The following is a 112,453-nucleotide window of genomic DNA, read 5'->3' as shown; positions in this document are numbered from 1 at the left end:
TACGACCAGGCGTCCGCCTCGCTGAAGCTGTACGTCAACGGCGCCCAGTCGGGCACCACGACGTCCTTCACCTCACCCTGGGAGGCCACCGGCCCGCTCCAGATCGGTCGGCGCCTGTTCAACGGCACCTACGCCGAGAACGCGCAGGGCTCCATCGCCGACGCACAGGTCTACGGCGACGCGCTGAGCGCGTCCCAGGTGTCCGCCCTGGCGGGCGGCACGCTTCCGGCGGCCGGCAGCTCGGTGCGCACCAACACCTGGAAGCTGGACCAGCGGGGCCTGCCGCTGTCCTCGACCGACGAGCTGGGCAACACCACGGACTACGCCTACGACGAGGCCGCCCAGCAGACCATGGTCACCGAGCCGGTCGTCAACGCCGAGAAGGACGGGGGCGCACCCAGTGCCCTGCGGCCGATCTCGATGACGGGCTACAACACCTTCGGCGAGGCCACCGAGACGTCCGACCCGCTGGGCAACGTCACGACCACGGCCTACGACGCCGAGGGCCAGGAGACCTCGACCAGGCTGCCGGACTACACCGCGCCGGGCGCCTCCACGCCGATCACGGCCACGTCCTGGAACGAGTACAACAAGCTCGGCCAGGTCACGGCGGAGGTCGACCCGCTGGGCAACCGCACCTCGTACACGTACACCCAGCTCGGCGACGTGGCCTCGGTCACCGAGCCGGGCGGCGGCAGGTCGACGATGGTCTACGACGCCAACGGTGACCTGCTGTCGTCGAACAGCCCGGGCGGTGCGCGCCAGGAGTCCACGTGGGACTACCTCGGCAACGAGCTGACCAGCACGGACATCGTCCGCCAGCCCACGCAGCGGGCGTACACGGCGATCAACGAGTACAACGCGCCGAGCGGTGACCTCTCCCGCCGGGTGAGCCCGACCGGTGTCTCGGAGTCGTACAAGTACAACGCCCTCGGCGACGTCACCGAGGTGACCGACGGGGCGGGCAACGTCTCGAAGTTCACCTACACCATGGACGGCGACGTCCTCACCGCGACGGACCCGGACAACACCAGCACCAAGAACACCTACGACGGCTTCGGCCAACTGACCGGCACCAGCGAACTGGACGCGGGCGGCGCGGTGCTGCGCACCAGCAGCTCCACCTACGACCGCGCCGGAAACCCGTTGTCGGTGACCGACTACCGGGGCCACACCACCACCTTCACCGTCGACCCGACGGGTCTGGTGACCAAGGCGGTGGAGCCGGTCTCCGCGACCGAGTCCATCACCACGTCCTTCGGCTACGACGTCGCGGGCAACCGCACCCGCTTCACCGACGGCCGGGGCAACCCGTTCATCACCACCTTCAACAAGTGGGGGCTGCCCGAGTCCGTCATCGAGCCGTCCACCCCGGACCAGCCCGCCGTGGCCGACCGCACCTACACCACGGTGTACGACGCGGGCGGCCGAGTGGCCGAGCAGCGGTCCCCGGGCGGGGTGACCATCGCCAACGAGTACGACACGAAGAGCCGGCTGGTGAAGCAGACCGGTTCGGGTGCGGAGGCCGCGACGGCCGACCACACCTACGCGTACGACGCCGACGACCGCGTCACGGCCGTCGCCGGTGCCGGAGAGGACGACGACCACTTCACCTACGACGACCGCGGAGCGCTGCTCACGGCGTCCGGCCCGTCGGGCAGCTCGTCGTTCGCCTACAACGGCGACGGCGCGATGACGTCGCGCACGGACGCCTCGGGCACGTCGTCCTACGGGTACGACACGGCGGGCCGGCTGAAGACGGTCGACGACGCGGTCACCGGCTCCAGGGCGACCTACACCTACAACGTCGACAACGCCGTCACGCAGATCGACTACGGCACCGGCAAGTCCAAGCGCGCGTTCAGCTACGACGCGCTGCAGCGCATCACCGGTGACAAGCTGACCTCGCCCAGCGGCAAGGTCCTGTCCTCCATCACCTACGGGTGGGACGACAACGACAACATCACGTCGAAGACGACCACCGGTGTCGCGGGCGCGTCCACCAACACGTTCGCGTACGACTGGTCGGACCGGCTGACGTCCTGGAACAACGGCACCACCACGGAGGTCTACGGCTACGACGCCTCGGGCAACCGCACGAGGGTCGGCGGCGACACGTACACGTACGACGCCCGCAACCGGCTCACCTCGGACGGCCACAGCACGTACGCGTACACCAAGCGCGGCACGCTGAGCTCGATCACGGACGAGTCCGGGACCCGGACCGACATGAAGGCGGACGCCTTCAACCGCGTGATCAACGAGGGCGACCGCACGTACACGTACGACGGTCTGGACCGCGTCCTGAAGGCCAGGGACGTGGGCGGCGCGGACGTCTTCTCCTTCCAGTACAGCGGTGACGGCAACGACGTCGCCTCCGACGGCTCGGCGACGTACAGCCGCAGTGCCGACGGTTCGCTGCTGGGCATCAAGTCGGGCACGTCGTCGGTGCTGGCGCTGACCGACATCCACGACGACCTGGTCGCGCAGTACACCGACTCCGGTGAGACGCTGAGCGGTTCGGCCAGTTACACGCCGTTCGGCAAGGTCTCCGCCTCGGCGGGGATGCTGGGCAACCTCGGTTACCAGTCCGGCTGGACCGACCCCGAGACCGCCCAGGTCAACATGGCCGCGCGCTGGTACTCGCCGCAGACCGGCCAGTTCAACAGCCGGGACACCGTCAGCAACGATCCGCTGCCGGACTCGGTGAACGCCAACGCCTACGCGTACGCCAACCAGAACCCGATGACGGGCGTCGACCCGACGGGGCACTGGTTCGGCTTCGTGAAGAAGGCGTTCCACAAGGTCGCCAAGAAGGTCAAGAGCAAGGCCAAGTCGGCCTGGAAGAAGACCAAGCACGCGGTCAAGGCCGTCGCGAAGAAGGTCCGCAAGGCGGCCAAGCACATCAAGAAGGCCGTCAAGAAGGCCGTACACAAGGTCCGCCGCGCGGTCCGCAAGGTCGTGCACTACGTCCACGACAGCGTCAAAAAGGTCAAGAGATACGTCAAACGCACCTATAAGAGCGTCAAACGCTATGCCCACAAGGTCGTCCAGCACGTCAAAAAGAGGGCCCGGCAGGTCGCCAAGGCCGTCAAGCACGTAGCCGCCAAGGCCGCCGACCTGGGCAAGAGAGCCATCAAGAAGGTCGGCCGGGGCGTCAAGGCAGCCGCCAAGGCGACGGGCAACTTCGTCAAGCAGCACGCCGCGACGATCGTGTCGGTCGCGGTGGGCGTGGCGGTCTTCACCGGCTGCACCGCTGCGACCTGGGGTGTCGGAGCGGTCGGCTGCGCGGCCCTCGCGGGCGCGGCGGCCAACGGCGTCGGCTACATGATGAGCGACGGCCCCAAGTCCGTCGGCGGTTTCCTCGGGTCGGTGGCGATCGGCGCCGCGACGGGTGCCCTCGGTGGTGCGGCCGGTGGCGCGGCCTCCGGCGCGGTGGGCCGACTGCTCGCCGGCGCCGGCGGCAAGGTTCTCAACGGCGCGGCCATGGGCGCGGCGGGCGGAGCCGCGGAAGGCGCGGTCGGCTACGGCGTCTCCTGCGCATCCAGCGAGGAGGGCTGCAGCGCGAGCGGCGCGGCGAAGGCCTCGGCGGTCGGCGCGGTGACGGGCGGCATCTTCGGCGCCGCGGCGAGCAAGTTCGGCCGCAAGGGCTGCACTCCGCACAGTTTCACCGGCAGCACGGGCGTCCTCATGGCGAACGCCACGGTGAAGCCCATCTCCCAGGTCAAGCCCGGCGACTACGTCCTGACGGCCGAGCCCGGCAAGACGAAGAAGGAGAAGCACAAGGTCAAGTCGGTGGTCGTCACCAAGACCGACCGTGACTATGTCGACGTCGTCATAGCCACCAAGTCGGGCCCGAAGACGATCCAGACCACCAAGCACCACCAGTTCTACGAGGCCACCAGAAACACCTGGACCCAGGCGGGCGACCTCAAGGCTGGCCAGAAGCTCCAGAACGGTGGCAGTCGTCTGACGGCGATTCTCGAGGTCAAGGCGTACACGGCAAGCCGTGTGACGTATGACCTCAGTATCGAGGGGCTGCACACATATTTCGTCGGAGCGGGCACCATTCCGGTGCTTGTGCACAACACGGATGGCGAGGCTTGTCCTCTTGCCCTCTCGGCCTCGCGGAGCGCGACCCAGCACCGGAACTCCCCTGGACCTGCTAGCGGGGGGTATTCGCTCCCCAAGGTCGCGGGCGGTTGGCTGCGTGGTTCTCATGGAAACGCGGCGCGCGTTCCGGGACAGGTTGCCGACAAATTGCGTGGAAGGCAGTTCAAGAGCTTCAATGATTTCCGTGAAGCATTCTGGTCGGAAGTCGGAAATGATCCTGACCTGTCTTCCCAGTTCACTCCGCAAAATGCGGCGGCAATGCGCAACGGGAACGCGCCGCATGTTGGAGAGGGGCAGGCGTTCGGTGGGCACAATACGCTCATCCTGCATCACGCAACACCGATCCAGCATGGCGGAGGTGTGTACGACATGGGTAACCTTCTGGTAGTCACACCACGCTTTCACGCGAGCATCCTCGATGGGAGTTACCACTATGGCAACGGATGACGATCAGGAGAGGTCGAGGTCCGAACTGTTTCGACGTGCGGTTCCGCTGATCGCGGAGATCAGGTCAGGAGAGCTGCGCACCGAGGATTGCGATGTGAAGATCGCGGAGCTTCGGGAGCTGTACCCGTACTACCCGAGGTGGCTTGACCTGCTGTTCCTGGAGAGTGCCGATCTCACCGACGAGCAAGTCATGGTAAAGGCACTCGAGTACCGTCCATTCGCACTTTAGTCCCAGCGAATGAACCTCAGGCCGCTCACCGGCACCGGTGAGCGGCCTGAGGCATTTTTACTGCTGGCGGAGTGCTGAGATTTTCGCTTTGTTTCGTGAATGCCTGACTCAGACCTTGTAATAAAGGTCGAACTGCCGGTTGCTGCCCGAGTTGTTCGTGATGCCGAAGCACAGGCGCGGGGCGCCCGAGCCGGTGTAGATGGCCATTCCCTCCGGTTCGCGGGGGTCCGCCGCCGCGTCCGCCTCCGAGTGGGTGCTGGCGATGTAGCCCGTCGTGGGGTCGTTCTGGGTGCCGTTGAGGTCGAAGGACGTGGTGTGGATGGCCCACTTGTCGACGCCGGTCAGGGTGCTGGACGGGGTCGTGGTGCGGGGGTCGCCGTCGAGCATGTAGACGTACTGGCCGTAGGACGTGAAGCCCTGGAAGGTGGCCGGGGTGGTGGGGTCCGGGGTGCCGTCGGCCTTGTACTTGTAGAGCGGGGGCTGCTGGATGCGGGCCAGGGGGGCCGGGAGGGTGCCGGTGCCGGCCGTGGCCGCCGCCGCGGCCAGGTCGTACGCCGCGAACCAGTGGTCGGAGCCCAGCGCGTAGCGGATCAGCAGGATGTTGTGGTCCGCGTCCACCGACGGCGTCATGGAGGTCGCCGCCGGGTCCGGTGAGCCGAAGCGCTGCACGGACGGGTGGCTGGTCCACAGCACCGTCTTGGTGGCGAAGGGGAAGCGGACGAACTCCTGCCCGTACCCGCTGCGTCCGGACCCCGCCTCGGTCCACACGTACGCCGGGTTCCCGCCGCTCGCGGGCTGCACGCCGAGGGAGACCCCGTGGCCGAAGCCCAGCAGGTACATGTACCCGTTGACCGCGCCGGTGGCGATGTCGTGCCGGGTCAGACAGAGGTCGCCCGACTCCGCGTGGTCGTCCCCGCCGATGGACGCCGTCACGGCGACCTGGCTGCCCGAGCGGAGGTAGGCCACCTGGCTCGCCCCGGCCACCTGGAGCGTGTAGAAGTGCCCGGCCGCCGAATCGAAGGCGATGCCCTGGAGCGTGGTCGAGCTGTCCTGGTTGGCGACACCGGCCAGCCAGCGGGTGGAACCGGCGGCGACGTCGATCAGCGCGGTCCCGCCCGGCACGCTCGCCGGGTTGTCCACGGGCGCGGCCACCGCCGCCTGGGCGGGCAGCCCCAGCCCGGCGGCGGCACCGGCGGCGAGGCCGGTGCCGCCACGGATCAGACTGCGGCGCGTCATGTTCATGGTCATGACGGGGACACTAGTGGTCGGGCCCACCCCGGCCACCAGCCCCTTGTGCAGATCTTGACCTCGGAGGAAGCCCCCGCGTCAGATCCCCGCCGCCTCCGACAGGTCCCGCTTGATCTCCGCGAGCAGCTCCGCCGCCTTCGCGCGGGCCGCGGGGAGGGCGGCGCGGTCGGCGACCGGGACCACGACCTCCAGGTAGCACTTCAGCTTGGGCTCGGTGCCGCTCGGGCGGACGATGACGCGGGCGCCGTCCAGGGCGTACCGCAGGCCGTCCGTGGGCGGGAGAGAGGCGGTGCCGCGGGTCAGGTCCTCCGCCGAGGTGACCGCGAGGCCCGCCAGGGCGGTGGGCGGCTGCTCACGCAGGCGGCGCATCGCGTCGGCGATGACCGACAGGTCCTCCACCCGTACCGAGAGCTGGTCCGTGGCGTGCAGACCGTGCTCCAGCGCGAGGTCGTCCAGGAGATCGAGCAGGGTCTGCCCGGACTCCTTCAGCTCCGACGCCAGCTCGGTGATGAGCAGGGCGGCGGTGATGCCGTCCTTGTCCCGCACGCCCTCGGGGTCCACGCAGTAGCCGAGCGCCTCCTCGTACCCGTAGCGCAGGTCCTCCACGCGGGCGATCCACTTGAAGCCCGTCAGGGTCTCCTCGTAGCCCAGCCCGGCCTTCTCTGCGATCCGGCCCAGCAGGGAGGAGGAGACGATGGACTCCGCGAAGGTGCCGGTGACGCCCCGGCCCACCAGGTGGGCGGCGAGCAGCGCGCCCACCTCGTCGCCGCGCAGCATCCGCCAGTCGCCGCCGTCGCGTACGGCCACCGCGCAGCGGTCCGCGTCCGGGTCGTTGGCGATCACGAGGTCCGGCTCGGTGACGGTCGCCCGCTCGAAGGCGAGGTCCATCGCGCCCGGCTCCTCCGGGTTGGGGAAGGCCACGGTCGGGAAGTCCGGGTCGGGCTCGGCCTGTTCGGCCACCAGCACCGGCTCCGGGAACCCGGCCCGCGCGAACGCCGCGAGCAGCACGTCCTTGCCGACGCCGTGCATCGCCGTGTAGACGGTACGGGCGCCACGGGCCGACCCCTTGGCCAGCACCGCGTCCGTACGCGCCAGATACGCCTGAAGCACCTCGTCGCCCAGCACCTCCCAGCCGGACTCCGGCCGGGGCACGTCCGCGAGCGCGCGCACCGCGTCGATCTCGGCGGCGATCTCCGCGTCGGCGGGCGGCACGATCTGGGAGCCGTCGCCGAGGTACACCTTGTAGCCGTTGTCGCGCGGCGGGTTGTGGCTGGCCGTGACCTCCACGCCCGCGACCGCGCCCAGGTGCCGTATGGCGAAGGCGAGGACCGGTGTCGGCAGCGGGCGCGGCAGCACGGCGGCACGCAGTCCGGCGCCGGTGATCACGGCGGCGGTGTCCCGCGCGAAGTCGGCCGACTTGTGCCGGGCGTCGTAGCCGATGACGACCAGGCCGCCCGTCTCGCCCTTGGCCTTCAGGTACGCGGCGAGACCGGCGGCGGCGCGGATCACGACAGCGCGGTTCATCCGCATCGGGCCCGCGCCCAGCTCGCCGCGCAGCCCGGCCGTGCCGAACTGGAGCGTGCCGCTGAAGCGCGCGGTCAGCTCCGCCGTGTCCCCGGCGTCGATGAGCTTCGCCAGCTCCTCGCGGGTCTCGGCGTCGGGGTCCTCGGCCAGCCACGCCTGGGCCCGTGCGATCACTTCGTCCTGCACCTCGGGTGAACCTCTCTCTCGATTCCGTCCGCTGCCGCCGTGGGGCTACAGCCGGTTCAGCACCTGTCCCAGCAGCTCGCCCATGCGCGCCGCCGAGTCGCGGCCCGCCTGGAGGACCTCCTCGTGGTTCAGCGGCTCGCCCGTCATGCCGGCGGCGAGGTTGGTGACCAGGGAGATGCCCAGCACCTCGGCGCCGGCCTCGCGCGCGGCGATGGCCTCCAGCACCGTGGACATGCCGACCAGGTCCGCGCCGATCACGCGGGCCATGCGGATCTCGGCCGGGGTCTCGTAGTGCGGGCCGGGGAACTGCGCGTAGACGCCCTCCTCCAGGGAGGGGTCGATCTCCTTGCACAGGGCGCGCAGGCGCGGCGAGTACAGGTCGGTGAGGTCGACGAAGTTGGCGCCGACGATCGGGGAGGTGGCCGTCAGGTTCAGGTGGTCGCTGATCAGCACCGGCTGGCCGGGGCGCATGCCCTCGCGCAGGCCGCCGCAGCCGTTGGTCAGCACGATGGTCTTGCAGCCGGCGGCGACGGCGGTACGGACCCCGTGCGCGACGGCGGCGACACCACGGCCCTCGTAGTAGTGGGTGCGGCCCAGGAAGACCAGGGCGCGCTTGTCACCGAAGCGGTACGAGCGGATCTTGCCGCCGTGCCCCTCGACGGCCGGCGGCGGGAAACCGGGCAGCTCGGTGACCTGGAACTCGGCGTCGGGCTCGCCCAGGGCGTCCACGGCGGGAGCCCAGCCGGAGCCCATCACGAGGGCGACGTCGTGGGTCTCGGCGCCGGTGAGTTCGCGCAGGCGCGCGGCGGCGGCGTCGGCGGCGGCGTGCGGGTCGCCCTGGCGGTCGTCCGGAAGGAGAGATGCGTTCACGCGGACGAGGGTAGCCGGTGTTCTCCTACGCGCGTAGATGACAGAGCCCACAGGAATGCGATCGTTGTCATGCAGATTTCGACAAAGGCTGGGCAAAACGGCTGCGGACACTTGACCGATGGTGCCCGCAGCGCCTTCCGGTCCCCCCGGCGCTGTGAAAACTCCGCTCCCACCAGCCCGTATCAACGCTTCCGCCCCCGGCGCGCTCGCTTCCCGCCGGGTGCGGGACAATGGGGTACGTGACTCGGATCGTGATCATCGGTGGCGGACCCGGCGGATACGAGGCGGCGCTGACGGCCGCCCAGCTCGGCGCGGAGGTGACCGTCGTGGACTGCGACGGTCTGGGCGGGGCGTCGGTGCTGACCGACTGCGTGCCGTCGAAGACCCTCATCGCCACGGCAGAGGTGATGACCACCTTCGACTCCTCCTACGAGGAGCTGGGCATCATCGTCGCCGACGACACCCCCCACATCGAGCAGGCGGCCCGCGTGGTCGGCGTGGACCTCGGCAAGGTCAACCGCCGGGTGAAGCGGCTCGCGCTCGCCCAGTCCCACGACATCACCGCCTCCGTCACCCGCGCCGGTGCCCGCGTGATGCGCGGCCGGGGGCGGCTTGAGGGCATGCAGGCCCTCGACGGCTCCCGCAAGGTCGTCGTCACCGCCGCCGACGGCTCCGAGGAGACCCTCACCGCCGACGCCGTGCTCATCGCGACCGGCGGCCACCCGCGCGAGCTGCCCGACGCGCAGCCGGACGGCGAGCGCATCCTGAACTGGACCCAGGTCTACGACCTCACCGAGCTGCCCGAAGAGCTGATCGTGGTCGGCTCCGGCGTCACCGGTGCCGAGTTCGCCGGTGCCTACCAGGCGCTCGGCTCCAAGGTCACCCTCGTCTCCTCGCGCGACCGCGTGCTGCCCGGCGAGGACCCGGACGCCGCCGCCGTTCTGGAGGACGTCTTCCGCCGCCGGGGCATGAACGTGATGGCCCGCTCCCGCGCCCAGTCCGCCAAGCGGGTCGGTGACCGGGTCGAGGTCACCCTCGCCGACGGCCGCGTGATCACCGGTACGCACTGTCTGATGGCGGTCGGCGCGATCCCGAACAGTGCGGGGCTCGGCCTGGAGGAGGCCGGGGTCAAGCTGCGCGAGTCCGGGCACATCTGGACCGACAAGGTCTCCCGCACCACCGCGCCCGGCGTGTACGCGGCCGGTGACGTGACCGGCGTGTTCGCGCTGGCCTCCGTCGCGGCGATGCAGGGCCGGATCGCGGTCTACCACTTCCTCGGCGACGCGGTGGCCCCGCTGGACCTCAAGACGGTCTCCTCCAACGTCTTCACCGACCCCGAGATCGCCACCGTCGGCTACACCCAGGCGGACGTGGACGCGGGCAAGATCGACGCACGCATGGTGAAGCTGCCGCTGCTGCGCAACCCCCGCGCGAAGATGCAGGGCATCCGGGACGGCTTCGTCAAGATCTTCTGCCGGCCCGGCACCGGGATCGTGGTCGGCGGTGTGGTCGTCGCGCCGCGCGCCTCGGAACTCATCCACCCCATCTCGATCGCGGTCGACAACAACCTGACGGTCGAGCAGATCGCCAAGGCGTTCACGGTCTACCCCTCGCTGTCCGGCTCGATCGCCGAGGTGGCCCGGCAGTTGCAGTCCCGCAAGGCGGGCGGCGCGGGCTGACCGGGCGGGCCCATGCGAGCGGCATAGTCAGCCGGTAAGGCCCTATATCACTTCCAGGGTCCGCTTGCGAACAACTTCTGCTATTCGGCGCAAACTGCTGAAAGCAGACGGTCGTTGGGGTTACTGTCAGTTTCGTGTTCGCTGCAGAACGTCGTCAACTGATCCTCGAAATGGTGCGAGCCAATGGGGCCGTGTCGCTCCGTGAACTCGCCCGCGTCGTCCAGACCTCCGAAGTGACCGTACGGCGGGACGTGCGCGCGCTGGAGGCAGAAGGACTCCTCGACCGCCGGCATGGCGGTGCGGTACTGCCGGGTGGATTCACGCGAGAATCCGGCTTTCCGCAGAAATCCCATCTCGCGACAGCGGAGAAGACGGCCATCGCCGACGTCGCCGCCGGGCTGGTCGAAGAGGGCGAGGCCATCGTGGTCGGCGCCGGTACGACCACCCAGGAGCTGGCCCGCAGACTGGCCCGGGTACCGGGCCTGACCGTGGTCACCAACTCCCTGCTGGTGGCGCAGGCGCTGGCCCATGCCAACCGGGTGGAGGTCGTCATGACCGGTGGCACCCTCCGGGGCTCCAACTACGCCCTGGTCGGCTCCGGCGCCGAGCAGTCCCTCCAAGGGCTGCGCGTCTCCAAGGCGTTCCTCTCCGGGAGCGGCCTGACCGCCGAGCGCGGGCTGTCCACGTCCAACATGCTGTCGGCCTCCGTGGACCGGGCCCTGGTCCAGGCAGCCTCCGAGGTCGTGGTCCTCGCCGACCACACCAAACTGGGCACGGACACCATGTTCCGTACGGTGCCCACCGAGGCGATCACCCGCCTGGTCACCGACGAGCCCCCGGCCCACGACGACCGCGCCGCCACCGAACTCCAGGCCCTGGCCGACCAGGGCGTGCAGATCACGGTGTCCGGAGCGGCCGGCACCCCGGAACAGCCTCCGGCCCCCCGCGGCCAGCGCGCCTCCCAACTCCCCGGCCCCCGCCGGGGCCAGGTCCCCGGCGCCGCCCTCCGCGGAGTCCTCAACGACCAGCCCACCGAACGCGCCAGGGTGGCGGACCTGCGCCGCAGGTAGCGACTCGGCGGGGCCTCACGGCCGACGGGGCGCCCTTGCGTCGTTCCGGGCACCCGCCCCCGGGTGAACCGTTCCTTCGGCCGGTTCTGGGCCGTGCTGCGTCGAGCCTGTCCTTCCAGGAGGGCCGGGTAAAGGCCGACGCCCGGCGGACCGTCTTCGGTCGCCGGGCGTCGGGGTGATGACGTCGCGTCAGTCCTTGATCTCGCAGATCGGGGCGCCCGAGGTGATGGAGGCGCCCACCTCGGCGAGGAGGCCCTTGACGGTGCCGGCTCGGTGGGCGTTGAGGGGCTGTTCCATCTTCATGGCCTCCAGGACGACGATGAGGTCGCCTTCCTGGACGGTCTGGCCCTCTTCGACGGCCACCTTGACGATGGTGCCCTGCATCGGGGAGGCGAGGGTGTCGCCGGAGGCGACGGGACCGGACTTCTTGGCCGCGCGGCGCTTGGGCTTGGCGCCCGCCGCGAGGCCGGTGCGGGCCAGGGACATGCCGAGCGACGACGGGAGGGAGACCTCCAGGCGCTTGCCGCCGACCTCGACCACGACCGTCTCACGGCCCAGCTCCTCGTCCGCCTCCGCGTCGGCGGGGGCGGTGAAGGGCTTGATCTCGTTGACGAACTCGGTCTCGATCCAGCGGGTGTGGACCGTGAAGGGGTCCTTGGAGCCGGTCAGCTCCGGGGCGAAGGCCGCGTCCCGGACCACCACGCGGTGGAACGGGATGGCCGTGGCCATGCCCTCGACCTGGAACTCGTCCAGCGCCCGCGCGGCACGCTCCAGCGCCTCCTTGCGGGTGCGGCCGGTGACGATCAGCTTGGCCAGCAGGGAGTCCCACGCCGGGCCGATGACCGACCCGGACTCCACGCCCGCGTCCAGCCGGACACCGGGACCGGCCGGGGGGTCGAAGCGGGTGACCGTGCCGGGGGCGGGCAGGAAGTTGCGGCCCGGGTCCTCGCCGTTGATGCGGAACTCGAAGGAGTGCCCGCGCAGCTCGGGGTCGCCGTAGCCCAGCTCCTCGCCGTCGGCGATGCGGAACATCTCGCGGACCAGGTCGATCCCGGCGACCTCCTCGGTCACGGGGTGCTCGACCTGGAGGCGGGTGTTGACCTCGAGGAAGGAGATCGTGCCGTCCTGGCCGACCAGGAACTCACAGGTGCCGGCGCCCTCGTAGCCCGCCTCCTTGAGGATGGCCTTGGACGCGCGGTACAGCTCGGCGACCTGGGCCTCGGAGAGGAACGGCGCCGGGGCCTCCTCCACGAGCTTCTGGTGGCGGCGCTGCAGCGAGCAGTCACGGGTGGAGACGACGACCACGTTGCCGTGCTTGTCGGCCAGGCACTGGGTCTCCACGTGCCGCGGACGGTCGAGGTAGCGCTCCACGAAGCACTCGCCCCGGCCGAAGGCGGCGACGGCCTCGCGGACCGCCGAGTCGTACAGCTCCGGCACCTCTTCGAGGGTGCGGGCGACCTTCAGACCGCGTCCGCCACCGCCGAAGGCGGCCTTGATCGCGATCGGCAGGCCGTGCTCCTTGGCGAAGGCCACGACCTCGTCGGAACCGGAGACCGGGTCCGACGTGCCGGCCACCAGCGGGGCACCCGCGCGCTGTGCGATGTGCCGGGCGGCGACCTTGTCGCCGAGGTCCCGGATGGCCTGCGGGGGCGGGCCGATCCAGGTCAGGCCCGCGTCCAGCACGGCCTGGGCGAACTCGGCGTTCTCCGAGAGGAAGCCGTAGCCGGGGTGGATGGCGTCCGCGCCGGACTCCCGCGCCGCGTTCAGGACCTTCTCGATGTCCAGGTAGCTGGTGGCCGGGGTGTCACCGCCCAGGGCGAACGCCTCATCCGCGGCCCGGACGTGCAGAGCGTCCCGATCCGGGTCGGCGTACACGGCCACGCTCGCAATGCCTGCGTCCCGGCAGGCCCGCGCCACACGGACAGCGATTTCGCCACGGTTGGCGATGAGCACCTTGTGCACGATTGAGGCTCCCTCCTTGAAACAAGCCGAGTTTAGGGACAGCCGACACGGCACATCGACCCGTCCCCAATGGTGAGCTTGCCCACACGGAGCGTGATGCGTGGCCCGCTCGACCCACGAAAGCCCTTGTCGCACCTCGGTACGCAGGACTCCACCGGAAAACCCTAGCCCCGCCATGTGGCCAAGGTCTCTGTGAGAGCGTGCTGCGGGCCACGCGGTTTCTTTGTGGAGTCCCTACGAATGGCCCAATGATTCTTTGCCGCCGGCCGAGGTCTTGTCCCCCGTCCTACCCATGAGTAGCGTTCGCGCTGATCCGGCGTACTGCCGGTAACAGGTGATCCGCGCGGGGGCGGCGGCGAAGGTGGGGTGGGGCCGGTGGTGCGCAGACCGGTGGCATGGATCGTGACGGTCGTCCTGCTGGCCGAGGCGGTCGGCGTCGCGGCGGTGAACTGGCTGCTCGGGGTGGTCGTGGACAACCAGCGGATGTCCTTGGCCGGCCTCGACCCCGATGTGATGGCGACGTCCTCGAAGGTGGGAGCCGTGGTCTTCGGGCTCTACTTCGCCTTCTGCGCCCTGGTGGCCCTGCTGGTCGCGGTACGCGACCGCGCCCCGGCCGGCCTCGGCCGCGTCCTGCTGATCAGCGCCGCCGTGGTGAACGCGCTGCTGGGCGCGGTCGCGTGGGGCCTGGTGGGCACCGGGGCGTTCCTGGTGCTGATGGTGGTCCTCGCGCTGCTGGTGCTGCTGCTGATGACGTACGACCGTCCACGCGACACGGGCGCCCGCCAGGCCGACGACACGCCCGGCGCGGGAGGCGCCCCGGAGGCCGCCCCCGAACCGAAGCCCATGTCCACCCCTACGGGTGACGTTCAGGGCCGTACGGCCGACACCGGGAACATCACTCGGACGGCGCCCACAACTCCGTGATCCCGACGCCCAGTTCGCGCAGCAGCTTGCGGACCAGGGGGAGGCTGATGCCGATCACGTTGCCGTGGTCGCCCTCGATGCCCTCGATGAAGGGCGCCGAGCGGCCGTCCAGGGTGAAGGCCCCGGCGACGTGAAGGGGCTCGCCGGAGGCCACGTAGCGGGCGATCTCCTCGTCCGTGGGCTCGCCGAAGCGGACCACGGTGGAGGCGGTGGCGGAGACGTACCGCTTGGCGGCGGTGTCCCAGACGCAGTGCCCGGTCTGGAGGACCCCGGCGCGGCCGCGCATCGCCTTCCAGCGGGCGGTGGCCTCCTCGGCGTCGGCGGGCTTGCCGAGCGCCTGCCCGTCCAGCTCCAGCACCGAGTCGCAGCCGATCACCAGCGCGCCCTGCACCTCGGGCCGGGCCGCCACCACGGACGCCTTGGCCTCGGCGAGGGCGAGCGCCAGCTCGGCCGGGGTGGGGGCGGTGACGGCCTCCTCGTCCACCCCGCTCACGATCACCTCGGGCGCCAGCCCGGCCTGCCGCAGCAGACCCAGGCGGGCGGGGGACTGGGAGGCGAGAACGAGACGGCGCTGCGGGTCTGTCATGCGATCAGCCTAGCGCCGCGGCTCTCCTCACCTCAGCCCGATGACGATCATCGCCAGCACCATGGCCAGGGCCATGAAGAGGCCGAGCCGCCTGAGCTTCTCCTCCATGTGACGGAGTTCCTCGGGCGGCTCGTTCTCCGGGTCTGACCACAGCATGGCTCCAGCGTGGGGCGCGGCCCGGCCCGCGCGCCTGAGTACCCGTACTCAGGTTCCGGCTCAGCCCGGCCAGTAGGTCCGGGACCAGGACACCGGGCCCGGCGCGGGCAGGCGCCGGGTCGCGATGCGGGCCGGGTCCGACCACGCGTCGCGCGGGCCCTCCGCGCCGGACGACGGCTCGGCCGCCGCCACGGCGCGGGCGCGGACCACCGCCAGGGCGGCGGCCAGCTCCTCCGGGGTCGGATTACCTCGTACGACCTTGATGTTCATGACGGCTCCCGTCGGCGCTGTCCTACAGGGGGATGTTGCCGTGCTTCTTCGGAGGGAGGGATTCCCGCTTGGTACGGAGCTGACGCAGCCCCCGGACGATGTGCGCGCGGGTGTCCGACGGCATGATCACCGCGTCGACGTAGCCGCGCTCGGCCGCCACGTACGGGTTGAGCAGCGCGTCCTCGTACTCCTGGACCAGCCGCGCCCGCGTCTCCTCGCCCGTGCCGGCTGCCTCCGACTCGGCGATGGTGCGGCGGTGCAGGATGTTGACCGCGCCCTGCGCGCCCATCACCGCGATCTGCGCGGTCGGCCAGGCCAGGTTGAGGTCGGCGCCCAGGTGCTTGGAGCCCATCACGTCGTACGCGCCACCGAAGGCCTTGCGGGTGATGACGGTGATCAGCGGGACGGTGGCCTCGGCGTAGGCGTAGATCAGCTTGGCGCCGCGCCGGATGATGCCGTCCAGTTCCTGGTCCACGCCGGGGAGGAAGCCGGGCACGTCCACGAAGGTCAGCACCGGGATGTTGAACGCGTCGCAGGTGCGCACGAACCGGGCGGCCTTCTCGGACGCCTTGATGTCCAGGCACCCCGCGAACTGCATCGGCTGGTTGGCGACCAGACCCACCGGGTGCCCCTCGACCCGGCCGAACCCGGTGAGGATGTTCGGCGCGAACAGGGCCTGCGTCTCGAAGAACTCCCCGTCGTCCAGGACGTGTTCGAGCACGGTGTGCATGTCGTACGGCTGGTTCGCGCTGTCCGGCACGAGGGTGTCCAGCTCGCGGTCCTCGTCGCTGGGCGCGAGGTCCGCCTCCTCCGGGTACACCGGGGCCTCGCTGAGGTTGTTGGACGGCAGGTACGACAGCAACTGCTTGACGTACTCGATCGCGTCCTTCTCGTCGCCCGCCATGTGGTGGGCCACACCGGAGTTGGTGTTGTGGGTGCGCGCGCCGCCCAGCTCCTCGAAGCCGACGTCCTCACCGGTGACCGTCTTGATCACGTCGGGGCCGGTGATGAACATGTGCGAGGTCTGGTCGACCATCACCGTGAAGTCGGTGATCGCCGGGGAGTACACCGCGCCACCCGCGCACGGGCCGACGACCAGGCTGATCTGCGGGATCACCCCGGAGGCATGGGTGTTGCGGCGGAAGATCTCGCCGTACGCGCCCAGCGAGGCGACTCCCTCCTGGATGCGGGCGCCGCCGGAGTCGTTGATGCCGATGACCGGGCAGCCGGTCTTCAGCGCGAAGTCCATGACCTTGACGATCTTCTGGCCGTACACCTCGCCGAGGGCGCCGCCGAAGACGGTGAAGTCCTGGGAGAACACGGCCACGGGGCGGCCGTCCACCGTGCCGTACCCGGTGACGACACCGTCGCCGTACGGGCGGTTCGACTCCAGGCCGAAGTTGGTGGACCGGTGGCGGGCGAATTCGTCCAGCTCGACGAACGAATCCTCGTCCAGGAGGAGTTCGACGCGCTCACGGGCCGTCAGTTTGCCCTTGGCGTGCTGCTTCTCCACCGCGCGTTCCGAGCCGGCGTGCGTCGCCTCGTGGATGCGCCGCTGGAGATCCGCGAGCTTCCCGGCGGTCGTATGGATGTCGGTGTCGTGACGCTCTTCCGGCTCGGACATCGGGATGCGGCTCCCTGCCTGCTCAAAAGGGGGGACGATTACTCATCCGTAGCGTAGTGCGGGGCCCACCTCTCAGGAGTGCGGTCTTTCCCACACCTAGGGTTACTTGCATGACGCCGCACAATGCCTCAGGTCCCAGCCGCTGGTCCGACCTGGACCGTCCGCCGCTCGACGCGACCGCGCTGCGCCGCGGGCTCCTCCACGAGGGCGGGCTGTGGACCTCGGTCGACGTGGTCCAGCGCACCGGCTCCACCAACTCCGACCTCGTCGCCCGTGCGGGCGCGGCGGAGGAGGGCGCGGTGCTCGTCGCGGAGGAGCAGACGGCCGGACGCGGGCGGCTGGACCGGCGCTGGACGGCTCCGCCGCGCTCGGGCCTCTTCTTCTCCGTCCTGCTGCGCCCCGCCGAGGTCCCGCTGGAGCGCTGGGGCTGGCTCCCGCTGCTGACCGGCGTCGCCGTGGCCACCGGGCTGTCCCGCGCGGCCGGGGTCGACACGGCCCTGAAGTGGCCCAACGACCTGCTGGTCACCGTCGGCGGCGAGGAGCGCAAGGCGGGCGGCATCCTGGCCGAGCGCGCCGGTGAGGACGGCGTGGTCGTGGGCGTCGGCCTCAACGTCACCCTGCGCGCCGACGAACTCCCCGTCCCGCAGGCGGGCTCGCTGGCGCTGGCCGACGCGGTGTCCACCGACCGCGACACCCTGCTCCGCTCCGTGCTCCGCTCCCTGGAGACCTGGTACGACCGGTGGCGCTCGGCCGGCGGCGACCCCGTCACCAGCACCCTCCAGGAGACCTACGCGGCCGGCTGCGCCACCCTCGGCCGCCAGGTCCGCGCGGAGCTGCCCGGTGACCGTGCGCTGGTGGGCGAGGCGGTGGCGATCGACGGGGACGGACGGCTGGTCGTCGCCACGGCGGAGGGCACGCGGGAGGCCGTGGGGGCGGGCGACATCGTGCACCTGCGTCCGGCGTAGCGGGTGCTCCGGGTCGGCAGAACGGGCGTTCCCGGGCCGGGAAAGTGGGCAGAGGGGCGTGGGGACACCGGCCCGCGCCCCCGCCGTGCGCGGTGCGCGCCGGGCGGTGCTTCCGAGGGGTGAAGGGTGCGTCCGGGTGGGTGCTCCCGGCGGAGTGAGCTGGCGCACACCTGCCGTAGAGTTGAGGCCGGTCGGTACCTGACCGCGGCAGATCGGAAGGGCAGCAGGCGTGAGCGTCGACGACACGGGATCCGGCGCGGGCGCGGAGGGCCGGGTGGACCCCGATGCCCCCGACCCCGGCGACGACCCGCTCGCCCTCCGCCTCGAACAGCTCATCCTCGGGGCCGAGCGCCGCTACACCCCCTTCCAGGCCGCCCGCAGCGCCGGTGTCTCCATGGAGCTGGCGTCCCGTTTCTGGCGGGCGATGGGCTTCGCCGACATAGGCCAGGCCAAGGCGCTCACCGAAGCCGACGTACTCGCCCTGCGGCGGCTCGCCGGTCTGGTCGAGGCGGGGCTGCTGAGCGAGGCCATGGCGGTGCAGGTGGCCCGCTCCACCGGGCAGACCACCGCCCGGTTGGCCGAATGGCAGATCGATTCCTTCCTGGAGGGGCTGACCGAGCCCCCCGAGCCGGGCATGACCCGCACCGAGGTCACGTACCCGATCATCGAGCTGCTCCTGCCCGAGCTGGAGGAGTTCCTCGTCTACGTCTGGCGCCGCCAGCTCGCCGCGTCCGCGGGGCGCGTGGTGCAGAACGTGGACGACGAGGAGATGGTCGACCGCCGGCTCGCCGTCGCCTTCGCCGACCTCGTGGGCTTCACCCGGCTCACCCGGCGGATGGAGGAGGAGGAGCTGGGCGAGCTGGTCGAGGCGTTCGAGACCACCGCCGCCGACCTGGTCGCCGCGCGCGGCGGGCGCCTCATCAAGACCCTGGGCGACGAGGTCCTCTACGTCGCCGACGACGCGGCCACCGCCGCCGACATCGCGCTGCGCCTGGTCGAGACGCTCTCCCACGACGAGACGATGCCCGAGCTGCGGGTCGGCATGGCCTTCGGCACGGTCACCACGCGCATGGGCGACGTCTTCGGCACCACCGTGAACCTCGCCTCCCGGCTGACCTCGATAGCTCCCCGCGACGCCGTCCTCGTCGACAGCGCCTTCGCGGAGGAGCTCGTCCGCACGGGCGTGGCCCCCGCCTCGGAAGCCGAAGCGGCCGAGGCCGCCGCGACGGCCGAGAAGGAGGGCGAAGCCCCTCCCGACTACCGCTTCGCCCTCCAGCCCATGTGGCAACGCTCGGTGCGCGGCCTGGGCATGGTCGAGCCGTGGCTGCTGGCACGTCGGGGCGAGACGGGCTGAGGGCTCTTACCGGCCCCGCAGTTCCAGGCATACGCCCAGGACGGGCACGCAGAGGCCCTTGTCATCCGGTGGTGGCGCTGAGGCGCTCGCTGTCGGCGGCGTCGGCGTGGGGGTAGGTGCCGGTGTGGGCGCCGGTGCGGTGGCGGCGGGGGCTTCGGGTCTGGCGGAGGTCTGCTGCACGGCGGCTCGGGGCGTGTCGCCGGGACGCGCGGTGGGCGTGGGGCTCGCTTCGACGCTGGGACTGCCCGCACTGCTGGGCGTGGGCCGCGTGGACCGCCGGGCGGACGCCGGGGCCCTCGATGCCGACGGTACGGCGACGACGGTCGCGGAAACCCCGGCGGAGGGCTCGACCCCGAGCGTGGACGGATGCCGGGGCTCGGCCTCGGCAGTACCGGGCCCGGAATCGGGGGCGACCCGCACGAGACTCAGTACGGCAACAGCGAGCGCGGCCGCCATCCCGAGAAGCAGCACGACTTTGCCCCGCCCCCGCCGATGCCGACCGTGCCGCAGGACGGCCAGGAGGCGCTGGGCCGGTGTCAGGGGGGTCGGCTCCGGGATCAGGGGAAGCACGGTGGTCGGCGTGACGGCTTTCGGCCGACCGGCGTTCTTCGGCGCGCCGGGCTTCGCCTGTGGCCGATCAGCGGCTCCGGTCTTCGCAACCCCCGCCTGCGGCTGACCGACAGCTCCTCCCCGCTTGGCCCCCGCTCCGCCCTGCCGTCCGCTTTCTGCCTCGGCCCGCTTTGCCTCCGAGGCTCCGCCGACCGGAGCCTGCCCCCGGCTGCCGGCCCCTGCGCCCTTCGCCCCCGGCGTCTGCGGCCGGCCCATCCCCGTCCGTACCCGGAATGACACCCCCGGTGGCTTCGTCGGGTCGGTCGGGATTCGTGCTGGTGACACCAGGGGAACCGATTCCGCAGGGAGGCGGGGTGGGAGGGGCGGCGGGGGCTTGTCTCTCCGTGGCATGTGCTCCGCTCCTTCCCAACGCGCGCTCGGCGCGTCAGCCGTGGGGGACGTTAGGCGCTCGTGTGGGTGGTGGGGGCGGAGTCGGACGGGGAGTCACTCGAACGGGTGGGGGCGGCTCTTTTCCGGGGAGTGGGTCTGCTGCGATGATCGGGGGCGTAGTCAGTTAACCCGCGTTAACCGGAGGGTGTCATGGGCGAGGAGCGGTACGGGGAGTTCGTGCTGGTGCGGAGGCACGGGCACGTGGCTGAGCTGGTGCTGGACCGGCCGAAGGCCATGAACGCCGTGTCGACGGAGATGGCCCGTTCGCTCGCGGCGGCCTGCACCGCGCTCGGCGCGGACCGGGACGCCCGGGTGGTCGTACTGACGTCCTCCAGTGAACGCGCGTTCTGCGTCGGCGCGGACCTGAAGGAGCGGAACTCCTTCAGCGACGCCGACCTCGTCCGGCAGCGCCCGGTCGCGCGCGGGGCGTACACCGGCGTGCTGGAGCTGCCGGTGCCGACCATCGCGGCGGTGCACGGCTTCGCGCTGGGCGGCGGCTTCGAACTGGCGCTGGCCTGCGACCTGATCGTGGCGGACGAGACGGCCGTGGTCGGGCTGCCCGAGGTGTCCGTGGGCGTGATCCCGGGCGGCGGCGGTACGCAGTTGCTGCCCAGGCGGGTCGGTGCGGCCCGCGCGGCCGAGCTGATCTTCACCGCGCGCCGGCTCGAGGCTCCGGAGGCGGCCGCCCTCGGACTGGTCGACCAGCTCGCCGAAGCGGGCCGGGACCGCGAGGAGGCGCTCGCCCTGGCCGCGAGGATCGCCAAGAACTCCCCGGTCGGCCTCCGCTCCGCCAAGCGCGCCCTCCGCCTGGGCCAGGGCCTGGACCTGCGGGCCGGTCTGGAGGTCGAGGACGCGGCCTGGCGGGCGACCGCCTTCTCCGGCGACCGCGCCGAGGGCGTCGCCGCCTTCAACGAGAAGCGTGCCCCCGAGTGGCCGGGCGAGTGACCTCGCGGTGACCACCTGATCGCCCGTGCCAATGCCCCTGATGTGCCCATTCGTCCCTAACCTGGGGTGATGGGTGAGGATGATCGGCTCGCTGCCGTGGTGGGGCTGGCGCAGGGGATGGCGGCCGCGCGCACGGCGCCGGAGTCCTGGCGGGCGGCCGCGCTCGGTGCCTGCCGGGCGCTGGCCGGGAACTTCGCCGCGCTGTCGGTGTGGGAGCGCGAGCGCAGTCGTCTCCGGGTTCTGGTGAACGTCGGCAAGCGCGCCGAGGACGAGAAGGAGTTCCCGGAGGAGGAGGCGTACCCGGTCCACCAGTTCCCGGAGATCACCGAGTTCCTGCACGAGCGCTGGGCCGGGGGCGGCGGCCCCAACGCCTGGGTGGAGACCGCGCAGGGCCCGGCCGCCGGCACCCCCGGCTACATCCACCAGCGGGTCGCCGCCCTGCGCCGCCGGGGGAGGGGCTGCTGCGTGGTCGCGCCCGTGGTGCTGCACGGCCGGGCGTGGGGCGAGCTGTACGTGGCCCGCGCGACCGGGACGCCGGTCTTCGACCGGGGCGACGCCGACTTCGCCACTGTGCTCGCGGCGGTCGTCGCGGCCGGGCTGGCGCAGACCGAGCGGCTGGAAGAGGTCCGCCGCCTCGCCTTCACCGACGCCCTCACCGGCCTGGCCAACCGCCGCGCGGTCGACGTACGGCTTGAGGAGGCGGTGGAGCGGCACCGGGCGGAGGGAGCGGTGGTCAGCCTCGTCGTCTGCGACTTGAACGGGTTGAAGAAGGTCAACGACACCCAGGGGCACGAGGTCGGGGACCGGCTGCTGGAGCGGTTCGGGTCGGTGCTGTCGCTGTGCGGCGCGATGCTGCCGGGCGCGCTCGCGGCACGGCTCGGCGGGGACGAGTTCTGTCTGCTGGCGCTCGGGCCGTCGGCCGAGGACGTGGTCGAGGCGGCCGTGGAGCTGTGCCGCCGGGCGGGCGCGCTGGAGCTCGGCGAGGGGGTGGCCTGCGGGGTCGCGTCCACCGGGCACGACATCGGCCCGGTGCGCGACGCCCGACGGCTGTTCCGGCTGGCCGACGCCGCGCAGTACCGGGCCAAGGCCGAGCGCGCCGACCTGCCGGTGGTGGCCGGGCGGGAGGGCCCGGACGACCCGGTCGTCCGGCTGGCGGACGAGACCCCTCCGCCCGCGAAGACCGAGCGCCGCCGCTTCCGGGGGCGCCGCGCCCGGGACCGGTAAGGGGCGTGAGGGCAATCCACTAGTGACACCACCGCATTCAATGCGTACGCTCCTGAATATGGATATGCACTCTGTGGTGGTGGGGACCACCGGCGTCACCGCGCACGACGTCCTCGCCGTCGCGCGCGCCGGTGCCCGCGTGGAACTGTCGGAGGAGGCCGTGGCCGCGCTCGCCGCGGCCCGCGAGATCGTGGACGCCCTGGCCGCCAAACCCGATCCGGTCTACGGCGTCTCCACCGGCTTCGGCGCGCTGGCGACCCGGCACATCAGCCCCGAGCTGCGGGCGCAGCTCCAGCGCAACATCGTCCGCTCGCACGCCGCCGGCATGGGCCCGCGCGTCGAGCGGGAGGTCGTCCGGGCGCTGATGTTCCTGCGCCTGAAGACGGTCTGCTCCGGCCACACCGGCGTACGCCCCGAGGTCGCGCAGACCATGGCTGACGTGCTCAACGCCGGGATCACTCCGGTCGTGCACGAGTACGGCTCCCTCGGCTGCTCCGGCGACCTCGCCCCGCTCTCGCACTGCGCGCTGGCCCTGATGGGCGAGGGTGACGCCGAGGGCCCCGACGGGGTCGTACGCCCGGCCGGTGAGCTGCTGCGCGAGCACGGCATCGAGCCGGTCGAGCTGCGCGAGAAGGAGGGTCTGGCCCTCCTCAACGGCACGGACGGCATGCTCGGCATGCTGATCATGGCCCTCGCGGACCTCGACTCCCTCTACAAGTCGGCCGACATCACCGCCGCCCTCAGCCTGGAGGGGCTGCTCGGCACGGACAAGGTCCTCGCGCCCGAGCTGCACGCCATCCGCCCGCACCCCGGCCAGGCCGCCTCCGCCGCCAACATGCTCGCGGTGCTCAAGGGCTCCCAGCTCACCGGGCACCACCAGGACGACGCGCCCCGCGTCCAGGACGCGTACTCGGTGCGCTGCGCCCCGCAGGTCGCCGGTGCCGGGCGCGACACCCTGGCGCACGCCCGCCTGGTCGCCGAGCGCGAGCTGGCCGCCGCCGTCGACAACCCGGTGGTGCTGTCCGACGGCCGGGTGGAGTCCAACGGCAACTTCCACGGCGCACCGGTCGCCTACGTCCTGGACTTCCTCGCCATCGCCGCCGCCGACCTCGGCTCCATCGCCGAGCGCCGCACCGACCGGCTGCTGGACAAGAACCGCAGTCACGGCCTGCCGCCGTTCCTCGCGGACGACGCGGGCGTGGACTCCGGCCTGATGATCGCCCAGTACACGCAGGCCGCGCTGGTCAGCGAGCTGAAGCGGCTCGCCGTACCGGCGTCCGCGGACTCCATCCCGTCCTCCGCCATGCAGGAGGACCACGTCTCCATGGGCTGGTCGGCCGCGCGCAAGCTGCGTACCGCCGTGGACAACCTGACGCGGGTCATCGCGGTCGAGCTGTACGCGGCCGCCCGCGCCGTCGAGCTGCGGGAGGGCCTGGAGCCGGCGCCCGCCTCGCGCGCGGTGATCGAGGCCGCGCGGGCCGCCGGGGTGGGCGGTCCCGGCCCGGACCGGTTCCTGGCGCCCGACCTGGCCGCCGCCGACGCCTTCGTGCGCGGGGGCGGGCTCGTGGCGGCCGCCGAGACGGTCACGGGACCGCTGCGCTAGACGCCACCCGGGGGCCTCACCTTCGGGTGGGGCCCCATGCGCCGGTCAACGAATCGTCAAGCGGGCTTAAAACTCCAGCCGTTCCCGGCGCACCGAATACACCACGAACCCCGCGCCCACGGCGAGGAACAGGGTGCCGGAGACCACGTACGGCGTGGTGTCGAAGCTTCCCGTGTCCGCCAGCCGGGTCGGATCGGAGGCGGTCTGACCGGCCAGGCCGGACACCGTGGTGACCTGCTCGGTGATCCCCGAGTCCGGGTTCCCGGAGTCCGCCGACCCGGAGACCGCCGTACCCGCGGCCGCGGCGCCCGTCGAGGGGCCGTCCTGCGAGGCGTTGGCGGACGGGACGAACCACAGGGCGCACAGCAGTGTGCCCGCGGCGGTGGCGGTCAGCAACGGTCGGCGAGCGGATGCCACGGAATATCGATCCCCTTGTGACGCTGGCGAATTGGCCGTGTGGAGCGATGTTAGTGAAAATCGCGGGTCACAGGAAAGTCACGACAGGTTTCGGTTCTAGGCTCCTCGTATGGACGTTGAAGAGACATCACGGTTTGTACGCCTTCGAGTGGAGCTGGTTCTCGAGGTGCTCGATGACGACGAGCTGACCAAGGCCGCGCTGCGCCGCATCGCCACCGATCCGGAGCTGCCGGACGCGGAGCGGGCGCACGCCGAAGGTGCTGTGACGGAAGACACCGCCGAGGCGCTGGCCTATCTCGTCGACCCGTTCGACCTGGTCAGCGAGGTGCCCGGTGTGGAGCTCGCGCAGGCATCCTGGTCCAGCGAGCACTCCGCGTACGACGCGGATTCGCCTGAGTGGGACCTCGGCGAGGATGATGAGGACGACGACGAACCGGCCGACGACGCGGACGGCCGGAACGAGCGGTAGCCCGGCGGCTTCGGCCGCGGGATTCGGGGCACGGATGACCCGGACGGCAACCGCCGTCCGGGTTTTCTCGTCTCACAAGTGGCGCACGGAGGCCCGCGCACCGCCCGCCCGAAGACGGGAAGTGGTGTAGCCCACACAACCCCTTTCCGGGGAACGGGAAGGCGCGGCCGTGACGTTGAGAGAGTTCAACGGGGATTCTCGGGGTTCTGGCGGATTCGGCAACGATGGAGAAGCGTGTGATGACGGACAGTAAGCGGCGCAAGGGCCTGACGGTCGCGTCCGCACTGCTCGGTGGCGTGCTCGTGCTCACGGGCTGTTCCGGCGGCGGTAACGCCAGCGCGTCCGACGGCGGTGAGAGCTCCCAGGCGAAGGCCGACGAGGCAGCGGCGCAGAAGTCGTCCGAGGCTCAGATCACGATCACGCCGAAGGACGGCTCCAACAACGCCTCCATCAACAACTCGGCCGCGGTCAAGGTCGCCAAGGGCACCCTGACCGGCGTGAGCATGACCACCGCGGACGGCAAGCCGGTCGAGGGCACCCTCGCCGCCGACAAGCTGAGCTGGAAGCCGACCACCCAGCTCGAGCGGTCCACCACCTACAAGCTCGCCGCCGAGGCCAAGGACTCCGACGGCCGCGTGGCCCACGAGAACGCGTCCTTCACCACGGTCTCCCCGTCCAACAGCTTCATAGGCAACTTCACCCCGGACAACGGCAGCACCGTCGGGGTGGGCATGCCCGTGTCGATCAACTTCGACAAGGCGATCACCGACAAGGCCGCCGTGCAGAAGGGGATCACCGTCTCCTCCTCCAGCGGCCAGGAGGTCGTCGGCCACTGGTTCAACGCCAACCGGATCGACTTCCGCCCGGAGACGTACTGGAAGGAGAACTCCACCGTCACGCTGAAGCTGGCGCTCGACGGTGTCGAGGGCGCCGACGGCGTCTACGGCGTCCAGCAGAAGACGGTCACCTTCCACGTCGGCCGCAACCAGGTCTCCTACATCGACGCCAAGACCAAGCAGATGAAGGTCACGCAGGACGGCAAGGTCGTCAAGCAGATCCCGATCTCCGCCGGTTCCCCGGAGAACAAGACCTACGCCGGCACCATGGTCATGTCCGAGAAGTTCGAGCAGACCCGGATGAACGGCGCGACCGTCGGCTTCACCGACGACGACGGCAAGGGCGAGTACGACATCAAGGACGTGCCGCACGCCATCCGCCTCACCGGCTCCGGCACCTTCCTGCACGGCAACTACTGGGGCGCGAAGTCCATCTTCGGCAACGAGAACACCAGCCACGGCTGTGTGGGCCTGTCGGACACCAAGGGCGCCAAGGACCCGAACACCCCGGCCGCCTGGGTGTTCAACCACTCCCTCGTCGGTGACGTGGTGATCATCAAGAACACCGGTGACAAGACCGTCGCCCCGGACAACGGCCTCAACGGCTGGAACATGGACTGGGCGCAGTGGAAGGCCGGTTCGGCCGTCTGATCCCGCCCCGGACCCCCTGAGGAACCCTGAGCGCACGAGTGCCGCCCCTCCTGGTGAGGGGCGGCACTTCGCGTTTCCGTCTCAGAGGGTCGGCACCGCCGCCGCGCCCCAACTGGCCAGCAGGCGCAGGGACTCGGCGGAGGCGGAGTCCGGTTCGGCGTGGTAGACGATCAGACTGAGGTCCGCGTCGCCGGTCACCCGCAACCCCTCGAAGCCCAGGGCGAGTTCACCGACCAGTGGATGCCGCAGCCGCTTCACGCCGTAGAACTGCTCCTTCACGTCGTGCGTGGCCCACAGGCGGCGGAACTCCTCGCTCTTGACGGAGAGTTCACCGACCAGCGCGGCCAGCCGGGCGTCGTCCGGGAAACGTCCGGCGTCCATGCGCAGCCCGCAGACGATGTCGATCGCCTTCTGCTCCCAGTCCATGAACAGCTCGCGGTACTCCGGGCAGAGGAACACCAGCCGGGCCCAGGTGCGGTCCTCGGGCGCGAGCCCCGCCCAGTCGCCGAACAGCGCGGTCGCCATCCGGTTCCAGGCCAGGATCTCCGTGCGCCGCCCCGCGATGTACGCCGGGACCGCGTCCATCGAGTCCAGCAGATGCTGGAGCGCGGTCCGTACCTGGGGGCGGCGGGCCGGCGGGCGCTTCTTGTGCGGGGCCGGCTTGGCCAGATGGGTCAGGTGCGCGTGCTCGGCGTCGGTCAGGCGCAGGGCGCGGGCGATGGAGTCCAGCACCTCCGCCGACACGTTCCGCCCGTTGCCCTGCTCCAGCCGCGTGTAGTACGCCACCGACACCCCGGCCAACTGCGCCAGCTCCTCCCGGCGCAGCCCCGGCACCCGGCGGCGCCGGCCGAACTCGGGCAGACCCACGTCCTCCGGCTTGAGCCGGGCCCGGCGGCTGCGCAGGAACTCGCTCAGCTCGGCCCGCCGGTCCAGCGGGCGGCTCAGGGCCGCCTCGGGCTGTTCGTCCATGCCTTCCAGTATCGAGGGCGGCGACGGATCGTACGCCCCTGAGCCTGTCCCCGGCAGTGGTAGGCACAGCGGTCGTACGCAAAGCCGTGACCTGGGTGGGAACGGAAGATGGGGGCACCCTGGGAGAGTGCCCGGTCGAGACCGTGGCCGGGCCACGGCGAACCTGAGGAGAACCCCGGCATGACCACTGTTGCTGCTTACGCCGCGCCCGCCCCCAAGGCCCCCCTGGAGCGGACCACGATCGAGCGGCGGCCGGTCGGCGACCACGACGTCCTGATCGACATCAAGTTCGCGGGGATCTGCCACTCCGACATCCACCAGGCCCGCGACGGCTGGAGCGAGGGCATCTTCCCGATGGTCCCCGGCCACGAGATCGCCGGTGTGGTCACCGAGGTCGGCCCCGAGGTCACCAAGTTCTCGGTGGGCGACCGGGTGGGCGTCGGCTGCATGGTCGACTCCTGCCGCGAGTGCGACAACTGCAAGGCGGGACTGGAGCCGTACTGCACCGGCGGCGGCCTGGTCCTCACGTACAACGACAAGGACAAGGACGGCGAGCCCACCTACGGTGGCTACTCCGAGCAGATCGTCGTCGGCGAGGACTTCGTCGTCCGCATCCCCGACGGGCTGGGCCTGGACGTGGCCGCACCGCTGCTGTGCGCGGGCATCACCACGTACTCCCCGCTCAGGCACTGGGGTGTCGGCCCCGGCAAGAAGGTCGCCGTGGTCGGCCTCGGCGGGCTCGGCCACGTCGGCGTGAAGCTGGCCCACGCGATGGGCGCCGAGGTCACCGTCCTCTCGCAGTCCCTGCGCAAGAAGGACGACGGCCTGCGGCTCGGCGCCGACCACTACTACGCCACCAGCGACCCGGAGACCTTCGAGAAGCTGGCCGGCACCTTCGACGTCATCCTGAACACCGTCTCCGCCCCGCTGGACTTCGCTGCCTACATGTCCCTGCTGCGCCTCGACGGCGCCATGGTCAACGTCGGCCTTCCGGAGGAGCCGGTGCAGGTCACCCTCCAGTCCATCTTCGGCAACCGCCGCAACCTCACCACCTCCAACATCGGCGGCATCCCCGAGACCCAGGAGATGCTCGACTTCTGCGCGGAGCACGGAGTGGGCGCCGAGATCGAGCTGATCGGCGCGGGCGAGATCAACGACGCGTACGAGCGCGTGACCGCCAGCGACGTGCGCTACCGGTTCGTGATCGACACGGCGACGATCTGACGCCGGACATGACGGTCTGACGTCGGAGACACGGGGTCGGACACACAGAAGGGCCGCCCGGCTCCGGCCGGGCGGCCCGTTCTTCTGTGCTCAGCCCTGTGTGCTCAGCCCTGGGCGGGTGCCACGCCGATCGGGCAGGAGACGCCCGTGCCGCCGATGCCGCAGTACCCGGCGGGGTTCTTGTCCAGGTACTGCTGGTGGTAGGGCTCGGCCGGGTAGAAGGGGCGGCCCTCGGCGGGGAGGATCTCCGTGGTGATCGTGCCGTGGCCCGAGCCGGTGAGCACCTTCTGGTACGCGGCACGGGACGCCTCGGCGGCGGCCGCCTGCTCGGGGGTGTGGGTGTAGATCGCGGAGCGGTACTGGGTGCCCACGTCGTTGCCCTGGCGGAAGCCCTGCGTGGGGTCGTGGGACTCCCAGAAGGTCTTGAGCAACTGCTCGTACGAGACGACCTCGGGGTCGTAGACCACGCGGACCGCCTCGGTGTGGCCGGTCAGGCCCGAGCAGGCTTCCTCGTAGGTGGGGTTCTCGGTGTAACCGCCCTGGTAGCCCACGAGCGTCGTGTAGATCCCCGCGGGGAGCTGCCAGAACTTGCGCTCCGCGCCCCAGAAGCAGCCCAGCCCGAAGTCGGCGACCTCCAGCCCCTCGGGGTAGGGGCCGGTGAGCGGGGTGCCGAGGACGGTGTGCCGGGCGGGGACCTCGAAGGCGGGCACGTCCCGCCCCGCGAGCGCCTGCTCGGGGGTGGGGAGCTGCGGTGTGCGGCCGAACAGCATGGGGTCTCCCTGGTCGGTCTCGGTGCGGACGGGCACTCCGTACAACGCCTCACCCGCCCTCGGCATTCCGGTTCAGGCCGCCGCTCCGGCCTCCAGTACGGCGGTGTCGCGGACCTGGCAGAAGTACTCCGCCTTGCTGTTCCGGTACCGCCACGGCAACGCGTCCACATGGCCGTCGACCAGCCGGAAGTGCTCCACCGCGGCCTCGTTGCGGCCCTGGAGGTGCAGGTAGTACGCGAGCAGGTGGCGCAGCTCCGGCAGGCGCGGGTGCGCCGGGTCGGCGGCGGCCGCGTCCTTCAGGGCCGCCTCCACCCGCGCCACCATCTCCGGGGTGTTGTCGGCGGCGGTGTCGTCGGAGTCGTCGTGCTCGAAGTGCGCGATCAGCGGCAGCGCCGTCAGCAGGCTCCCGGCGGGCGCCCCGGCGGCGGCCCGCTCGGCGAACTCGGTCGCCAGCCGCTCGGAGCCGCGCCACTTGGCGCACCAGTACTGCAGGGCCGAGAAGTGCGCCTCGTAGTGGTGCGGGGCGCGGGCCGTGATCTCGGTCCACAGGTCGTCCATCTTGGCGTTCGGGTAACCGAGCCCCAGCGCCAGCCAGATCTCCGCGACATACGGCGTGGGGTCGTCCGGGTTCAGCGCCGCCGCCCGCGCGATCTCCTCGCGGGCGGCGAGCAGCGTGCGGCGGAACCCCTCGAACTGCTCGCGCGTGGTGTGCTCCGCCCGCTGCCCGCCCCGCACCCGCCAGGCCAGGATCACCGCGCTGCGGGCCCGGACCACGGCCGCGTCCGGGTCCTCGGGGCGCTCGGCCTCCCAGGCCAGCAGCCAGGCGTCGTCGTCGGCCGCCTTGTCGGCCAGCCGGAACGTGAGCAGCGACCGGTGCTCCCAGTCCCGGCCGACGGCCGACATCAGCTCGGCGGCGGGGCGCCAGTCGCCGCTCCGGACCCCGGCGAGCGCGGCGGCCGTCTCGGGGGTCAGCGGGCCGGCCGAGTCGGTGTTCTGCCGCTCGGCGGGCAGCAGGCCGAGCGCGGCCGAGGCGGCGGCCCTCTCGGCGGCCTCCTCGTCGGCGAGGGCGGCCTCCGCGTTGCCGGAGAAGAACTCCTTCAGGAACACCTTGGCCATCCAGGCCGCGAAGAGCACGAAGGGGAGTGCCAGGACGGCCAGTATCCAGAGCAGGACGGTCATGTGCGGGCGGGGTCCGTTCGGGTCGGGGGGTGATCGGCGGTCGGTCGCTCAGGCGGGCTGGACGGCCGTCGGCGGGAGCAGGGCGCGCAGCGGGGCGGTGTCGGGCACGTCGGCCAGGGCCGCGTCCACGGCCGCCTCGAACGCGTCCTCGGGGCTCGCCCCGGCGCCGTCGGCCGCGCCGGGCAGCCGTACGGCCGCCGGGCGGGACCAGGAGAACTCCCAGCTCAGCAGCGAACGTGCGCTGAACTCGGCCAGCACCATCGTGCGCAGCGAGTCGCCCAGCGCGGGCCGCACGAACTGGCGGAACGCCCGCCCCTTCGCCGCGGCCGCCTCCTCGGACAGCGGCAGCCGCTCGGCCACCCGCCACAGCCGGCCCTCGTCGATGGCGTCGAGCACGTCCGTCAGGGTCGCGGGGCGCCCGTTGTACGCGGTCAGCGCCCGGTGCAGCGGGGTCTGCGCGGTGGTGATGCCCTCGGCCATGGCGACGTTCAGCAGTTCCGGCCAGTCGGCGGTGCGCCGGAAGCCGAGCGCCTCGGCGGTCAGGACGGCCTCCTCCAGCGCCGTCAGGGTGTGCTCGGGGTCGGTGAGCAGGGTCAGCGCGGGGCCGTCGCCCTCGGTGTCGCGTCCGTCGGCGGGAAGTGCCGCGATGCGGCGCACCCGTTCGGCCATCGGCGGGTGGGAGTCGTACCGCGATTCCGGCTCCTCGGGCAGCCCGGCGCGCAGCTTCTCCAGCTCGGCTGCGCGAGCCGTCAGCAACGCGCCGAAGCCGCCGAAGAACTGACCGCGCGGCGGCAGCGTCCGGGCGGGCAGGCCGAGGGTGGCGTACGAGTCGAGGTAGAAGCCATGGGCGGCCGAGAGGACCGGGATCTCGCGCAGCGCGGAGGCGGTGGCTTCGCGTCCGGCGATCCGGGCGGCGGCCAGGTCGGCGGCGAACTCCTGCCCGCGCGCGGTGCTCAGCGAGGCCCGCAGGTAGAGCTTGGCGTACCAGGTGTAGAGCCGCGCCATCCCCCGGTACAGCGCGCCGGTGTGCCGGGTGTCCACCTCGCGGGCCTTCTTGCCCTTGGCGATCCGCTTGGCGGCGGTCCGCTCCTGGCGCTCGCGCTCGTCGGCCACCTTGCCGTCGGCGGTGGCGTGGAACTGCTCGACGACCCGGCTGATCTGCGCCCGGCCGCGCACCACGAGCGCGGACAGCCGGGTGTCGCCCGCCGTGAAGTGCCCGTACTCGTGGCCCAGGACGGCACGCAACTGGGCCTCACTCAGCCCGGTCAGCAGCGGCACGCCGAGGGTGAGGGTGCGCGGTCCGGGACGCAGGCCGAGCAGCTTCGCGTCCTCGCGCACGGAGGCGTTCACGTCCGGGGTGAGCAGGATGCGGGCGGGGGCGTGGGTGCCGCTCGCGTCGGCCACCTCGCGCACCAGCGCCCACAGCCGGGGCTCGTCGGCCTCGCCGACCTCGACGGCGGCCGGGTCGTCGGCAGCCGGTATGCGCAGCATGAACATGCCGCGTACGACGGGGACGGCGAGCAGCACCGTGACGATGGCGATCTTGACGGCCCCGATGCCGCGCAGCCCCCAGTGGAACAGGGCGACGTCGACGCCGGCCAGCACCGCCAGCAGGGCGAGGCTGATCAGATAGAAGCCGGACAGCAGGACGAGGGCGCGCAGCGCGCGCAGAGTTGCGCCCATCGGAAAGATCCCCCCACAGGAAACCGGGCGAGCCGGAGCAAGACGAACGAGGCGCACACCGCCGTACGGTGCCGCCGCCCGAGTGTGGGGGGACTCGGGCCCGGGGCAAAGCCGGAGCAAAGCCCAGGGCAAGCGGAGTATGCCCCACCGCAGGTCAGCGGGGCAATACCTATTTCTCAGGCAGCCGGGGGGCCGGTGTCAGCCCGGCAGGGTCGCCGGGTTGCCGCCGTTGGCCTCGTAGCCCGCGACCGCCAGGGCCCGGTAGACCGCGAACGCCTCGGCCGGGTCCTCGGAGAGGCTCCAGGGCAGCGCGCCCACATGGCCGTCCACGTGCACCAGTTGGTCCATGGCCTCCGCCCAGCGCTCGGCCCGCACCAGGAAGAACACCAGCAGATGCCGGACGTGCGCCAGCATCGGGTCGTCCGGCCGGGCGGAGTGGACCGCGTGCAGCGCGCCGTGTATCGCCTTGACCACGACCTCGCTGCGGTAGAACCCGGCGACCAGGTTCACCTCCGGCAGATGCTCGAAGACCGCGAACAGCGGCAGCGCGGCCAGCAGCGAACCCTCGGGCGCGCGGGCGGCGGCGGCCTCGGCGAAGGCGTATGCCTCCTCGCGCGAGCCGTGCCACTTCTCGCAGGTGTAGTGCAGCGCGGCCAGGTGGGCGCCCATGTGGTGCGGGGCGAGGCCGAGGATCTTCCCCCACAGCTCGTCGAACTCCGGCCGGGACCAGCCCAGTCCGCGCGCCACGGACAGCATCACGAGGTGCGGCACCGGATCGCCGGGGGCGGCGAGCGCGGCCCGCTCACACGCCTCGCGCGCCTCCTCCATGATGATCCGGAAGTCGTCCGTGCCCGGCACGGAGGTCCGCCACGCCTGCTGCGCCAGGAACTCGGCGTGCACCGCCGCGCCGCCCGCGTCCTTGGGCTGCTCGGCCCGCCACACCCGCAGCCACTGGCCGCCCGGCGTCTGATGTGTCCCGCCCGGCCGCTCGCGCAGCTCCAGCGAGGCCGCCCCGGCGAACGCCTGCACCCGCTGCCAGCGCGTCTCGCCCGCCGCCTCCGTACCCGCGAGGAGCTGGGAGGCGGCGCGGTGGTCACCGGTGCGGCCGACCAGGTCCAGCACGTCCAGCAGGTCCTGGTCCGGGCCCGGCATCCGGACGTCCAGCTCCTCCTGGCGCAGGAAGCCGTACCGCTCGGGGTCGGCGGCGTCCGGGTGGCCCGGATGCACACGCTCGATCCCGCCGCGCCCGCGCCGGATCAGCGGGAGCAGCGCGAAGGCCAGCAGGGCCAGCGCCAGGAGCAGCCAGAGAGTCGCCATGCGTCAAGCGAACCAGATGCCGCCGACACTTGGCCAACCCCTCCCGCCGGCCTGTGGAAAACTCCCCCCGACCCCCGCCGCGAGCCCGGCGTCCGCCATCATCCCCGCGAGCGCACTACGCTCGGTGCACATGAGCGACAGGCACATCAGCGAGCACTTCGAGACTCTGGCGATCCATGCGGGCAACACCGCCGATCCCCTCACCGGCGCGGTCGTCCCGCCCATCTACCAGGTCTCGACCTACAAGCAGGACGGCGTGGGCGGACTGCGCGGCGGCTACGAGTACAGCCGCAGCGCCAACCCGACCAGGACGGCGCTGGAGGAGAACCTCGCGGCGCTGGAGGGCGGCCGTCGCGGCTTCGCGTTCGCCTCCGGCCTCGCCGCCGAGGACACCCTGCTGCGTACGCTGCTCAGCCCCGGCGACCACGTGGTCATCCCGAACGACGCCTACGGCGGTACCTTCCGGCTCTTCGCCAAGGTCGCCTCCCGCTGGGGCGTGGAGTGGTCCGTCGCCGACACCAGCGACCCGGCCGCCGTACGTGCCGCGATGACCCCGCGCACCAAGGCCGTCTGGGTGGAGACCCCCTCCAACCCGCTGCTCGGCATCACCGACATCGCCGCCGTGGCCCAGGTCGCGCACGCCGGCGGGGCGAAGCTGGTCGTCGACAACACCTTCGCCACCCCCTACCTCCAGCAGCCGCTGGCGCTCGGCGCCGACGTCGTCGTGCACTCGCTGACCAAGTACATGGGCGGCCACTCCGACGTGGTCGGCGGTGCGCTGATCGTCGCCGACGAGGAGCTGGGCGAGGAGATCGGCTTCCACCAGAACTCGATGGGCGGCGTCGCCGGGCCGTTCGACTCCTGGCTGGTGCTGCGCGGCACCAAGACCCTCGCGGTGCGCATGGACCGGCACAGCGAGAACGCCACGAAGGTCGCCGACATGCTGTCCCGGCACCCGCGCGTGAGCAGCGTGCTCTACCCGGGCCTGCCCGAGCACCCCGGCCACGAGGTCGCCGCCAAGCAGATGCGGGCGTTCGGCGGCATGATCTCCTTCCGGGTCACCGACGGCGAGGAGGCGGCCGTCTCGGTGTGCGACCGCACCCAGATCTTCACCCTCGGCGAGTCCCTGGGCGGCGTCGAGTCCCTCATCGAGCACCCCGGCCGGATGACGCACGCCTCCGTCGCCGGTTCGCTGCTGGAGGTCCCCTCCGACCTGGTCCGTCTCTCCGTCGGCATCGAGAACGCGGACGACCTGGTCGAGGACCTCAAGCAGGCGCTCGACAAGTAAGCGCGCAGGACAGCCGGCCTACCAGCCGGACACGGGCGGGGTCGTCAGCGACGGCGGCTCCGCCCACGGCCTGGTCAGCGCGGCCCAGGTGAGGAAGGCGGCCGCCGCCGCGCACAGCACCAGCCACAGCAGCCGCCGCCCGGCCCGCCGCAGCCGCAGCAGCCGGGCCCCACGGCGCACCGCCTCGCCGGGCAGCTCCGGCGGCACGCCCACCGGCACCGCCTCCATCAGCCGCCGCACGGCGGCCTCGCGCTCGGGCCGGATCACGGCTGGAGTCGTCTCAGGAGCGGGGCGCCCGCGCGCGGGACGGCTCCGGGCGGCGGATGCAGCACCGTGGCCGTCGCCCGGTCGCAGAGCGCGCGCACCCGGTCGGCGGGCAGCCCCAGCAGGGCCGCCGTCTGCTCGTCGGCCAGCCCCTCGTACAGCCGCAGCACCAGGACCAGCCGTTCACGCGGGCTCAGCGCGGCGAGCGGGCCGTACGGGCGGGAGCGGTGCCAGGCCACGTGCGCGTAGTGGGTCGCCAGGTGCCCGCGGGCGCGGTCGTAGGGGTCCTCGCCGGGCGGGTGGTCCCAGTGGGCGTAGGTGTGGGCGAGCGCCCGGGTCAGCAGGCGCCGCGCCCGCGGGTTGGCGTCCGGCGCCTCGGCCGTGAGCAGCGTGGCCGTGTGCAGCAGACGGCCCGCCGCGCCCGCGACGAACCCTCCGAACTCCTGTGCCCTGCGGGCGTCCCGCACGCCCCGCCGATCGCGCACCCCGCCTCCCCCCAGCGCACCCTGCGGCGCGAGAAGAACCCGTGGGACCCGGACACGCGGGGACCCGGTCTCATATGAGGCCCGTGGCGGCCCGGGGGTCAAGAGCCGCGACGGGGCCGCCTTCAGGAGGCGGGTGGCTGCGGCTGGACGGTCATGCGCGCGGACAGCGCGGTGTTGAAACGGCTGAGCAGATCGCAGAAGCTCTCGCGCTCGGCCGGTGTCCACTCCTCGGTCAGCTCGGCCATCAACTGGCGCCTGGAGGCACGTACTTCCGCCAGCCGGGTGGCGCCACGCGGGGACAACTGGAGCACCACCGCGCGTCCGTCCTCGGGGTGCGAGGTGCGCTTGACCAGGCCCGAATCCACCAGCGGGGCCACCTGCCGGGTCACCGTGGAGGAGTCGATGCCCATGCTCGCGGCGAGCGCCTTGACGCCCATCGGGCCCTCGTTGTCGAGGCGGTTGAGCAGCAGGTAGGCGGCGCGGTCCATGGAGTTGCGCACCTGCCCGACCCCGCCGAGCCGCGTCTGTTCGGCGCGGCGCGCGAACACCGCCACCTCGTGCTGGAGGGTGTCGAGCAGACCGCTGTCACCGACGGTTGTCATGTCCATCGACATATCAGGTGTTGTGGGCATGGCCGGAGGCTCGCTTCATGAAGGGGTGCTGGGTTGGGGGACAGGGTACGCGGCCCGGCGGCGGTCCGTACGGGAGCTGGGGAAACCGGTCCTCCGGTCCCGCGCCGACGCCGGGTACGGGCGCGAACTGCGAGACTTGGCACATGAGCTACCGCACGGCCCACCCCTTGCGCTCCGTGACCCTCGACGACGTGCGCGGGGCGCAGAAGATGCTCTCGGGGGTGGCCCGCACGACCGCCCTGGAGAGCAGCAGACACCTCTCCCGCACGGTGGGCACGCCGGTGCACCTGAAGTGCGAGAACCTCCAGCGGACGGGCTCGTTCAAACTCCGCGGCGCCTATGTGCGCATCGCGGGGCTGCTCCCGGAGGAACGGGCCGCCGGAGTGGTCGCCGCGAGCGCCGGCAACCACGCCCAGGGCGTCGCGCTCGCCTCCTCCCTGCTGGGCGTGCACTCCACCGTGTTCATGCCGCAGGGCGCCCCCCTGCCCAAGGTCAGCGCCACGCGCGAGTACGGCGCCGAGGTGCGCCTGCACGGCCAGGTCGTCGACGAGGCGCTCACGGCGGCCGAGGAGTACGCGGCCGCGACGGGCGCGGTGTTCATCCACCCCTTCGACCACCCCGACATCATCGCGGGCCAGGGCACGGTCGGGCTGGAGATCCTGGAGCAGTGCCCGGAGGTCGGCACGATCGTCGTCGGCATGGGCGGCGGCGGGCTCGCGGCAGGGATCGCGGTGGCGGTGAAGTCGGTACGGCCCGACGTCCGGATCATCGGCGTGCAGGCCGAGGGCGCCGCCGCCTATCCGCCCTCGCTGGCCGCCGGGCACCCGGTGACCGTGGGGAACCCCGCGACCATGGCCGACGGGATCAAGGTCGGTACGCCCGGCGCGGTGCCGTTCGGGATCGTGGAGGAGCTGGTCGACGAGGTGCGCACGGTCAGCGAGGACCAGCTCTCGGCCGCGCTGCTGCTGTGCCTGGAGCGGGCCAAGCTGGTCGTGGAGCCTGCGGGCGCCAGCTCGGTCGCGGCGCTGCTGGCCGACCCCGGCGGCTTCTCCGGGCCGGTGGTCTCGGTGCTGTCCGGCGGCAATGTGGACCCGGTGCTGCTCCAACGGGTGCTGCGGCACGGCATGGCCGCGCAGGGGCGCTACCTCGCGGTCCGGCTGCGGCTGACCGACCGCCCCGGCGCGCTCGCCACCCTGCTCGGGGTGCTCTCGGCCGCCGACGCCAACGTGCTCGACGTCAGCCACATCCGCACCGACCCGCGCCTCGGCCTCAGCGAGGTGGAGGTGGAGCTCCACCTGGAGACCCAGGGCCCCACCCACCGCACCGAAGTCACCGCCGCGCTGCGGGAGTCGGGGTACGTGATCATCGACTGAGCGGTGCCGGGCGGGGTCCGTCCGGCCGCCGTGTCACTCGTTCGGGGAGGGAAGCCGAAAACCCGTTGAGAGACGCGATACATCGCGTTACGGTGTGTGACGTGGGGGCCGGATCGCCGCTCGCTCGCCGGGGGGTGCCGGGTCCGCGTGCCAGTCATGTGCCGTGCACCACCGACGACGGGGAGAGATCATGCCGGGCGCCATCCATGCCGAGGGTCTGGTGAAGACCTTCGGGGACGTAAGGGCACTGGACGGCGTCGACCTCGACGTGCCCGAGGGGACGGTCCTGGGGCTGCTCGGGCCGAACGGCGCGGGCAAGACGACGACCGTCCGCTGTCTGACCACCCTGCTGCGCCCTGACAGCGGCCGGGCGGTCGTCGCGGGTGTGGACGTGCTCAAACACCCTGACACCGTCCGCCGCTCCATCGGCCTGTCCGGCCAGTTCGCGGCGGTCGACGAGTATCTGACCGGCCGGGAGAACCTCCAGATGGTCGGCCGGCTCTACCAGATGCGTGGCAAGGCCGCGAAGGAGCGCGCGGCCGAACTGCTGGAGCAGTTCCACCTCGCCGACGCCGCCGACCGCCCCGCCAAGACCTACTCCGGCGGCATGCGCCGCAGGCTCGACCTCGCCGCCGCGCTCGTGGTCTCACCGCCCGTCATGTTCATGGACGAACCGACGACCGGCCTCGACCCGCGCAACCGCCAGCAGCTCTGGGAGGTCATCCAGCAGCTCGTCTCCGGCGGTACCACCCTGCTGCTCACCACGCAGTACCTGGAGGAGGCCGACCACCTCGCGCACGACATCGCCGTGGTCGACCACGGCCGGGTCATCGCCCAGGGCACCTCCGACCAGCTCAAGGCCCGCACGGGCGGCGAGCGCGTCGAGGTCGTGGTGCACGAGCGGGACCGGATCGCGCGCACCGCCGAGGTGCTGCGCGCCCTCGGCAAGGGCGAGACCACCATCGATCAGCACACCCGCAAGCTCACCGTCCCCGTCACCGGCGGCGCCAAGCTCCTCGCGGAGGTCATCCGGGAGCTGGACACCCGGGGCATCGAGATAGACGACATCGCGCTGCGCCGCCCCACCCTCGACGACGTGTTCCTCTCCCTGACCGGACACACCGCCGAGGCCCGGCCGGGCGCCGCCGAGAACACCACCGACACCGAGGGGGCCGTGAAGTGAGTGCCGTCAGCGAGAGCGCGCGGGCCGTGGCGCCCGCCAACCCCTTCAGCAGGGCCGTCCGCGACTCACTGATCGTGGCCCAGCGGAACCTCATCCGCATGGTCCGGATTCCCGAGGTGGTCATCTTCGGGCTCATCCAGCCGATCATGTTCGTGGTGCTGTTCACCTATGTCTTCGGCGGCTCGATGAAGATCGGCGGCAGCACCAGCGCCACCGCCTACACCAACTTCCTGATGGCCGGGATCTTCGCGCAGACCGTCACCTTCGCCACCGCGGGCGCCGGCGCTGGCATCGCCGACGACATGCACAAGGGCCTGGTGGACCGCTTCCGCTCACTGCCCATGGCCCGCGGCGCGGTGCTGACCGGGCGCACCCTGGCCGACCTGGTGCAGACCGCGCTCACCCTGCTGGTGCTGGCGGCGGTCGCCCTGCTGGTCGGCTGGCGGGTGGGGTCCAACGGCGACACGAACGCCCTGAGGGTGCTCGCCGCCTTCGGCCTGCTGCTCCTGCTCGGGTACGCGTTCACCTGGATCGGCGCCCTCATCGGGCTCTCTGTACGCACCCCCGAGGCGGCCACCTCCGGCGGCCTGGTCTGGCTCTTCCCGGTGACCTTCCTGTCCAACGCGTTCGTGGACACCAGCAACATGACTCCGTGGCTGCGGCACATCGCCGACTGGAACCCGTTCAGCGCCACCGTCGAGGCGGCCCGTGTGCTGTTCGCCAACCCCGGCGGGTCCACGTCCACCGCGTGGCCCATGCAGCACCCCGTGTGGGCCTCGCTGATCTACTCGATACTCATCGTCGCGGTCTTCCGCACCCTGGCGGTCCGCAAGTACCGCTCGGCCACCGCCTGACACGACGAAGCCCCCGGCGCCGCGAGGGCGCCGGGGGCCGGCCGGAAAAAAAGGGGGTACGGGGTCAGCCCGAGTACGGCTCGGCCTTGAGGATCTTGACCATGGCCTTCTTGCCGTTCGGCAGCTCGTACTGCGCGTCCTCGCCGACCTTGTGGCCGATCACGCCCGAGCCGAGCGGTGACTGCGGGGAGTACGTCTCGACATCGGAGCTGGCGTACTCGCGGGAGGCGAGCAGGAAGGTCATCGTGTCGTCCTCGTCGCCGTCGAAGGCGATCGTGACGACCATGCCCGGTGCGACGGTCCCGTCGGTGGAGACCGGGGCCTCGCCCACCTGGGCGTTCTCCAGGAGCTGGGTGAGCTGGCGCACGCGCAGCTCCTGCTTGCCCTGCTCCTCCTTGGCCGCGTGGTACCCGCCGTTCTCGCGCAGGTCGCCCTCCTCGCGCGCAGCCGCGATCTTGGCCGCGATCTCCGTGCGCGCAGGACCAGTAAGGTACTCAAGCTCGTCCTTGAGCTTGTTGTACGCCTCCTGGGTCAGCCAGGTGACGTTCTCGCTGGTCTGGGTCACAGGGTGCTCCTCGTCGGTACTGGGGATACAAAGCATCGCCCTACCCAGAAGCATGTTCTCTCTTGGATGGGCGAAACCACGAGCCTAACAATTCAGGGGCGAAAGGGGGAGGACATAAGCCATCAGAATCGCATCAGCGCAGGTCACGCCGTACGCATTCCGGGTGACGCCTCAGCCCGTGTGGCAGCCCAGCAGTTCGGCGGTGCCGCCCTTGGCGGTCGTACGGAGCGTGACGACCTTGTCCACCCGCGTGTCCGGCCCGGAGAAGCGGAAGTCGGCCCGGCCGACCTCGGCCCCGTCGGCCGACTGGGAGCGCAGCGTGCAGTAACCGTCCACGCCGGCGTCCCGGTGGACCTCCAGGTGCACCCGGACCGCGTGGTCGGTGGCCTGGAAGGTGATGACCTGGGCGCTGATCTCGTTCTTGGCGACGTAGTGGTAGGCGAAGTAGCCGACCAGCGCGAGCAGGGCCACGCCCAGCACCGCGCCGAGGATCTTGAGCCGGTGGTCGGCACGCTCGTCCGAGGAGCGGCCGTAGCGGCCCTCGGGCAGCCGCGTGCTCGCCGTAGCCATGATCGTCCTCTCCGCGGAATTATTCGCCCCCCGATTCGGTCACTATAGAAGCCTGCCGCCCGCCCTCCGACCGCCGCCCCATGGACGACGTGCCCCAGGCACGGCACCCGTTGACTGCCCCACCGACCGCGGGGCGCCGACCAACAAGGAACGAGTCTTGACTGACCAGCTACGACTGATGGCCGTTCACGCGCACCCCGACGACGAGTCGAGCAAGGGCGCGGCCACCATGGCGAAGTACGTGTCCGACGGGGTGGACGTACTGGTGGTGACCTGCACCGGTGGAGAGCGCGGTTCCATCCTCAACCCCAAGCTCCAGGGCGACGCGTACATCGAGGAGCACATCCACGAGGTGCGCAAGAAGGAGATGGACGAGGCCCGCGAGATCCTCGGGGTCAAGCAGGAGTGGCTCGGCTTCGTCGACTCCGGCCTGCCCGAGGGCGACCCGCTGCCGCCGCTGCCCGAGGGCTGCTTCGCGCTGGAGGACGTCGACAAGGCGGCCGGCGAGCTGGTCCGTAAGATCCGCGCGTTCCGCCCGCAGGTGATCACCACCTACGACGAGAACGGCGGCTACCCGCACCCCGACCACATCATGACCCACAAGATCTCGATGGTGGCGTTCGAGGGCGCGGCGGACACCGAGAGGTACCCGGAGGCCGAGTTCGGCCCCGCCTACCAGCCGCAGAAGCTGTACTACAACCAGGGCTTCAACCGCCCCCGCACCGAGGCCCTGCACCAGGCGATGCTGGACAGCGGGCTGGAGTCGCCGTACGGGGACTGGCTCAAGCGCTGGAAGGAGTTCGAGCGGGTCGAGCGCACGCTGACCACGCATGTTCCGTGCGCGGACTTCTTCGAGATCCGGGACAAGGCGCTGATCGCGCACGCCACCCAGATCGACCCGGACGGCGGCTGGTTCAAGGTCCCGATGGAGCTGCAGAAGAAGGTCTGGCCCACCGAGGAGTACGAGCTGGCGAAGTCCCTCGTGGACACCTCCCTCCCCGAGGACGACCTCTTCGCGGGCATCCGGGACAATGCCTGACATGAGCGCAAGCGTGAGCCTCGCAGTGACGCATCTCGTCCCTCTCGCCAAGGAGATCGACGAGAACAAGGTCACCCCCGGTGTCCTCGGCTTCATCGTGTTCGCGGTGATGGCCCTGGCCGTCTGGGGGCTGATGAAGTCCATGAGCAAGCACATGGGCAAGGTCGACTTCAAGGAGGCGCCCGCCGAGGGCGAGACCTCCGCCACGAAGACCGAGTCCCGGCAGGGCTGACCCCGCCGGGCGGGAACCCACCGACGGGCGCGACCGGAACCTCGGCCGCGCCCCGCCGGTGCCTCGCTCATGCCTCCGCCGGGACCGGCACCCCCAGCACATCGCGGGCGTGCCGGGCCGGCGTCATGCGCAGCCGCCACGCCTGCCAGCCCGACTCCAGGCTCACGCCCCGCTCCAGCAGCAGGGCGTACGCCGGGGCGCAGTCGCTGAGGCGTTCGTCCCGCGCGGGGTGCGCGGCGCGGACCAGGCGGGCCAGCTCCTCCTGGGCGACCGCCGTGCCCACCTCGGTGCCGCCCGGCGCCGCGTACGGCAGCAGGGTGCAGCGCAGGAACCGTGCCCAGTCCTCGCCGCGCCGGTCACCGTAGGCCGTGAACAGCCCGAGCGCCTCGTCGCACAGGGCCAGCGCCTGCGGGGTGCGCTCGTTGCCCGCGTCCACCACCGCCAGCTCCAGGCAGGTCCAGGCCTCGCCGTGCGGTACACCGACCCGCTGGAAGTCGGCGCGGGCGTCGACCAGCAACTGGCGGGCGAACCCGGAGTTGCGCAGCGAGCCGGTCTGCGCGGCCCGCTGGTCACGGGTCACCCGCGCCGAGTGGTGCCGGGCGCAGGCCAGCCCGTACACGTCCCGCATCCGGGAGAACATCGTGCGCGAGCGCTCCAGCTCCCGCACCGCCCGGTCCAGGTCCCCGGTCTCCTCCAGCGCCTGCCCCAGGTGGTACAGCGTCCACGCCTCGCCGCGCGCGTCCTCGTTGTCCCGGTGCTTGACGGCCGCCTGGCGCAGCCCCTCCTCGGCGGGTGCCGCGTCCCCGTCGACCAGCCGGGCCCGCGCGAGCTGGGTCAGCGCCCACGCCTCGCCGCGGGCGTCGCGGGTCCGCCCGTACCGCTCCAGCGCGGCCCGCAGCTCGTCCTCCGCGCGGGGCACGTCGCCCAGGCACAGGGCGAGCTGGCCGAGCTGGTAGTGGGCCCACGCCTCGCCGTGCACCGAGCCGCCCGCCCGGTGCAGCACCAGCGAGCGCTTCAGCAGGTCCAGCGCCTCCGGCAGCCGGGCCCGGTCGCGCTGTACGGCGGCCAGTGCGTGCATCGTCCAGGCACGGTCGGTGGCGAGCTGCGGGGGAGTCTGGAGGTCCATCGCCTCCTGGAGCTTGGCCGCCGCGTCGGTCAGGTTGCCCTGGTGGTGCAGGGTGATGCCGAGCGAGCACAGGGCACGGGCGGCGCCCGCGTCGTGGTGCGCCTCCCGGTACAGGTCCACCACGGAGGCCAGCGTGGTGCGCGCCTTGTCCAGCTCACCGAGCTGCCGGGCCGCGATACCGGTACGCCACTGCACCGAGCGGACCAGCAGCCCCTCGTCCACGGCCTGCGCCAGCTCGTTGATCTCCCCGAGCCGGTACAGGTCGCCGCGCAGCAGGCAGTAGTCGCACAGCGCGCCCAGCAGGTTCAGCACCGCGCCCTGGTCCACGCCCTCCGCCTGGCGCAGGGTGGCCGTGATGAAGCTGGTCTCGTCGTCCAGCCAGCGCAGCGCCTCCTCCAGCGAGACGAAGCCGTGCGAGCCGAAGCGGTCCGACCGCGTCGACATGTTGCCGTCGACCAGGCGCAGCACCGAGTCGGCCAGCTCGGCGTAGTTCACGATCAGCCGTTCCTGCGCCGCCGTGCGCTCGGCCTGCTCCTCCTCGTCCAGCAGCCGGGCCTCGGCGAAGGCACGGACCAGGTGGTGCAGCCGGTACCGGTCGCCGCGCACATGGTCCAGCAGCCCGGCGCGGGCCAGCGCGGCCAGGTGCCGGCCCGCCTCCTCCTCGCCGGTGCCCAGCAGCGCGGCGGCCGCCGCCACGCCCAGCGAGGCCCGGCCGGCCAGCGCGAGCCGGCGCAACAGCCGGCGGGCGGGCTCCGGCTGGTCGGAGTAGCGCAGCCACAGCGCCCGCTCCACCGGCTCGACGGGTCCGTACGCGGCCAGGTCCACGGCCAGCCCGCTCGCCGAACGGGAGCCGAGCGCCGAGCCCGCGCAGCGCAGCGCCAGCGGCAGCCCGCCGCACAGCTCCGCGATCCGCGCGGTGGATTCGGCGTCGTAGGGGTGGTCGGAGTCCTGCGCGGAGGCGGTCAGCAGCTCCTCGGCACCGGCCGCGTCCAGCGCCTTGACGGGCAGGTGGTGCACCCAGGCGGGCAGGTCCGCGTCCAGCTCCAACGGGGTGCGGGAGGTGACCAGGACCAGGCTGTCGGAGCGCTCGGGGATCAGCGCGCGCACCTGTGCCGGGTCGGAGGCGTCGTCCAGCACGATCGTCACCGGCAGCCCGGCCAGGTGCTGGTGGTACAGCTCACCGAGCCGTTTGACCTGCTGTTCGGGGGAGGAGTGCTCGCGGAACAGCAACTGCTCGCGGGGTGCGCCGAGCCGGTTCAGCAGATGCAGCAGGGCGTCGCGGGTGGGCAGCGGCCGGGTCTCGCGGCCGTCGCCGCGCAGGTCGACGACGACCGCACCCCGGAAGTGGTCGCGCAGCTCGTGCGCCGCCCGTACGGCGAGCGTGGTGCGGCCCGAGCCCGGCTCACCGTGCAGGACGATCACCGTCGGCCGGGTCTCCGACTCCGCGCGGGCGGCCCGCGCCCACTGTCCGATCCGCGCCAGCTCCTCCGTACGGCCCGCGAACAGGTCCTCCGGCTCGGGGAGTTGGCCGAAGGACTGTTCCAGTACCGTCCGGCGCCGGGCCGCCGCGCTCTTGTCCGCGCCGCGCAGTGCCGGGCCGGTCTTCTTGCCCTGCGCGGTGGAGGCGGCGAGCATCCGCTGCTGGTCCAGGAAGGGGCGGATGCCGCGCACCTCCAGCGCGGTCAGCCACTGCAGCCGCAACTGCTCGGGCCCGCCGGGCTGGCTCGCCGCGCCCTTGCGGTGATGGGCGGCGGGCAGATGCGTACCGGCCACCTTCACCACCGTCGCGGCGGCCCCGGCGACCCCGACGACTACGCCCGCGCCGAGCGCGGTGCCCGCGCCGGTGCCGAGGGACAGGTCGGCGACGGCCGCGGCGACCGCCGCGACGGCGGCCACCAGCAGCGGGGTGCCGGCGCCCTCGCGGGCGTAGCGCCGGCCGAAGCTGAGCCGGTCCGCCTCGGACTCGTCGAGCGCGCGGGTGTACGCGGCGTACTCCTCCGCCGCGGCCCCCGCCATCCCGTCCAGCGCGGCGCGCGCCCGCGTGAGCAGCAGTTGCCCGTCGGACCGCCCACCCGACCGCCGCACCTCCTCCTCCACGGCCCGCACCACCAACCGGTCGGCCTCACCCCGATGCCCGTCCCGCATACGTCCCCCTCACCGCCAACTCCTGTGCGCAACAGTGTGCTTCGGGGGCGGGGGGAGCGCGAGGGGGCGTGGATCAGGAGTGCGGCCGCGGGGAACGGCGGTCATGACTCGCGGCGCTCGCACGGAGGTACGGCCGACTGTTCCGGGATGCCGAGCGTCCGACCGAGCGGGACGTCGTCCGGCTCGCGCCGTTCCCCAAGGTCGTGTCCGGCACTGTGAGAGGCTGGATCGCATGAACCGGCTAGCCGACGTGACCTCGCCGTATCTGCTCCAGCACGCTGACAACCCGGTCGACTGGTACCCCTGGGGGCCGGAGGCGTTCGAGGAGGCTCGGCGCCGGGATGTGCCGATCCTGTTGTCCGTCGGGTACTCCGCATGCCACTGGTGTCACGTCATGGCGCACGAGTCCTTCGAGGATCAGGCCACCGCCGACTACCTGAACGAGAACTTCGTCAGTGTGAAGGTCGACCGGGAGGAGCGGCCGGATGTGGACGCGGTGTACATGGAGGCGGTGCAGGCGGCGACCGGGCAGGGCGGGTGGCCGATGACCGTGTTCCTGACGCCGGAGGCCGAGCCCTTCTACTTCGGCACCTACTTCCCGCCCCGCCCCAAGCACGGCATGCCCTCCTTCGGGCAGGTGCTGGAGGGCGTGCACCAGGCGTGGGAAGGCCGGCGGGACGAGGTCACCGAGGTGGCCGGGAAGATCACGCGGGACCTCGCCCAGCGGGAGATCGTCCAGCAGGCGGCCGGGGTGCCCGGCGAGGAGGAGCTGGCGCAGGCCCTCCTCGGGCTCACCCGCGAGTACGACCCGCAGCGCGGCGGATTCGGCGGTGCGCCCAAGTTCCCGCCCTCCATGGCGCTGGAGTTCCTGCTGCGCCACCACGCCCGCACCGGCTCCGAGGGCGCCCTCCAGATGGCGAGCGACACCTGCGAGCGGATGGCCCGCGGCGGCATCTACGACCAGCTCGGCGGCGGCTTCGCCCGCTACTCCGTGGACCGGGACTGGGTCGTGCCCCATTTCGAAAAGATGCTGTACGACAATGCGCTGCTCTGTCGGGTCTACGCCCACCTCTGGCGCACCACCGGCTCCGACCTCGCCCGCCGTGTCGCGCTGGAGACCGCCGACTTCCTCGTCGCCGAACTCCGGACCGAAGAGGGCGGGTTCGCCTCCGCGCTGGACGCCGACAGCGACGACGGCACCGGTAAGCACGTCGAGGGCGCGTACTACGTCTGGACGCCCGAGAAGCTGCGCGCCCTGCTCGGGGACGAGGACGGCGACCTCGCCGCCGAGTACTTCGGCGTGACCGACGAGGGCACCTTCGAGCACGGCCAGTCCGTGCTCCAACTGCCGCAGTCGGAGCGGGTGTTCGACGCCGGGCGGATCGCCTCCGTCAAGGAGCGGATGCTCGCCGAGCGCTCCGGGCGCCCCGCGCCCGGCCGGGACGACAAGGTCGTCGCCGCCTGGAACGGCCTCGCCATCGCCGCCCTCGCCGAGACCGGCGCCTACTTCGACCGCCCCGACCTCGTCGAGGCGGCCGTCGCCGCCGCCGACCACCTCGTCCGGGTCCACCTCGACGAGCACGGCCACCTCACCCGGACCAGCCGCGACGGCCGGGCCGGGGCCAACTCCGGGGTGCTGGAGGACTACGCCGACGTCGCCGAGGGCTTCCTCGCGCTGGCCTCCGTCACCGGCGAGGGCGTCTGGCTGGACTTCGCCGGGCTCCTCCTCGACCAGGTCATGACCCGCTTCACCGACCCGGAGAGCGGCGCGCTGTACGACACCGCCTCCGACGCCGAGCAGCTCATCCGCCGCCCGCAGGACCCGACCGACAACGCGACCCCCTCCGGCTGGTCCGCCGCGGCCGCCGCCCTGCTGTCCTACGCCGCGCACACCGGCTCCGAGGCCCACCGGGCCGCCGCCGAGCAGGCGCTCGGTGTGGTCAAGGCGCTCGGGCCGCGGGTGCCCCGGTTCGTCGGCTGGGGCCTGGCCGCCGCCGAGGCGCAGCTCGACGGCCCCCGCGAGGTCGCCGTCGTCGGCCCGTCCCTCACCGACGAGCGCACCGCCGCCCTGCACCGTACGGCCCTCCTCACCGGTGCCCCCGGCGCGGTCGTCGCGGTGGGCACCCCGGACGGGGAGGAGTTCCCCCTCCTCGCCCACCGCCCCCTGGTCGGCGGCGAGCCGGCCGCCTACGTGTGCCGGAACTTCACCTGCGAGGCCCCGGTGACCGACCCCGACGCGCTGCGCGCGGCGCTGGACGACAACTGACCGAACCAGGCACCCCACAGGGCTACTTCCCGTACACCTGTGCCCGCTACGATGCGCTGCCCGCCGCCCCTAAGGGGTGGCGCATCCTGTGGGGGGAAGCCCGTGTTCGTGCTGTCCATACTGCTGCTCGTCGCGGCGGTCGTGCTGTTCTTCGTCGGACGTGGCAGAGCCGAGGCCGGCTGGAAGATCGGGGCCGCGCTCGGCGCCCTGGGTGGGGTCCTGGCCGGTGTCGTCGCCTGTGTCCATGTGGTCAGCGCCTATGAGGTCGGCGTCCCGGTGACGTTCGGCCGGGTCGGCACCCCGCTGACCTCCGGCATGCATCTCAAGTCGCCGTTCACCGACGTCACCTCCTTCTCCACCCGGCCGGTCGACCTCGACCTGGGCGGCGACGACCGGGTGGAGGTCCGCTCCTCGCAGGGCGGGGTGCTGTACGCGGACGTCACCATCAAGTGGGCCGTCGTCCCGCGCAAGGCGGTCGAGTTGTACCGGCTGGCGGGCAGCGAGGACGCCGTGCAGGAACGGCTGGTGCTGCCGGACAGCCGGGAGATCATCCGCAACGTCTTCGCCCGGCACACCAGCGTTGAGGGGTACGCCTCCGCCCGCGAGCGGATCAGCGCCGAGATCGAGCGCCTGGTGAAGGAGCGGCTGGCGCCGCGCGGGATCGACGTGACCACCGTCAATCTGCGCAACGTACGGCCGTCGAAGCAGTTGCAGGGCCAGATCGACAAGAAGATCCAGCAGGAGCAGGCCACCGAGCGCGCCGTCGAGGCCGCGCGGACCGCCAAGGCGGATGCCGAGCGCAAGCGGATCGAGGCCGAGGGCACCGCCCGCGCCAACAAGATCCTGGAACGCTCCCTCAGCGACAAGGTGCTGTACAACCAGTGTCTGGACGCCTACCGGGAGGCCGCCAAGGCCCACCCGGTGTACGCCGTTCCGTGCGGCAGCGGCTCCGGCGGCACCCCGGTCATCGTGGACGGCACCAAGAACTGACGGCGCCGGGAAGAACTAGCCCAGCCCGGAACGGAACCGCACCGCCTCCGCCACGATCGCCTCCAGCTGCTCGTGGTGCGCCCCCTTCCAGTACGCCCGCCCGCACTCCCCGCACGCCGCGAACACGTCGTAGGTGTCCCGCGTGCCGGCCTCCAGCCGGTCGGCCACCTGGGCCTTGGAGGCCGGGTGCAGTGGGCCGTTGCAGGCGGTGCAGCGTGACCAGGGGGCCAGCTCCGGGGCGAACCGCTCCAGCACGTCCCGGAGCTGCTGCTCGGGCCGGGTGCTGTACACGTACGCCCCGGCCCACAGCTCGCGGCGGCGCAGCAGGCCCCGGTCCCGGCTGAGCAGCACCCGGCGTTCGGCCGCCGAGCGCGCGGCGAGCGCCGGGTCGCCGATGTCGGTGGACTCGTACGCCGTGTCCACGCCGAGCAGGCGCATCCGGCGGGCCAGCGTGCCCAGGTGCACGTCGAGCAGGAAGCGCAGCGGGGCGCCGGGTACCTGCTGGGGGCGGGGGACCGGGCCGACGTGGACGGACTCGCCGTCGGCCGGGACGTAGGCGCGAGGGACCTCGCGGCCGTCCACGGTGAGGGCGCCCACCTCGGTCAGCGGGATGCCGAGGGACTCCACGACATGACCGAGGGAGGAGACGCCGTCGGTGCCCAGCCCGGCCCTGCCCGCGCGGTGGGCGTGCGGCACGAACAGGTGCAGGTCCGGGGCGACTTCGAGGTGGATCACGGGTCCGTTCACCCGGTCAGGATGGCACGCGCGCCGGACCAGCCCCCGTACGGCCTCAGGCGTGCTGGTAGGCCACCATCGAGATGCCGATGTAGTGCACGATGAACGCGGCCAGGGTGAGCGAGTGGAAGACCTCGTGGAAGCCGAACCAGCGCGGTGAGGGGTTCGGCTTCTTGATGCCGTAGACCACGCCCCCGGCGCTGTACAGCAGGCCGCCGACGACCACCAGGACCAGGACGGCGACGCCGCCGGTGCGCATGAAGTCGGGCAGGAAGAAGACGGCGGCCCAGCCCATGGCGATGTAGCACGGGGTGTACAGCCAGCGGGGCGCGCCGACCCAGAAGACGCGGAAGGCGATCCCTGCGAGGGCGGCGGCCCAGATGCCCCACAGCAGCGCCTGGCCCTTGCTGCCCGGCAGGAGCAGCAGGGTGAGCGGGGTGTAGGTGCCCGCGATGATCAGGAAGATGTTGGAGTGGTCGAGGCGGCGCAGGATGCGGTCGGCCCGGGGGCTCCAGTTGCCCCGGTGGTACAGCGCGCTGACCCCGAAGAGCAGGCACGCCGTCAGGGCGTAGATGCCGCAGGCGATGCGGCCCCGGGTGGAGTCGGCGAGGGCGGTGAGCACCAGGCCCGCGATGAGTGCGGCCGGGAACATGCCCAGGTGCAGCCAGCCACGGAGCCGGGGCTTGACGGGTTCCGGCAGATTGAGCGCGGCGGAAACGGACGCAGTCATGAACCGCATCGTACCTACGGAACCGTAAGTTACGGATCAGTCCCCCTCGGTGCGTGGCCGAGTTCACGCTCACACCAAGATCCATCGTCTCACGTCCGTCACCGGCTTCGCGCGCAAAGAATTCGCCATATGCGGGCCAGGTGCGCGTAAAGAGGTGCGCATGTCAGCAGGGCGGACGCGGAACGCGCCGTTTCGGGGGTACTCGCTCACCTGTGACGCCCTCTGGACATATGCGCACTCGCATCGGATGATCAAATGAGTGCGGTCGGTACCGGATGAGCGTCGACCCTGATCGGGGTTGCCGCCGTGCATCCGGGCCGCAGCCCCCAAGGGGCCGAGAAAATCCCTCACCCAGGGCCATAAACCCTCACTTAGGAGCGATCGTGGCGCGCGAAAACGCGGCTCCCACCGTCATCCCGACCACCCATCAGGAACTGATCTCGTGGGTCGACGAGATCGCCGAACTGACGCAGCCGGACGACGTGGTCTGGTGTGACGGCTCCGAGGCCGAGTACGAGCGCCTGTGCGAGGAGCTCGTCGCCAAGGGCACCTTCACCCGGCTCGACCCCGTCAAGCGTCCGCACTCGTACCACGCGGCCTCCGACCCGACCGACGTCGCGCGGGTCGAGGACCGGACCTTCATCTGCTCGCAGAAGGAGGCCGACGCGGGCCCGACCAACCACTGGAAGGACCCCGCCGAGATGCGGGAGATCTTCCAGGGGACCGGCGGCGAGGGCGGCCTGTTCCGGGGCTCGATGCGCGGCCGCACGATGTACGTCGTGCCCTTCTGCATGGGCCCGCTCGGCTCCCCGCTCTCCGCGCTCGGCGTGGAGATCACCGACTCCGCCTACGTCGCCGCCTCGATGCGCACCATGACCCGCATGGGCAGCGCCGTGCTGGAGGAGCTGGGCGCGGACGGCGAGTTCGTCAAGGCCGTGCACACCCTGGGCGCCCCGCTGGCGCCGGGCGAGCAGGACGTGCCGTGGCCCTGCAACTCCACCAAGTACATCTCGCACTTCCCCGAGTCCCGCGAGATCTGGTCCTACGGCTCCGGCTACGGCGGCAACGCCCTGCTCGGCAAGAAGTGCTACGCCCTGCGCATCGCGTCCGTCATGGCCCGCGACGAGGGCTGGCTGGCCGAGCACATGCTCATCCTCAAGCTCACGCCCCCGCACGGGGAGTCCAAGTACGTCGCCGCCGCGTTCCCGAGCGCCTGCGGCAAGACCAACCTCGCCATGCTGGAGCCCACCGTCTCCGGCTGGAGCGTGGAGACCGTCGGCGACGACATCGCCTGGATGCGCTTCGGCGAGGACGGCCGGCTGTACGCGATCAACCCCGAGGCCGGGTTCTTCGGCGTCGCGCCCGGCACCGGTGAGCACACCAACGCCAACGCGATGAAGACCCTGTGGGGCAACGCGGTCTTCACCAACGTCGCCCTCACCGACGACGGCGACGTGTGGTGGGAGGGCATGACCGAGGAGCAGCCCGCGCACCTCACCGACTGGAAGGGCAACGACTGGACGCCGGAGTCCGGCACCCCGGCCGCCCACCCCAACGCCCGCTTCACGGTCCCCGCCGACCAGTGCCCGATCATCGCGCCCGAGTGGGAGGACCCGCGCGGGGTGCCGATCTCCGCGATCCTCTTCGGCGGCCGCCGGGCCAGCGCGGTCCCGCTGGTGACCGAGTCCTTCGACTGGAACCACGGCGTGTTCCTCGGCGCCAACGTGGCCAGCGAGAAGACCGCCGCCGCCGAGGGCAAGGTCGGCGAGCTGCGCCGCGACCCCTTCGCCATGCTGCCGTTCTGCGGCTACAACATGGGCGACTACATGGCCCACTGGATCGACGTGGCCAAGGACAAGGACCCGGAGAAGCTGCCCCGGATCTACTACGTCAACTGGTTCCGCAAGGACGGCGAGGGCAAGTTCGTCTGGCCCGGCTTCGGTGAGAACAGCCGCGTCCTGAAGTGGATCGTGGACCGTCTCGACGGCCGCGCCGAGGGCGTGGAGACCCCGATCGGCGTGCTGCCGGCCAAGGGCTCCCTGGACACCGAGGGTCTGGACCTCACCGAGGCCGAGCTGGACTTCCTGCTCACCGTCGACAAGGAGGTGTGGCGCGAGGAGGCGTCCCTGGTGCCCGAGCACCTCAACACCTTCGGCGATCACACGCCCAAGGAGCTGTGGGACCAGTACCGGGCGCTGGTCGAGCGCCTCGGCTGAAGCACGGTCAGCGGGCCGCGCTGAGTTCCCTCGGCGCGGCCAGCGCGGCCGTGTGGGCGTCCATCCGCTCGGCGGCCAGGATCGCGGCCGCCGTGTCCGCGCGGGAGGCGGCGACGACCAGGGCGCGGCCCGCGAGGGTGTGCGCCCGGCGGTGCAGCGGCGCCGGATCGGCGGCCGCTCCCGGCACCGCCCGTGCCGGAGCCCGGCCGCCCCGCAGCCGGGCCACCTCGGCGGACAGCCGCTCGGCGGCCGTGTCCAGCTCGGGGTCGGCGGCCGGACCGCGCAGCTCGTCGGTGACGGCGAGCAGGGCGGCGAGGTGTCCGGCCAACTGGATGTCCAGCTCCTCGTCGCGGGAGCGGTGCGGGAAGTCCGAGGCCGCCGGGGTGCTGTGGACCGACTTGGTGCGGATCGGTTCGTACATGGGACGGCCTCCTCTGCGCTGACAGAAACCATCCTAGCTTGGATCGAGTCTAAAGTTGAGTCGAGTCAGCGGCTACGGCTGGCCGTAGCCGTCCAGGAAGGTCCCGATCCGGGTCACCGCGTCCGTCAGATCGGCCACGTTGGGCAGGGTGACGACCCGGAAGTGGTCGGGCTCGGGCCAGTTGAAGCCGGTGCCCTGGACCACCATGATCTTCTCCTCGCGCAGCAGGTCCAGCACGAGCTGCCGGTCGTCCTTGACCTTGAAGACCTTCGGGTCCAGGCGCGGGAAGAGGTACAGCGCGCCCTTGGGGCGTACGCAGCTCACGCCGGGGATCTGGGTGAGCAGCTCGTACGCCGTGTCCATCTGCTCCTTCAGCCGGCCGCCCGGCAGCACCAGGTCGTTGATCGTCTGGCGGCCGCTGAGTGCCGCGACCACGCCGTGCTGGCCCGGCATGTTGGCGCACAGCCGCATGTTGGCCAGGATCGTCAGGCCCTCCAGGTAGGAGTCGGCGTGCGCGCGGGGGCCGGAGACGGCCATCCAGCCGACCCGGTACCCGGCCACCCGGTACGCCTTGGACATGCCGTTGAAGGTGAGGGTGAGCAGGTCGGGGGCGACCTTGGCGGTGGGGGTGTGGACCGCGCCGTCGTAGAGGATCTTGTCGTAGATCTCGTCGGAGCAGACCAGCAGGTTGTGGCGGCGGGCGAGGTCGGTGAGGCCCTTGAGCATCGCCTCGTCGTACACCGCGCCCGTGGGGTTGTTCGGGTTGATGATCACCAGGGCCTTGGTGCGGTCGGTGATCTTCCGCTCGATGTCCGCGAGGTCGGGCATCCAGTCGGCCTGCTCGTCGCACCGGTAGTGCACGGCGGTGCCGCCGGACAGCGAGACGGCCGCCGTCCACAGGGGGTAGTCCGGGGCGGGTACGAGGACCTCGTCGCCGTCGTCGAGCAGGGCCTGCATGGCCATCACGATCAGCTCGGAGACGCCGTTGCCGATGAAGACGTGCTCGACGTCGGTCTCGATGCCGAGGGTCTGGTTGTGCATGACCACCGCGCGGCGGGCGGCCAGCAGGCCCTTGGCGTCGCCGTAGCCGTGGGCCGTGGAGACGTTGCGGAGGATGTCCTCCAGGATCTCCGGGGGGCACTCGAAGCCGAAGGCGGCCGGGTTGCCGGTGTTGAGCTTCAGGATGCGGTGACCGGCCGCCTCCAGTCGCATCGCCTCCTCGAGCACCGGGCCCCGGATCTCGTAACAGACGTTGGCGAGCTTGGTCGACTGGATCACCTGCATGCCCGCGAGCTTACGGCCTCTGGGGAGTGGCGCGCGGTGTTCTGCGCCACGTGGGACGCGTCGGTTTACGTCGGTTTCGCCGAGGGGTGTCCCGAGCGCGTCCGCCTCCCTACAATTCGACGATCATGTCTACCGAACGCGAGTGCGAGGCGGGGGTGTACGGCGCGCGCGAGGCGGACGGCGCGGCGCCGGTCCCGTCGATCGTTTACCACCCGCCGGCCGCCCCGGCCCCCTCCTACGAGGGGTACGCCGACCCCGCCGCCGCCCACGGTTGGCAGAGCGCGTACGACGAGACCCGTGAACTGCCCGCCCTGACCGGGCTCTCCGCGCCCCTCGGCCCAACAGGGCCCGGCGGCACGGAAGTTCCCGGTGCGGCCGGCGGACGGTCCGGGCACCGGCGGCGGTCGGCCGGGCGGCGCCGCCGGGTGGTGGTGGCCGGGGCGGTTGCCGGCACGGTCGGGGCCGCGGCCGTGATCGCCGGTCTGGTGGCCTCCTCGGCACCGTCCGGGGGTGACCGCCCGGTGACCACCGGACAGGCCACGTCCAGCGCGTCCGAGGAGGGGTCGGCCGGCTCCGGCGCGCCGGACGCCACGGCCCCGGTGAGCGCGGCCTCCACCGCCACCAGCGGCGGCCGGCCCCCGGCCACCCCGCTGCGTGCCACCACGGCAGGGTCCGTTGCCCCTGCCGCCCCGTCGACCGCCCTCTCGGTCGCGCCGGGGGGCGGCACCGCCGTCGAGAAGGCCCCGCCGTCCACCGCCCCCGCGTCGACGGCCGCCGTTCCCGCGGCCTCCCCCACCCCGTCCTCCACCGGTAGGCCCACCCGCGGCGGCAAGGGGCACCGGCACCGCTGAGCCCGACGGACCCGCCCCCGGCGTTCCCCGGCTGACGCCTCCTTGTCCTCTCCCACCAACCGGATGACAATGCGCATGACAATACGGGCGCCCGGAGGCTCTCCGGTCGTCCGCTTCCGCAGAGGGGACCCCCACATGAACAAGCCTCTCCTGGCCGCGCTCTCCGCCGTGGCGCTCGCCGGGTTCGGCGCGACCCCGGCCGTGGCCGCGCCGCAGGCCAAGGCGGTGACCGTCGACTTCGCCGGGACCGTGTCGCTCAGCAACTGTTCCGGCTCCGTCGTCCGGCTACCGGGCTCGGCGGACAGCGACCCCGCGCTGGTGCTGAGCAACGGGCACTGCCTGGAGACGGGCTTCCCGCAGCCCGGCCAGGTCATCACCGGCCAGTCCTCCAGCCGCACCTTCGGCCTGCTGAACTCGGCCGGCACCAAGGTCGCCACACTCCGTGCCAACCAGGTCGTCTACTCGACCATGACCGACACCGACGTCACCCTGTACCGGCTGACCACCAGTTACGCGGCGATTCGGAACTCGTACGGCATCAACGCGCTGCCGCTGAGCGACACCCACCCGGTGGCCGGGAGCGGCATCAAGGTCGTCTCCGGCTACTGGAAGCGGATCTACTCCTGCAACGCCGACGGGTTCGTGTACCGGCTGAAGGAGGGCGGCTGGACCTGGAAGGACTCGCTGCGCTACACCGCCGCCTGCGACACCATCGGCGGAACCTCCGGCTCCCCGGTGATCGACACCGCCACCGGCAAGGTCGTCGCCGTCAACAACACGGGCAACGAGGACGGCCAGTCCTGCACCGAGAACAACCCGTGCGAGGTCGACCAGAACGGCAAGGTCACCGTCCGCCAGGGCATCAACTACGCCCAGGAGACCTACCAGATACCCGCCTGCTTCACGACCGGCAACAAGCTCAACCTCAGCGCCGCCGGCTGCACGCTGCCCAAGCCCTGACCGTCACACCGGGGTACGGCGCACCGACCGGCCCGCCAGCACGTCGGTGCGCCGCCCGTCCTCGATGACGAACCGTCCGTCCACCAGCACGTGCGGAATCCCGGTCGGCAGCGTCCGCGGCTCCGCGAAGGTGGAGCCGGCGGCGACGGTGGCCGGGTCGAACAGCACCAGGTCCGCGCGGTACCCCTCGCGCACCAGGCCCCGGTCCGGCAGCCGCAGCCGGGCCGCGGGTCGCGAGGTCAGCCGGGCCACGCACTCCTCCAGCGACAGCACGCCCAGTTCGCGGACGTAGGTGCCGAGGTAGCGCGGGAAGGTGCCGTAGGCGCGGGGGTGCGGCTTGGTGCCCTGGAGGATGCCGTCCGAGCCGCCGGTGTGCGCGCGGTGGCGCATGATCGCGCGGACGTTCTCCTCGTGGCCGACGTGCTGCAGGATCGTGGTGCCGAGCCGGTCCTCGACCAGCAGGTGCCGGACGGTCTCCCACGGCTCCTCGCCGCGCAGCCCGGCCGCCTCCTTCACCGTACGGCCCACGTACTGCGCCAGCACCGGGTTCGTCACGCCGGAGATCTCGATCGTCTCCCACTGGGCCGGTACGCCGTGGCAGCCGTCGGAGCCGGTGACCTCCAGGTGGTGCCGGACGCGCTCGGCGGTCGCCGGGTCGGTGAGCCGGGCCAGGATCTCCGCCGGGCCGCCCTCGCTCGCCCAACTGGGCAGCAGAGCCGCCAGGGTGGTGGAGCCGGGGGTGTAGGGATAGGTGTCCAGAGTGAGGTCGGCGCCCGCGTCCAGGGCCGCGTCGAGCAGGGCGAGCAGCTCGGGGGCGCGGCCCTCGTTGACGCCGAAGTTCATGGTGGCGTGCGCCAGGTGCAGCGGGCAGCCCGCCTCCCGGGTGAGGGCGACCATCTCGGCGTACGCCTCCAGGGCGCCCGCGCCGTAGGAGCGGTGGTGGGGGCAGTAGTAGCCGCCGTAGGAGGCCACCACCCGGCACAGCTCGGTCAGTTCGGCGTCGTTCGCGTACATGCCGGGGGTGTAGGTGAGGCCGGAGGAGAGGCCGACCGCACCCTGTTCCAGGCCCTCGGCGACCAACTGCCGCATCCGGTCCAGCTCGGCCGGGGTCGCCGGGCGGTCCTCCCAGCCGACGACCAGCGCGCGGACCGTGCCCTGCGGGATCAGGTAGGCCGCGTTGACCGCGATGCCCTCGTCCAGCCGGTCCAGGTACTCGCCGACCGAGCGCCAGTCCATGTCGAGGTCGTCGCCGTAGCCGTTCCAGCCGGTGATGGCCCGGCGGACCTCCTCCAGCGTGCGGTCGTCGACGGGGGCGTACGAGAGGCCGTCCTGGCCCAGCACTTCGAGGGTGACGCCCTGGGCGGCCTTGGCGCTGTGGTCGGGGTCGCGCAGCAGGGCCAGGTCGGAGTGGGCGTGCATGTCGATGAAGCCGGGGGAGAGGACCAGGCCCTCCGCGTCCAGCTCGCGCCGGGCGCGCGGGCGCTGACAGCCCGCCGCCGCGGCCTCCTTGACGATGGAGACGATCCTGCCGCGGTCGACCACCACATCGGCGCGGTAGGCGGGCGCCCCGCTGCCGTCGATCACCTCGGCGTCGCGGATCACGAGTTCTTCCATGGCGCTGCCCTCCTAGAAGAACGTGCGGATGTATTCCACGACCGTGCCGTCCGCCTCGGCCACCGGGATGAGCTGCCACTTGTCGAAGCTGGTGCAGGGGTGGGACAGGCCGAAGCCGATCCAGTCGCCCACCATGACATCGGCCTCCGGTGTGGTGGCCAGCCACATGTGCTGGTCCGACAGGGCGGTCACCGTGATGCCGGTGGCGGGGCGTTCGGCGCCGTCCCGGCGTACGACCTGCGCCTCGGGCTTGTCCAGGTCGTACGCGGCGTCGCGCTTGCCCGCGTTGACGAACGCCTGGCCGGGCTCGGGGCGGGAGACCACCTGGGCCCACAGCCGGAACGCGGGCTCCAGCGCGCCCTCCTCCGGGACCCGGTTGAAGGGGGTGATGCGGCGGTAGTGGCCGTCGTCGTGGGAGACGTAGGCGCCCGAGCGGAGCAGCTTCAGCACCGGCCGGGACAGCTCGGGGACCTCGGCGAACACCTCGGCCACCGTGTCGAACCAGGCGCTGCCGCCCGCGCTCACCACGATCTCGTCCGCCTTGCCGAAGAGACCCTCGGCGTCCAGGGTGGCGGCGAGCGCGGTGAGCCGGCGCAGGTAGGCCCCGACCCGCTCCGGATCGGCCTTGGGCACCTCACCCTCGTACCCCGCCACGCCGACCAGGCGCAGGGTGTCGGTGGCGGCCACCGCTGCGGCCACCTCCGCGCACTCCGCCTCGGTGCGGGCACCGGTGCGGGCGCCCTCGCCGGCCGCCAGCTCCACCACCACGTCCAGCGGGCGGGCGGCGCCGGTGAGGGCCGCGTCCATCAGCTCGACCCCGCGCACGGAGTCGACGTAGGTCACGAGGCGGAAGTCGGGGTCGGCGGCCAGCTCGGCGGCGATACGGCGCAGCGCGGCCGCGTCCACCAGCTCGTTGGCGAGGAAGATCCGCTCGACGCCGAACTCCCGTGCCACCCAGACCTGGTGGGGTGCCGCGACCGTGATGCCCCAGGCGCCGTGCTCGATCTGCCGGGCGAAGAGCCGGGGCGCCATCGAGGTCTTGCCGTGCGGGGCGAAGGCGAGGCCGTGCCGGGCGGCGTACGTCTCCATGAGGGCGAGGTTGTGCGCCAGGCGCTCGGCGGACAGCGCGAGGACGGGCGTGGCGAAGCCGTCGGTGAACAGGTTGCGGCGCTCGGCGGCCAGCTCGCCCACCGTCAGCCCGGCGGCGTCCGGCGGAAGACCCTTGAAACGGTGGTCGACCCGTTCCCCGGCGAGCTGTGCCAGGGCTTCGGAACCGGTCTCACGAGCCATACGAGCCTCCTGATCAGCGTCGTTGCACTCTCTGCAACATCCATTGCGTATGTCGCTCTGTGCTGTCTAACATCTCGGCCAACACGGGGTCAACGAAGTCGTCACCCCGGAGCACCGACGAGGAGCCGAGACCATCGTGACCGCCGACGGACCGTCCAGCGCCGCCCCCGACGCCGTGGATGTCGTCGCCCTCGGCGAGTCCATGGTCACCTTCCTCCCCGACCGCCCCGGCCGCCTCGCCGACGTGCCCGCCTTCCAACGGGGCATCGGCGGCGCGGAGTCCAACGTGGTCTGCACCCTCGCCGCCGCCGGGCACCCGGCCCGCTGGGTCAGCCGGGTCGGCGCCGACGGCTTCGGGCAGCACCTGGTGGAGCGGATCGGCTCCTACGGCGTCGACACCGGCGCGGTCCGCGTGGACCCGGCCCGCCCCACCGGGGTCTACTTCCGCACCGCCGCCGACCGGGCCACCGACGCCCACGAAGTCGCCTACTACCGCGCCGGATCGGCCGCCTCCGCGATGGCCGTCGACAACACCGACCTCGCCGCGCTGGACGCGGGACGCGTGCTGCACCTCTCGGGGATCACCGCCGCGCTGTCGCCGGGGTGCCGGGAACTGCTGCACACGCTGACCGCGCCGCGCGAGGGGCGTCCGGTGGTGTCCTTCGACGTCAACCACCGGCCCGGCCTGTGGCGCGAGGCCGACGACGCCCTGGTGCTGCTGGACCTGGCGCGGCGGGCCGACATCGTCTTCGTCGGCACCGACGAGGCCGAGGACGCCTGGGGCGCGCGGGGCGGCGTCGAGGCGGTCCGGCGGCTGCTGCCCGAACCCCGGGTGCTGGTCGTCAAGGAGGGTCCGCTCGGCGCGACGGTGTTCGAGCGGACGGACAGCGGTGAATCCACCGTGCACGTGCCCGCCCTCACCGTCGACGTGATGGCCACCGTGGGCGCGGGCGACGCCTTCGCCGCCGGCTTCCTCTCCGCCACCCTGCGCGGGCTCCCCGTACGCGACCGGTTGCGGCACGGCCACCTCATGGCCGCCGCCGCCCTCACCGTCCCGGGCGACCTCGCCGGCCCGCCCGCCCGCGACCACGCCGATCGCCTGGCCGCCCTCGACGACGAGGCGTGGGGGAGACTGCGACTCGGCCCCGGCTGGACGGGAGCCGACCAGGTCACCGAGGAGACGAGCACCGAATGAGCCAGACCGTCGACCGCGCCCTGAGCATCCTCCCGCTGCTCGCGGAGGGCCCCGCCGACCTCGGCCAGGTCGCCGAGCGGCTCGGGGTGCACAAGTCCACCGCGCTGCGCCTGCTGCGCACCCTGCACGAACACGGCCTGGTCTACCGCCAGTCCGACCAGCGCTACCGGCTCGGCGCCCGCCTCTTCGCCCTCGCCCAGGAGGCGATGGAGAACCTCGACATCCGCGAGATCGCCCACCCCCACCTCGTCCGGCTCAACGAGGCGTGCGGGCACACCGTGCACCTCGCCGTGCACGAGGAGAACGAGGTGCTCTACATCGACAAGGTGGACAGCCGCTACCCGGTGCGCATGTACTCGCGCGTCGGCAAGCCGGTGGCCATCACCGTCGCCGCCGTCGCCAAGCTGCTGCTGGCCGATCTGCCCGAGGGCGAGCGCCGGGCGCTGGCGGAGAAGCTCGAATACCCCCTGTACACGGCCCGTTCCACCCCCAACGCGGGTGCTTTCCTGCGCGAGTTGGAGAAGGTGCGCGAACAGGGCTGGGCCACCGACCTCGGTGGCCACGAGGAGTCCATCAACTGTGTCGCGGCCCCCATCCGGGGCGCCGACGGCCGGGTGGTCGCCGCGATGTCGGTCTCCGCGCCGAACGTCGTCGTCACCGCCGACGAACTCCTCACCCTGCTCCCGCGGGTGCGCCGCACGGCGGACGCCATCAGCGGCGAGTACTCCGGAAGAACCCCAGTGAAGGACCCCACCGCATGACCGACAAGATCGCGCTCACCCCGAAGACCCACACGGTGCCGCCCGCGAAGTTCTCGCACGGCGTCAGGAAGGGCAACATCCTCCAGGTCGCCGGCCAGGTCGGCTTCCTGCCCGCCGAGGAGGGCAAGGCCCCCACCCCCGCCGGTCCCACCCTGCGCGAGCAGACCCTCCAGACCCTCGCCAACGTCAAGGCGATCCTCGAAGAGGGCGGCGCGAGCTGGGACGACGTGATGATGATCCGCGTCTACCTCACCGACGTGGACCACTTCGCCGAGATGAACGACATCTACAACACCTACTTCGGCGAGCAGGGCCTCACCCAGCCCCCGGCCGCCCGCACCACGGTCTACGTGGGGCTGCCCGCCGGGCTCCTCATCGAGATCGACGCGCTCGCCGTCCTCGGCTGACCGCCCCTCGAAGACAGCACCACCCGCACGAACGCACACGGCACGGCACCCCCTTCGGGTGCCGTGCCGCGCTCCACCCTGCCCGAAAGCCCGATGTACTTACCCTTCACACGCAGAGGACCCCCCTCTCATGTCCCTCCCGCTCGCCGCACCCGCGCCCGCCGCGCCACCCCACACCGGAGGACTGCTCCTCCTGCTGGACGGCACCCCGGGCCTGCTCACCGTCGCCGGTATCGGCATCGCCCTGCTGCTCTTCCTGATCATCAAGGTTCGGCTCCAGCCGTTCGTCGCGCTGCTCACGGTGTCCATAACCGTCGGCCTGCTCGCCGGCCTCTCGGTCACCGAACTCTTCGGCACCGTCCAGCGCTCCGACGCCGTCTCCACCATCGAGTCCGGCATGGGCGGCATCCTCGGCCACGTCGCCGTCATCATCGGCCTCGGCACCATGCTGGGCGCGATCCTGGAGGTCAGCGGCGGCGCCGAGGTCCTCGCCGGGCGCCTGCTGCGGCTGTTCGGCGAGAAGCGGGCACCGCTGGCGATGGGCCTGACCGGCCTCATCTTCGGCATCCCGGTCTTCTTCGACGTCGGCATCTTCGTCCTCGCGCCGCTGGTCTACGCGGCCGCCAAGCGGGGCGGCAAGTCGATCCTGCTGTACTGCCTGCCGCTGCTCGCGGGCCTGTCCATGACCCACGCCTTCCTGCCCCCGCACCCCGGCCCGGTGGCCGCGGCCGGACTGCTGCACGTCCAGCTCGGCTGGGTCGTCCTCATGGGCGTCATCTGCGGCATCCCGGCGGTGCTGGCCGCGTGGGCGTTCGCCGCCTGGGTCGGCCGGCGTATCTTCGTCCCCGTCCCGCAGGACATGGTCGAGGCGGCGGAGGAGGCCCGGCAGGCGGTCCTCGCCGAGCAGCGGGCCTCGGGCGTGGAGCCCGCCGAGAAGCCGGTCCCGCTGGGCACGGTCCTCGCCATCATCGGTACGCCGCTGATCCTGATCCTGGCCGCCACCTTCTCCTCGGTCGCGCTGGACCCGTCCACCGTGCGCTCGGTCGTCGAGTTCTTCGGGCACCCCTTCGTCGCCCTCACCATCGCCCTGGTGCTCGCCTACTACCTGCTCGGCATCCGGCGCGGCTGGTCCCGCAAGTCCCTGGAGAACGTCTCCACCGCCTCCCTGAAGCCGGTCGGCAACATCCTGCTGGTGGTCGGCGCGGGCGGGGTCTTCGGTGCCGTCCTCAAGGCCAGCGGGGTCGCCCAGGCGCTCTCGGACACCTTCAACGGCGTGGGCCTGCCGGTGATCGTGCTGGCGTACCTGATCTCGCTGGTGCTGCGGGTCGCCCAGGGCTCGGCCACGGTCGCCATCGTGACGACGGCGGGCATCGTCGCCCCGCTGCTGACCGAGGGCCACCACTCCCAGGCGTTCACCGCCCTGGTGATCATGGCCATCTCCGCCGGCTCCATCTTCGCCTCGCACGTCAACGACGGCGGGTTCTGGATGGTCGCCAAGTACTTCGGCATCACCGAACGCGACACGCTGAAGACGTGGACGGTCCTCGAATCGGTCCTCTCCGTCGCCGGGTTCGCGGTCGCGGCGGTGGTGAGCCTGTTCGTCTGACTGTTCCTCCGGCGGGCACGACGGGGGACGTACCGGTGGGATACCGGCGGGATTGGAGCGCCGGGTGGTTCCGGCACAGGGAAGTCGTCCATACTGCCGCCGTGGAGCAGCGCATAGGATCGAGCAGCCAGCCCCTGAAGGGCGAGCCCGTCACGGGTGCCGGGTTCGACCCGGCCTTCATCCCCGGTCTGACGGGCTCCGCCGCCCAGGGGGAAGCGGAGGACGCCAAGCCGACGGCCGAAGCGGCCGACTCGGCGGAGGCGGAAGGGAGTTCGGCGTCCGCTGAATCCGTTCCGGAGGCCGAGGCGGCCGGTTCCGAGGAGGAGCCCGCCGAGCAGGACGGCCCCGTCTTCGAGGCCGCCGACCGCCGGGCGCGGATAGTCGCGGACCGGCGGGGCGTGCGCCTCGCCCTGGACGCGGAGGAGTGCGAGTTCACCTGGCCGGAGATCGCCGCCGTGGAGACGGAGACGGCCCGGTTCGGCAAGCGCTTCACCGTCACGGTGCACACCCCGGACCGACGCTGGTACCCGATCGAGATCGAGGCCGCTTCCCGCTCGCAGTTCGCGGAGTGGGACGCCGAGATGGACGCGGTACTGGACGCCTACTTCGAGTCGGAGTGAACCGGTCCGGGTGAACAGGCCCCGGTGAACAACGGGCGGTGCCCCGGCCTCCCCCTGAGGGAGGCCGGGGCACCGCCCGTTTCCGGTACCTCTACGGCATCCCGTGCACGTGCGGACCGACCGCGCCGGACCAGGCGTTGCCCGCCGTCGCGTCCCAGTTGGTCGACCAGGTCATCGCGCCGCGCAGGTCCGGGTAGGTCCGGGCCGGCTTGAAGGAGCCGCAGCCGGTGCCCTTGGCCAGGCAGTCCAGCGCGCTGTTCACCACGCTCGGCGCGACATAGCCGCTGCCCGCGCCCCGGGTCGAGGCCGGCACACCGATGCCCACCTGCGACGGGGCGAGCCCGCCCTCCAGTTGGATGCAGGCCAGCGCGGTCAGGAAGTCCACCGAGCCCTGGCTGTACACCTTGCCGTCGCAGCCCAGCATCGAACCGCTGTTGTAGTACTGCATGTTGACGACCGTGAGGATGTCCTTGACGTTCAGGGCCGTCTGGAAGTAGGAGCCGGACGTCGACTGCATGTCGATCGTCTGCGGCGCCATCGTGATGATCAGCGACGAGCCCGCCTTCGACGACAGCGACCGCAGCGCCTGCGTCATGTACGTCGGGTTGAGCCCGTTCTCCAGGTCGATGTCGACCCCGTCGAACCCGTAGGTCTGCATCAGCGAGTACACCGAGTTGGCGAAGTTGTTCGCCGACGCGGTGTCGCTGACCGCGACCGTGCCGCGCTCGCCGCCGACGGAGACGATCACCTTCTTGCCCGCGGCCTGCTTGGCCTTGATGTCGGCCTTGAACTGGTCGACCGTGTAGCCGTTCAGACCGGCCGAGTCCAGGCTGAAGCTCACGGCGCCGGGCGTGGAGGTGGCGTCCGCGAAGGCCACCGCGATGATGTCGTAGGCCGAGGGCACGTCGGAGATCTTCTGCACGGCCGCGCCGTTGTTGAAGTTCTGCCAGTACCCGGTCACCGCGTGCTTGGGCAGGTCGCCCTTGGGGATGGTGCCGCCACCGGACGTGGTGGTCGCGCTCACGGTGGCCGACTTCGCCGACTCACCGGCCGAGTTGGTCGCCGTGACCTGGAAGGAGTACGAGGTCGAGGCGGCGAGCCCGGTGACGGTGGCCGAGGTGCCGCTCACCGCGGTGACCTTGGTGCCGTCGCGGTAGACGTTGTACCCGGTCGCGCCCGACACCGTGTTCCAGGCCAGCGAGACCGAGGACGAGGTGGTGCCGGACACCGCGAGGCCGCCCGGCGCGGCGGGCTTCGTCGGCGCCGGGTCACCGCCCCCGCCGCCGTCCGGGCCCTGCACCTGCACATCGTCGGCGAAGTACGCGGCCTGCCCGTACCAGCCGTGGGTGTACACGGTGACCGAGGTGGTGGCGGAGCCCGTGGTGAACGTCGTCGAGAGCTGCTTCCACGACGAGCTGTCCGGGGTCCAGGTCGACACGTCGGTGGTGCCGGTGCCGGTCGCCCCGAGGTAGGCGTACCCGCCCTGCACCCAGGCGCTCAGCGTGTACGTGGAGTTGGGCTTGACCGCCACCGACTGGGTGCACTGGGCGTTGTCCTGCCCGGCCGGGGTGGCCTTCAGCGCGGCGGAGCCGCCGTGCACCGGGGACGAGACGGTCGTCCCGCTGCCCGCCGAGCAGGTCCAGTTGGCCAGGCCCGACTCGAAGCCGGCGTTCCTGGCGTTGTTGACGTCCGCCGCCGAGGCGGGAGCGGCGGCCAGCCCCGCCACGGCGAGGGCGAGAGCGGCGGTCACCGACCAGGCACGGGCCCGGCCGCGCCCGCCGCGCGCGGGCATGACAGATACGAGGTCCAACTGGAGCCTCCGGTGGGGGAGTTCGCGGGGAGTGTGTGTACAAGTTGGTCCAGACCAATTGCGCTGTCAAGGGGCCGCGTACGGATGACCACGGACCTGCCTGTGCAACCTGTCCCGCTTTGGAGCAAGTTGTGACCGGAGAGTTCCCCACGAGCTACACAAACGCTGTTCTCCCGTGATCCAGGCGTGGATACAGTGCTCACGTAGTCACGCAATGAAGTCGTCATGGCCCGAGGGGAACCGTGCCGGTGGGCCGGAGGGTGTGAGAGCGGGGAGCTGCGCGTGCCAACTGCCATCGCCGTGACCAGTGCCGACCTGGCGCTCCCGGCACAGGACGAGCGGACCATGCCCGCCGTCGTGCTGCGCGATCTCGGCAGCCGCCCGCTGGACCAGACCCTCTCCGAAGTCCAGGCCGTCGTCGACCAGTTCGGCTATCTGGTCGTCCTGTGCTCCAAGGCCACCCCCGAGCCCGTGCTGCGCCGGCTGCACACCCTGCGCTCCCTGTTGGAGAGCGACCGTATCGCCGTGTTCCGGCCGGAGTTACCGCCGCTCGGCGTCGCGGTCCTGGCCCGGCAGTTACGGCAGCTCGCCACCTGCGACCTCAGTCCCGGTGTGCTCGCCTCCGCCGGGCGGCTGCTCACCCACTACATCCACGCCGGTGCCGTACTCGGCTCGGTCGCCCGCCTCGACCACGTTCCCGTAGGGCTCAAGGCGCACGCCAAGTCCTGGGTTCCAGGCGCCCAGTTCGCCGTCGTCGCCCACCCCGAGCCCCAGCTCGTCAAGGCCGTGCAGGGCGCCACCCTCAAGGGTCCCGAGTTCAGCACCTGGATGCTGCTCGCCCGGGGCCAGTTGCAGTCCGACTGGATCACCGGCTTCGCCAAGGACTGGGGCGTGCACGGGCTGCGTGAGACCCCGCTGCCCGCCGAGTCGCCCGCCTGGTGGGGCACCGGCCGGATGATCGAGTTCTGCGGCTACCTCGCCGACCTCTCCGTGCTCTACCAACTCGTCACGTCGGTACGGCAGTCGAGCTGCCACTGGTGCGGGCTCGACGTCATCGGCGACCGCTGTGTCTTCTGCTCCGCCGCCCCGCCCGAGCACCCGCTGCCGCCGCCGCACGCCCTTCAGGGGCGTACGCCCGCCTGAACCGATACGGACCCCGCTCCCGTCCCGCACGACCGATTCCCCCAATGAGGTTGCACGGTTCATGAACTCCCGTCAGCGCCGCGGCGTGATACTCCTGATCCTCTCCGTCCTGTGCGCCCTCGGCGCCTTCGCGGGCGTGCTGTCCGTCATCAGCGACGTGCGCTCCAAGGTCGGCCCCGAGGTCACCGCGTACCGGGTCAAGTCCGCGGTCCAGCCGTACACCGCGCTCGGCGCGGACCAGTTCGAGAAGGTCCGGATGCCCAAACGGTGGCTGTCCGCCAACGCCGTCACCGACCTCGCCCAACTGCGCGGCAAGATCGCCGTCACCACCCTGCGCGCGGGCTCCCTGCTCCAGACCGACATGGTCGTCGACCAGCCCGAACTGCGGCCGGGCCAGCAGGAGGTGGCCATCATGATCGACGCGGCCACGGGTGTCGCGGGCAAGATCACACCTGGCGCCCGGGTCAACGTCTACGCCACCTTCGAGGGCAAGAAGGAGAGCGACCCCGACCAGTCGAAGATCATCGTCACGGACGCGCGGGTCCTCGACGTCGGCAGGATCACCGCCCTCGACCCGGACCGGGACCGCGACCAGCAGAGTCGGCCCACCGAGGCCGTCCCCATCACCTTCGCACTGTCCGCCCTGGACGCCCAGCGCGTCACCTACGCCGAGTCCTTCGCCCAGCGGGTCCGGCTCGCCCTGCTCGCCCCCGGCGGCGAGACGGAGATACCGGACCGCGAGCGCACCTATGAACTAGCGACGGACAAGTGAGAGGCGGCCCGCATGCCCACCAGGATTCTGCCGGCCGGCGCGGACCCGGACGCCGTACGGTCCCTCACCACCCTGCTCAGCCAGCTCCCCGACGCCGAGCCGGTCCCGCCGGTCACCGACTCCACCCGGCTGATCGACACCCTGGCGCGGCTCGCCGCCGAGTCGGTCGACGAACTCCCCGAGGTCGTCGTCGTCCATGAACGCATCGGCCCCGTACCGGCGCTGGAGCTGATCCGGGAGATAGCGCTGCGCTTCCCGGCCGTCGGCGTCATCCTCGTCACCACCGACGCCGGGCCCGCCCTGTTCGCCGCCGCGATGGACGCCGGCGCCCGTGGCCTGGTCGGGCTGCCGCTGGCCTACGAGGACCTCGCGCACCGGGTGCAGGCGGTCGCCCAGTGGTCCAGCGGGGTGCGCCGCCACCTCGGGCACGGCGGGGCCGACGTGCTCAGCGGCCCCGGCGGCACGGTGATCACGGTCAGCGGGGCCAAGGGCGGTACCGGCGCCACCACGGCCGCGCTCCAACTCGCCCTCGCCGCACAGGCGTCGGGCAGGGCCACCGTGCTGGCCGACCTCGACCTCCAGACCGGTGACGTGGCGTCCTTCCTGGACATCCAGTTCCGTCGCTCGGTCGCCGACCTCGCCGCCATCGCCGACATCTCCCCACGCGTCCTGGCCGACGCCGTCTACCGCCACGACACCGGCCTCGCCCTGCTCCTGGCGCCCGGCGAGGGCGAGCGCGGCGAGGAGGTCACCGACCGCGCCGTCCGCCAGATCATCCACGCCCTGCGCGCCCGTTACGAAGTCGTGGTCCTGGACTGCGGTGCCCAGCTCACCGGGGCCACCGCGGCCGCCGTGGAGGGCGCCGACACCGCGCTGCTGGTCACCACGCCCGACGTGGTCTCGGTACGCGCCGCCAAGCGGACCGTGCGGATGTGGGACCGGCTCCAGATCCGCAAGGCCGAGGAGACCACCGTCGTGGTCAACCGCCACACCCGCGTCACCGAGATCCAGCCCGCGCTGATCCAGCGCATCACCGGCACCGCCCTGGCCCGCACCACCGTGCCCGCCGCCTTCAAGGAGCTGCAGGGCGTGGTGGACGCCGGACGCGTGCACGAACTCGACGCCCGCAGCACCGTACGCCAGGCCCTGTGGGCTCTCGCCGGGGAACTGGGCCTGGCCAGGGCCGCCGACGGCCCCGCCCACCGGGGCGGCCGGCAGCGCGGCGGGGACCGGGGGGCCGTGGGCTTCCGGCGGCGGAAGGAGTAGGCATGAGGCGCCGCGGCAGGTTACGGGAGGACGGGGGGCAGGTCGCCGTCGAGTTGCTCGGCATGACCCCGCTGATCGTGCTGACCCTGGTCCTGATGTGGCAGTGCGTGCTGGTCGGGTACGCCTTCACGCTCGCCGGGAACGCCGCCGACGAGGGCGTACGGGCGGGCACGGCGGCCCCTCGGGGCGCGCGGGCGGGGGCGTGCTCGGACGCGGGGCTGAAGCATCTGTCCGGGGCTTGGCGGGACGGGGCGTCGGTGCGGTGCGGGGGCACCGGCTTCGTCACCGCCGATGTCGATCTCAAGGTCCCCGTCCTCTTCCCCGGCTCCATCGACTTCCCGGTCACGGTGCACGGCCACGCCGGCGCCGTGGAGGAGGTGAAGGACTGAGATGCCTGACATGCGCCGCAGCCGTACGCGCCCCCGCGACCGGGGCCAGGTCGCCATCGAGTACCTGGGGTTCGTCCCCGTGCTGCTGATCGTCGGCCTCGCCGGCATCCAGATCGGCGCCGTCGCCTACGCCGCCGAGCAGGCCGGTACCGCCGCGCGGGCCGGGGCGCGCGCCGCCTCGCTGCGCCAAGACGCACAGGGGGCGTGCGCGGGCGCGGTCAGCGGCGGACTCAGCGTGTCCTGCTCGGGCGGCGGTGGGGGCGGTGACTCGGTCACCGTGACCGCGACCGTCAAGATCCCCGACGTCGTGCCCGGCTGGGACCTGGGGAACGCCGTCAAGTCCGCCACCATGCCGCTCGACCACTGATCAGGAGCGAGGAGCCGCCCATGAGTCTGCGGGCACGCATCAACTCCCCCGAGGAGCAGGGCAGCCGGGGCGAGGACGGACATCTGGTCGCCTCCTACCGGGCCAAGCTGCTGGAGGAGATCGACCTCGCGGAGATGAGTTCGCTGGCCGCCGCCGAGCGCCGGGCCCGGCTCGAACGCGTCCTCGGCCACATCATCAGCCGCGAGGGCCCGGTGCTCTCCACCGCCGAACGCGCCCAGTTGATCCGGCGCGTGGTGGACGAGGCGCTCGGCCTCGGCATCCTGGAGCCCCTCCTGGAGGACGCCTCCGTCACCGAGATCATGGTCAACGGGCCGGACTCGATCTTCGTCGAGCGCGGCGGCCGCGTCGAACGGCTGCCGCTGCGCTTCGCCTCCGCCGACCAGCTCATGCAGACCATCGAACGCATCGTCTCCACCGTCAACCGCCGCGTGGACGAATCCAATCCGATGGTCGACGCCCGGCTGCCGTCCGGCGAGCGCGTCAACGTCATCATCCCGCCGCTCTCCCTCAGCGGCCCCGTCCTCACCATCCGCCGCTTCCCGCGCTCCTACACCCTCAAGGAGCTGATCGGGTTCGGCTCGCTCGACGACCACATGCTGCTGCTGCTCGCCGGGCTGGTGCAGGCCAAGTTCAACGTGATCGTCTCCGGCGCCACCGGCACCGGCAAGACCACCCTGCTCAACGCCCTGTCCGGACTGATCCCGGCGCACGAGCGCATCATCACCATCGAGGACTCCGCCGAACTCCAGCTCCAGCAGACCCATGTGGTCCGGCTGGAGTCCCGCCCGCCCAACGTCGAGGGCAGCGGCCAGGTCACCATCCGCGACCTCGTCCGCAACTCCCTGCGCATGCGGCCCGACCGCATCGTGGTCGGTGAGGTCCGCGGCGGGGAGTCCCTGGACATGCTCCAGGCCATGTCCACCGGTCACGACGGCTCGCTCGCCACCGTGCACGCCAACAGCGCCGAGGACGCCCTCACCCGGCTCCAGACCCTCGCCTCCATGTCCGACGTGGAGGTGCCCTTCGCCGCGCTGCACGACCAGATCAACAGCGCGGTCGACGTACTGGTCCAGCTCACCCGGTTCGCCGACGGCGCTCGCCGGATCACCGAGGTCGCCCTGCTGGACAGCCACGGCGGGGAGCCGTACCGGCTGGCGACCGTGGCCCGCTTCGACGCCCGCCCCATGACCGCCGACGGCCAGGTGCACGGCGCTTTCCAGTACTTCCCGCTGCCACGCCGCACCGCCGACCGCCTCTACATGGCCGGCCAGCCCGTGCCCCAGGCGTTCGGCGTGGCCCGCACCGCGGACCAGCTCGCCACCCGAGAGGCCAGGTAGGCCCATGGATCTGTCCACCCTCGCGCAGCTCACCACCGGCATCACCCTGCTGACCTGCCTCCTCGCCGTCGCGGGCGTCCAGACCTACGCCTCGGGACGGGCCCGGCGCGCCGCCCTGGAGGACCGGCTCGCGCACGCCGACCAGGTGCCGGCAGGCGGCCGCAGGCGCCGCTTCCGGGGGCTGGACCGCAGGCTGCGCCGCACCGCGCTGGGCCGCGCGCTGCAACTCCGGCTCGCCGCGACCGGACTCGACCTCACCCCCGGCGAGTTCTTCGCCGGGATGCTCACCGCGGTCGCCGCGCTCTGGCTCGTCGGCCAGGTCACCCTCGCGCCCTTCTTCGGACCCATCGCCGGGGTCCTCGGCATCTGGGCGGCCGTGCAGTTCCTCAACTGGCAGCGCCAGAAACGCATCGAGCGCTTCATCAACCAACTCCCAGAACTGGCGCGCATCCTGGCCAACGCCACCCAGGCCGGGCTCGCCCTGCGCACCGCCATCGGCATGGCCGCCGAGGAGCTGGAGGCCCCGGCGGGGGAGGAACTCTCGCAGGTGGCGGACCAGTTGGCGATCGGTCACTCCATGGAGGACGCGCTCGGGGAACTCGCCGCCCGGCTGCCCTCCCGCGAACTCGTCGTCCTCGTCACCACCCTCGTGCTCTCCAACCGGGCGGGCGGCCAGGTCGTCTCCGCGCTGCGCAACCTCACCGAGACGCTGGAGGAGCGCAAGGAGACCCGCCGCGAGATCCGCACCCAGCTCTCCCAGGTCACCATGACCTCGTACGCCGTGCCCGCCCTCGGCGTCGGCGCGCTCTTCCTGATGAACGGCGTCAAGGACGGCGCCCTGGAACGCCTGACCGGGTCACCGGTCGGCCAGGGCTGCGTGATCATCGCCTTCGCCCTGTACGCGGTCGGGTTCGTCCTCATCCGCCGCATGAGCCGGATCGACGTGTGAGGGGATGACGGACCGGATGACACTCCTGCTCGCCCTGCTGGCGGCCCTCGGCGTCTGGGGCGCCTTCGCGGGCGTCCGCATGTACCGCGCCGAGACCAAGCTGCCCGGCGACCTCGCCGTCGCCCTGGAGATCGGCGCCACCCGCACCGGTGCGGTCGGCTCCGTGATCGACCGCATGGGCATGCGGTACGCGCCCCTCGTCCTGCGCCTCATGGGCCCCGGCCTGGTCGCCCGTTACCGCCGCCGCATCGACCTCGCGGGCAACCCCGGCGGCCTCACCATCGACCGCTACGCCGCCCGCCGCGCGGTCTACGGCGCGCTCGGCACCCTCGGCTTCCTGGTCTTCCTCCTGCGCGGCCAGTGGTTCGTCGCCCTCCTGCTGCTCGCCTTCGGCGCCTTCTGGACCGAGGTCGGCATCTGGTCCGCGATCCGGGTCCGCCGGGACGTCATCGAACGCACCCTGCCGGACTTCCTCGACGTCCTCGCCGTCGTCGTCAGCGCCGGCCTCGGCTTCCGCCAGGCCCTCGACCGCGTCTCCACCCGCTACGAGGGCCCCTGGGCCGACGAACTCCGCATCACCCTGCGCCAGATGGACCTCGGCATGACCCGCCGCCAGGCCTTCACCGAACTCCGCCGCCGCAACGACTCCGAACAGGTCGCCATGTTCGTCACCGCCCTCCAACAGGGCGAGGAACTCGGCGCCCCCATCGTCGACACCCTCGTCTCCCTGGCCAAGGACATGCGCCGCACCGACGCCCAGAACGCCCGCCGCAAAGCCGCCCGCGTGGTCCCCAAGGCCACGTTGATGATCACGACCTTCATGGTCCCGGCGACGATGCTGCTGCTGGGCGCGGGCCTGCTGCTGGGGTCCGGGGTGGACTTCGGGTCGTTGGCGGGGGAGTAGGGAGGGGAAAGGGTCTGGGGGGAGGTGGGCCATGGCGCGGAGGTCGGGGGAGCAGGTGGTGGAGGAGCGGGAGGACGGAGAAGGGGAACCTCCGGCGACTGCTCTGGAGGGCCCGGTGGCCGGACCCGACGGGTCTACGGGTGGCTCGGCGCCCCCCGAAGGGCTTCAGGTGCGGGCTCTGCAGGCCGTGGGGCGGCAGGTGTTCGGGTTTCGGCTGGCGATGATCGTGCTGGCCGCGCCTGCCGCGTTGCTCAATGCGGCGCCGGGGCTGGGGGCCCGGTTGGTCGGCGCGGCCGTCGTGGTCACGTTCATGGTGTCGTACGTGCTGTTCCGGGACTGGGGGCGGTTCGGGCCGCTGCTGCTGCGGCATCCGAGCCTGCTCGCCGCCGACACGCTCTTCGGGTCCCTGCTGCTGGTGTCCGCCGGTCCGGACACCACCCTCGCCTACGTCAGCGTCTGCACCCCGCTGCTGGCCGGGCTGCTCTACGGCTGGCGCGGTGCCGCCTTCTTCGCGTCACTCCAGTCGCTCATCCTGCTCCTCGTCCACGCCACCCTGGACGCCGAACGGCACACCGGCCTCGCCGAGACCCTGCTGCTCCCCGGCCTGTGCGTCATCACCGGCGCGATGGGCTCCACCCTGCGCAACCTGATGCTCCGGCTCGGCACCGCCACCCACGCCCTCACGGCCGTGCGCGCCCGGCTCGCCGCGGCGGAGGCCGTACAGTCCGAACGCGCCCGCCTCGCCCGCGAGATGCACGACTCCCTCGCCAAGACCCTGCACGGCGTGGCCCTCGCCTCCGACGCCCTCGCGGTCACCGCCTCCGCCGCCACCCCCGACCCCGCCCGCCTGCGCCAGGAGGCGGAACTGGTCGCCCGCTCGGCCCGCCGGGCGGCCGCGGAGTCCCGTGAACTCCTCACCGACCTCCGTGAGGAGGTGCCACAAGCGCCGCTGTGGCCGCAACTCAACCTCCAAGCGGCCGAGTTCACGACCCGTACCGGCCTCCCCGTCACCTGCCACCCCACCGGCGACCCGATACCGCCCCTCCCCCCACCCACCCTCCGCGCCCTCCTCGCCCTCACCGCCGAGGCCCTCGACAACGCCCACCGCCACGCGAACGCCACCCAGGTCGTCGTGACGGCGGGCGTCCAGGACGGCCACCTCCGCCTTTCGATCCACGACGACGGAAAGGGCCTGCCGGCGGGTGTCACCCTCCGAACCCTGCGCGCCGAGGGTCACTTCGGGCTGCTCGGCATGGTGGAGCGGGCCGCGTCGGCGGGGGCACGTATCCGTATCGGCCGGGGCGCGCACGCGTCCGGCACCGAGATCGGCGTCGAGATCCCCCTGCCCGAATGAACCCGCGAAAGGAGACTCCGATGCGGTTCCCCCCGGCACCCCCCACCGCCCCGCTGCGACTCGTGGTCGCCGACGACAACCCCGTGGTCCGCGCCGGCCTCACCGCGCTGCTCTCCGGCCGCGAGGACACCACCGTGGTGGCCGAGGCGGCGGACGGGCGCGAGGCGTACGAGGCCGCGCTGCGGCACCGGCCGGACATCGTCCTCCTCGACGTCCGGATGCCGGGTGTCGACGGAATCTCGGCATTGCCCCACCTGGTCCGGCTGGCGCCCGTCATGATGCTGACCTACAGCCATGAGACGGAGACCGTGCGGGAGGCTTTGCGGCTGGGGGCGGGGGGATACCTGGTGCACGGGGAATTCGATACGGAGCAGTTGGTACGGGCGGTGCGGGATGTGTGCGAGGGGCGTCCGCATGTGACGCCGGGGGCGGTGCGCGCGCTGTTGCCTCCGGCGGTGGTGCCGGGTGCGAGTGCACACACGGAACCCGAACTTTCCACCCTCCCTTGGGAGATGTCTGCAAAAACCCTTTCGCAGATGCAATCCTCTATGGGACAGTCGTTCCGGTCGAGTTTTCAACTGAGCACCAGAGAGGCGGAGATCATGGACCTCATCGCATCCGGCATGACGAACCATCAGATCGCCGCCACCTGCTTCATCAGCGAGAAAACCGTCAAGAACCACATCAACCACATCTTCGCCAAACTCCACACCACCAACAGATCCCAGGCGACCGCCAAGTGGTTAGGGGTGGCGTGAGATGCCCATGACCCAGCCCCACTGGGCCCAAACCTGGGCCCCCGGACCCTGGGCCCGCCTCCTCTTACCGCCGTACCGTGCGCGGATCGGAGACGAATCCGGAGGGGAACACCATGAGCGATCCGATTCTGAAGCTGCTGGTTGCCTTGCAGCGCCGTACCAACGACAAAGGCCAGACCGCCGTCGAGTACCTGGGAATCATCGCGGTGGTGGTGGCGATCGTGCTCGCGGTGACGGGAACGAGTATCGGTTCGGCGATCCTCGACAAGATCATGACGCAGATCAACAAAATCGTGTGATGATTCCTCGCCGAAAAGGCGACGTCGGGCAGGTCTTCCCCATCTACATCACGGTGGTGGCGGGCCTGCTCTTTCTTGCCCTGGCCTATCTCGCGGTCGGCCAGGCCGCGGTCAACCGGAGCGGCGCCCAGACCGCGGCCGACGCCGCGGCCCTCGCTGCCGCGCAGAACGCGCGTGACCAACTGGCCGATGCCTGGGTGGACGACCTTCTCGACCCCACCAAGTGGGGCGACATCTTCGCCGGCACCGCGCACATCGACAATCCGTGTTGGCGGGCTAGTGAGTTGGCGGCGCAGAACGACGCACGGCTCGACGGCTGCGACGGATTCGCGCTGGAATACACCGCCGATGTCACGACCAACAGAACGGTCGGGCATTCCGTCGTGCCCGGCACGGACGGCCTCAAGGCCACGGCCTCCGCCACTGCCGTGATCAAGCCGCGTTGCACCTTCGACCTCGTCGGCGCGGGGCACGCGCTGCCCCGGCTCGACTGCGACGGAACCCTCTGGGACCTCAAGCCGGACGCTGATCGTGACCTGCCCGGCCCCGAAGACCTCTTTGACGTCCATCTGGCCGACTGACCAGTGAATGACCAGCGATGAAGGAAGCGGAGCGATGAGTATCGGATTCACTGCAAGGGCTCGAAGGGGGGCGGTCGCCTTGGTCATCGCGACAGGTCTTGCCGTTGGTGTGGTGAGTTGCGGAGGTGGCGGCGACGACAAGAAGCCCGAGTCCTCGGCCTCGGCTTCCGCTTCCAAGGGTCACGGCTCCGGGCCGAGCGCTCAGGAAGGAAACTCGCAGGACCCGATCGCGGAACTGCGAGGTCAGGACGGCCTGCTGCTCCAGGTCACCTCCGCCGACCGCGACTCGGGCGGCTTCGTCACCGTCAACGGGGTGCTGAAGAACGACGGCGCCAAATCGCTGGTCATTCCTTCAGGGCTCCGCGGCGACGAGACCGAGATCGTGCAGCACGGCACATCACTGGGTGGCGCGACCCTCGTGGACCCCAAGGGGAAGAAGCGCTACTACGTACTGCGGGACACCGACGGCCGGCCGCTGACGACCACCGGGCTGACGACGATCCAGTCCGGCCAGACCATCCCGGTCTTCATCCAGTTCCCCGCCCCGCCCGAGGGCACCGCCGAGGTGACTCTCCAGTTGCCGACGTTCTCCAGTGCCCCCCTCAAAATCTCCAACTGAGGCCCCCGTGACCACCACCCGTCTCGCCCGCCTCCTGGCAGTCGCCGCGACCGCGGCCCTCCTCACCCCGCTGACGCCCGCCCACGCGGACGGGCCCAGTGAGCCGCCTGGGACCGAGCCGAGCGCCGCCGCGCCCGTGGAAGTGGACCCCACCGATCCGGATCTGAAGCTGCCGGAGGGAGCCACGCTCGCGGCAGCGAAGGTGCTGGACATCAAGTCGGTCGTCGAGGACCAGAGCGGGGACGAGCGCCGCGAGGACACGAACGCCGACGTGACCTTCGCCCTCCAGGCGGAAGTCCTCTTCGGCAAGGACAGCGCCAAACTCGGCCCGGAGGCCCGCGCCCGCATCACCGCCATCGCCGAGGAGATCGAGAAGCAGAAGGCCACCCGCGTACGCGTCTTCGGCTTCACCGACAACCTCGGCTCCTCCGCCCACGGCGACGTCCTGTCCAAGCGCCGGGCCAACGCCGTACAGGCCGTACTGGACCAGGACCTCAACGCCCCCGACGTCACCTTCGAGGTACGCGGCTACGGCGAGCAGTACCCCATCGCCGACAACTCCACCGAAGCGGGCCGCAAGAAGAACCGCCGCGTGGAGGTCTCCTTCCCCCGCACCGCGCAGTAGCGCGCCTACCCCACCGACACCGAGACCCCCGCCACCAGCCCCCACTCGGCCATCACCCCGGCCCCGGCCTCCAGCACGTGCCGGGACCGGAGCCGGGGCAGCCCCAACCGCCCCGGCGCCATCGTGCGCACGGCCAGCACCCGGAACGAACGGTCCAGATACGCCACGTCGATGGCCATCCGCATGCCGAAGGTGTGCACACTCCCGGCCGGCGACAGCAGCAGCGCCCCCTCCACCGCGTCCCGCCCGAGCAGCCCCCTGGTCCGCGCCCGGTAGGACACCGCCCGCTCCAGCGGCACGCTCACCTCGCCCCCCTGCCGATGAACCGTCAGAGTCCCGTGCCCGTCCCGCCAGCGCGCCATCCGGCCCCACCTCCGCCGGGACCGTACCCACCGTGCACAGGCCGCACGCGATTGTCAGTGCCCCCTGCCACACTCCGGACCATGACAGCCGAGCAAGAAGACGTACGCCTGCGTGGCGTGACCGAGGACGACCTCGAACTCTTCCTCGTCTTCGAACACGACCCGGAGGCCGTCCGCAGGTCCCGGTTCACCCCGCGCCCCCGGGACGCGTTCCTCACCCACTGGCGCACCCGCATCTTTCCCGACCCCGACTGCCTGGTGCGGACGGTCACCGTGGACGGCGAGGTCGCGGGCAACGTCGTCTCCTGGACGCAAGACGGCAGACGCTTCGTCGGCTACTGGCTCGGCCGCCCCTTCTGGCGCCGGGGCATAGGCAGCCGGGCCCTCGGCCTCTTCCTCACCGAGGACCCCGTACGCCCCCTGTACGCCGACCCCTTCGCCGGCAACACCGCCTCGGTCGCTCTGCTGGAGAAGCACGGCTTCGCGCGGGTGGGAGAGCCGGACGAGGAGGGGTACGTACTCCTGGTCCTCGACGGCCCGGCCGCGAAAACCGCGTGACGCCGCGCCCCCGGCTCCAGAACCATGCCCCCATGGACAGGACTTTCGAGGAGCTGGTGGCCGAAGGCGCCGCCGTGCCCACCGACGGCTGGGACTTCTCCTGGTTCGCGGGCCGGGCCACGGAGGAGCGCCCGGAGTGGGGCTACGCCCGTTCGGCGGGGGAGCGGCTGGCTCGGGCGCGGTCGGCGCTCGACCTCCAGACCGGCGGCGGGGAGGTGCTCGACTTCGCGCTGAAGCAGGCCGCCCCGGCCCACCCCGCGCTGCTCGCGGCCACCGAGGGCTGGCCGCCGAACGTGGCCAGGGCGACCGCACTGCTCGCCCCGCACGGAGCGGTGGTCGTCGCCGCACCGGACACCGCGCCCCTGCCGTTCGCCGACGCCGCCTTCGACCTGGTGCTCAGCCGGCACCCGGTGACCCCGGAGTGGCCCGAGATCGCACGGGTGCTCCGGCCGGGCGGTACCTACTTCGCCCAGCACGTCGGACCGGCGAGCGCGTTCGAGCTGGTCGAGTACTTCCTCGGGCCGCAGCCGGAGGCGGTGCGCGGGGGCCGGGACCCCGAGCGGGAGCGGGAAGGGGCTCAGGCGGCCGGGCTGGAGGTCGAGGAGCTGCGGACGGCGCGGCTGCGGATGGAGTTCCACGACATCGCCGCCGTCGTGCACTTCCTGCGCAAGGTGGTCTGGATGGTGCCGGGCTTCACCGTCGAGGCGTACGAGGAGCGGCTGCGGGCGCTGCACCGGGAGATCACGGCGGGCGGCCCGTTCGTGGCGCACAGCACGCGCCATCTGTTCGTGGCCCGGAAGCCGGCCGTCGCTTAGCGGAATCGTCAAGTCACCGTTCGTCGGCGGGGTCGTCCGTGGGAGGGACCCTGGACGGGGCTCGCCGGGGTCGCTGAAGTGGCGTAAAAACCTGATGATCGTTCGCTGAGGGGACGGATCGCCTGGGAATCCGCTGTGAACCGGCCACCGGATGCCCCTGAACCAAGCGTTCCGCGCTCACCATGGCGTCGCTGGGTGACTCCGCAGCGTAGTTGTGGCGCGCCGGGGCACGCTTCTGCCCTCACGAAGGGTTATGGTGGAAACCCCCCCTCGGGCCGGTCCGTCTCCCCCCCACGGACCGGCCCGTTTTTCTTGGGCGGAAAGCGCGCGGGTAGGCTCGCCCCTCGCGGGGACCACGACCCGCGGCCGTTTTGGAGGGGCTCTCACGTGAACCTGCGCGACAAGCTGCGCTCCCTGCTGGTCAGGGTCTACGCACGCCGGGTGGAAGGTCACCTGGACCACGCGTCGGTGCCGGAGCACATCGGCGTCATCATGGACGGCAACCGCCGCTGGGCGAAGGCCGCGGGTTCCAGCACGGTGCACGGCCACCGGGCCGGCGCCGAGAAGATCGAGGAGTTCCTCGGCTGGTGCGACGAGACCGACGTCAAGGTCGTCACCCTCTGGCTGCTGTCCACGGACAACTTCGACCGGCCGCAGGACGAGCTGGGCCCCCTGCTGGACATCATCGACGGGGTCGTGCGCACCCTCGCCGAGGACGGCCGCTGGCGCGTGCACCACGTCGGCACCCCTGATCTGCTGCCCGCCGGGATGCAGCAGACCCTCAAGCAGGCCGAGGAGAGCACCGCTCACGTCGACGGCATAGTGGTCAACGTCGCCATCGGCTACGGCGGCCGCCAGGAGATCGCCGACGCCGTGCGCTCCATGCTGGCCGACGCCCAGGACAAGGGCGTCAGCATGGCCGAGCTCGCCGAGTCCGTCGACGTCGACATGATCGGCCGCCACCTCTACACCGGCGCCCAGCCCGACCCCGACCTGGTGATCCGCACCAGCGGCGAGCAGCGGCTCTCCGGGTTCATGCTCTGGCAGACCGCCCACTCGGAGTACTACTTCTGCGAGGTCTTCTGGCCGGCCTTCCGCAAGGTCGACTTCCTGCGCGCCCTGCGCGACTACGCGGCCCGGCACCGCCGCTACGGCGGCTGACCGAGGCCCCGCGCCCGCACCAGGACACACCAGGCACCCCGTCGGCACCCGTCCGGCGGGGTGCTCCTGTGTACCCGGCCTCGCCCGGAAGTAACAAGGAGTTCACCGGCCTGCCGGTGGCCGCTTCTGCATGGTCGCGCGAGTTCGAGGGCATAACGCTCTCAGGCCGACACCCGAACCACGGGCGTCGGACTCAGCGGGCGGCACGGGGTCGCCCGCCCGGGAGGTCCTTTGCACCAGCCCGACCGTGCCTCACGCGCACGGCAGCAGTGGCGGAGGGCCGGTCTGCGGCCCGCCGCGCGCGGGGACCTGAGACCGGTCCAGTTCCACCTCGTCGCTCCCCGACCTCTTCCGAGGGGGTACGTCCTTCCGTGGTGACCAGCACAAAGCGCCACAAGCCCGACCGGCGCACCTATGTTCTCGACACCAGCGTCCTGCTGGCCGACCCCAATGCCGTGACCCGGTTCGAGGAGCACGAGGTAGTGCTCCCGATCGTCGTGGTCACCGAGCTGGAGGCCAAGCGGCACCATCCCGAACTCGGGTACTTCGCCCGCCAGGCCCTGCGCCTGCTGGACGACTACCGGGTCAGGTACGGCCGACTCGACGCCCCCATCCCGATCGGGGAACTCGGCGGGACCGTCCGTGTCGAGCTCAACCACTCGGACCCCAGCGTGCTGCCCAGCGGCTACCGCCTGGGGGACAACGACTCCCGCATCCTCGCGGTGGCCCGGAATCTCCAGGCCGAGGGGTTCGACGTCACCGTCGTGTCGAAGGACCTGCCGCTCAGGATCAAGGCGTCCTCGGTCGGTCTGCTGGCCGAGGAGTACCGCGCCGAACTCGCCATCACGGACTCCTCCGGCTGGACCGGCATGTCCGAGCTGACGCTCCCAGGTGAACAGGTGGACATCCTCTTCGAGGAAGGCCATGTGTTCGTCCCCGAGGCGTCCGAGCTGCCCGTGCACACCGGACTGACCATCCAGTCCGAGCGCGGCAAGGCACTCGGCCGCATCACCCCGGACGGCAACGTCCGGCTGGTGCGCGGCGACCGGGAGGCGTTCGGCATCAAGGGCCGCAGCGCCGAGCAGCGCATCGCGCTCGACCTGCTGCTCGATCCGGACGTCGGAATCCTCTCCATGGGCGGCCGGGCGGGCACCGGCAAGTCGGCGCTGGCGCTGTGCGCCGGCCTGGAGGCGGTCCTGGAGCGCCGTCAGCACCAGAAGGTGATGGTCTTCCGGCCGCTGTACGCGGTCGGCGGGCAGGAACTCGGCTACCTGCCGGGCAGCGAGTCGGAGAAGATGGGCCCCTGGGCCCAGGCGGTCTTCGACACGCTCTCGGCGGTCACCAGCCGGGAGGTCATCGAGGAGGTCACGGCGCGCGGGATGCTGGAGGTCCTCCCACTCACCCACATCCGCGGCCGCTCGCTGCACGACGCCTTCGTGATCGTGGACGAGGCGCAGTCGCTGGAGCGCAACGTGCTGCTGACGGTGCTCTCCCGGATCGGCGCCAACTCGCGGGTGGTGCTCACCCATGACGTGGCGCAGCGGGACAACCTGCGTGTCGGCCGCTACGACGGCGTGGTGGCCGTCGTGGAGAAGCTGAAGGGGCATCCGCTCTTCGCGCACGTCACGCTGAACCGGTCCGAAAGGTCCCAGATCGCGGCGCTGGTGACCGAAATGCTGGAGGACGGCCACATCTGACCCGTCTTCGGACAACCACAGGCGCCGCCCGGAGAAGCCAAGGAGCTTAGCCGGGCGGCGTCTGCGTGCGCGGGTATTTCCTGAATTCCCTTGGGCCAAACGAGGTGTGAGCTTTCACACGCAACTCGGAATTGCCACTCGCCGCCGGGTTACGGCAGAGTCTCAGTCCTGTCAGGCCCCGCATACGACACACCTGTACCCCGAGGCACGTTCCAGCCCCCCGGCAGGCGCGATCCACGGAGCAAGTCGCCAACTCCATAGCGTCGTCGTATGCCGCCCGAGCATCACGCGGCGCTCCCCGTGCGGGAGTTCCCACCGGGCCCGTGTCTCCTGTGACCCTTCAGTTGGGAGGCCAGTGTCGGGGGCAAGATTGCGTCCGCCACGGTCACCGAAGCGGGCGATGCTGGAAGGAAACCGTGTGAGCCGGATTTCGGTCCGGGGATTCGCAGTGGCCTCCGCCACCGCGGTCACCGCCGTAGGAAGCGTCGTCGGAGTTGCCTCGGGCAGCGTCGCGCAGAACAACGACGCCGAGCCGACGGCTGCCGACACCACGCTCCTCGCTGAGCTCCCCGCGGATCAGCAGGCGCAGGTTCAGACCGCGTCCCTGACGCAGCAGGCGGACGCGCAGGCCATCGCCGCCGACGCGAGCGCCAAGAAGGACGCGGAGGCAGCGGCCCGCAAGGCCGCCGCCGAGACGGCCATCGCCAAGAAGAAGGACGCCGAGAAGGCGGCCGAGCTGGCGAAGGAGCGCGCCGAGACCAAGGCCGCCGCCGCCGCCAGCCGCAGCGATGTCCGCGACGTCTCCAGCTTCGCCCCGCAGAGCAGCTACTCCGTCGCCCAGATCCAGGCCATGGCCCGTCAGATGGTGGGCGCCGGCCAGTTCCAGTGCTTCAGCAACATCGTCGACCACGAGTCGAGCTGGAACTACCGTGCCGTGAACGCCTCCTCCGGTGCCTACGGCCTCTTCCAGGCCCTGCCCGGCTCCAAGATGTCCTCGGTGGGCGCCGACTGGCAGACCAACCCGGCCACCCAGATCAAGTGGGGCCTCAACTACATGGACAGCCGCTACGGCAGCCCGTGCGAGGCGTGGACCTTCTGGCAGGCCAACCACTGGTACTGAGCGGCTTCCTGACACCCGGCCGCGCGCAGCCCCTCCCCCTCACGGGGTGAGGGGCTTTCGCACGGTACGGTCGTCCTCGCACGGCTCCTCCGCGTGACGAAGCGCGCCGGAGTGGGCCCGGGACGCGGGGGAAGGGTACGGAACATGACGCGAATGCCAGGATGGCTCGGCCGGCTCGGTGCCGGGCTGACCGAGATGAGCGAGCGCCTGGACGAGCGCCGCGCCGAGGTCCAGAAGGAACACGCCGGACCCGAAGGGCCCCCCGAGGCGCTGGCCGTACCCGCGCCGCGCCCGGCTCCGTCCACCCCGCGCCCCGACCCCGCGCACGCCGTGCCGTGGGGGGTGCGGGTCGCGGCCGAGGCGGGCTGGCGGCTGCTGGTGCTGGCCGGCACGGTCTGGGTGCTGATGCGGGTCATCAGTGCCGTCCAGCTCGTGGTGTTCGCGTTCGTGGTGGCCCTGCTGGTGACCGCCCTGCTCCAGCCGACCGTGGCCCGGCTGATGCGGTACGGCATGCCGCGCGGTCCGTCGACGGCGCTCACCGCCATATCGGGCTTCGTGATCATCGGGCTGCTCGGCTGGTTCGTGACCTGGCAGGTCATGGAGAACATCGACACCCTCTCCAGCCAGATCCAGAACGGCATCGACGATCTGCGCAACTGGCTGCTGAAGAGCCCTTTCCACGTCACCGACAAGCAGATCAACCAGATAGCCAAGAACCTCCGCGAGGCCGTCGGAGCCAACACCGACCAGATAACTTCCGCCGGACTCGAAGGGGTTCAGGTCGTCGTCGAGGCGCTGACCGGCATCCTGCTGGTCTTCTTCTCGACGCTCTTCCTGCTCTACGACGGCAGGCGGATCTGGGAGTGGTTCCTGAAGCTGGTGCCCGCCGCCGCCCGTCCGGGTGTGGCCGGTGCCGGTCCGCGCGCCTGGGCCACCCTGACCGCGTACGTGCGCGGCACGGTGCTGGTCGCGCTGATCGACGCCATATTCATCGGCCTGGGCATCTACTTCCTCGATGTGCCGATGGCGGTGCCGCTGGCGGTCTTCATCTTCCTGTTCTCGTTCATCCCGCTGGTCGGTGCGGTCGCCTCCGGCGCGCTCGCCATCGTCGTCGCGCTGGTGACGCAGGGCGTGTTCACCGCTCTGATGACGCTGGTGGTGGTGCTCGCGGTCCAGCAGATCGAGGGCCACGTCCTCCAGCCGTTCATCCTGGGCCGGGCGGTGCGGGTCCACCCGCTCGCGGTGGTCCTCACGGTCGCGGCCGGCGGCATGGTGGCCGGCATCGGCGGCGCGGTGGTGGCCGTACCGCTGGTGGCGGTGACGAACACGGTGGTGGGGTACCTGCGGAAGTACTCGGCGGACCAGCACCGGCCGGTTGCGGACATCGAGGACCCGGCCGCCGCGACGGCCGAGGGCGAGCCTGCCGTCCAGGCCGAAGGGGAGTCGTCCGGGGACACCGCCCCCGAGGACACCCGCGAAACCACCGAAGGCCCCGCTCACCAGGTGTGAGCGGAAACCACCGAAGGCCCCGCTCACCAGGTGTGAGCGGGGCCTTCGAGCGCGGTACTACTCGGCGAGGACAGCCTCTGCCTCGAGGGTGACGCCGACCGCCTGGATCACCGAGGCGATCTTGAACGCCTCCTGGATCGCCTCGCGCTCGACACCGGCCTTGCGGAGCACCTGCTCGTGCGAGTCGAGGCACATACCGCAGCCGTTGATCGCGGAGACCGCGAACGACCACAGCTCGAAGTCGACCTTGTCGACGCCGGGGTTGCCGATGACGTTCATCCGCAGACCGGCGCGCAGGGTGCCGTACTCGTGGTCCGACAGCAGGTGCCGGGTGCGGTAGAAGACGTTGTTCATCGCCATGATCGCGGCGGCGGACTTGGCCGCGGCGTACGCCTCGGGCGAGAGGTTGGCCTTCGCGTCCGGCTCCAGCTCACGCAGCACGATCGGGGAGCGCGAGGCGATCGCGGTCGCCAGCACGGTGCCCCAGAGCTGCTGGGCCGGGAGGTCGGAGTTGCCGATGACCGAGCCCAGGTTGAGCTTCAGGTCCTTGGCGTAGTCCGGGACGCGGGACTTCAGCGAGTCGAGCGACATGGGTCACTCACCAGCCAGCAGCGCGACCGGGTCGAGGGTGTCCTCGCCCTTGCTCCAGTTGCACGGGCACAGCTCGTCCGTCTGGAGGGCGTCGAGGACCCGCAGGACCTCCTTGGGGTTACGGCCGACGGAGCCGGCGGTCACCATGGTGAACTGGATCTCGTTGTTCTGGTCGACGATGAAGACGGCGCGCTTGGCGAAGCCGTCCTCGCCCTCGATGCCCAGGTCGCGCATCAGCTCGTGCTTGGAGTCCGCCATCATCGGGAACGGCAGGTCGGTCAGGTCCGGGTGGTCCTTGCGCCAGGCGTGGTGGACGAACTCGGAGTCACCGGAGAAGCCGAGGACCTGCGCGTCACGGTCGGCGAACTCGTCGTTCAGCTTGCCGAAGGCCGCGATCTCGGTCGGGCACACGAAGGTGAAGTCCTTGGGCCACGCGAAGACGATCTTCCACTTGCCCTCGTAGGTCTTGTGGTCGATCGTCTCGAACTCCTTGCCCTTCTCCAGCGAGACGCAGGCGGTCAGTTCGAACTCGGGGAACTTGTCACCGACAGTGAGCACGTGCTCTCCTTGCAGCGCGGGGACACCCCAGCTTGCGGGATGTCTCCCATGGGTTGGACTGGGCCGATGGTGGCACAGGGTGGATTGATTAGTGAAATAGCTACACTCGGTCTGGTTGATTGGAGGTGGCTATCAGTGACCATCAGTAGTGGCAAGCGAAAGCAGCCGACCCTGGCGCAGTTGCGTGCCTTCACCGCGGTCGCCGAGCATCTGCACTTCCGGGACGCGGCCGCCGCCATCGGGATGAGCCAGCCCGCGCTGTCCGGGGCGGTCGCCGCGCTGGAGGAGACCCTCGGCGTGGCCCTGGTGGAGCGTACGACCCGCAAGGTGCTGCTCTCGCCCGCCGGGGAGCGGCTCGCGGTGCGGGCCAAGGCGGTGCTGGCCGAGATGGGCGCGCTGCTGGAGGAGGCCGAGGCGGTACGGGCGCCCTTCACCGGCGTGCTGCGGCTCGGCGCCATCCCGACCGTCGCCCCCTATCTGCTGCCGACCGTGCTGCGCCTGGTGCACGAGCGCTATCCGCAGCTCGACCTCCAGGTGCACGAGGAGCAGACCGCCAGCCTGCTGGAGGGCCTGCACTCCGGACGGCTCGACCTGCTGCTGCTCGCGGTGCCCCTCGGTGTGCCCGGTGTGAGTGAACTCCCGCTGTTCGACGAGGACTTCGTGCTCGTCACCCCGCTCGACCACGAGCTCGGCTGCCGCAGCGGCATACCGCGTGAGGCGCTGCGCGAGCTGAACCTGCTGCTGCTGGACGAGGGGCACTGTCTGCGCGACCAGGCCCTGGAGATCTGCCGGGAGGCCGGCCGGGAGATCCGGGGCGGGGGCGCGGCCCCGGTCACCACGACCGCCGCCGGACTCTCCACCCTGGTCCAGTTGGTCGCGGGCGGCCTCGGTTGCACCCTGCTGCCGCGCACCGCGATACGGCTGGAGGCGACCCGTGGCAGCAAGGTCCTCACCAGCTCCTTCGCCGGTCCGGCCCCGAGCCGCCGGATCGCCCTCGCCATGCGCACGGCCGCGGCCCGCTCCGCCGAGTACGAGGAACTGGCCGCGGCCCTGCGCGAGGCGATGAGTCCCCTGCCCGTACGGATCGTGGGCGCGGACTGAACGGCTACTCGGTGCGCAGCCCGTCCGGGCGGGTCATGCGGAGCAGCGGCGGCAGGGTGAGCAGGGTGACCACGAGGACGACGCCCGCGCCGACGCCGGTCAGCGCCAGGACGTCGGGCCAGACAACGGTCACCTCGGCCGCCGACATCCGCAGCAGCACCGCGCCCAGGCCCACTCCCACCGCCGCGGCCAGCAGCAGGCCCAGCGTGATCGGCAGCGCCGACTGCCACAGCACCGACAGGCCGAGCGTGCGGCGCCGGGTGCCGAACGCGACCAGCGCCGACAGCAGTTTGCGCCGCTCGCGCAACTGCTCCAACTGGGAGACCAGCAGGCTCGCACCGATCAGTACCAGTACACAGGAGGCGCCGATCAGCATGCCGGTGCGCAGGGAGGTGTACCGGGCGGACGTCTCGGTCGGCGTCACGGCCATGATGTCCGCGACCGGGTCGACCCGCGCGGCGGTGTTGCGCACGTACTCCTGCACGTCCGGCAGCCCCTGGTCCATCCGTACGAAGACCTCGCCGGACAGCGCCGGTCCGGCGGCCTTCGGGAGCGCGGCCGGGGTGACCAGCAGGCCGTTGGCGCGGGGCATCAGCGAGTCCTCGCGGAACGTCGCCCAGCGCAGGTGCTCCGGGATGGCGATCGGCACCGAGAGGCCCTGGATGTCGGCGTACGCGGGGTCGATGTAGGCGTCGTGGCCGGGGCGCAGCACGGCGTCGCGGGACGAGCGGTCGAACGCGGTGCCGTATTCCGGGCCGGCCAGGGCGAAGGTGTCGCCGTCGCGGCAGGACGGCAGGTGCGCCAGCTCCCGCAGCGAGGCACAGTCGCCCACGACCATGTCGAGCGCGGCGTCCGCGTCCCGCGGCTTCTCGCCGAGCGAGGCGGTGGCCAGACCCACCGACGCCCGCACCCCCTTGGTCCGGGCGACCGCGGCGGCGGCCGGCCCGACGCGGGTGTGGTCGGCGAGGGCGATCTCCAACTGGGCGCGGGACGGGTCCTTCCCGGTGTTCTCCTCGTACTGGCCCTGCACACCCGCGAACAGCATCTGGAGCGCTATGGCACCGGCGACGGCGACCGCGACACCGTTGACCGTACGGGCCGCCGTACCGCTGCTCAACTGGAGCCGTCGAACGGCCAGTTGCCAGGAGAGCGGACCCGGGTCGAGCCGGGCGACGGCGCGTTCCACCAGCCAGGGCAGCAGGGCGGTGACGCCGATCAGGAGCAGCAGGACACCGGCGATGACCAGGTACTGGTTGAAGTCGCCGTTCGAGTGGCCCTGGCCGATCATCGGGTAGAGCATCGCCAGGCCGGCCAGCGGCAGCAGCAGCCGCCACCACAGCCGGCGCCGGGCGGGCACGGCGGTGCGCACCACGCCGAGCGGCTCGATCACCACTCCGCGCATGGCCAGCAGGGTGACCAGCACCGCGCACGCCGGGACCGCGAGCGCGACCAGCAGGGCGAGCAGGGGAGAGGGGTCCAGGTAGGCGGGGTAGAAGCTCTCGCCCATGACCGTCACCGAGCCGGCGAGCTGCCGTCCGGCCAGGAAGAGGCCGGCGCCGATGACGAGCCCGATCAGTGAGCCGGCCAGCGCCTCGCCCGCCGCGATCCGGCGGGTCATCCGGCCGTCGGCGCCCACCAGCCGCAGCGCGGCCAGCCTGCGGTCGCGGCGCTCGCCGCCGAAGCGCACGGCGGCGGCGATGAACACCGCCACCGGCATCAGCAGCACCACGAACACGACCAGCACCATCATCAGCAGCACCGGGTCGGCCTGTTCGGACTCCGACTGCGGGTCGCCGAACGAGCGCAGCCGCTCGGTGCGGGCACCCCCGGCCTTGGGCTTCAGACCCTCGGCGCCCGCGTAGTAGACGAGTTCGCGCGGGCCGAGCAGCCCCTTCGCGCCGATGGTGCCGGTGATCCGGTACGGCAGCCGCTCGCGCAGCAGCTTCGCCTCGCCGGAGGCGAGGAGTTCACCCAGCGCGGGGGAGACCAGCATCTCGCCCTTGGCCGGGAAGCGGTCGATGCCCGGCGGCATCGGGGCCTTGGGGCCCTCGGGTTCGAGGAGACGGCCCCGGATCGACTTGGTCCGCCACCAGGTGTCGGTGGCCGCCAGCAGCAGGGTGTCGTCGCCCTTGGGCCGCGGGTGCACGGCGAACGTGTAGTCGGACCGGGCCTCCTCCACCGCGTGGCGCGCGGAGACGATGCCAGGCAGTGCGGTGGTGAGCAGCAGCAACGCCACGCCCATACCGACGCCGACCGCGGTCAGCGCCGTACGGACCCACCCCTCGCGCCCCCCGGTCACGGCGAACCGGGCCCCCATCCCCAGGTCACGGGCGTACTGCCGCACGCTCATGCGCTGCGCTCCATGTCCCGCGACCGGCCGTCGCGCACGACGATCTCGCGGTCCGAATAGGCCGCCACCCGTGCCTCGTGGGTGACGAGGACGACGGCCGCGTTGGTCGAGCGGGCGGCGTCGGTGAGCAGCTCCATCACGCGCTCGCCGTTGAGCGAGTCCAGCGCGCCGGTCGGCTCGTCGGCGAACAGGACGCGGGGCCCGGTGACCAGTGCCCGCGCCACCGCGACCCGCTGGCCCTGGCCGCCGGAGACCTCACCGGGCCGCTTGCGCCCGAGATCGTCCACCTCCAGGCGCTCCATCCAGGCGAGCGCGGCCCGCTCGGCCTCCTTGCGCGGGCGGCCGTTCAGTCGCAGCGGCAGCGCCACGTTCTCCACGCAGGTCAACTCCGGGACGAGCTGGCCGAACTGGAAGACGAAGCCGAACTCGCCCCGCCTGAGGGCACTGCGCTCGGTGTCGCTCATGGTGGTCAGCTCGCGTCCGGCGTAGGTGATCGAGCCGGAGTCGGGCCGGACGATCCCGGCGAGGCAGTGCAGCAGGGTGGACTTGCCGGAGCCGGAGGGGCCCATCACGGCGACGACCTCGCCGGGGTGGACGGAGAAGGCGGCGCCGTCGAGGGCGGCGGTGGGGCCGTAGGACTTGCGCAGGTCCTGGGCGACGAGCAGGGAGCCGTCGGGCGGGGTCATGCGACCACCTCCGTGCGAAGTTTGTCGAGGCGTGCCGCGGTCAGTTCCAGCCATCTGAGGTCGGCCTCCAGATGGAACAGGGCGTGGTCGCAGATCAACTGGTCGGCCAGGTCGCCCTTGCGCTTGCGGTCGGTGAGGACGCGCATGGTGCGCAGGTGCTCGGAGCGCTGGGTGTCGAGGACGTCGGCGGCGTCGCGGTGGGTCAGCAGGGCCAGCACGACCTTGGTGTACAGGGTCGAGCGGAGGTAGTCCTCCGGCTTCTCCGGGCTGGCGAGCCAGCGCTCGACGTCCGTGATGCCGGCGTCGGTGATGGCATAGCGCTTCCGGTCGGGCCCGTCGCCCGCCTCGATGCCTTCGACCTCCACGAGGCCGTTCTTCAGCAGCCGGGACATGGTCGCGTAGACCTGCCCGTAGGCGAGCGGCCGGTCGTGGCCGAAGGTGTCGTCGAAGGCCCGCTTGAGGTCGTAACCGTGCCGGGGGCCGGACTCCAGGAGCCCTAGAAGGGTGTGACCGATGGACATGGCGAGCACTCTACACACGGTGTATACCCCCAGTGCATAGGGGTGCGCGGAACGGGCAACTCCACTTTTTCGGGCGTCCCCACGGGCAACCTTGAACCCTTCCTGCCCGTCGGTTCCTTTGGGGTGGGTGCTCATTCTCACGTCCGTAAAAGAGTGGATCGGGCGCTCTTTGTCACATAGAGGGGTGTTAGCTTTCGGAGCTGACCCCGAGACGGAAGCGGAGCCAAGGGACCCATGGGACGAGCGGACGAGAGACGAGCGCGACAGCGCGGCGGCCACCGCGCGGCACCCGGACGCCGTTCGGCAGCCCCGGCCTCCGAGCCCTCCGGCGGTTCCGGCGGCAAGCCCGCCAAGGGCCGAATACGCCGGCTCTTCACCTGGAAGAAGATCCTCGGCACGGTCTTGGGCCTCTGCCTGCTGTGCATGGGCGCCTTCGCCGCGCTGTACATGTCGGTCGACGTCCCCGCGGGCAACGTGGCCGCCCAGCGGCAGAGCAACGTCTACAAGTACAGCGACGGCACGGTCCTCGCCCGCGACGGCAAGGTCAACCGCGAGATAGTCGACCTCGCCAAGGTGCCCCGCAAGGTCCAGCTCACCTTCGTCGCCGCCGAGAACAAGTCCTTTTACACCGACCCCGGCGTCGACCTGAAGGGCACCGCCCGCGGCCTGCTCAACACCCTCGCGGGACGCGGCAAGCAGGGCGGCTCGACCATCACCCAGCAGTACGTCAAGAACTACTACCTGAGCCAGGACCAGACCGTCTCCCGCAAGCTCAAGGAGATGGTCATCTCGCTGAAGGTGGAGCGCGAGAAGTCCAAGGACCAGATCCTCGCCGGCTACATCAACACCAGCTACTACGGCCGCGGCGCCTACGGCATCCAGGCCGCCGCCCAGGCGTACTACCACGTCGACGCCCAGGACCTCTCCGTCCAGCAGGGTGCCTACCTCGCCGCCCTCCTCCAGGCCCCGAGCCAGTACGACTGGTCCACCGCCACGGCGACCGGCAAGCGGCTGGTCACCGACCGCTGGAACTACGTCTTGAACAACATGGTCAAGGAGCACTGGCTCGACCCGGGCAAGCGCGCCGCCCTGAAGTTCCCGGTGCCCAAGGCGCCCAAGGGCGCCCCCGGCATGGAGGGACAGAAGGGCTACCTGGTCTCGCTGGCCAACTCCCAGCTCCAGAACCAGCTCATGAAGCAGGAGGGCATCTCCCGCTCGGAGGCCGAGGCCAAGGTCGAGGGCCAGGGCTGGACCATCACCCTCAACGTCGACCGCAAGAAGCAGGCCGCGCTGGAGCACTCGGTCAAGACCCAGCTCACCAGCAAGCTGGAGCCGAAGCAGCGCCCGGTCGACGCCGACGTCCAGGCCGGCGCGGTCTCCGTCGACCCCAAGACCGGCCGGATCGTGGCGCTCTACGGCGGCCAGGACTACTTCGACCACTGGGTGAACAACGCGGGCCGCCGCGACTACCAGCCCGCCTCCACCTTCAAGCCGGTCATCCTCGCCGCCGCGCTGGAGCACGGTGCCACCACCCAGAGCGGCACGCTGATCGGCGCCGACACCGTCTACGACGGCACCAGCCGCCGCCAGGTCCTCGACCACGGCTCCCGCGTCGGCTTCGCCCCGCCCAACGAGGACGACGCGAACTACGGCCCGATCAGCGTCCAGACGGCGATGAACAAGTCCGTCAACTCCGTGTTCGCGCAGATGGGCGTGGACGTGGGTATGGACAAGGTGATGGACACCGCCAAGCGGCTCGGCATGGACACCGAGGGCATGCAGGCGGTGCCCGCGCAGACCCTCGGCTCCATGGGCGCGAGCCCGCTGGAGATGGCGGGCATGTACGCCACCCTCGACAACCACGGCCGCAAGGTCACCCCGAGCATCATCAAGTCGGCCGAGCAGCAGGGCCGTACGGTCCAGTTGCCGAACCCGGTCGGCGAGCGGGTGCTCGACCGCACCACCGCCGACACCGTGACCTCCGTGCTCACCGGTGTCGTCGACGACGGCACCGCCCGCCAGTCCGTGGCCGACAACGCGCTGCGGGCCGGGCAGCAGGTGGCGGGCAAGACCGGCACCTCCGACTGCGACCGCTCGGCCTGGTTCACCGGCTACACCCCCGATCTCGTCACCTCCGTCGGCCTGTTCGGCGAGGCGCACAAGGACGGCGGCACCGGCTGCGAGGGCGAGAAGGTCAAGCGGTTCGCCCATGTCTCGCTCAAGGGCACCATGGGCGGCGGCCGCGTCAACGGCGGCGGGCCCCCGGCCCAGATCTGGGCGGCCTACACCTTCGGCGTGACCCGTCAGGCCGAGTTCGACCTCGACACCACCCAGGGTGCCGCCGTCGCCCCGACGCCGCCGCCGACCCCCAGCGAGACCCCCTCCCAGACGCCTTCAGAGACGCCGAGCAGCGAACCGCCCACCTCCGAGGCCCCGTCCGAGACGCCCAGCGAGACCCCGAGCGACACCCCGACCTCGACGCCTCCCACCCAGAGTCCGAGCGAGACGCCGACCACCCAGCCGCCGTCCGGGGGCATCACCCCGCGCAACCCGTTCGACCCGGGCCAGCGGGACGACAAGCGGTAGGACCCACGCGCACGACGAAGGGCGCCCGGCATCACGCCGGGCGCCCTTCGCGTCGTACGGGACGGGGGTCAGCCCCCGTGCAGCTCGAACCAGACGACCTTGCCGACGCTCAGCCGGGTCGCGCCCCAGCGCCGGGCCAGCTTGTTGACCAGGTACAGGCCCCGGCCGCCCTCGTCGGTGGCTCGCGCCTGGCACAGCCGGGGAAGCTGCGGCACGTCGTCACCCACCTCGCAGCGCACCACGTCCGTGCGCAGCAGCCGCAGGGTCACCGGACGCGTGGTGTAGCGCACCGCGTTGGTGACCACCTCGCTGACCAGCAGCTCGACGGAGTCGGTGAGGTCCTCCAGACCCCACTCGGCCAGTGCCGTACGGGCCAGCCGGCGGGCCTTGCCGGGCGCGGCGTCCTCCGCGTCCAGCGTCCAGTACTTCACATCGCTGGACGCGATCCCGTCGAAGCGGGCCGCGAGCAGGGCGATGTCGTCGTCCCGGTCGCCGGGGCCGAGCATGTCCAGCACCTCGTCGCACAAAGCCTCCAGCGGCGGCGGGTGGCCCGGGCCGGTCAGTTGCGCGGTCGCGGTCAGCCGCTCCCGCAACTGCTCTATGCCCGTCCACACGTCCCGCAGCCGGGACTCCACCAGGCCGTCGGTGTACAGCAGCAGCGTGGCCCCGGCCGGCGCGTCCAGCTCGACCGCCTCGAAGTCCACCCCGCCCACACCGATCGGCGCGCCCGGCGGCACCCGCAGCACCTCGGCGGTGCCGCCCAGGTGCAGCAGCACCGGCGGCGGATGACCGGCGTTGGCGATGGTGATGCGGTGCGCGACGGGGTCGTAGACCGCGTACATGCAGGTCGCCATGCGGTCCGTGCCCAGGCGCTGGGCCTGCTCGTCCAGGTGGTGCAGCACCTCCTGCGGGGGCAGGTCGAGTCCGGCCAGGGTCTGCGCGGTGGTGCGCAACTGGCCCATGATGGCGGCCGAGGTCATGGAGTGGCCCATCACGTCGCCGACCACCAGCGCCACCCGGCTGCCGGGCAGCGGGATCGCGTCGTACCAGTCGCCGCCCACCCGCGCCGTCTCCGCCGCGGGCAGATAGCGCGAGGCCAGCCGCACACCGGTGGGGTGCGGGAGGGTCTCGGGCAGCATGGTGCGCTGCAACTCGTCGGCGATGTACGCCTCGCGGCCGTACAGCACCGCCTTGTCGATGCCGAGCGCGCTGTGCGTGGCGAGCTGCGCAGCGACCAGCAGGTCCTCCGCCTCGAAGGCCAGCCGGTCCGGGCGGCGCAGGAACACCGCCGCGCCGATCACCCGGCGCCTCCCGCGCAGCGGCGCGAGGATCGCCCGCTGTCCGGACGGGACGAGCGCCTCGCCGTCCTCACCGAGCAGCTCGGGCAGCGCGGCGCGGGCGGCGGGGGTGTCCGCGAACACCGGGCGCACCCCGCGCAGCACCTCGTTCAGCGCGCCGCCGGGGCGCACCTCGCACAGCTCGGCGGTGAGCGCGGCCGGGCCCGAGAGCGCGGCCAGCGCCGCCGCCTCGGCGTCCGGCTCCGGGAACGCGGGCGGCAGCAGCAGGCCCTCGGTCTCCCGCTCGTCCGGAATGCGGTCGGTGCGGCGCAGCCGCAGCACCACCGGCCCGGTGGGCCGCTCGTCGCCGACCGGCAGCGGGTCGCGCAGATAGACCAGGATCGCGTCGGAGAAGGTGGGCACGGTGGCGCGGCACAGGCCCATGACGATCTCGTCCAGGTCGAGACCGCGGGCGATGCGCCGGGTGGCCGCGCCGACGAACCGCAGCCGGTCGCCGTCGCGGCGCATCGGCATCGGGCGGCCGGGCGGGCTACCGCGGCCGGTACGCCGCTCCTGGCCGCCCGGTGAGCGCTCCTGCTCGGCGCCCGGCTGGGCGGGAATGGACTCCGGCGCGGGCCTCGGACGGTGTTCCCCCACGCTGGACTTCGCGCGCGCGGGAGGTTCCCCCATGGGCTCGGCGGCGGCAGGCTGCGAGTGCTCAGGGCCGTTGACTGGGCGCTCCTTCTTCTTGTTCTTCCCCGTGCCCGCGCCGCCCCGGGTCTGGGCCGGTGCGCCCAGCAGCGCCCCGCGCACGGCGGGGTCGACGCCCGGCTGGGGGCGTCCGCAGGAGGAAGTGGGCTGCTCCGTCACGCGTGTCGAATCCGTCCGTCCGGGGCTGCGCGCCGGGCGCGCAGGAGATGCCGCCGAAGTCCCGATACCCGGATTACGTGCCCCAGGAACGGAATTCCCGCGTGGTCAGGGGTGGTTTCCGCCGAGCGGGTGAACCCCGCGCCGGCCGCGCAGCCGCCCGCCTCGTACCCCTCGCTCACGTGCTCCCGCCCCTCGGTGACATATGGTCAGGCTCTGCGCAGACTCCGGTAGTTGTACCTCGGTGCCCTTGCGGAGGACGATCCTACGGTTGTGGTCCGGGGGCGCATCAAGGGTCTCATGAGGACACGTGCGCGGGCGTACGGTCCCAGTCCTCCGGAAGCGCGGGCACCGACCAGGACGGATCGGGCCGCCAGTGCTGCCAGCCGTCGTTGTACGGGGAGCCCCACGCCTGGATCACCTCCACCGCCCGCCGTCCCGCCGACCGGACCCGTCCGGCGGTCTCCGCGTCCATCAGGCCGTCCCGCTGCGCCTGGGCGAACTCGTCCTCGTCCCGCCAGTGCCAGGTGCGGTCCGGGTGGACGGAGATGTCCAGGAAGTGGTCCTCGGAGTCGACCCCGCCGGCCCAACGGGCCAGCGGCTGCTCCAGGTTGACGTACCAGTTCTTGAAGCGCCAGCCCGGTTCCCAGAACAGCCACACCGACCAGGGCTCGCCGGGCCGGGCCAGCTTCAGCACCCCGGTCCCGAACCAGCGGTCCCGCCGCACCACGCGCGGCTTGGTGTAGCGGGACTCCAGCGGTTCCAGGTGCACCGGGGTGCCGTCGGCCAGCACCGGCTTGACGCACTCGGTGCCGGGGGCCAGCCATACGGCGAGCAGCTCGGCTTCGTCCCGGACGACGGTGACGGGACGCGCGATGTGGAACGCGTCGCCCGCGTTCTCCCGGTACCGCCACAGGATCGGGGTGCCGGGGGTCCAGTACGCCGCCGTCGGGCCCGCTTCCGCTCGTCTCACCGCTTCGTCGTCCGTCATGGACAGATATTAGGTGCCGGAAGCACCCGATGCTGTGGTGCGCGTCATCCTTCCGGACAGGTGGCGGGAAATCGGCGGTGGCGTTGGCGGGACGTCACGGGCGCGTCATCCGCAGGACATCCAGCGCCTCGTCCAACTGCTCCAGCGTCAGGTCGCCACGCTCCACATAGCCGTCCTCCAGCACCACCTCACGGATCGTCCTACGTTCCGCGAGGGACTTCTTGGCGATCCGCGCGGCCTCCTCGTAGCCCAGGTAGCGGTTGAGCGGGGTCACCACCGAGGGGGAGGACTCGGCGTACTCGCGGGCGCGTTCGCGGTCGGCGGTGATGCCGTCGACGGTGCGGTCGGCCAGCAGGCGGGAGGCGTTGGCCAGCAGCCGCACCGACTCCAGCACGTTCTTGGCCATGACCGGGAGCATCACGTTCAGCTCGAAGTTCCCCGCGGCGCCGGCCGTGGCGATGGTGGCGTCGTTGCCGATGACCTGGGCCGCGACCATCAGCACCGCCTCCGGGACGACCGGGTTGACCTTGCCCGGCATGATGGAGGAGCCCGGCTGGAGGTCGGGCAGACGGATCTCGGCGAGGCCGGTGCGCGGGCCGGAGGACATCCAGCGCAGGTCGTTGGCGATCTTCGTCAGGCCGACCGCGATGGTCCGCAACTGGCCGCTGGCCTCCACGATCCCGTCACGCGCGCCCTGCGCCTCGAAGTGGTCGCGGGCCTCGGTGAAGGGCAGCCCGGTCGCCCGCGCCACCTCCTCGATCACGGCCGCCGAGAAGCCGGGCGGGGTGTTGATCCCGGTGCCCACCGCCGTTCCGCCGAGCGGGAGTTCGGCCAGCCGGGGCAGCGAGGAACGCAGCCGCTCCACGCCGTACGTCACCTGCGCCGCATAGCCGCCGAACTCCTGACCCAGGGTCACCGGGGTCGCGTCCATCAAGTGCGTGCGTCCCGCCTTCACCACGTCCGCGAACTCGCCCGCCTTGCGGGCGAGGGCGGCGGCCAGGTGCTCCAGCGCGGGGATCAGGTCGTGGACCACCGCGGCGGTGGCCGCGATGTGGATCGAGGAGGGGAAGACGTCGTTGGACGACTGGGAGGCGTTGACCTGGTCGTTGGGGTGCACGTCCCGGCCCAGCCGCTCGCCGGCGAGGGTGGCGATCACCTCGTTGGCGTTCATGTTGGAGGAGGTGCCGGAGCCGGTCTGGAAGACGTCCACCGGGAAGTGCTCGTCCCAGGTGCCGTCCGCGACCTCCTCGGCCGCGCCCTGGATGGCGTCGGCCACGTCCCGGTCCAGCACGCCGAGGTCGGCGTTCACCTTCGCGGCCGCCCCCTTGATCCGGGCCAGCGCCTCGATGTGCGCGCGCTCCAGACGCTGGCCGGAGACGGGGAAGTTCTCGACGGCGCGCTGGGTCTGCGCGCGCCACTTGGCGTGGGCGGGGACGCGGACCTCGCCCATGGAGTCGTGCTCGGTGCGGTACTCGTCGGTCATACCCGGTACAGCGAACGGGGGCGCCGTGATGTTCCTGGGCTGGGCCGGACGGGGTGGCTTTTTCAGTGCACCGAGAAGCCGCCGTCCACGAAGAGGGACTGGCCGGTGACGTAACCCGAGGCGCGGCTCGCCAGGAAGACGGCGGCGCCCGCGAAGTCCTCGGCGAGGCCGTTGCGGCCGACCATCGTCCGCGCGGCCAGCGCGGCCACCTTCTCCGGGTCGGACGACAGCCGCGCGTTGAGCGGCGTCATCACGAAGCCCGGCACCAGTGTGTTGGCGGTGACGCCGTACGGCGACCACTCCTCGGCCTGGGAGCGCGCGAGCGACTCCAGCGCGCCCTTGGACACGCCGTACGCCCCCGAGCGGACGAAGGCGCGGTGCGCCTGCTGGGAGGAGATGTGGATGATCCGCCCGAAGCCCCGCTCGGCCATGCCCGGCCCGAACCTCTGGCTGAGCAGATGCGGCGCGGTGAGGTTCACGGCGAGGGTGAGGTCCCACTCCTCGTCGCTCAACTCGCTGAAGGCGGGCCGCAGATTGATCCCGGCGCAGTTGACGAGGATGTCGGGCTCCCCGAACACTCCCACCGCCTGCTCAGCGGCCGCCCGCACCCCGTCCCGCGTACTCAGGTCGGCGCTCACCCACCCGGCACGGCAGCCGAGTTCGGCGAGTTGGGCACAGGTCGCCTCCAGCGCCTCCTCACCCCGCGCCACGACCACCACCGAGGCCCCGGCCCGCGCCAGCGCCTCGGCGATACCGCGCCCGATGCCGGAACTCCCCCCGGTCACGACGGCAACGCGCCCGTCCAGCGAGAACAACCCGGAGAGATAAGCCGCAGAGGTCATACGGGCACCCTAGGGGGCCGACCGGATCGGCCCCCCAGGAGGGGTCTCAGCCCAGGCCCGGGCCCCGGACCGGGATCGACGTGAACGTCGGCGCGGGCGCCGGGTCCTGGAAGAAGTCGTTGCCCTTGTCGTCGACCACGATGAAGGCCGGGAAGTCCTCGACCTCGATCTTCCAGACCGCCTCCATGCCCAGCTCCTCGTACTCGAGGACCTCGACCTTCTTGATGCAGTCCTGGGCGAGACGGGCGGCGGGGCCGCCGATGGAGCCGAGGTAGAAGCCCCCGTGGGCGTCGCAGGCGTCGGTGACCTGCTTGCTGCGGTTGCCCTTGGCCAGCATCACCTTGGAGCCGCCGGCCGCCTGGAACTGCTCCACGTAGGAGTCCATCCGCCCGGCCGTGGTCGGGCCGAAGGAACCGGAGGCGTACCCCTCGGGGGTCTTGGCCGGGCCCGCGTAGTACACCGGGTGGTCCTTGAGGTACTGCGGCATGTCCTCGCCCGCGTCGAGCCGCTCCTTGATCTTGGCGTGCGCGATGTCGCGGGCCACGACCAGCGGGCCGGTCAGCGAGAGGCGGGTCTTGACCGGGTACTTGGTCAGCTCCGCGAGGATCTCGTCCATCGGCTGGTTCAGGTCGATCTTCACGACGTCCCCGGCCTCGTCCAGGTGCTCGTCGGTGGTCTCCGGCAGGAACCGCGCCGGGTCCGTCTCCAACTGCTCCAGGAAGACGCCCTCGGCGGTGATCTTGGCGACGGCCTGGCGGTCCGCCGAGCAGGAGACCGCGATGGCGACCGGGCAGGACGCGCCGTGCCGGGGCAGACGCACCACGCGCACGTCGTGGCAGAAGTACTTGCCGCCGAACTGCGCGCCGATACCGATCTTCTGGGTCAGCTCGAAGACCTTCTCCTCCAGCTCCTTGTCCCGGAAGCCGTGACCGAGCGGCGAGCCCTCGGACGGGATCTCGTCCAGGTAGTGCGCGGAGGCGTACTTCGCGGTCTTCAGCGCGAACTCGGCGCTCGTACCGCCGACCACGATCGCCAGGTGGTACGGCGGGCAGGCGGCCGTGCCCAGCGAACGGATCTTCTCCTCCAGGAACTTCATCATGGAGGACTCGTTCAGGACGGCCTTCGTCTCCTGGTAGAGGAACGACTTGTTGGCCGAGCCGCCGCCCTTCGCCATGAAGAGGAACTTGTAGGCGCCGCCGTCGGCCGCGTACAGCTCGATCTGCGCCGGCAGGTTGGAGCCGGTGTTCTTCTCCTCCCACATGGTGAGCGGAGCCATCTGCGAGTAGCGCAGATTGAGGTTCAGGTACGCGTCGTAGATGCCGCGGCTCAGCGCCGCCTCGTCGCCGCCCTCGGTCAGCACGTTCTGGCCGCGCTTGCCCATGACGATCGCGGTGCCGGTGTCCTGGCACATGGGCAGCACACCGGCCGCCGCGATGTTCGCGTTCTTCAGCAGGTCCAGCGCCACGAACTTGTCGTTGCCGGACGCCTCGGGGTCGTCGATGATCCGGCGGAGCTGGGCGAGGTGGGCGGGGCGCAGATAGTGCTGGATGTCGTGGATGGCCTCCTCGGCCAGCTTGCGCAGCGCCTCCGGCTCCACCTTGAGGAACGTCCGCCCGTCCGGCCCCTCGACGGTGGACACGCCCTCGGAGGTCACCAGCCGGTACGGCGTGGTGTCCTCTCCCTGGGGGAGCAGATCGGTGTACGCGAACTCAGGCATCTCAGCCCATTCCTCACTCGACGGACGGCGCCCGCCGACGCTGGCGAGCCTGTCCAGCGTAGAACCCGGCTCGGGCAATGCGTCGGTGAGGTAAGACTCACTTGCTTTCCGGCGGTGCTGTCCGGCGTGGGTCGGCAACGTTGTCCGGGAGTTGTCCACAGGGCCTAGTCGCGATCTATCGCGTTTCGGTACTCTGCTGTCGTGGACCTTCAGAAGCACGCGCAGCCCGCGGACACCGCCCCGCGCCCGGCCGACCTGCGCGCCTCGGACGCCGACCGCGACCGGGTCGCCGACATCCTCCGTGACGCCCTGGCCGAGGGCCGGCTGACCGCCGAGGAGCACGCCGAGCGGGTGGAGGGGGTGCTGCACACCAAGACCGTCGGCGAGCTGGACGTCTTCATACGCGACCTGCCCGCCGCGCATGAACGCCCGGCGGCGCCCGCCTACGCCTCCGTCCCGCACCGCCCGCTGCCCGGCTCACTTCCGGCCGACGCGGACACCAGCGTGGTCGCCGTCTTCAGCAGCGCCGTGCGCCGGGGCCGCTGGCGCGCCGGGCGCCGGGTGCACGCGTTCGCGGTGTTCGGCAGCGTGGAGATAGACCTCAGCGAGGCCGTCTTCGAGTACCAGCAGGTGGTGATCAAGGCGGTCTCGGTCTTCGGAGACGTCCAGATCCGCGTCCCGGAGAACGTGTCGCTGCGCGGCACCGGCGGCAGTGTGCTGGGCAACTTCGAGGTCAGCACGCTGGACTCGGTGCAGTCGGACGCCCCCGTGATCTACGTCGACGGCTGGTCGGTGCTGGGCAACGTGGAGGCGCGGCCCCGGCGCGGCCGGTTCGTGGCGGACATCCTCGACCGGGTCCAGGGCAAGCTCGACAAGGCCGACCGGAAGCTGCGGAGGCACCTGGACCGCTGACGCCAACAAGCCGTTGTACGCCGGTGGTTGGGAACGCAGTGCATAGGCGCGCGTACAACGGGTAGGGCTTGCTGCATCGTCTCTCGCTAGCGAATTCGTCGTCAGGAGTAGACCGTGCTGCAACCGCCGCATTCGTCCCTGCAGGTAGCCGCCGTTCCGGCCCAGCGGGGGCCGGCGCGAGACAGGGATCAGGACGCGCCCTGGCACACCGAGGCGGTGTGCCGCCGCGACGAGGCCGGTCTGTTCTTCGCCCCGTCGAAGGAGCCGACCGCCGCGCGCCTGTCCCGTGAGGAGGCGGCGAAGCGGGTGTGCGCCCGCTGTCCGGTGATGATCGAGTGCCGCGAGCACGCCCTCCTCCAGCCCGAGCCGTACGGCGTCTGGGGCGGCCTGACCGCAGCCGAGCGCCGAGTGGTCCTGGCCCGCAGGCGCAGGCGCGAGGTGGAACTCAAGAAGGCGACGGCAACGCGTATAGCGGGCTGAGCCGAAAGTCTTTCAGGGGCGCGGGTAACTGCGCGACCAGCCACGACGGACCGGTACCGGCACCCGCGCCCCCCTGATCCGCTACTTCGCCCGGTCGAAGTCGATCGCGCTGTAGGCCCGCAGCTTGCTGAGCCGGTGCTCGGACTCGATCTTCCGCACGGTCCCCGACTTGGACCGCATCACGATGGAATCGGTGGTCGCGGTCTCGGACCGGTACCGCACCCCCCGCATCAGCTCCCCGTCGGTGATCCCGGTCGCCACGAAGAACACGTTCTCCCCGCTCACCAGGTCGTCCGTGGTCAGCACCCGGTCCAGGTCATGGCCCGCGGCGATCGCCCGCTCCCGCTCCTCGTCGTCCTTGGGCCAGAGCTTGCCCTGGATCGTGCCGCCCAGGCACTTCACCGCACAGGCCGAGATGATCCCCTCGGGGGTGCCGCCGATGCCGAGCAGCAGGTCGATGCCTGTGCCCTCGCGCAGCGCCAGGATGGACCCCGCCACATCGCCGTCGGAGATCAACTTGATCCGCGCGCCGGTGTCCCGGATCTCCTTGATGACCCCTTCGTGCCGGGGCCGGTCCAGGATGACGACGGTGACGTCCTCGGGCGTGCGCCGCTTCGCCTTGGCGACCCGGCGGATGTTGACCGACACGGGCGCGTCGATGTCCACGAAGTCGGCCGCCTCGGGCCCGGTGACCAGCTTGTCCATGTAGAACACGGCGGACGGGTCGAACATGGCACCCCGCTCGGCGGCGGCCAGCACGGCGATCGCGTTCGCCATGCCCTTCGCCGTCAGCGTGGTCCCGTCGATCGGGTCGACGGCGATGTCGACCTCGGGTCCCGTCCCGTCGCCGACCTGCTCCCCGTTGAAGAGCATCGGCGCCTCGTCCTTCTCGCCCTCGCCGATGACGACGACGCCGTTCATCGAGACGGTGGAGACGAGGGTCCGCATGGCGCGCACGGCGGCGCCGTCGGCGCCGTTCTTGTCGCCGCGGCCGACCCAGCGGCCCGCGGCCATGGCCGCGGCCTCGGTGACACGGACGAGTTCCAGGGCGAGGTTGCGGTCGGGGGCCTCGGAGGGGACATCGAGTTCGGACGGCAGATGATGCTCGGTCATCGGAGCGCACCTTTCTGATACGACGACGGCCGGATGAGTATGAGGTGACTCTATCGCCGGGCTTACAAAATGAGCAGGGGGCCCCACGGATGAGCGCGGAGGGCACCTGAGACCATAGGAGGCGTGGCAGGTTCGAACGGCAAGCAGAAGACGGTCCGGGACATGATCCTTTCCCTGGCCCTCATCGGAATCGCGGCGGCGGTCATCTACGTCTTCGTCCCGCACGACGACCACAAGCCCGACCTCCCCCGGGTCGACTACACGGTCGAGACGACCACGGCACGCAGGGCCGTGAGCTACCCGGTGGCGGCCCCGGAGGGGCTGCCGGACACCTGGAAGGCGACCTCCGTCCGCTTCCGTGGCGAGGAGTCCGACCGCTGGCACCTCGGCTTCCAGGACCCCGAGGGCCAGTACGTGCAGGTCGAGCAGTCCACCCAGAAGCGCTCCGACTTCATCGAGCAGGCCACCCAGGGCTCCTCGGCGACGAAGAAGACCGAGCGGATCGACGGCCGCACCTGGACCCGGTACTCCGGCGGCCGCTACGACGCCCTCGTCCTGGAGGACACCCCCGGCTCCACCACGGTGGTGTCGGGCACCGCGTCCTTCGACCGCCTGACCGCCATGGCGTCGGCGCTCAAGATGGCCTAGCGGCTCCTCTTACGATGCGCGAAGGCCCCCGGAAGCGCATTCCGGGGGCCTTCGCGTGGGCCGTGAGCTGCGGTGGGGCGCTGCTCAGACGGTCGTGATCACGTCGTCGTACGACAGGCGCGGGCCGCGCGGGTGCGAGGCGTCCGCGGCCGGGCGGCCGATGTTGACGATCATCAGCGGGGCGTGGTCGTCGTCCAGGAACTCCTTGCGGACCCCCTCGGCGTCGAAGCCGGTCATCGGGCCCGCGGCCAGGCCGGCGGCGCGGACGCCGACGACGAAGTAGGCGGCCTGGAGCGCGGCGTTCAGCGCGGCGGAGCGCTCACGGACCGGACGCTCGGCGAAGAACGCGTCCTTGGCCTGCGGGAACGCCGGGAAAAGGGCCGGCAGCTCCTCGTGGAACTCGTTGTCCGCGGAGAGGATCGCCACCAGCGGGGCCGAGGCGGTCTTGGCGCGGTTGCCCTCGGCCATGTGCCCGACCAGGCGCTCGCGGGCCTCGGGGGAGCGGACCAGGGTGATCCGCAGCGGGGTCTGGTTGAAGGCGGTGGGGCCGTACTTGACCAGGTCGTAGATCGCGCGGACCTGCTCGTCGGTCACCGGCTCGTCGGTGAAGGAGTTCGCGGTGCGGGCCTCGCGGAACAGCAGGTCCTGGGCGGCCGGGTCGAGAACGAGAGACATCTGTGACTTCCTGGGGTGCGCGTACGGTCCGTGGTGCGGGACCTGATGACGGACCCGACCCTACGCCAGAAAGTTCAAGCTTTAACAAAGCCTCCCGGCAGGGACCTCCGGCCCGCTACTCGCCCTCTTCTTCCTCCGCCTCCTCCGCGAGCGCCGCGTCCAGCCGCTCCCGCGCCCCCTCCAGCCAGCGCCGGCACACCTTGGCCAGCTCCTCGCCGCGCTCCCACAGCCCCAGCGACCCCTCCAGCGTCGAACCGCCCGCCTCCAGCCGCCGTACGACCTCGATCAACTCATCCCGCGCCTGCTCGTACGAGAGCGCCTCGTCCACTTTGCTGCTCATCCGCCCACCCTATTCATCGCCGCCGACATCGACCCGTACGGCGAACTCGCCCGCCGCCACCCTGGCCCGCAGCGGCTCACCCTCGGTCACCTCGGCCGGGTCGCGGACCACGTGGCCGTCCTCCTTCTGCAGGACCGCGTAGCCGCGCCGGAGGGTGGCCGCGGGGGAGAGGGCGACCACGCGCGCGTGCGTGTGGGTCAGCTCCGACTCCGCCCGGTCCAGCAGATGGCCGAGCGTGCGCCGGGCGCGGCCCAGCAGCGCCTCCACCTGCTCGGTCCGCTCGTCCAGCATCCGGTGCGGCCGCTCCATCACCGGACGGGCCAGCGCGTGCGCCAGCCCCCGTTCCTCCCGCTCCAGCAGCGCGTTGGCGCAGCGCCGGCCCCGGTCGCGCAGCATCCGTACCCGCGCCAGCTCCTCGCCCACGTCCGGGACGACCTTCTTGGCCGCGTCGGTCGGGGTGGAGGCGCGCAGGTCGGCCACCAGGTCCAGCAACGGGGTGTCCGGCTCGTGCCCGATCGCCGAGACCACCGGCGTACGGCACCCGGCCACCGTCCGGATCAGCTGCTCGTCGGAGAACGGCAGCAGATCCTCCACGCTGCCCCCGCCGCGGGCCACCACGATCACGTCCACGTCGTCCCGCGCGTCCAGCTCCTTGACCGCCTGGACCACCTGCGGCACCGCGTGCACCCCCTGCACCGGCACATTGCGCACCTCGAAGCGGACGGCGGGCCAGCGGTGCCGGGCGTTCTCCAGCACGTCACGCTCCGCCGCCGAGGCCCGGCCGCACACCAGCCCGATGAGCTGCGGCAGGAACGGCAGCGGCTTCTTGCGGTCGGCCGCGAACAGCCCCTCCGCCGCCAGCGACTTCTTGAGCTGCTCCAGCCGTGCCAGCAGCTCGCCCACGCCCACCGGCCGTATCTCGGCGGCACGCAGCGAGAGCTGGCCGCGCGGGGCGTACCACTCCGGCTTGGCGAGCACCACGACCCGCGCGCCCTCGCCGACCACGTCCGCGACCGCGTCGAAGACCTGCCGGTAGCAGGTGACGCTGACCGAGATGTCGTGCGAGGGGTCGCGCAGCGTCAGGAACACCACCCCGGCGCCGGGCCGCCGCGACAACTGGGTGATCTGCCCCTCCACCCACACCGCGCCGAGCCGGTCGATCCAGCGTCCGATCAGCCGGGAGACCTCCCCGACCGGGAGCGGGGCCTCGGGCGATGTGTTCACAGCCATGCCGCGAGGGTAACGGCCGCCGCCGACAACGGGGGTGTGCCGGGGACACCCCCCTGGGGGGATCTACGGGGTCCGGCACCCGGCCTTACGATGGGACGCATGACCGCTTCGCCTGGCCGCCGTGTCCTGCTCGCCGCCCCCCGTGGCTACTGCGCCGGTGTGGACCGCGCCGTGATCGCCGTCGAGAAGGCCCTCGAGCAGTACGGGGCCCCGATCTACGTCCGGCACGAGATCGTCCACAACAAGTACGTCGTGCAGACCCTGGAGAAGAAGGGCGCGATCTTCGTCGAGCAGACGGAGGAGGTGCCGCCGGGCCACATCGTGATGTTCTCCGCGCACGGTGTCGCCCCGACCGTGCACGAGGAGGCGAAGCGCGGCCGGCTCGCCACCATCGACGCCACCTGCCCGCTGGTCACCAAGGTCCACAAGGAAGCCGTCCGCTACGCCAAGGACGACTACGACATCCTGCTCATCGGGCACGAGGGGCACGAGGAGGTCATCGGCACCTCCGGCGAGGCCCCCGAGCACATCCAGCTCGTCGACGGCCCCGAGGACGTCGCGGGAGTCGAGATCCGCGACCCGTCCAAGGTCGTCTGGCTCTCCCAGACCACGCTCTCCGTGGACGAGACCATGGAGACCGTCGACGCCCTGAAGGCGAAGTTCCCCGGCCTGGTCTCCCCGCCCAGCGACGACATCTGCTACGCCACGCAGAACCGTCAGCTCGCGGTGAAGCAGATGGGCGCCGAGGCGGAGCTGGTCATCGTGGTCGGCTCGCGCAACTCCTCCAACTCCGTACGGCTCGTCGAGGTCGCCAAGCTCGCCGGGTCCCGCGAGGCGTACCTGGTGGACTTCGCCGGCGAGATCGACGAAGCCTGGCTGGAGGGCGTCACCACGGTCGGCGTCACCTCCGGTGCCTCCGTGCCCGAGGTCCTGGTCGAGGAGGTCCTCGAGTGGCTGGCCCAGCGCGGCTACGGCGACGTGGAGCTGGTCAAGGCGGCCGAGGAGTCCATCACCTTCTCGCTGCCCAAGGAACTCCGCCGCGACCTGCGCGAGGAAGCCGCCGCCCTGGCGGCCGAGCGCGGTGGAACCGGTACGTCCGAGGCGTGACCGTCAGTCGTACGTCGTAACGTGGGGCCATGCAGATCTTCGGCGTGGACATCGGCGGGTCCGGCATCAAAGGTGCCCCGGTGGACCTGGACAAGGGCGATCTCGCCCAGGAGCGCTGCAAGGTGCTCACCCCGCATCCGGCGACCCCCGAGGGTGTCGCCGACGGCGTCAAGGAAGTGATCGACCACTTCGGCTGGACCGGCCCGGTCGGGCTGACCTTCCCCGGAGTGGTCCAGGACGGCGCCACCATCCTCACCGCGGCGAACGTCGACAAGAGCTGGGTCGGCACGGACGCCCGCACGCTGTTCAGCGAGAAGCTGGGCGGGCTGCCGGTCACGCTGGTCAACGACGCGGACGCGGCCGGCCTCGCCGAGATGCAGTTCGGCGCCGGGCGCGGGCGGCGGGGCACGGTCATCGTGCTCACCTTCGGTACCGGCATCGGCAGCGCCGTCTTCACCGACGGCGTGCTGGTCGCCAACACCGAGCTGGGCCACCTCGAGCTGAACGGCCACGACGCGGAGAAGAAGGCGTCCAGCAAGGCCAAGGAGGACGCCGACCTGAGCTGGGAGCACTGGGCCCGGCGGGTGGAGAAGTACCTGGCGCACCTGGAGATGCTCTTCTCGCCCGAGCTGTTCATCATCGGCGGCGGGGTGAGCCGCAAGGCCGAGAAGTTCCTCCCGCACATCACGGGCGTCAAGGCCGAGATCGTCCCGGCCCAGCTCCAGAACAACGCGGGCATCGTGGGCGCGGCGATGCGCGCGGAGCAGCGGGCTTCGGCGGAGTAGCGGGACGGGGGGGCCTGCCGGGCGGGGCCCCCGGTTTCGTGGCGCTAGGGACGGCGGCGTCTGCCGCGGATCCAGCGCACCCGGCGTACCAGGACGGTCACGCCGGCGATCAGCGTGCCGCCGTACAGCCAGCCCGCCTGGGTGGCGAGGCCGGTGAAGACGCCCATCAGGGAGCCGAGGATGCCGGCGCTGCCGTCGGCGACCGCGAAGAGCCCGGCGCCGAAGGCGATCGGCAGGGCCACAGGGGCGGTCAGCAGGTCGCCGGGGCGCACCCAGAGCGCGGTGAGTACGCAGACGGGCAGGAACAGCACGCCGTAGGCGATCAGGGACGAGCCGAACAGCAGGGCGTCCAGCGCGCCGAGCAGCAGCATCGCGGCCACGCAGAACAGGCCGCCGCCGAGCCCGGTGAGCCGGGGGTTCGGGAAGCGCCGGCCGGTGGGCGCGGGGCCCGGCTCGGCGACGGGGCCGCGTACGGCCTCGGGGCCGCGGCGGGCCGCGACGGGCGCCCCGGCCAGGCCGCGCGCGGCGTCCGGGCCGCGCCGGGCCTGGGGCGGAAGGTGCGCGGGCGTGGGGGTGCCGCGTCGCGGCCCGTCTTTCGGAGGTCGCGTTCTGTGTTGCTCCACTGGACCAACTTAGGTCTGTTTATGTGCCGAATCGCCCTTCAGACACGCCGAAGACATGTCCGCGGGGTCAGTCCGGCCGGACGGGGGACGCTCCCGCTAATTGCCCCGCGCGGACGCCGTAAACTGGTGGATCGGCCGGTGTCCCCTGGGCCCTGGCAGCCCCTGGCCCACTCCTCTACGGGAAGTCGCAACGTGTCGCTCACGATCGGAATCGTCGGCCTGCCCAATGTCGGCAAGTCGACCCTGTTCAACGCCCTGACCAAGAACGACGTGCTGGCGGCCAACTACCCGTTCGCCACGATCGAGCCGAACGTCGGTGTGGTCGGCGTCCCCGACGGCCGCCTGGCGCAGCTCGCCTCGATCTTCTCTTCGGAGCGCATCCTCCCGGCGACGGTGGACTTCGTCGACATCGCGGGCATCGTGCGCGGTGCCTCCGAGGGTGAGGGCCTGGGCAACAAGTTCCTGGCGAACATCCGCGAGTCCGACGCGATCTGCCAGGTCATCCGCGCCTTCCAGGACGAGAACGTCGTGCACGTCGACGGCAAGGTCTCGCCGAAGGACGACATCGAGACGATCAACACCGAGCTGATCCTCGCCGACCTCCAGACCATCGAGAAGGTCCTGCCGCGGCTCCAGAAGGAGTCCCGGATCAAGAAGGACGTCGCGCCGAAGGTGAAGGCGGTCGAGGAGGCGAAGGAGATCCTGGAGAAGGGCGACACCCTGTTCTCCCAGGGCATCCTCCAGGGCTCGGAGCGCGCGGAGCTGCTGCACGACCTGCACCTGCTGACGACCAAGCCCTTCCTCTACGTCTTCAACGTGGACGAGGACGAGCTGACCGACGAGGACTTCAAGAACGCCCAGCGCGCGCTGGTGGCCCCGGCCGAGGCGATCTTCCTCAACGCCAAGCTGGAGGCGGACCTCGCGGAGCTGGACGAGGAGGACGCGATGGAACTCCTTGAGTCCGTCGGCGCCGAGGAGCCCGGCCTCGCCACCCTCGCCCGCGTCGGCTTCAACACCCTCGGCCTCCAGACCTACCTCACGGCCGGCCCCAAGGAATCCCGAGCCTGGACCATCCCCAAGGGCGCCACCGCCCCCGAGGCCGCCGGTGTCATCCACACCGACTTCCAGAAGGGCTTCATCAAGGCGGAGGTCATCTCCTTCGAAGACCTCGTCGAGACGGGGTCGGTCGCGGAGGCCCGGGCCAAGGGGAAGGCGCGCATGGAGGGCAAGGAGTATGTGATGCGGGACGGGGATGTGGTGGAGTTCCGCTTCAACGTGTGATTGCAGGTCAGAAAGGGGTCCACCTTTTACGGTGGACCCCTTTTTGATGGCCGTCGGAGACCATCGAGTTCAGACGGTGCGGATGACAGGGGTGGGTTTGATGTCCTGGGCGTCGACGAGGGTGCGGATGTCGTCCGGGTCCGAGGTCCAGATGATGGCGCCGAGGGTGGCTGCCATGGTCACGACGGTGGCGTCGACGATGTCGGAGGTACCGGCCTTGCCGCAGAGGATGCCTGCGGTCTTGGCGGTCTCGAGGCCGACGGGTACCACGTGGCACCCGGCCAGGAACTTGCCGAGTCTGACCTGGCGGCGGGAGTCCCGCCACGCCTGACTGACGACGACGGATGGGACGTGGATGTCCCGGCCGTCCTCGAGGGCCAGGCTGTGGCGGGCCCACATGCGTCGGTCGTCGTTGTCGATGGCGATGAGTACCCCGGCGTCGTACACGTACGGAATGTTCACGCGGCCGAGGCTCCCGAGCGGCTGAGGTACTCGGCGTCGGCGGCGGCCAGGTCCGCGCGGGCAGCGGCGAGCTCTTCCGGGGTGAAGGCGCCGTGCTCTGCCTGCCACTCCCGGATGACGGCCCGGCCGGCGCGCAGGCGCAGCTCACGTTCGGCTGCTCCGGCGACGAGGCGGGAGAGTGGAATGCCTTCTTCCTCGGCGGCTCCAGCCAGGGCTTCGACCAGGGATTCGTCGAGGGTGATAGTCACCTTCTTGGTAGCCATACATCGACCATAGCGCGATATGGCTTTGGTGCACCTGTGGCCGGCCTCGACGCTTCCGAGTGGGGCCTTTTGGCTGTCCCTTCGCCCGATTCGCTGCTAGAGCAGTGCGATGCCCTAGCGTCAGTGAGCATGACGGTGCTGATCATCGGGGGCAGCGGGTTCCTGGGTTCGGAGTTGCTGCGGCAGGGGCGGGACGCTGGGCGGGTGGTGGCTGGGACGTTTTGTTCGCGGCCCGGTGATCCTGCGGGGGTCGCCTGGCATCGGCTTGATGTTCGTGATCCCGTGCGGCTTGAGGCCGTGGTGGAGGCGGTTTCGCCGCGGGCTGTGATTGACGTGACCAGTGGCGGGGCCGACTGGAGGGTCACTGCGGACGGGTCCGTGCACGTTGCCATGGCTGCCGCGAAGCTTGGGGTGCGGCTGGTGCACGTTTCCAGCGATGCTGTCTTTTCCGGCCGCAGGGTCACTTACGACGAGACGTGTGATCCGGACCCGATCACGCCGTACGGGGCGGCGAAGGCGGCTGCTGAGACGGCTGTGCGGATTCTTTGTCCGGGGGCGGCCGTCGCTCGTACGTCGCTGATCGTCGGGAATGGGCGGTCCGACCATGAGCGCCTGGTGCATGGGCTGATCGCCGGAACACGGGAGGGCGCTCTCTTCACTGACGACGTGCGCTGCCCCGTGCACGTCGAAGACCTGGCCGCCGCCCTCTGGGAACTCACCCGGTCCGACGCGGCCGGCCTCTGCCATCTCGCCGGTCCCGACGCACTCAGCCGCTACGACCTCGGCGTGCACATCGCCCGGCGCGACGGCCTGGACGTATCCCGTCTACCGTCCGCCCGCCGGGCGGACGCGCCTGTGCGGGGACCACTCGACGTACGTCTCGACAGCCGGGCCACTCAGCGCCGGCTGCGCACCCGGCTCCGGGGTGCCCGTGAGTTCCTTGGCGGCGTGGATTGTGACGTCGGCTCTCGTGATTGAGCAGGGTCACGCTCGGGCCAGAACCCGGCACTTGCTGCATGCCTTCCTCAGCATCAGCAACGCCCCGATGTCGAGGGCGCTCGCGGTCAGGTGGAGGGTCAGGGTGAGGAGGGCGGAGACGGTCGGGCCCGGTTCGAAATCGGGTGGGAACACGGTGCTCGCGGCCATCCACGCGACGTTCATCACGACCGACGACGGCATGGCGGTGAGGGTCCACAGGGCCGTGGCCGGGTGGCTGACGCCGTCGTAGGGGACGGACGCGGCCAGGCTCAGGGTCACCAGTACCGCCGCGTACAGGGAGATCAGGCGCTTGCTCATGAGGTGCTCGCAGGGGTGAGGTGCATGGCCGGGTAGGGGGTGGGGGCCGTTACCCAGCCGGTGGTGAGGAGGAGGCGGGGGGAGCGGGTGGTGGTGAGGAAGGCGAAGGGGCGGTCGTAGGTGAGGGTGAGGACCGTCGTGGTGTGGGTCGGGGGGAGTGGGGCGGCGCCCGGGGTCGCCGCCACTGCCGTCACCGCTCCCGCCCTGAAGCCCTTCGCGCTGAACTGGGCCACCGCCGACTGGCGGGCCGCGCCGATCGTCAGGGGGGCGTCCGAGATGCCGGGGAAGTGGGCGTGCGGGGTGGTCGGGAGGCCGAAGAGGGACGGGTCGGCCAGGAGGTCGTGGTCGGCGCGGACCTCGTACGCCACCGTGCGCACGTCCAGCGCGATCGGCTCCGGGCTCGCGGACGGGCGTTGCTCCACGTGCAGGCCCGGGCCCACGTGGCCCAGGGGCAGGCGGCCGCCCTCGGTGATCGGAAGCGTGCGCTCCACCAGGCCCACGCCGGCCGGGATGACCTGACCCGGTGTCATGCCCTCCTCGCCGAGTACGAGGTGGATGTCGATGCCGTTGTCGCCGGGGACGGTCAGCGAGGTGACATGGCCGTCCGGGGTCGCGGCCACGCCCACCCGGTCCGGCCGTACCGACCTGCGGAACAGGCCGAGCAGGGTACGGCCCTGCCACGGCCCGTGCTCCGGGCGCAGCGGCACTTCCGTGAAGGGCTGGCGCCACGTCGTCCGCAGGGACAGCGCGCTCGCCAGCACCACCTGCGCGTCCCGCGTCAGCTTCAGCGGCATCCGCTCGACCAGGCCGGCGGTGCGCTCGGCGGCCCAGGCGTCGAGGCGTTCCTGCGCGGTGATCAGGTCCTCCCCGAACGTGCCGTACGTGCCCGCGGGCAGCCCGGCGCGCCAGTCGTCCCGGAGCCGTAGCGACTGCTGCGTCCAGAGGCCGAGCGCGGCGTCCAGGCCGGTCACCGAGGCGATTTCGGTGAGGAGTTGACGGGCGGCCGAGGCCGCCACGTCCGCGGGGACGCCCAGCGCCTCCGACAGTTCCGCCCGCGCCTGCCCGCCCGCGCCGTCCGCCAGGAAGGCCAGCAGCGGCCACACCCCGGCCGCCGAGAACACCGTCCCGTCGTCCGCCGCGACCGTCCGCGCCCACCGCGCGGTGAGGGCGTTGACCGCCCGTATGCCGGCGCCGCTCATTCCGTCCCCCACGCCCTGCCCGCCCCCATGTCCGTTCCGCGCGCCGCCCGTTCGGGGCCCAAACCGTTTTCCGGTCTTGTCCGGACCCGCTTACCATGCGCGCATTCGTACGGTAGCCCGCCCGAGCCTCCTCGTCCGCCCCGGCTGCCGCAACTCGTCCCAGAAACGGTACCGGTGTCCATATCCCCTGCCCGCGAACCCGGCGAGCCCGAGGGCCCGTCAGAGCCGTCCCCGCAGCCCTCGGATGCCCCGCCCGGGGAGGCCCGGCGGGACCCGCAGGGCCCGCAGGACCCTTACGGAACTCCGAACCCCTCCGCGTCGCCCACCGCGCCCACCCCCTACGGGACACCGACCCCCTACGGGTCACCCGTCCCCTACGGCCCCCACACCCCCTACGGCCCCCACACCCCCTACGGCCCCCACACTCCCTACGGTCCCTACGCCCCCTACGCCCCCTCCACCCCCTACGCCCCCTCCACCCCCGTAAACCCCTTCGCCGTCGCCTCCCTCATCACCGGCATCCTCTGCTGCCTCCCCGGCGTCGGCCTCCTCCTCGGCCTCGTCGCCCTCCTCCAGATCCGCAAGCACGGTCAGCGCGGCCGTGCCGCGGCCGTCGTCGGGAGCACGCTCTCGGGCATCGGCCTCGCACTCGCCGTCCTGCTGCTCACCACCGGTGCCACGGGCTGGATGTGGCAGAACGTCAAGGACGGCGTGCGTGAGGGCGCGAACCTCTCGCTGGCCAAGGGCGACTGCTTCGACTCCGACAGCGGCGACCTGAAGGACGCCGTCTACGGCGTCCGCACGGTGCCCTGCGAGGGCGCGCACGAGGGTGAGGTCTTCGGCACCTTCACCCTGAAG

General features: G+C 71.6%; 106 protein-coding genes (2 of these 106 cut by a window edge). 59 read left to right on the top strand and 47 right to left on the bottom strand.

Annotation, left to right across the window (positions count from 1 at the left end; genetic code table 11):
* Positions 1–4,560, top strand: partial view of a LamG-like jellyroll fold domain-containing protein gene (locus OG448_RS11380; protein ID WP_405553256.1) — the 3' portion only. It extends 6,096 nt beyond the left edge of the window; only the last 4,560 of its 10,656 coding nucleotides appear in the window; the start codon falls outside the window, past its left edge; the stop codon is at positions 4,558–4,560.
* On the top strand, positions 4,547–4,789 hold the full coding sequence (locus OG448_RS11375; RefSeq protein ID WP_381227726.1) for a hypothetical protein: 243 nt from the start codon (positions 4,547–4,549) through the stop codon (positions 4,787–4,789). Before OG448_RS11380 ends, OG448_RS11375 begins: the two co-directional genes overlap by 14 nt.
* Positions 4,790–4,897: 108 nt before the next feature.
* Here OG448_RS11375 and OG448_RS11370 read toward each other — a convergent pair whose 3' ends face one another.
* The 3 genes from OG448_RS11370 to OG448_RS11360 form a co-directional block, all read right to left on the bottom strand.
* On the bottom strand, positions 4,898–6,037 hold the full coding sequence (locus OG448_RS11370) for a hypothetical protein (RefSeq protein ID WP_405553254.1): 1,140 nt from the start codon (positions 6,035–6,037) through the stop codon (positions 4,898–4,900).
* A 78-nt stretch (positions 6,038–6,115) separates the two neighbouring features.
* Positions 6,116–7,747, bottom strand: a complete 1,632-nt coding sequence (locus tag OG448_RS11365) for a phospho-sugar mutase (RefSeq protein ID WP_405553252.1) — start codon at positions 7,745–7,747, stop codon at positions 6,116–6,118.
* A gap of 45 nt (positions 7,748–7,792) precedes the next feature.
* A complete protein-coding gene (locus tag OG448_RS11360; protein WP_388996350.1) occupies positions 7,793–8,617 on the bottom strand; it encodes a purine-nucleoside phosphorylase in 825 nt (274 codons plus the stop codon).
* Positions 8,618–8,847: 230 nt separating this feature from the next.
* On the opposite strand from OG448_RS11360, the gene OG448_RS11355 reads away from it, so the two are divergent.
* Together OG448_RS11355 and OG448_RS11350 are read left to right on the top strand one after the other, a co-directional pair.
* The gene (locus OG448_RS11355; protein ID WP_391294974.1) at positions 8,848–10,296 is read left to right on the top strand and encodes an NAD(P)H-quinone dehydrogenase; all 1,449 of its coding nucleotides are present in this window, start codon (positions 8,848–8,850) and stop codon (positions 10,294–10,296) included.
* A 170-nt stretch (positions 10,297–10,466) separates the two neighbouring features.
* The gene (locus tag OG448_RS11350; protein WP_405558765.1) at positions 10,467–11,366 is read left to right on the top strand and encodes a DeoR/GlpR family DNA-binding transcription regulator; all 900 of its coding nucleotides are present in this window, start codon (positions 10,467–10,469) and stop codon (positions 11,364–11,366) included.
* 189 nt (positions 11,367–11,555) lie between these two features.
* Here OG448_RS11350 and OG448_RS11345 read toward each other — a convergent pair whose 3' ends face one another.
* Positions 11,556–13,328, bottom strand: a complete 1,773-nt coding sequence (locus tag OG448_RS11345; protein WP_405553249.1) for an acetyl/propionyl/methylcrotonyl-CoA carboxylase subunit alpha — start codon at positions 13,326–13,328, stop codon at positions 11,556–11,558.
* A gap of 366 nt (positions 13,329–13,694) precedes the next feature.
* On the opposite strand from OG448_RS11345, the gene OG448_RS11340 reads away from it, so the two are divergent.
* A complete protein-coding gene (locus OG448_RS11340; RefSeq protein WP_405553248.1) occupies positions 13,695–14,252 on the top strand; it encodes a hypothetical protein in 558 nt (185 codons plus the stop codon).
* On the opposite strand, the gene OG448_RS11335 is transcribed toward OG448_RS11340, so the two are convergent.
* The 4 genes from OG448_RS11335 to OG448_RS11320 are packed head-to-tail and all read right to left on the bottom strand — an operon-like array spanning position 14,224 to position 16,888.
* A complete protein-coding gene (locus tag OG448_RS11335) occupies positions 14,224–14,838 on the bottom strand; it encodes a Maf family protein (RefSeq protein WP_405553246.1) in 615 nt (204 codons plus the stop codon). The genes OG448_RS11340 and OG448_RS11335 overlap by 29 nt on opposite strands.
* A 27-nt stretch (positions 14,839–14,865) precedes the next feature.
* Positions 14,866–14,994 carry a morphogenic membrane protein MmpB gene (mmpB, locus tag OG448_RS11330; RefSeq protein WP_086693449.1) on the bottom strand — a complete coding sequence of 43 codons (129 nt, stop codon included), beginning with the start codon at positions 14,992–14,994 and terminating at the stop codon, positions 14,866–14,868.
* A 60-nt stretch (positions 14,995–15,054) separates the two neighbouring features.
* Positions 15,055–15,264: an acyl-CoA carboxylase subunit epsilon gene (locus OG448_RS11325; RefSeq protein ID WP_405553244.1), complete on the bottom strand. Its 210-nt coding sequence runs from the start codon at positions 15,262–15,264 to the stop codon at positions 15,055–15,057.
* 22 nt (positions 15,265–15,286) lie between these two features.
* The gene (locus OG448_RS11320; protein ID WP_391294960.1) at positions 15,287–16,888 is read right to left on the bottom strand and encodes a carboxyl transferase domain-containing protein; all 1,602 of its coding nucleotides are present in this window, start codon (positions 16,886–16,888) and stop codon (positions 15,287–15,289) included.
* 110 nt (positions 16,889–16,998) lie between these two features.
* Between OG448_RS11320 and OG448_RS11315 the strand changes: the two genes are divergently transcribed.
* The 5 genes from OG448_RS11315 to hutH all read left to right on the top strand — a co-directional run bounded on the left by OG448_RS11315 (position 16,999) and on the right by hutH (position 23,978).
* A complete protein-coding gene (locus tag OG448_RS11315; RefSeq protein ID WP_405553242.1) occupies positions 16,999–17,853 on the top strand; it encodes a biotin--[acetyl-CoA-carboxylase] ligase in 855 nt (284 codons plus the stop codon).
* 229 nt (positions 17,854–18,082) lie between these two features.
* On the top strand, positions 18,083–19,207 hold the full coding sequence (locus OG448_RS11310; RefSeq protein ID WP_405553240.1) for an adenylate/guanylate cyclase domain-containing protein: 1,125 nt from the start codon (positions 18,083–18,085) through the stop codon (positions 19,205–19,207).
* 1,149 nt (positions 19,208–20,356) lie between these two features.
* On the top strand, positions 20,357–21,151 hold the full coding sequence (locus OG448_RS11305) for an enoyl-CoA hydratase/isomerase family protein (protein ID WP_405553238.1): 795 nt from the start codon (positions 20,357–20,359) through the stop codon (positions 21,149–21,151).
* Between the two features lie 69 nt (positions 21,152–21,220).
* A complete protein-coding gene (locus OG448_RS11300; RefSeq protein ID WP_405553236.1) occupies positions 21,221–22,375 on the top strand; it encodes a diguanylate cyclase domain-containing protein in 1,155 nt (384 codons plus the stop codon).
* Positions 22,376–22,439: 64 nt separating this feature from the next.
* Entirely contained in the window at positions 22,440–23,978 is a 1,539-nt protein-coding gene (gene hutH, locus OG448_RS11295; RefSeq protein WP_405558763.1) for a histidine ammonia-lyase, read from the top strand.
* Between the two features lie 66 nt (positions 23,979–24,044).
* Here hutH and OG448_RS11290 read toward each other — a convergent pair whose 3' ends face one another.
* Positions 24,045–24,395 carry a hypothetical protein gene (locus OG448_RS11290; RefSeq protein ID WP_405553235.1) on the bottom strand — a complete coding sequence of 117 codons (351 nt, stop codon included), beginning with the start codon at positions 24,393–24,395 and terminating at the stop codon, positions 24,045–24,047.
* A gap of 109 nt (positions 24,396–24,504) precedes the next feature.
* Between OG448_RS11290 and OG448_RS11285 the strand changes: the two genes are divergently transcribed.
* The gene (locus OG448_RS11285; RefSeq protein ID WP_405553233.1) at positions 24,505–24,864 is read left to right on the top strand and encodes a hypothetical protein; all 360 of its coding nucleotides are present in this window, start codon (positions 24,505–24,507) and stop codon (positions 24,862–24,864) included.
* Positions 24,865–25,088: 224 nt separating this feature from the next.
* Positions 25,089–26,351 (top strand): Ig-like domain-containing protein, encoded by a 1,263-nt coding sequence (locus OG448_RS11280; RefSeq protein WP_405553231.1) that lies wholly within the window; start codon positions 25,089–25,091, stop codon positions 26,349–26,351.
* Between the two features lie 81 nt (positions 26,352–26,432).
* On the opposite strand, the gene OG448_RS11275 is transcribed toward OG448_RS11280, so the two are convergent.
* A complete protein-coding gene (locus OG448_RS11275; RefSeq protein WP_405553230.1) occupies positions 26,433–27,320 on the bottom strand; it encodes a helix-turn-helix domain-containing protein in 888 nt (295 codons plus the stop codon).
* 180 nt (positions 27,321–27,500) lie between these two features.
* Between OG448_RS11275 and OG448_RS11270 the strand changes: the two genes are divergently transcribed.
* Entirely contained in the window at positions 27,501–28,544 is a 1,044-nt protein-coding gene (locus OG448_RS11270; RefSeq protein ID WP_405553228.1) for an NAD(P)-dependent alcohol dehydrogenase, read from the top strand.
* Between the two features lie 104 nt (positions 28,545–28,648).
* On the opposite strand, the gene msrA is transcribed toward OG448_RS11270, so the two are convergent.
* The 4 genes from msrA to OG448_RS11250 form a co-directional block, all read right to left on the bottom strand.
* Positions 28,649–29,314, bottom strand: a complete 666-nt coding sequence (gene msrA / locus OG448_RS11265) for a peptide-methionine (S)-S-oxide reductase MsrA (protein WP_405553226.1) — start codon at positions 29,312–29,314, stop codon at positions 28,649–28,651.
* A 72-nt stretch (positions 29,315–29,386) separates the two neighbouring features.
* Positions 29,387–30,493, bottom strand: a complete 1,107-nt coding sequence (locus OG448_RS11260; protein ID WP_405553224.1) for a hypothetical protein — start codon at positions 30,491–30,493, stop codon at positions 29,387–29,389.
* 48 nt (positions 30,494–30,541) lie between these two features.
* Entirely contained in the window at positions 30,542–32,176 is a 1,635-nt protein-coding gene (locus OG448_RS11255) for a M48 family metallopeptidase (RefSeq protein ID WP_405553222.1), read from the bottom strand.
* Positions 32,177–32,374: 198 nt separating this feature from the next.
* A complete protein-coding gene (locus tag OG448_RS11250) occupies positions 32,375–33,493 on the bottom strand; it encodes a hypothetical protein (protein WP_405553221.1) in 1,119 nt (372 codons plus the stop codon).
* 130 nt (positions 33,494–33,623) lie between these two features.
* Here OG448_RS11250 and OG448_RS11245 point away from each other — a divergent pair, with 130 nt between their 5' ends.
* The gene (locus tag OG448_RS11245) at positions 33,624–34,781 is read left to right on the top strand and encodes a cystathionine gamma-synthase (RefSeq protein WP_391294934.1); all 1,158 of its coding nucleotides are present in this window, start codon (positions 33,624–33,626) and stop codon (positions 34,779–34,781) included.
* A gap of 18 nt (positions 34,782–34,799) precedes the next feature.
* Here the strand turns inward: OG448_RS11245 and OG448_RS11240 are convergent, their stop codons facing one another.
* The 3 genes from OG448_RS11240 to OG448_RS11230 form a co-directional block, all read right to left on the bottom strand.
* Positions 34,800–35,048, bottom strand: coding sequence for a hypothetical protein (locus OG448_RS11240; protein WP_031180920.1), 249 nt, complete (start codon positions 35,046–35,048; stop codon positions 34,800–34,802).
* Entirely contained in the window at positions 35,045–35,530 is a 486-nt protein-coding gene (locus tag OG448_RS11235; protein WP_405553219.1) for a sigma factor-like helix-turn-helix DNA-binding protein, read from the bottom strand. The genes OG448_RS11240 and OG448_RS11235 overlap by 4 nt, the downstream gene beginning before the upstream one ends.
* 122 nt (positions 35,531–35,652) lie before the next feature.
* The gene (locus tag OG448_RS11230) at positions 35,653–36,144 is read right to left on the bottom strand and encodes a MarR family winged helix-turn-helix transcriptional regulator (protein ID WP_405558762.1); all 492 of its coding nucleotides are present in this window, start codon (positions 36,142–36,144) and stop codon (positions 35,653–35,655) included.
* Between the two features lie 161 nt (positions 36,145–36,305).
* On the opposite strand from OG448_RS11230, the gene ilvA reads away from it, so the two are divergent.
* From ilvA to OG448_RS11215, 3 genes are all read left to right on the top strand, one after another.
* Positions 36,306–37,535 carry a threonine ammonia-lyase gene (gene ilvA / locus OG448_RS11225; RefSeq protein WP_405553217.1) on the top strand — a complete coding sequence of 410 codons (1,230 nt, stop codon included), beginning with the start codon at positions 36,306–36,308 and terminating at the stop codon, positions 37,533–37,535.
* A gap of 190 nt (positions 37,536–37,725) precedes the next feature.
* The gene (locus OG448_RS11220) at positions 37,726–38,718 is read left to right on the top strand and encodes an ATP-binding cassette domain-containing protein (protein ID WP_405553215.1); all 993 of its coding nucleotides are present in this window, start codon (positions 37,726–37,728) and stop codon (positions 38,716–38,718) included.
* The gene (locus tag OG448_RS11215) at positions 38,715–39,572 is read left to right on the top strand and encodes an ABC transporter permease (RefSeq protein WP_405553213.1); all 858 of its coding nucleotides are present in this window, start codon (positions 38,715–38,717) and stop codon (positions 39,570–39,572) included. Before OG448_RS11220 ends, OG448_RS11215 begins: the two co-directional genes overlap by 4 nt.
* A gap of 64 nt (positions 39,573–39,636) precedes the next feature.
* On the opposite strand, the gene greA is transcribed toward OG448_RS11215, so the two are convergent.
* Entirely contained in the window at positions 39,637–40,137 is a 501-nt protein-coding gene (gene greA / locus OG448_RS11210) for a transcription elongation factor GreA (RefSeq protein ID WP_405553211.1), read from the bottom strand.
* 171 nt (positions 40,138–40,308) lie between these two features.
* Positions 40,309–40,707: a DUF4307 domain-containing protein gene (locus tag OG448_RS11205; protein ID WP_381092716.1), complete on the bottom strand. Its 399-nt coding sequence runs from the start codon at positions 40,705–40,707 to the stop codon at positions 40,309–40,311.
* A gap of 157 nt (positions 40,708–40,864) precedes the next feature.
* Here OG448_RS11205 and mca point away from each other — a divergent pair, with 157 nt between their 5' ends.
* Positions 40,865–41,746, top strand: coding sequence for a mycothiol conjugate amidase Mca (gene mca / locus OG448_RS11200; RefSeq protein ID WP_391294921.1), 882 nt, complete (start codon positions 40,865–40,867; stop codon positions 41,744–41,746).
* Positions 41,739–41,978, top strand: a complete 240-nt coding sequence (locus OG448_RS11195; protein WP_078873247.1) for a hypothetical protein — start codon at positions 41,739–41,741, stop codon at positions 41,976–41,978. The genes mca and OG448_RS11195 overlap by 8 nt, the downstream gene beginning before the upstream one ends.
* A 67-nt stretch (positions 41,979–42,045) precedes the next feature.
* Here OG448_RS11195 and OG448_RS11190 read toward each other — a convergent pair whose 3' ends face one another.
* The gene (locus tag OG448_RS11190; protein ID WP_405553208.1) at positions 42,046–45,249 is read right to left on the bottom strand and encodes a tetratricopeptide repeat protein; all 3,204 of its coding nucleotides are present in this window, start codon (positions 45,247–45,249) and stop codon (positions 42,046–42,048) included.
* Between the two features lie 232 nt (positions 45,250–45,481).
* Here OG448_RS11190 and OG448_RS11185 point away from each other — a divergent pair, with 232 nt between their 5' ends.
* Together OG448_RS11185 and OG448_RS11180 are read left to right on the top strand one after the other, a co-directional pair.
* Positions 45,482–47,515: a thioredoxin domain-containing protein gene (locus tag OG448_RS11185; protein ID WP_405553206.1), complete on the top strand. Its 2,034-nt coding sequence runs from the start codon at positions 45,482–45,484 to the stop codon at positions 47,513–47,515.
* Between the two features lie 108 nt (positions 47,516–47,623).
* Positions 47,624–48,505 (top strand): prohibitin family protein, encoded by an 882-nt coding sequence (locus OG448_RS11180; RefSeq protein WP_405553204.1) that lies wholly within the window; start codon positions 47,624–47,626, stop codon positions 48,503–48,505.
* 15 nt (positions 48,506–48,520) lie between these two features.
* Here OG448_RS11180 and OG448_RS11175 read toward each other — a convergent pair whose 3' ends face one another.
* Both OG448_RS11175 and OG448_RS11170 read right to left on the bottom strand, forming a co-directional pair.
* The gene (locus OG448_RS11175) at positions 48,521–49,252 is read right to left on the bottom strand and encodes a Mut7-C RNAse domain-containing protein (RefSeq protein ID WP_405553202.1); all 732 of its coding nucleotides are present in this window, start codon (positions 49,250–49,252) and stop codon (positions 48,521–48,523) included.
* Positions 49,253–49,295: 43 nt separating this feature from the next.
* Positions 49,296–49,979, bottom strand: a complete 684-nt coding sequence (locus OG448_RS11170) for a hemolysin III family protein (protein ID WP_405553200.1) — start codon at positions 49,977–49,979, stop codon at positions 49,296–49,298.
* Positions 49,980–50,353: 374 nt separating this feature from the next.
* Between OG448_RS11170 and OG448_RS11165 the strand changes: the two genes are divergently transcribed.
* Complete coding sequence (locus OG448_RS11165; RefSeq protein ID WP_405553198.1) at positions 50,354–52,186, top strand: phosphoenolpyruvate carboxykinase (GTP); 1,833 nt, start codon at positions 50,354–50,356, stop codon at positions 52,184–52,186.
* Between the two features lie 7 nt (positions 52,187–52,193).
* On the opposite strand, the gene OG448_RS11160 is transcribed toward OG448_RS11165, so the two are convergent.
* Both OG448_RS11160 and OG448_RS11155 read right to left on the bottom strand, forming a co-directional pair.
* Positions 52,194–52,607, bottom strand: a complete 414-nt coding sequence (locus tag OG448_RS11160) for a hypothetical protein (protein ID WP_030806890.1) — start codon at positions 52,605–52,607, stop codon at positions 52,194–52,196.
* A 72-nt stretch (positions 52,608–52,679) separates the two neighbouring features.
* The gene (locus OG448_RS11155) at positions 52,680–53,891 is read right to left on the bottom strand and encodes an aminotransferase class I/II-fold pyridoxal phosphate-dependent enzyme (RefSeq protein WP_391294901.1); all 1,212 of its coding nucleotides are present in this window, start codon (positions 53,889–53,891) and stop codon (positions 52,680–52,682) included.
* Between the two features lie 125 nt (positions 53,892–54,016).
* Between OG448_RS11155 and OG448_RS11150 the strand changes: the two genes are divergently transcribed.
* Positions 54,017–54,742, top strand: coding sequence for a hypothetical protein (locus tag OG448_RS11150; RefSeq protein ID WP_405553196.1), 726 nt, complete (start codon positions 54,017–54,019; stop codon positions 54,740–54,742).
* Between the two features lie 135 nt (positions 54,743–54,877).
* Positions 54,878–55,702 carry a trypsin-like serine peptidase gene (locus OG448_RS11145; RefSeq protein ID WP_405553194.1) on the top strand — a complete coding sequence of 275 codons (825 nt, stop codon included), beginning with the start codon at positions 54,878–54,880 and terminating at the stop codon, positions 55,700–55,702.
* A 3-nt stretch (positions 55,703–55,705) separates the two neighbouring features.
* On the opposite strand, the gene OG448_RS11140 is transcribed toward OG448_RS11145, so the two are convergent.
* Together OG448_RS11140 and OG448_RS11135 are read right to left on the bottom strand one after the other, a co-directional pair.
* Positions 55,706–57,316 carry an amidohydrolase family protein gene (locus tag OG448_RS11140; RefSeq protein WP_405553193.1) on the bottom strand — a complete coding sequence of 537 codons (1,611 nt, stop codon included), beginning with the start codon at positions 57,314–57,316 and terminating at the stop codon, positions 55,706–55,708.
* Between the two features lie 12 nt (positions 57,317–57,328).
* Entirely contained in the window at positions 57,329–58,606 is a 1,278-nt protein-coding gene (locus OG448_RS11135) for an amino acid deaminase (RefSeq protein ID WP_405553191.1), read from the bottom strand.
* A gap of 136 nt (positions 58,607–58,742) precedes the next feature.
* Here OG448_RS11135 and OG448_RS11130 point away from each other — a divergent pair, with 136 nt between their 5' ends.
* From OG448_RS11130 to OG448_RS11110, 5 genes are all read left to right on the top strand, one after another.
* Positions 58,743–59,801 (top strand): sugar kinase, encoded by a 1,059-nt coding sequence (locus tag OG448_RS11130; RefSeq protein WP_405553189.1) that lies wholly within the window; start codon positions 58,743–58,745, stop codon positions 59,799–59,801.
* On the top strand, positions 59,798–60,562 hold the full coding sequence (locus OG448_RS11125; protein ID WP_030806910.1) for an IclR family transcriptional regulator: 765 nt from the start codon (positions 59,798–59,800) through the stop codon (positions 60,560–60,562). Before OG448_RS11130 ends, OG448_RS11125 begins: the two co-directional genes overlap by 4 nt.
* A complete protein-coding gene (locus OG448_RS11120) occupies positions 60,559–60,969 on the top strand; it encodes a RidA family protein (protein WP_030806913.1) in 411 nt (136 codons plus the stop codon). The genes OG448_RS11125 and OG448_RS11120 overlap by 4 nt, the downstream gene beginning before the upstream one ends.
* Positions 60,970–61,099: 130 nt before the next feature.
* The gene (locus OG448_RS11115) at positions 61,100–62,575 is read left to right on the top strand and encodes a GntP family permease (RefSeq protein WP_405553186.1); all 1,476 of its coding nucleotides are present in this window, start codon (positions 61,100–61,102) and stop codon (positions 62,573–62,575) included.
* A gap of 101 nt (positions 62,576–62,676) precedes the next feature.
* Entirely contained in the window at positions 62,677–63,195 is a 519-nt protein-coding gene (locus OG448_RS11110) for a hypothetical protein (RefSeq protein WP_405553184.1), read from the top strand.
* 91 nt (positions 63,196–63,286) lie between these two features.
* On the opposite strand, the gene OG448_RS11105 is transcribed toward OG448_RS11110, so the two are convergent.
* Entirely contained in the window at positions 63,287–64,987 is a 1,701-nt protein-coding gene (locus tag OG448_RS11105) for a chitinase (protein WP_405558760.1), read from the bottom strand.
* 243 nt (positions 64,988–65,230) lie between these two features.
* Here OG448_RS11105 and OG448_RS11100 point away from each other — a divergent pair, with 243 nt between their 5' ends.
* From OG448_RS11100 to OG448_RS11035, 14 genes are all read left to right on the top strand, one after another.
* Positions 65,231–66,148: a hypothetical protein gene (locus tag OG448_RS11100; protein ID WP_405553182.1), complete on the top strand. Its 918-nt coding sequence runs from the start codon at positions 65,231–65,233 to the stop codon at positions 66,146–66,148.
* 61 nt (positions 66,149–66,209) lie between these two features.
* The gene (gene cpaB / locus OG448_RS11095) at positions 66,210–66,920 is read left to right on the top strand and encodes a Flp pilus assembly protein CpaB (protein ID WP_405553180.1); all 711 of its coding nucleotides are present in this window, start codon (positions 66,210–66,212) and stop codon (positions 66,918–66,920) included.
* Between the two features lie 12 nt (positions 66,921–66,932).
* Positions 66,933–68,186 carry an AAA family ATPase gene (locus OG448_RS11090; protein WP_161200326.1) on the top strand — a complete coding sequence of 418 codons (1,254 nt, stop codon included), beginning with the start codon at positions 66,933–66,935 and terminating at the stop codon, positions 68,184–68,186.
* Positions 68,187–68,188: 2 nt separating this feature from the next.
* Positions 68,189–68,575 carry a TadE family protein gene (locus tag OG448_RS11085; RefSeq protein WP_405553178.1) on the top strand — a complete coding sequence of 129 codons (387 nt, stop codon included), beginning with the start codon at positions 68,189–68,191 and terminating at the stop codon, positions 68,573–68,575.
* A gap of 1 nt (position 68,576) precedes the next feature.
* On the top strand, positions 68,577–68,942 hold the full coding sequence (locus OG448_RS11080; protein ID WP_405553177.1) for a TadE/TadG family type IV pilus assembly protein: 366 nt from the start codon (positions 68,577–68,579) through the stop codon (positions 68,940–68,942).
* Between the two features lie 20 nt (positions 68,943–68,962).
* Positions 68,963–70,300 carry a CpaF family protein gene (locus tag OG448_RS11075; RefSeq protein WP_086691888.1) on the top strand — a complete coding sequence of 446 codons (1,338 nt, stop codon included), beginning with the start codon at positions 68,963–68,965 and terminating at the stop codon, positions 70,298–70,300.
* A gap of 4 nt (positions 70,301–70,304) precedes the next feature.
* The gene (locus OG448_RS11070; protein WP_405553176.1) at positions 70,305–71,249 is read left to right on the top strand and encodes a type II secretion system F family protein; all 945 of its coding nucleotides are present in this window, start codon (positions 70,305–70,307) and stop codon (positions 71,247–71,249) included.
* Between the two features lie 16 nt (positions 71,250–71,265).
* Positions 71,266–72,153, top strand: a complete 888-nt coding sequence (locus OG448_RS11065; RefSeq protein WP_405553174.1) for a DUF5936 domain-containing protein — start codon at positions 71,266–71,268, stop codon at positions 72,151–72,153.
* Positions 72,154–72,184: 31 nt separating this feature from the next.
* Positions 72,185–73,507, top strand: coding sequence for a sensor histidine kinase (locus OG448_RS11060; RefSeq protein ID WP_405553172.1), 1,323 nt, complete (start codon positions 72,185–72,187; stop codon positions 73,505–73,507).
* A complete protein-coding gene (locus OG448_RS11055) occupies positions 73,504–74,265 on the top strand; it encodes a response regulator (protein ID WP_405553170.1) in 762 nt (253 codons plus the stop codon). Before OG448_RS11060 ends, OG448_RS11055 begins: the two co-directional genes overlap by 4 nt.
* A 113-nt stretch (positions 74,266–74,378) precedes the next feature.
* The gene (locus tag OG448_RS11050; protein ID WP_405553169.1) at positions 74,379–74,564 is read left to right on the top strand and encodes a hypothetical protein; all 186 of its coding nucleotides are present in this window, start codon (positions 74,379–74,381) and stop codon (positions 74,562–74,564) included.
* Positions 74,564–75,145, top strand: a complete 582-nt coding sequence (locus OG448_RS11045) for a pilus assembly protein TadG-related protein (RefSeq protein WP_405553167.1) — start codon at positions 74,564–74,566, stop codon at positions 75,143–75,145. The genes OG448_RS11050 and OG448_RS11045 overlap by 1 nt, the downstream gene beginning before the upstream one ends.
* 34 nt (positions 75,146–75,179) lie before the next feature.
* A complete protein-coding gene (locus tag OG448_RS11040) occupies positions 75,180–75,764 on the top strand; it encodes a hypothetical protein (protein WP_405558759.1) in 585 nt (194 codons plus the stop codon).
* A gap of 7 nt (positions 75,765–75,771) precedes the next feature.
* Complete coding sequence (locus OG448_RS11035) at positions 75,772–76,389, top strand: OmpA family protein (protein WP_405553165.1); 618 nt, start codon at positions 75,772–75,774, stop codon at positions 76,387–76,389.
* A gap of 5 nt (positions 76,390–76,394) precedes the next feature.
* On the opposite strand, the gene OG448_RS11030 is transcribed toward OG448_RS11035, so the two are convergent.
* Complete coding sequence (locus tag OG448_RS11030) at positions 76,395–76,751, bottom strand: DUF192 domain-containing protein (protein WP_405553163.1); 357 nt, start codon at positions 76,749–76,751, stop codon at positions 76,395–76,397.
* An 81-nt stretch (positions 76,752–76,832) separates the two neighbouring features.
* Here OG448_RS11030 and OG448_RS11025 point away from each other — a divergent pair, with 81 nt between their 5' ends.
* From OG448_RS11025 to OG448_RS11000, 6 genes are all read left to right on the top strand, one after another.
* Positions 76,833–77,309 (top strand): GNAT family N-acetyltransferase, encoded by a 477-nt coding sequence (locus tag OG448_RS11025; protein WP_405553161.1) that lies wholly within the window; start codon positions 76,833–76,835, stop codon positions 77,307–77,309.
* 32 nt (positions 77,310–77,341) lie between these two features.
* The gene (locus OG448_RS11020; protein ID WP_405553159.1) at positions 77,342–78,124 is read left to right on the top strand and encodes a methyltransferase domain-containing protein; all 783 of its coding nucleotides are present in this window, start codon (positions 77,342–77,344) and stop codon (positions 78,122–78,124) included.
* 387 nt (positions 78,125–78,511) lie between these two features.
* On the top strand, positions 78,512–79,285 hold the full coding sequence (locus OG448_RS11015; protein ID WP_405553157.1) for an isoprenyl transferase: 774 nt from the start codon (positions 78,512–78,514) through the stop codon (positions 79,283–79,285).
* 371 nt (positions 79,286–79,656) lie between these two features.
* On the top strand, positions 79,657–80,982 hold the full coding sequence (locus OG448_RS11010) for a PhoH family protein (RefSeq protein WP_405553155.1): 1,326 nt from the start codon (positions 79,657–79,659) through the stop codon (positions 80,980–80,982).
* Positions 80,983–81,382: 400 nt separating this feature from the next.
* Positions 81,383–82,102, top strand: a complete 720-nt coding sequence (locus OG448_RS11005) for a transglycosylase SLT domain-containing protein (protein WP_207228972.1) — start codon at positions 81,383–81,385, stop codon at positions 82,100–82,102.
* A 153-nt stretch (positions 82,103–82,255) separates the two neighbouring features.
* Entirely contained in the window at positions 82,256–83,611 is a 1,356-nt protein-coding gene (locus OG448_RS11000; RefSeq protein WP_405558757.1) for an AI-2E family transporter, read from the top strand.
* Positions 83,612–83,668: 57 nt separating this feature from the next.
* Here the strand turns inward: OG448_RS11000 and OG448_RS10995 are convergent, their stop codons facing one another.
* Together OG448_RS10995 and OG448_RS10990 are read right to left on the bottom strand one after the other, a co-directional pair.
* Entirely contained in the window at positions 83,669–84,202 is a 534-nt protein-coding gene (locus OG448_RS10995) for an alkyl hydroperoxide reductase (protein WP_405553153.1), read from the bottom strand.
* 3 nt (positions 84,203–84,205) lie between these two features.
* The gene (locus tag OG448_RS10990) at positions 84,206–84,760 is read right to left on the bottom strand and encodes a peroxiredoxin (RefSeq protein WP_135783929.1); all 555 of its coding nucleotides are present in this window, start codon (positions 84,758–84,760) and stop codon (positions 84,206–84,208) included.
* 135 nt (positions 84,761–84,895) lie between these two features.
* On the opposite strand from OG448_RS10990, the gene OG448_RS10985 reads away from it, so the two are divergent.
* Positions 84,896–85,861, top strand: a complete 966-nt coding sequence (locus OG448_RS10985; protein WP_405553151.1) for a hydrogen peroxide-inducible genes activator — start codon at positions 84,896–84,898, stop codon at positions 85,859–85,861.
* A 4-nt stretch (positions 85,862–85,865) separates the two neighbouring features.
* Here the strand turns inward: OG448_RS10985 and OG448_RS10980 are convergent, their stop codons facing one another.
* Genes OG448_RS10980 through OG448_RS10970 form a run of 3 tightly spaced genes read right to left on the bottom strand, consistent with a single transcriptional unit; the run spans position 85,866 to position 89,418 of the window.
* Entirely contained in the window at positions 85,866–88,211 is a 2,346-nt protein-coding gene (locus tag OG448_RS10980; RefSeq protein WP_405553149.1) for an FtsX-like permease family protein, read from the bottom strand.
* Positions 88,208–88,897, bottom strand: a complete 690-nt coding sequence (locus tag OG448_RS10975) for an ABC transporter ATP-binding protein (RefSeq protein ID WP_405553147.1) — start codon at positions 88,895–88,897, stop codon at positions 88,208–88,210. Before OG448_RS10975 ends, OG448_RS10980 begins: the two co-directional genes overlap by 4 nt.
* The gene (locus OG448_RS10970; RefSeq protein WP_391760701.1) at positions 88,894–89,418 is read right to left on the bottom strand and encodes a PadR family transcriptional regulator; all 525 of its coding nucleotides are present in this window, start codon (positions 89,416–89,418) and stop codon (positions 88,894–88,896) included. The genes OG448_RS10975 and OG448_RS10970 overlap by 4 nt, the downstream gene beginning before the upstream one ends.
* Positions 89,419–89,652: 234 nt before the next feature.
* Between OG448_RS10970 and OG448_RS10965 the strand changes: the two genes are divergently transcribed.
* On the top strand, positions 89,653–92,004 hold the full coding sequence (locus OG448_RS10965; RefSeq protein ID WP_405553146.1) for a transglycosylase domain-containing protein: 2,352 nt from the start codon (positions 89,653–89,655) through the stop codon (positions 92,002–92,004).
* A gap of 68 nt (positions 92,005–92,072) precedes the next feature.
* On the opposite strand, the gene OG448_RS10960 is transcribed toward OG448_RS10965, so the two are convergent.
* The 5 genes from OG448_RS10960 to OG448_RS10940 form a co-directional block, all read right to left on the bottom strand.
* Positions 92,073–94,151 carry a SpoIIE family protein phosphatase gene (locus OG448_RS10960; RefSeq protein ID WP_405553144.1) on the bottom strand — a complete coding sequence of 693 codons (2,079 nt, stop codon included), beginning with the start codon at positions 94,149–94,151 and terminating at the stop codon, positions 92,073–92,075.
* Positions 94,152–94,446: 295 nt separating this feature from the next.
* A complete protein-coding gene (locus OG448_RS10955; RefSeq protein ID WP_405553142.1) occupies positions 94,447–95,139 on the bottom strand; it encodes a DUF402 domain-containing protein in 693 nt (230 codons plus the stop codon).
* A 94-nt stretch (positions 95,140–95,233) separates the two neighbouring features.
* Complete coding sequence (locus OG448_RS10950; RefSeq protein ID WP_405553140.1) at positions 95,234–96,622, bottom strand: class II fumarate hydratase; 1,389 nt, start codon at positions 96,620–96,622, stop codon at positions 95,234–95,236.
* A 62-nt stretch (positions 96,623–96,684) separates the two neighbouring features.
* A complete protein-coding gene (locus tag OG448_RS10945) occupies positions 96,685–97,464 on the bottom strand; it encodes an SDR family NAD(P)-dependent oxidoreductase (protein WP_405553138.1) in 780 nt (259 codons plus the stop codon).
* A gap of 46 nt (positions 97,465–97,510) precedes the next feature.
* Positions 97,511–99,181, bottom strand: coding sequence for a fumarate hydratase (locus OG448_RS10940; protein WP_399566502.1), 1,671 nt, complete (start codon positions 99,179–99,181; stop codon positions 97,511–97,513).
* A gap of 201 nt (positions 99,182–99,382) precedes the next feature.
* On the opposite strand from OG448_RS10940, the gene OG448_RS10935 reads away from it, so the two are divergent.
* Complete coding sequence (locus tag OG448_RS10935; protein ID WP_405553136.1) at positions 99,383–100,093, top strand: DUF1707 domain-containing protein; 711 nt, start codon at positions 99,383–99,385, stop codon at positions 100,091–100,093.
* A 114-nt stretch (positions 100,094–100,207) separates the two neighbouring features.
* Positions 100,208–100,573: a WhiB family transcriptional regulator gene (locus OG448_RS10930; protein WP_130331963.1), complete on the top strand. Its 366-nt coding sequence runs from the start codon at positions 100,208–100,210 to the stop codon at positions 100,571–100,573.
* A gap of 81 nt (positions 100,574–100,654) precedes the next feature.
* On the opposite strand, the gene glpX is transcribed toward OG448_RS10930, so the two are convergent.
* Positions 100,655–101,686, bottom strand: a complete 1,032-nt coding sequence (gene glpX, locus OG448_RS10925) for a class II fructose-bisphosphatase (RefSeq protein ID WP_030807028.1) — start codon at positions 101,684–101,686, stop codon at positions 100,655–100,657.
* A 123-nt stretch (positions 101,687–101,809) separates the two neighbouring features.
* On the opposite strand from glpX, the gene OG448_RS10920 reads away from it, so the two are divergent.
* Positions 101,810–102,334: a DUF4245 domain-containing protein gene (locus OG448_RS10920; protein WP_405553134.1), complete on the top strand. Its 525-nt coding sequence runs from the start codon at positions 101,810–101,812 to the stop codon at positions 102,332–102,334.
* Positions 102,335–102,418: 84 nt separating this feature from the next.
* Here OG448_RS10920 and OG448_RS10915 read toward each other — a convergent pair whose 3' ends face one another.
* From OG448_RS10915 to xseA, 3 genes are all read right to left on the bottom strand, one after another.
* Entirely contained in the window at positions 102,419–103,009 is a 591-nt protein-coding gene (locus OG448_RS10915) for a malonic semialdehyde reductase (RefSeq protein ID WP_405553132.1), read from the bottom strand.
* Positions 103,010–103,124: 115 nt separating this feature from the next.
* Positions 103,125–103,349: an exodeoxyribonuclease VII small subunit gene (locus OG448_RS10910; protein WP_405553130.1), complete on the bottom strand. Its 225-nt coding sequence runs from the start codon at positions 103,347–103,349 to the stop codon at positions 103,125–103,127.
* Between the two features lie 9 nt (positions 103,350–103,358).
* Positions 103,359–104,579 carry an exodeoxyribonuclease VII large subunit gene (gene xseA, locus OG448_RS10905; RefSeq protein WP_405553129.1) on the bottom strand — a complete coding sequence of 407 codons (1,221 nt, stop codon included), beginning with the start codon at positions 104,577–104,579 and terminating at the stop codon, positions 103,359–103,361.
* A gap of 99 nt (positions 104,580–104,678) precedes the next feature.
* On the opposite strand from xseA, the gene OG448_RS10900 reads away from it, so the two are divergent.
* Together OG448_RS10900 and ppgK are read left to right on the top strand one after the other, a co-directional pair.
* Positions 104,679–105,686: a 4-hydroxy-3-methylbut-2-enyl diphosphate reductase gene (locus tag OG448_RS10900; RefSeq protein ID WP_405553127.1), complete on the top strand. Its 1,008-nt coding sequence runs from the start codon at positions 104,679–104,681 to the stop codon at positions 105,684–105,686.
* A gap of 29 nt (positions 105,687–105,715) precedes the next feature.
* On the top strand, positions 105,716–106,471 hold the full coding sequence (gene ppgK, locus OG448_RS10895) for a polyphosphate--glucose phosphotransferase (RefSeq protein ID WP_405553126.1): 756 nt from the start codon (positions 105,716–105,718) through the stop codon (positions 106,469–106,471).
* Positions 106,472–106,515: 44 nt separating this feature from the next.
* On the opposite strand, the gene OG448_RS10890 is transcribed toward ppgK, so the two are convergent.
* Positions 106,516–107,094, bottom strand: coding sequence for a DUF6542 domain-containing protein (locus tag OG448_RS10890; RefSeq protein WP_405553124.1), 579 nt, complete (start codon positions 107,092–107,094; stop codon positions 106,516–106,518).
* A 192-nt stretch (positions 107,095–107,286) separates the two neighbouring features.
* Between OG448_RS10890 and ychF the strand changes: the two genes are divergently transcribed.
* Positions 107,287–108,375, top strand: a complete 1,089-nt coding sequence (ychF, locus tag OG448_RS10885) for a redox-regulated ATPase YchF (RefSeq protein ID WP_405553123.1) — start codon at positions 107,287–107,289, stop codon at positions 108,373–108,375.
* Positions 108,376–108,444: 69 nt separating this feature from the next.
* On the opposite strand, the gene OG448_RS10880 is transcribed toward ychF, so the two are convergent.
* On the bottom strand, positions 108,445–108,837 hold the full coding sequence (locus OG448_RS10880) for a PIN domain-containing protein (RefSeq protein WP_405553121.1): 393 nt from the start codon (positions 108,835–108,837) through the stop codon (positions 108,445–108,447).
* Positions 108,834–109,100 carry a hypothetical protein gene (locus tag OG448_RS10875; protein ID WP_405553119.1) on the bottom strand — a complete coding sequence of 89 codons (267 nt, stop codon included), beginning with the start codon at positions 109,098–109,100 and terminating at the stop codon, positions 108,834–108,836. The genes OG448_RS10880 and OG448_RS10875 overlap by 4 nt, the downstream gene beginning before the upstream one ends.
* Positions 109,101–109,229: 129 nt before the next feature.
* Between OG448_RS10875 and OG448_RS10870 the strand changes: the two genes are divergently transcribed.
* The gene (locus OG448_RS10870) at positions 109,230–110,078 is read left to right on the top strand and encodes an SDR family oxidoreductase (protein WP_405553118.1); all 849 of its coding nucleotides are present in this window, start codon (positions 109,230–109,232) and stop codon (positions 110,076–110,078) included.
* 6 nt (positions 110,079–110,084) lie between these two features.
* On the opposite strand, the gene OG448_RS10865 is transcribed toward OG448_RS10870, so the two are convergent.
* On the bottom strand, positions 110,085–110,396 hold the full coding sequence (locus OG448_RS10865; protein ID WP_405553116.1) for a hypothetical protein: 312 nt from the start codon (positions 110,394–110,396) through the stop codon (positions 110,085–110,087).
* The gene (locus OG448_RS10860) at positions 110,393–111,595 is read right to left on the bottom strand and encodes a serpin family protein (RefSeq protein WP_405553114.1); all 1,203 of its coding nucleotides are present in this window, start codon (positions 111,593–111,595) and stop codon (positions 110,393–110,395) included. Before OG448_RS10860 ends, OG448_RS10865 begins: the two co-directional genes overlap by 4 nt.
* A gap of 174 nt (positions 111,596–111,769) precedes the next feature.
* Between OG448_RS10860 and OG448_RS10855 the strand changes: the two genes are divergently transcribed.
* Positions 111,770–112,453 carry the 5' portion of a DUF4190 domain-containing protein gene (locus tag OG448_RS10855; RefSeq protein WP_405553112.1) on the top strand. 669 nt of this gene lie beyond the right edge of the window, so only the first 684 of its 1,353 coding nucleotides appear in the window; it begins with the start codon at positions 111,770–111,772; the stop codon falls past the right edge of the window.

It is taken from the genome of Streptomyces sp. NBC_01171 (assembly GCF_045039805.1).
GTDB lineage: Bacteria > Actinomycetota > Actinomycetes > Streptomycetales > Streptomycetaceae > Streptomyces.
The sequence above is the reverse complement of the archived record's forward strand: the minus strand, read 5'-3'. Positions and strand labels throughout refer to the sequence as shown.

Excerpts from the sequence above, each read along its gene's own strand:
- OG448_RS11375 (WP_381227726.1), top strand. The coding sequence starts at position 4,547 with ATGGCAACGGATGACGATCAGGAGAGGTCGAGGTCCGAACTGTTTCGA.
- OG448_RS11370 (WP_405553254.1), bottom strand. The coding sequence starts at position 6,037 with ATGACCATGAACATGACGCGCCGCAGTCTGATCCGTGGCGGCACCGGC.
- OG448_RS11355 (WP_391294974.1), top strand. The coding sequence starts at position 8,848 with ATGGGGTACGTGACTCGGATCGTGATCATCGGTGGCGGACCCGGCGGA.
- OG448_RS11350 (WP_405558765.1), top strand. The coding sequence starts at position 10,467 with ATGGTGCGAGCCAATGGGGCCGTGTCGCTCCGTGAACTCGCCCGCGTC.
- OG448_RS11335 (WP_405553246.1), bottom strand. The coding sequence starts at position 14,838 with ATGACAGACCCGCAGCGCCGTCTCGTTCTCGCCTCCCAGTCCCCCGCC.
- mmpB (WP_086693449.1), bottom strand. The coding sequence starts at position 14,994 with ATGCTGTGGTCAGACCCGGAGAACGAGCCGCCCGAGGAACTCCGTCAC.
- OG448_RS11325 (WP_405553244.1), bottom strand. The coding sequence starts at position 15,264 with ATGAACATCAAGGTCGTACGAGGTAATCCGACCCCGGAGGAGCTGGCC.
- OG448_RS11320 (WP_391294960.1), bottom strand. The coding sequence starts at position 16,888 with ATGTCCGAGCCGGAAGAGCGTCACGACACCGACATCCATACGACCGCC.
- OG448_RS11315 (WP_405553242.1), top strand. The coding sequence starts at position 16,999 with ATGACGCCGCACAATGCCTCAGGTCCCAGCCGCTGGTCCGACCTGGAC.
- OG448_RS11305 (WP_405553238.1), top strand. The coding sequence starts at position 20,357 with ATGGGCGAGGAGCGGTACGGGGAGTTCGTGCTGGTGCGGAGGCACGGG.
- OG448_RS11300 (WP_405553236.1), top strand. The coding sequence starts at position 21,221 with ATGGGTGAGGATGATCGGCTCGCTGCCGTGGTGGGGCTGGCGCAGGGG.
- hutH (WP_405558763.1), top strand. The coding sequence starts at position 22,440 with ATGCACTCTGTGGTGGTGGGGACCACCGGCGTCACCGCGCACGACGTC.
- OG448_RS11285 (WP_405553233.1), top strand. The coding sequence starts at position 24,505 with ATGGACGTTGAAGAGACATCACGGTTTGTACGCCTTCGAGTGGAGCTG.
- OG448_RS11280 (WP_405553231.1), top strand. The coding sequence starts at position 25,089 with ATGGAGAAGCGTGTGATGACGGACAGTAAGCGGCGCAAGGGCCTGACG.
- OG448_RS11275 (WP_405553230.1), bottom strand. The coding sequence starts at position 27,320 with ATGGACGAACAGCCCGAGGCGGCCCTGAGCCGCCCGCTGGACCGGCGG.
- OG448_RS11270 (WP_405553228.1), top strand. The coding sequence starts at position 27,501 with ATGACCACTGTTGCTGCTTACGCCGCGCCCGCCCCCAAGGCCCCCCTG.
- msrA (WP_405553226.1), bottom strand. The coding sequence starts at position 29,314 with ATGCTGTTCGGCCGCACACCGCAGCTCCCCACCCCCGAGCAGGCGCTC.
- OG448_RS11260 (WP_405553224.1), bottom strand. The coding sequence starts at position 30,493 with ATGACCGTCCTGCTCTGGATACTGGCCGTCCTGGCACTCCCCTTCGTG.
- OG448_RS11255 (WP_405553222.1), bottom strand. The coding sequence starts at position 32,176 with ATGGGCGCAACTCTGCGCGCGCTGCGCGCCCTCGTCCTGCTGTCCGGC.
- OG448_RS11250 (WP_405553221.1), bottom strand. The coding sequence starts at position 33,493 with ATGGCGACTCTCTGGCTGCTCCTGGCGCTGGCCCTGCTGGCCTTCGCG.
- OG448_RS11245 (WP_391294934.1), top strand. The coding sequence starts at position 33,624 with ATGAGCGACAGGCACATCAGCGAGCACTTCGAGACTCTGGCGATCCAT.
- OG448_RS11230 (WP_405558762.1), bottom strand. The coding sequence starts at position 36,144 with ATGTCGATGGACATGACAACCGTCGGTGACAGCGGTCTGCTCGACACC.
- ilvA (WP_405553217.1), top strand. The coding sequence starts at position 36,306 with ATGAGCTACCGCACGGCCCACCCCTTGCGCTCCGTGACCCTCGACGAC.
- OG448_RS11220 (WP_405553215.1), top strand. The coding sequence starts at position 37,726 with ATGCCGGGCGCCATCCATGCCGAGGGTCTGGTGAAGACCTTCGGGGAC.
- OG448_RS11205 (WP_381092716.1), bottom strand. The coding sequence starts at position 40,707 with ATGGCTACGGCGAGCACGCGGCTGCCCGAGGGCCGCTACGGCCGCTCC.
- OG448_RS11195 (WP_078873247.1), top strand. The coding sequence starts at position 41,739 with ATGCCTGACATGAGCGCAAGCGTGAGCCTCGCAGTGACGCATCTCGTC.
- OG448_RS11190 (WP_405553208.1), bottom strand. The coding sequence starts at position 45,249 with ATGCGGGACGGGCATCGGGGTGAGGCCGACCGGTTGGTGGTGCGGGCC.
- OG448_RS11185 (WP_405553206.1), top strand. The coding sequence starts at position 45,482 with ATGAACCGGCTAGCCGACGTGACCTCGCCGTATCTGCTCCAGCACGCT.
- OG448_RS11170 (WP_405553200.1), bottom strand. The coding sequence starts at position 49,979 with ATGCGGTTCATGACTGCGTCCGTTTCCGCCGCGCTCAATCTGCCGGAA.
- OG448_RS11160 (WP_030806890.1), bottom strand. The coding sequence starts at position 52,607 with ATGTACGAACCGATCCGCACCAAGTCGGTCCACAGCACCCCGGCGGCC.
- OG448_RS11155 (WP_391294901.1), bottom strand. The coding sequence starts at position 53,891 with ATGCAGGTGATCCAGTCGACCAAGCTCGCCAACGTCTGTTACGAGATC.
- OG448_RS11150 (WP_405553196.1), top strand. The coding sequence starts at position 54,017 with ATGTCTACCGAACGCGAGTGCGAGGCGGGGGTGTACGGCGCGCGCGAG.
- OG448_RS11145 (WP_405553194.1), top strand. The coding sequence starts at position 54,878 with ATGAACAAGCCTCTCCTGGCCGCGCTCTCCGCCGTGGCGCTCGCCGGG.
- OG448_RS11140 (WP_405553193.1), bottom strand. The coding sequence starts at position 57,316 with ATGGAAGAACTCGTGATCCGCGACGCCGAGGTGATCGACGGCAGCGGG.
- OG448_RS11135 (WP_405553191.1), bottom strand. The coding sequence starts at position 58,606 with ATGGCTCGTGAGACCGGTTCCGAAGCCCTGGCACAGCTCGCCGGGGAA.
- OG448_RS11125 (WP_030806910.1), top strand. The coding sequence starts at position 59,798 with ATGAGCCAGACCGTCGACCGCGCCCTGAGCATCCTCCCGCTGCTCGCG.
- OG448_RS11120 (WP_030806913.1), top strand. The coding sequence starts at position 60,559 with ATGACCGACAAGATCGCGCTCACCCCGAAGACCCACACGGTGCCGCCC.
- OG448_RS11115 (WP_405553186.1), top strand. The coding sequence starts at position 61,100 with ATGTCCCTCCCGCTCGCCGCACCCGCGCCCGCCGCGCCACCCCACACC.
- OG448_RS11105 (WP_405558760.1), bottom strand. The coding sequence starts at position 64,987 with ATGCCCGCGCGCGGCGGGCGCGGCCGGGCCCGTGCCTGGTCGGTGACC.
- OG448_RS11100 (WP_405553182.1), top strand. The coding sequence starts at position 65,231 with ATGGCCCGAGGGGAACCGTGCCGGTGGGCCGGAGGGTGTGAGAGCGGG.
- cpaB (WP_405553180.1), top strand. The coding sequence starts at position 66,210 with ATGAACTCCCGTCAGCGCCGCGGCGTGATACTCCTGATCCTCTCCGTC.
- OG448_RS11090 (WP_161200326.1), top strand. The coding sequence starts at position 66,933 with ATGCCCACCAGGATTCTGCCGGCCGGCGCGGACCCGGACGCCGTACGG.
- OG448_RS11085 (WP_405553178.1), top strand. The coding sequence starts at position 68,189 with ATGAGGCGCCGCGGCAGGTTACGGGAGGACGGGGGGCAGGTCGCCGTC.
- OG448_RS11080 (WP_405553177.1), top strand. The coding sequence starts at position 68,577 with ATGCCTGACATGCGCCGCAGCCGTACGCGCCCCCGCGACCGGGGCCAG.
- OG448_RS11075 (WP_086691888.1), top strand. The coding sequence starts at position 68,963 with ATGAGTCTGCGGGCACGCATCAACTCCCCCGAGGAGCAGGGCAGCCGG.
- OG448_RS11070 (WP_405553176.1), top strand. The coding sequence starts at position 70,305 with ATGGATCTGTCCACCCTCGCGCAGCTCACCACCGGCATCACCCTGCTG.
- OG448_RS11065 (WP_405553174.1), top strand. The coding sequence starts at position 71,266 with ATGACACTCCTGCTCGCCCTGCTGGCGGCCCTCGGCGTCTGGGGCGCC.
- OG448_RS11060 (WP_405553172.1), top strand. The coding sequence starts at position 72,185 with ATGGCGCGGAGGTCGGGGGAGCAGGTGGTGGAGGAGCGGGAGGACGGA.
- OG448_RS11055 (WP_405553170.1), top strand. The coding sequence starts at position 73,504 with ATGAACCCGCGAAAGGAGACTCCGATGCGGTTCCCCCCGGCACCCCCC.
- OG448_RS11050 (WP_405553169.1), top strand. The coding sequence starts at position 74,379 with ATGAGCGATCCGATTCTGAAGCTGCTGGTTGCCTTGCAGCGCCGTACC.
- OG448_RS11045 (WP_405553167.1), top strand. The coding sequence starts at position 74,564 with ATGATTCCTCGCCGAAAAGGCGACGTCGGGCAGGTCTTCCCCATCTAC.
- OG448_RS11040 (WP_405558759.1), top strand. The coding sequence starts at position 75,180 with ATGAGTATCGGATTCACTGCAAGGGCTCGAAGGGGGGCGGTCGCCTTG.
- OG448_RS11030 (WP_405553163.1), bottom strand. The coding sequence starts at position 76,751 with ATGGCGCGCTGGCGGGACGGGCACGGGACTCTGACGGTTCATCGGCAG.
- OG448_RS11025 (WP_405553161.1), top strand. The coding sequence starts at position 76,833 with ATGACAGCCGAGCAAGAAGACGTACGCCTGCGTGGCGTGACCGAGGAC.
- OG448_RS11020 (WP_405553159.1), top strand. The coding sequence starts at position 77,342 with ATGGACAGGACTTTCGAGGAGCTGGTGGCCGAAGGCGCCGCCGTGCCC.
- OG448_RS11005 (WP_207228972.1), top strand. The coding sequence starts at position 81,383 with ATGCTGGAAGGAAACCGTGTGAGCCGGATTTCGGTCCGGGGATTCGCA.
- OG448_RS11000 (WP_405558757.1), top strand. The coding sequence starts at position 82,256 with ATGCCAGGATGGCTCGGCCGGCTCGGTGCCGGGCTGACCGAGATGAGC.
- OG448_RS10995 (WP_405553153.1), bottom strand. The coding sequence starts at position 84,202 with ATGTCGCTCGACTCGCTGAAGTCCCGCGTCCCGGACTACGCCAAGGAC.
- OG448_RS10980 (WP_405553149.1), bottom strand. The coding sequence starts at position 88,211 with ATGAGCGTGCGGCAGTACGCCCGTGACCTGGGGATGGGGGCCCGGTTC.
- OG448_RS10975 (WP_405553147.1), bottom strand. The coding sequence starts at position 88,897 with ATGACCCCGCCCGACGGCTCCCTGCTCGTCGCCCAGGACCTGCGCAAG.
- OG448_RS10970 (WP_391760701.1), bottom strand. The coding sequence starts at position 89,418 with ATGTCCATCGGTCACACCCTTCTAGGGCTCCTGGAGTCCGGCCCCCGG.
- OG448_RS10965 (WP_405553146.1), top strand. The coding sequence starts at position 89,653 with ATGGGACGAGCGGACGAGAGACGAGCGCGACAGCGCGGCGGCCACCGC.
- OG448_RS10955 (WP_405553142.1), bottom strand. The coding sequence starts at position 95,139 with ATGACGGACGACGAAGCGGTGAGACGAGCGGAAGCGGGCCCGACGGCG.
- OG448_RS10950 (WP_405553140.1), bottom strand. The coding sequence starts at position 96,622 with ATGACCGACGAGTACCGCACCGAGCACGACTCCATGGGCGAGGTCCGC.
- OG448_RS10945 (WP_405553138.1), bottom strand. The coding sequence starts at position 97,464 with ATGACCTCTGCGGCTTATCTCTCCGGGTTGTTCTCGCTGGACGGGCGC.
- OG448_RS10940 (WP_399566502.1), bottom strand. The coding sequence starts at position 99,181 with ATGCCTGAGTTCGCGTACACCGATCTGCTCCCCCAGGGAGAGGACACC.
- glpX (WP_030807028.1), bottom strand. The coding sequence starts at position 101,686 with ATGACCGAGCATCATCTGCCGTCCGAACTCGATGTCCCCTCCGAGGCC.
- OG448_RS10915 (WP_405553132.1), bottom strand. The coding sequence starts at position 103,009 with ATGTCTCTCGTTCTCGACCCGGCCGCCCAGGACCTGCTGTTCCGCGAG.
- OG448_RS10910 (WP_405553130.1), bottom strand. The coding sequence starts at position 103,349 with ATGAGCAGCAAAGTGGACGAGGCGCTCTCGTACGAGCAGGCGCGGGAT.
- xseA (WP_405553129.1), bottom strand. The coding sequence starts at position 104,579 with ATGGCTGTGAACACATCGCCCGAGGCCCCGCTCCCGGTCGGGGAGGTC.
- OG448_RS10900 (WP_405553127.1), top strand. The coding sequence starts at position 104,679 with ATGACCGCTTCGCCTGGCCGCCGTGTCCTGCTCGCCGCCCCCCGTGGC.
- ppgK (WP_405553126.1), top strand. The coding sequence starts at position 105,716 with ATGCAGATCTTCGGCGTGGACATCGGCGGGTCCGGCATCAAAGGTGCC.
- OG448_RS10875 (WP_405553119.1), bottom strand. The coding sequence starts at position 109,100 with ATGGCTACCAAGAAGGTGACTATCACCCTCGACGAATCCCTGGTCGAA.
- OG448_RS10870 (WP_405553118.1), top strand. The coding sequence starts at position 109,230 with ATGACGGTGCTGATCATCGGGGGCAGCGGGTTCCTGGGTTCGGAGTTG.
- OG448_RS10865 (WP_405553116.1), bottom strand. The coding sequence starts at position 110,396 with ATGAGCAAGCGCCTGATCTCCCTGTACGCGGCGGTACTGGTGACCCTG.
- OG448_RS10860 (WP_405553114.1), bottom strand. The coding sequence starts at position 111,595 with ATGAGCGGCGCCGGCATACGGGCGGTCAACGCCCTCACCGCGCGGTGG.